The organism is Bacillus sp. FSL R5-0585 (assembly GCF_038004545.1).
Classification (GTDB): Bacteria; Bacillota; Bacilli; order Bacillales; family Bacillaceae_G; genus Bacillus_A; species Bacillus_A cereus.
The window spans coordinates 1-115,343 of the sequence record NZ_JBBORJ010000002.1; the positions used below are offsets into that span (position 1 = coordinate 1).

Below are 115,343 nucleotides of genomic sequence, written 5' to 3' on the forward strand. Positions count from 1 at the left end.
TATTCCACTTTATCTTGGATCGTTACAGACTTAGAAGTGTGCATTTCTTTTGTACCATCTTTTTTGTCAGTTGCTGTTGTTTTAATTGAAGGAATCTTCTCATCTTTGACGATATGTTTAATAATTTGACCATTCTCTTTGATTTCAAAAGAAAACGTCTCTTCATTTAAGATATAACCGTTTGGAGCAATAGTTTCTTTATATGTGTATTTTCCAAATGGTAACTTTTCAAATTTAGCGATCCCTTTATCATCTGTTTTACCTTTTACTACTTCTTTTCCTGCTTCGTTATAAATCGTAAATTCTGCATTTGGAAGCTTATTGTTTCCATCCGCAACATCTACCTTTGTAATTTCCAGATCACCTTTGATTAGATGATTAACTGCTAATAGCTCAATAATTTTTCCATGTTCCTTTATTTCGAACACAATTGGTTCTGTAACAAGAACGTAACCGTTTGGTGAAGTCTTTTCTACAAATGAATACTTACCATACGCTAGATCTTTAACGTTAATCTCACCGTTTTTATCTGTCTTATATTCCCCAACTACTTTTCCACTTGCATCTTTTAACTCGAATACTGCACCTTCTAACTTTTTACTAATATCTTCGGTATCAACTTTTAATAGTTTTACACTACCTTTTACTTCGGTATTTTCCACTGTAAAAGTAAGTGTTTTATTGTGCTCTTTAATTTCAAAAGGATACTTTGTTTTATTTCCGATATATCCATTTGGTGTTTTTGTCTCTAAGAAATAATACTTACCAAATGTAAGGCCTTCAACCTTTGCAATTCCATTTTCATTTGTTACTGCCTTTTTCACTTCTTTTCCATCTTCAGTAAAAACAGTGAATTCAACATTAGGTAGCACTTTACCTGAATCACTAAGTTTTTTTATTTCAATGTTTCCCTTTGCCTTGTTGTTTACTATTTGAACAGCTCCTGTTTCTCCTGTCTTAACTTCAATAGTTTGTGGTTTATCACCTAAAACATAGCCTGTAGGTGCTTTTATTTCTTTTACAGTATAAGTACCGATTGGTAGGTTATTTAATTCTGCCGTACCATCAGCACCAGTCGTAATTTTTCCAACTGATTCATTATTCGCATTAAAAACCTCGAATACCGCACCAGCTAATACTTCTCCACTTTCTCCAACTTTTTTAATTTTTAAAGAACCAGCAGCTTCCCAATTTACTGCAAGGTCACTACTAAGCTTTTCTTCATTTCTTTCTAGTAATACTGTAGCATTCTGAACAGTATCCGTACCGCGGTAAGCAATTGCTTGAACTTTTGTTAAGTTTGCAGCAACACTTAGATTAAATTCACCTGTTTTAGTATTTTTAGGAATTTGGATACGGAATTTCTCTCCAACTGAAAGTTGATCTTTCACTTCACCATTTTCACTAACAATTTTTACTCCATTAGGTGCATTTTTCGCTACTACTTTATAAGAACCACTCTTAGCATTTGTTTGTACTGTATATAGATTTGTTTCAAAGAACTCACCTTTTAATTCTGCTTTTTGCTTTTCAGCTGGGATAACATTCATATAGATATCTTGTGTATCGCCGCTATTGTTAGCAGAATTGATAATTGCCTTAGCTGCTTTTTCAACATTTTTATTTTCATGTTTCAGTTCATTTACATCAAGTTGACCTAATGCATTCCAAACTGCAAGCTGAGTCGCATAGTGTGCCTCATTCTGATTAGCTACTCCCAGCTGCTCGACACTTTTTTGCGGGAAACCGTTTAATAGGACCCTATATACTACATTATCTGTTTTCCCCATTTCAGGAAGATCTTCACCATTTGGTGATTTTAGTCCAAGAGTTAAGCAATAAGCAATTTGACCGCTTGAATTTTTAATCATTTCAGTTCGAATGTACTTGCCTAAACTATTACTATAACTCCAGTTCATTGAATATTTCTCGTGCGTCATTACCTCTGCACTAACCCTTGGTAAAAAAACATTTAGGAATAGCGCAAGTACAGAAAGTACTGCTAGAACTCTTACAACAACTCTTTTCCCCAATCTAAAAACCTCCCAAACAATATTTGTTTTACATGATTATTTAAATATTATAAATAATCACAATAAACCTAAGAACTATTATAAGACAAAAAATTACAAATATTAAATCATTTTTCCGAATTTTTTTATTTTTTTACATTTATTACAAATCATTTTCATATTCATACATTTTGATTTTGTGATTTAATCACTAATTTTTTAAATCTATTGAATTTCTCTCCGATACATATTAGTTATATTGTTGATTGGAAATAAACTTTATTTTAAATCAACACCTCTTTCGTCTTTGCCCTCATTACCTGTAACAAAAGTAAGAACATTGTAATTAAAAATAAGCACAAAAAAGATCCCTTTATACAAAGGAATCTAGTGGTTCATCTTTTTTTTAACAGTTCGACTTTATTTCAATTTTACTTCTGTCTTTCTACTTCTAATTTGTTACCTTTACTATCTACCATTCTTAAAGAACCTGCTCTCAAGAACTCAACAGTATAATCTACTACCGCATTCATTTGTCTAGCATCTATCTTCTTACCGTCTTTAACAAATTCAGTAGGAATCAAAGTTACTTTATTACTGTCTTTATTGTATAACCATGTTCCTGTCATATGGTTGTCTTCATAAGAAGAGTTACCAGTGTCATCATAAGCCGTGAATGACTTATCTTGTCTAAAGTCTAAACCCTTACGAAACTCAGAACCTTTGTAACTACCCCAAGAACCTATTAACTCGTTACCGTCTGCGGATATTTGTACGTTACCATTATCAGAAGTAGTTGACGACTTAGAGTCGGTCTTCGTATCTACATCGAAACCTAAGGCTTTTGCTTCCTTCTCATTATGGGATTCAATAGGGTCGAATCCTTTATGCCAGTACTTGTTACCCTCATTAATCAAGTCCATTGACTTTTTAGACTTTTCTCTATCTTCGTCTGTTACTTTTCCTTTACCCTTCAAAATTTCTACTTGAAGTGCATAGGCTTCACTATAACAGTCTACTGCTTTTAAAATCTCTTTATGAGCGACTTCAAACTCTTTTGGTGGGTCTATCTTCTTAAACTTAGCGATAATCTTTTGCAACTCAGACTCTTCTTTTAGAATTTCTTTCTTTAAGTCAGTTTCCTTTTTAGTTTTATCCATAGCTATCTCAGTTATTACTGTAATTTTCTGCACTAATTCAGAAGATAAACCAGTCATTCGAGTTGGATACTTCTCTTTTGACAGCTTTTCTTTCGTTTCTGATTTAGATTCTACTTTTTCTTTTGGTTTTGCATCTGTTTTATCGGTACCACAACCTGCTAATAACATGAACGGTATCACAAACGTTACTAGTTTTTTTGCTTTCACTATGCCCCATCCCCTTAGAAAAAATTGTATTTAATTAACATATTGTACCATAACATAATTTGTATAAATAAGATAGAAAGTTTACCCATCATTAATTAAAATATAGACTCTACATAAAAAAAGCACTTGAACATTAAATAGCTGTTCGAGTGCCTTATTTCTTCCCTATTTTTCATGTAATTTTAAAAAGATCCTCCAATTAAAGTTATGTCAATTACAATAAGTGAAAAGAAAAATATATATTCAATCATACTTCCTGTTCTTGTATATATCGGAAATCTTATTTTCATTTTCAAAGGATAAAGCAATTGAATTCCACTTGGTGTAAGGGCATCTAACACTAGATGACTTAATACCCCAATAAACATTCCTATATATATCATGGGGTACTGAGGAACTAGATACTTAAGAAGTGCAGTTATACCAAACAAAAAGATTATACTGTGTGTTATTGTACGGTGACCAAAAGTTTTATTAATACCCCAAGATAATAAAGGTATTTTTCTTCCTAAAGTGGATCCTTGATGACATATATCTGGTATTAATGCCCCAATTATAGATGTGGCCGTTAATAAATATGGATCATCACCTATTCCCGCATAATTATGTGCAATTAAAGCCAATGCTGCTCCTGCTGCTACATGTGTTGGTCCTCTCAAATATATCCTCCTTTCTATTATTCAAGCTTTATCTTAACAGTTGGCGAAAATATAATATCCTTTCACCCAGCGTTCTTTTAACCATCTCAGTTTATATTCCAGGCTTGGTGTATAAGTTGCTGCAGAATCCATTAAGTTATATCTATCTAAAATCTCCAAACATCTATTAGGATTCGTTAAAGTATTTAGAAATTCCAAGTCCTCGCTTTCGAGAGACTTCCATACAATTCCTTTAAAATTAATTGGCAGCAGTTCTAATATCATATCTCTATCCAAACCTGATGTTTCTAAGAAATTCTGAAGATGAGAGAGAGATAAATAACTCCAGTTTGTACTTTGGTACTCTTCTTCTAAAAATGTATATAGATCTAAGTCATGACCATTTAATTCATAATTCTTTATTGCTTCTATTCCCCATTTCATCTCATTCCCTCACAATCATTATGCCCAAAATTGCCTAATAAGTATGTTCACAAATTTCTACCAGTTACTCTTAAACATCGTAATGGGCTTCCCTTTTCCGTCTGTTCACATAATGAATATATAGGTAACACGAACAAATCATATTGATTATCATTGTAGATAAACTATAAAATACATTGATTCCTAAAACATCACAACATAATAAAGCAACCATGCTTAAAACATAAAAAAATAATAATCTATCAAAAATAGACAAATGTCATTTCTCCCTTTTTTTAAGATTAGTATTATGCAAATATTGCTTTTTATAATTTCTCCTTACTCTTCCCCAAAACAGAATTCCTAGATTAAATATTATTGCTATAACTATCATGAGAATCGCATACAAAACTAGATTCACTTTTCTACAGATCCCCCCTTTAATTATAAATAACTCATTATCTAACAGGTTACTATCGGTAACTTGTCCTTCACTTTAAATATATACAAATGATTCTACGAAACTAAGTGACAGTAAAAAAACAGCAACCTATTCTCAATTCTTAAAAAGAACCAGGCATAAATGTCAAAACTAGGTCATTTTTAATTATCCTGCTCTTCATTCTGCTAAGGTCAATAATCTTTATAAGAAAATTATATGATTTTATTCATAGATATTACATTCTGAAAAACTCGAAAACAATACTTTTCCCCGAAGAAGTCAATAGAAAATTGTTGAGAAATATTTTTCTAGATACCTAAATATTAACAATTTTGATACAATAATGAGAAATCGCACAATATATAATAGGAGGGTTTTTATATGGGAGCAGCAACAGTAACATTAAGTGAAATTACAGAGCTTTTAAATAACTGGCATGACTCTATACGCGAACTTGATCATGAACAATCAACTCATTTGTTTGGAGAAATAAAAAATAAGATTGATAAAATTGAGGAAAACCAAAACGTGCTTTTATACTACTCTTTATTAGAGTTTAGACATAATATGTTAAACAAGGATTATGAAGGCTCTAAGAAATCTCTTGAAAAAATTGAAGATTTTAATAAACCAAGTGAAGAACTTTTGAATTACTACTATAACTTCTTTAAAGCAATTCATAACACAGAAATTGGAGAATATAAAAAAGCTGGTGAGTATTTCGATAAAGCCAAACAATTAATCGCAAATATCCCTGATGAGATTGAAAAAGCTGAATTCTATTATAAAGCAGCAGCTTTTTACTATCAGGTAAGACAACCTTTAGAAGCAGTTAAGTATGCAAACCGTGCTTTAAAATTCTTCGAACCTGAAACAGGATATGAACTTAATATAGCAGCTTGTAATAATATCCTTGGCTTAACGTGTACATCACTTAAACAATATGAATATGCGGAAGAATATTTTATTAAGGCTTTAGATATCGTTACAAAAAAACACAATACCATGTTAGGCCTTAAAATTAGACATAATTTAGGTTTTCTATATGCTGAACAGGATCTTTCAGAAGCAGCTATACGAAACTTAACAACAGCTATTGATACTCCAGAAAAGAGTTATAAAGCTATTTTCCTTATTGCTAGAGAAAATTACAAACTTGGAAATACAGAAGAGTCATTAAAATTTATTGAAACTGGGTTAGAAGCATGTAATCGTATCAATAACACGGAATATAAACACCACTTCTCAATATTAAGCGCATTAAACTCGAAAGAATCTACAGAAAAGTCCGAAAATATAATCTCAGAAGGAATTCAGTACTTTGAACAAGAAGGTTTATTAGGGTTCGTTCATGACTATTCGAAACAATTGGCTTTAAAATTCTACTCATCTAACCAGCAAGATAAAGCAAACCAATATTTCTTTAAGTCACACGAAGCCGAAGAAAAACTACGTAAAAAGGAGGCACTAAAATAATGAAGAAAGTAATTCAAGTTTTAGGTATCACTCTAGGATTAGTAGCCGTTTTTGGTTTTACTTCAAACAACACAATACAAAATGCTGAACACGGGGAAACATTTGCACCAAAAGTACAAGATAGCTCTATCCATTACGTAATGAGAGAACACGGAGAAACATTTTAATACTTATTAAGGGCCATACCTCATACATGGCTCTTTTTTTATTATATTAAATTTGATTTATATGCCTGTTAAGATCATATATTCAACTGAATCCATTAAACTTTTACTAGCAGCTAATCTCCCGCCTAACTTCTTTACTTCGCCCAATTTTATGCTAGGCGTTTCACTAATCACAAATCGCGGGATTAACTATTATTTAGAAAGGGTGTAATTTCTTCTATGTTAACTACACTTCCGATCATTATGACTACCAATGGCCAGAAATTAAAATGTTCATTTACTAGCATTACAGAACGATGTGATTTTGACCATATCTCCTTCGACATGGAATTCCGCGACATTGTGAATAATTCCAGGGTTGGAACTGCTTCATGTCGTATTCATAAAGAGCATTCTGAAAAAAAAATTGAAATTACTATTACAAGTTTAGATGCAACCCCTATAGGAAATGGCGTTGGTACTGCTATGGTATACTCCATATACAGATGGACATATTTGAGCTATCCTGGTTATGAACTCCGCTTTAATGGAATGATTAGTACGGCCTTCGATGAAAAGTATCTAATAGGTTTTTATACTAAAGTTGGATTTATCGTAAAAAACGGTTTCTTTAATCTAAAAATAGAGCAAAATGATTTTCAAAAGTTCTGTATAGATACTGAAAGTAAAATATCTGAGCTATGTTTCACATTTCTAAGTAAACAAAATGAAAGCTATAACAATGAAATAGATAATTATCTAAGTATCCTGTCACATATTGAAAAGAAATATAATTCAATGTCATTTATTTCATTTATTAAACAACGTTATTTTAGACGTAAACAGTCCTATAACGAAAATACTCTCATGTAGATGTAAAAAAGAGTTTGGTCAAGTTATTACAAGTGACCTTTATATTAAAACAAGAATAGAGAGCAAGTTTTGAAAAAACAAAATCAAAACTTCCCCTCTATTCTTATGTTATCTTATTTCCTTTTCTACACCGTGATTGTATAGCTGTATGGTATCCTCTGTAAAATTCTGAACGACTGTTGCAAGTTCTTCTAATTTCTCTTGCGTTACCCCATTAATATACCAAACAAAATTACTATTGGATTCTGAATCAGTTGGTATAGAACCAATGGTTATTTTATATTCTGTAGTTTCTGTTACCGTTTCTTCATATGACTTCTTTATCTCATACTGATATTTTTCAAGACGAATAAACATATCTCACCAGAATAAATCAGCAATTTCCATTTGATGATACCAGACTTTACGGAAATAATCAGGAATACTTCTTGTATGTTCTAACAAATACCCTTCTGTCTTTGTTGGGTGATGGATCATCGTATGAATCGCGTCCGTAATATAATGCGCTGTTGGATGATTACGAACCAAGATACGACGCGTTTCCTGACGCACTTGTAGAAGAACATCGTAATAAAAATACATCATGTCACGAGTCGTAGTAGCAAGTTCCCCTTTTTGAAATGGAACCATAGTACCGTTGTGAAATGTTAGTGATGCATCACCAAGGTTCCATGTATATGTTTGCAAGCCCTAATCCCCTTTCGTGCCTTCTTATATTTAAGTATAATATCCCCATTTCAAAAAAGTATTTATTCAGTTATGAGAAACAATACTAATATCTCTTTTATACTTTCTAACCTGCAATCTATAAGGCATTAGAGGGACACTCTTAAATCTTGTTCAACTAAAGCACCCGTTAGTTCAATAAGAATTTAACAACTTTATTATCTCTTAACAAGATTAATATTAAGATATAACCCCACAAAATTATACATATATTGGATAACTTATGTTAGAATACCATTGAACATTATAAAAATACTAATTATTCAAACATCGAAAAGGGGCATATAAATGGCATGATAAATCAAGCTGAATGGTTGTGGCAACGAATTATCGAAAGAGGTTCAAATTCTGAAAGTAACTTTAAAGAATCGTTAAATCTTCAGCCAGGTGCAAGTGATGAAGATTTCCAACTTATTGAGGATAAACTAGGACTTACACTACCTGAAGAAATGAAGAGCTTTTATAGAGTGTATAACGGACAAATTTGGGAACCCGGGGTGAATCCATTTGTAAGAAATTTGACCCTGTCTCCCATTTCTGAAATTATATCAAATTGGGAATTTTTACAGGAAGAATTCGATCCGAATGATGATTTAGAGCCAGAAATTGAAAAAGATCTTAAACCAGCTCTTTGGAATTCTAAGTGGATTCCAATTGCAGAAAATGGTGGCGGAGATTACCTTTGCATTGATACAGATCCATCTGAAGTTGGGTTAACAGGACAGGTTTTATACTATTACCATGACTGGGGAAAGCGTGCTATCGAGGCAAAGAATATTTTTGCATTCATCGAAATTTGTTTAAAAGAAGAGAATTGTGAATAAATGTACCTAAAGTAATGTGTACTTTAGGTACATAAGAAAGGACATTACATATTAAATATGTAATGTCCTTTAATTTATCTAATCCAATTCAATTTAGGTCTTGATTATGAGAAATTCACACAATCTTTTAAGATACCATTCTGTCCTAGTAAACAATCCATTTTTACAGATGGTACTTGCTGCAAATGAAACCCTTAGGATATTAAACCTATTTCACTAAAAATCTTTCTAATTCTTCAGCTAAATGTTTAGCTCCAGTAGGACTTAAAGTAATTTTACCATCTGCTAAAGTTATATTTTTTGCAGATACCTCTCCAGTAATTTGGCAAGCATTATAAGGCGAATATCTTTTTAAAATTATATTTTCATTATCAACATAAATTTCTAATGGTGATTTAATTCCTATGCCTAGCGTATCTCTGAGTTCTTTTGGTATTGTCACTTTACCTATAAGTTTGCCGCAATTGGAAGCATAAACTTGCCGGAATTTACTTGTTTTAGAAGATATTTATCTAATTGTTCAAAGAAAATGGAATCATAACTTTGCCATGGATTAATTATTAACCCATAAACTTGCCGTGAATCCTGGTACTTTGTAATAGATTTTAATCGAAAATATGCTACAAAAAAAGACCATTCAACAGAAGAAACCCAAACATTTTGAAAAAAATTGATCAAAAATGCTTGGGTTATTTGTTGCTAGTAAATAATTTATATAAGAAATTTTAATCGTTTTTCTACCTATGTTTGCTCAACAATCGCGCTCTTTTGTGTAATAAGGGTTTATAATTAAGTTTTAACAAATAAAACACCGAACAATCTTTTTATAAACACTGATGACATTTAAACAATAAATGATGCAATCAATAAAAAAAGAAGCTGTTAGTTAAGCTGAATTTTCAACCTTCTTTTTGTGGCGCCCTTGTTTTGAATTTTAATAATGGAAAAGTCGCCAATTTCAGTTGTTTTGCTAACATGGGTTCCACCACATGCTTGCTCGTCAATATCATCAATTTGAACTAATCGCACTTCGTTAAGAGAAGCTGGAAGTAAGTTAATAATTGTCTTAATACTCCCTACTTTCTGCTCAGCTTCTTTTCTACTTATCGTTTTTATTTGAACATCATGATGTTCAGAAGTTATCCTACATATTGATTGTTCTAATTCCTCAAACTGTATTTCTTCTATAACTTCAGGAGAAAACGCTAGCTCTAATCTGGCATAATCCTTTTCAATCTGACTGCTTGTAGCTAAAGCACCGTAATGTTGAAATAAATAACCAGAAATCACATGTAATAACGTATGATAACGCATGTTTTGAAAACGCCAAGACCAGTTGATATGCATGATGACTTCTTGTTCTAAGTGCTGCAATGGACGATCTAATTCATGAACGATTTTACCATCTATTTTTTTAACATTTACTACTTCGTAGATTTCATCTCCCTGTTTAATAGTCCCTTGATCGCAAGGTTGTCCACCACCACCTGGATAAAAAATCGTTTGGTCAAATGTAATTAAATTGCCATTTACTGAAACAATCTTCGCTTTACATTTTTTAATATAACTATTCTCAGCATATAATTCCTTTGTTGACACTTTGCATCTTCCTTTAACTGATAAACTATTGATTCAAATCAATACACTCATTCGCAAATCGCGATTCTAATTTTTTAATATCTTCTATCAACATTTCTACATTTTCCTTTTTTGTAGCCCAACTGGTACAAAATCTGACAACACTGTGCGTTTCATCGACTTTCTCCCAAATGGCAAAGGAATATTTTTGGCTCAATTTCGTTATTACATCTTTATGCAAAATAGGAAACTGTTGATTTGTTTTGGAATCGTACCTTAATGAAAATCCTTTTTCAACAAATGCCTCTCGGATCATCATCGCCATTTCCACAGCATGTCTGGAAATATCATAGTATAAACCGTCTTCAAACAAAGTTTCAAACTGTATTCCCAATAATCTCCCTTTGGCCAATAGTCCTCCCTTTTGCTTGATTATATATCGAATATCATTTTTTATAGCATCATTTATGATGACTACTGCTTCACCAAACAATGCTCCTATTTTCGTGCCTCCAATATAGAAAACATCACAAAGTGATGCGATATCTGCTAAGGATAAATCATTGCCTTTGGAAACCAGACCATATCCTAATCTAGCTCCATCCATAAATAATGGCAAACCACATTCCCGACAAACCTTGCTTAATTCTTCTAATTCGGATCTACTGTAAGTTGTTCCATTCTCTGTTGGGTTAGAAATATATACTAAGCCCGGCTGTACCATATGCTCATGAGTCGCATCATTCCAATGGGCATCATATAATTCTTTTACCTGTTCTGCACGAATTTTCCCGTCATCACTCGACAAAGTAAGCACTTTATGACCAGTTGCTTCAATTGCTCCGGTTTCATGTACTGCAATATGACCGGTAATTGCAGAAATTACCCCTTGATGCGGACGTAATATAGAAGCAATAATTGTTGTATTTGTTTGTGTTCCTCCAACTAGGAAATGTACATCTGCATTCTTTGTATCACATGCTTCTTTAATATATACTCTCGCTTTTGCACAATGTTCATCCATACCATATCCAGGTGTTTGCTCTTCATTAGATTCAACTAATTGTTTCAAAATTCGCCCATGGGCACCTTCTGCATAATCATTATCAAATCGTATCATTCATATCCTCCTCAGTTCTATTTAATTTCTTTTCAATCAACAACATAGAAACATGTATTTCTTCTATTTCTTTTTGTGACAGCCCCTGTAGTAATTTCACTATTTGTTCATTAGATTTTTCATTTAAATGATTAAAAAAAGCAGTCCCTTTTGGTGTCAATCGAATCAGACTTGTTCTATTATCAACCGTCGAACTTTCCTTAATTAGTAGACCATCTTTAATAAGCTTTGCAATTATTCTACTCATATAGCTGCGATCAATATCTAGTTTTTCGACTAAATCGTTTGCGATACATTCTTCCATGAAACCAATCTCTAAAATTACCCGAGACTCCGTCAAAGAATATTCACCATTAAATACATGCTTATCTAACAAACCCAGTATATTCGTATAAAATCGATTAAATCGCCTTATATCACTAACAATATTTTCATTATGGTTCATAATATCCCTCCCTCTTTTGTGGACTATGTCAACAAATAATAAAGTATTTAGTGGACTATGTCAACGTTTTAATTTAGAATCATTAAGTATAAGTTAAGATATACAAACTACATACTTAGGATTGAATAATATGGTAGCTATACTGTTTTAAAAATCGAATTTATCCTGTAATGAGATGAACTAATAAATAGTTGTATTGAAATGTATTATTTCTCTTGTTATTAATCCTTTATTTCAATAAAAAGTGAATTTCTCTTTCTTGAAGATATATGCCCTTAAATTTTCCTGCTTATTCAAGAATCTGCCACTTTTAGTGTAGTAACTTTATTGTTGCTCACCAGTTTCTTTATTCACCTTTCAGTTCAGATTTTCTTTTAGCTATAAAAACCTCTCTCTAGATAAACAGATCAAAGTGGACAAAACATTTAGTCTTTTTATTAACATCTTGAATTTATTTAAAAACGACATTAAAAATATTCTTCAAATCCTGGAAGCATAAGTTTGCCGCAAACAAAAAGAACCATAAACTTGCCGTTTTGGCAAACTTATGGTTCAAATCACAGGTATTACAACCCTGCCTAACTCATCAACTTTTCGAACAATTCCAGTTGCTTTCATAATATTATTCCCCCTAATAAATTATCAACCAGTTATATTTTAACATCTTTCCATTATGGTTTGGATTGCTCCAATTGTTGTTTCATTTTCTTTTCATTTTCAGTTATAAGATTTATTAACTCCTTTTCCCTATCATTATAATAACTAGTTAGTGTATCAAAACGAAGCTTAATAAGTTTTTCAAGACTGAGCTTTTTATGGTTATCAATTATTTCTTTCTCACTTAAGTAAGAAATATTATTCTTTAAGTTATAATGCTCTTTATTAATTACATCATTAACTTCCATATGCGCCTTTTTAATATTCATAAATAAATCTGCCCACTGCGTATTCAGACTGAAGTATTGATCAATCTTCCAATTTTCCCATTCTTTATATAGTTTTTCATACTCCTTATTAAGAGTCTGGTGTAATTCATCAGCACTACTTACTGTCGCGTAATTCCCTTTTCCTGCTTCTGCAGTATTCTTTAATTGCTGTTGTTCGCTATTGTTCACATCAAATCCAATGATATTTACAACTGCATGAGTACTAGATTGGTTGAGATTTTTGGCAGCATTAACTGGGTCTCCTCCACAAGTCTCTTCTCCATCACTCACAATATATACTACGTTTAGGTTTTCTTCTCCGATATACTCTTTAAAATCATCATTTACAGACTCTATAGCGGATGCTAACGGCGTCCAACCCTTTGGACCAAATTTAGATAAAGCAGCATTGAATTGCTCCTTATTATAAGGCTGTAATGGATACATTACCTCGGAAGATCCACATGATAAACTTTTATCATTTTCATTATTACTTCCTTTATGTCCATATACCCTTAACATTACATTGGCATTGTCTGGAATCTTATCAAGATAGTTGTAAATAGCTTTCTTAGCTGCTTCCATTTTAACTTCACCATTAACTTTACCAGCCATACTCCCGCTTGCATCAAGTAAGATCTCCACATTCAGGGATTTAGCTTTTGGTTTTATAGAATGTATATTGTCATTATTTTGTTCTTTAATCGCTAATTCAGGAATTATTCCCTCCAGTTTACTTACAGCTTCTTTATAACTTTGCGCCTGTAAATTTAGTAATTGTACATATATTTGTTCTGCACTTAAATCTTTTGGTAATTTCATCAATTCTTGATTAAGTCCATTCATTTCTTCTGATGAGAGCGCTCTTTCCTTTGCGTATTTACCTGGTCCTTCTTGAATCATTAGCGGGGCATTTGTAGCAAATAACGATTCATATGTCTTGGTATCCTCTTTTTTAATTTCTTTTTTGCTGTTTTCCTTTTCAACTACTTCACTTTTTGATTCATTAGATTTAGAAGATATAGTATCTGATTTTGAACACCCAGTAATAAATACACAAAACCCCAGTGTTATTCCAATTACATTAAATAATGTTTTCCCCACTTTAAAACCTCATTTCTTCCTTCAATGAAAACAGATTCAACGTTTTACTTTTGATTAAAAATTGAAATTTGAATGGTTCTTTCCTTCTTTTCCACCTTTTCTTTAATTTCAGGCTTTTTAAACTCTAACTTATTAGCTGCTATGTTATACGACAACACAGCATCGAAAAGGTCCTCCCCTTTCTTAAATCCTTTAATTGTGTTTGTTTTTCCATCTTTCAATAATTTTTTCACTTGTGCACTAGATATTTTCTTTCCTAATATCTTCTCCTTAATTTGAAAATCACAGCCTGTCGTACTATATGCTGTGCAGCCATAAAAACCTTTTTTTAGAACTACTTGACTACCGCACTTTAAACACGAACCTAGTAACTTCTTCTCCTCCTCTTTCCTTTTAGCCTCTTCAATTTTTTTAATTGAAGAATCTAAATTCCATGATTTAGAGATTTGTTCAATATCATTTAATAGCTTCACAACTAATTTTTCAGCCTTACCTATAAATTGCTTATAATCAATTCGTCCATCTGAGATTGCCTCTAATACATTTTCCCATTTTGCCGTTAATTCAGGTGAACACACAATCATCTTGTCACCAAGTGCATCCATTAACATCCGGCCCTTCTCTAATAAAAGCACCTTATTATTCTTATTCACTAAGTATCCACGATCATATAATGTATGGATAATACCATCACGCGTAGCAACAGTACCTATTCCACTTGTTTTTTTAAGGATTTTTTGCATTTCTTTTTCTTCCATAAGTGAACCGCAATTTTCCATTAACTCAACTAGTGTTCCAGGTGTCAAATATGGGGGGGCTTTTGTCATCCCTTTGTTGATTTCCGTATCAACAATTGTCCCTGTATCTCCTTCTTTTACATCTGGTAAATGGGCTACTTCTTCATTTTCCTCTTCTTGATCATCTTTCTCTTCCGATACTTGTTCTTTCTGATATAACATCTTCCAACCCAAACTCACTTCTTGTTTCCCTTTAGTTAAAAATGTTTCTGTTTCATCTACAACTGTGATAATTGAAGTGAAATCATACAATGCATCTTCGTGGTGCGCGGCAATTACTCGTTTCACCACCAAGTCATATATTGCTTTTTCACCAGGATTTAATTTAGAAAAATCCTTAGGAACGTCTAATACTATAATTCCGTGATGATCTGAGACTTTTTTCTCGTTTATATACCGTGAGGACAAATCAGTACTACGTATTGGAGCAGGTAAATATTTAGAATATGACTCGGTATACTTTAACTTTTCTAAAACCGCTGAAAGGATTGGTGCTTCAGCTGCCGTAATATACGGGTTATCTGCACGGGGATAGGACAACAAACCAGCTAAATACAAGCTTTCTGCATGATGAAGAGTTTCCTTAGGATCCATTTTAAATAATTTATTAGCCGTAGATTGAAGTCTAGTTAAATCAAAAAAATGAGGTGGCTTAAATGCCTTACGTTCCTTTTTAATTTCCTTTATAATAGCTGGCTCTTCAACTAATCGAATTGAAAGTTCCTCTATTTCTTCCTCACTATCAAACCGATTCTTGTCTTCTTTGAACCATCTTCCTGTATATTCTTTACCATCTATTTCAAAAGTCCCAGATAAAGTCCAAAAAGGTTCTGGTACATGTGCTTCTATTTGTTTAATACGTTCGTAAACAAGACGTAGCGTCGGAGATTGGCACCTTCCAATCGAAAATACTTCCCTTTTCAAACCATTTAAATCGCCATTTTCTGAGTTTCTACTTGCAAATTCTGATTGCATTCTTAGAGATACAGACCTTGATAAATTTATACCTACTAAGAAATCAGCCACCGCTCGCGCATAAGCACTATGATATAAATTCTCTTTAGATTTATAAGGAACTAATTCTTGCATTCCTTTTTTAATTGATGCTGGCGTTAGAGAAGAAATCCACAAGCATTTTGTTGGAAGGTTTCTATTTGTTACGTATTTTATTATTTCAGTAAATATTTTCATACCTTCTCTTGCTGAATCACAACAATTAATAAACATTGTAACTTTAGGATCATTAGCTAGTTTCTTTATTGTTCTAACAAGTTTTTCTCTACCTTTAATTGGTTTATAACTATAATTTTTAGGCATTATAGGTAATCCTGACAAACTCCATGGAGTGTTAGTCCCCATTTTTTCTTCATCAAAAGTCAAAAGGTGACCCATACAATAGGCTACATATGCACCCTCAGGAAATTCATTACAGGGCATTATCTCATAATACAAATCATGCTTTTTGTATTTTGGAAAAGCAGCTACAATTTTCTTTGCTACATCTGGTTTCTCTGCCAAACATAAATACACTCTTAACCCTCCTTATAAGCATAATAGGCTTTTACTACCCGGTTACTATTTCAATAAATCCCCCAACTGATATTAACTTATAGAAATAGTCTCCCTCATATGGATTATGGGATTTTCTATTCAAAAATCTAAGAAAATAAAAAAATCGATAAACACATATGGTTTATCGATGATAAAAAAGTATTGTTGTTTTCTAAATGAACAGAGATATTTGACCGCATTCCTCTTCTTGTATCTGTACATCTGCAGCGGGACAATTAACGATTTGTTTGTTTCTTTGATTTGTACTAATTCCTTCACAAATTGCACTAAGCAACAACTGATTGATACCTAGATTATAATACTTTTTATTCATAGTACCAGGTTCCTCAGTCCATCCCAACCAATTAAATATAACTTTCCGTGCCTCTTCTATTGTTCTAATATTCGAAGAGCAGATTATAAATTTCAATTTATTCCACACTACTTTAAAATCAGTATTGTCATAGCAAGACGGGAAACAAAAATAACTTTTTCTTGTTATACGCTGCCTTTCTTTTAAAAAGGAATATAATTCTCCTTCTTCAAAAGGATAATCTACATCCACATAAAAAATAGGATTTTCATTTTTGGTTTTTTGCTTATTCACTTTCATATCAGGTAAAAGCACAAGCTCACCATCATAATTAAAGTCTTTCGGTATAACTTCATTCCTTGATACGCGAATACCTTCTGTTTCGTACCAGGCATCTAGAATGGCTTCTATCTCGTCTTCCTCAATCAATGTATATTGTGATTTCTCTTGTGCATACAGTAAATATTCAAGTAATATAAAACGCCCTTCAATAGATATTCCACCAGGTATATATCCTTCATCACTAGCACGATTAAAACTCTCGTAGTAGTGCATATCTTGATATTCTTCATCACAAAGTTGGAAGATGTCTAATTTACTATTATTAAGGGTGTCACCTTTTAAAATTTTATTGTACACAGGTCTTGGTTTTATGCTACGATATCTACAATCATTACGCATTTTAATAACAAGGGTTTTCCAATCTAATAGGAATTGATAACTAGATTTCCCTTCTGCGATCAATCGCTTTAACATCTTATCTTCAGATACAACTCCACATGACCAGCAACCACTCCTCGCACCGTTCATTGAACATGCAGAACCAATATCATTTGCACTGGTCTTAATACCACACTCTAGCATTTCCTCGCCATATTGAATTGTCATCTCTTCCACTTCAATCCCATAGCTTAATGTTCCTCGATCCATTAGTTCAAAAAACACCTCATCAGAGGTTAAAAACTTTATGGGATGGAAATACTTAATTCTAGGCATATCTGGATGTTCAGCAAAGTATGAGGCAACATCATCTTCAATTGAAGCAATACTCCTTCTGCGGCGTGCACTCTCTTCATTCCTTACACCGTTATAAAGTAAAACATCAAAATCATCATTTGCTATATCCATAGGAATTTCATTGAAGATTTCTTTCAATTTACTCTGCATTGGCAGGAGTTTCAAATGGCTTGTGCACCATCTATTTCTTACATTTCCTAATGGAATTGAAGTACCCCGCCCTAGTAATTTATAAAAAAATCTACTTTTCATTGGTGGTTTTACCATATGAACCACAAACGGCATTTTCCCCTTATTATGAAACTCACCAGCTGCATATCTCTTAATTTGTTCTAAGCATCTATATTGATAAGCAGTCATTTCTGGCGTCTCAACACCCGTATCAGCACAAATTATATGAACCATGTGAATACGTTCCTCTGGTTTCATATCCTCTAATCTTTCACATAATAGTTGCAGTACAAGTGAAGAATCCTTTCCTCCACTCATCGCAACCATATGGGTCTTATATTTTAAATATACTTCCTTCATTTTCTGTTTTATTAATTTAATTTCATCTATAGAGTTTTTGTTCATTTTTTCACCCAATATTACAATAAAAAACACAAAGGGATTTCCCCTTTGTGCATAATGCAACAAAGGGTTACCCCCCCTTTCATTTATGTTATTTACCACACACGTAGTCTTTAATGAAGCAGCAGGTTAAAATAAAGTTAACTGTCCTGATTCATCATTATTCAAATCCATCTCTTTGCTAGTTTTTTCTTCCTGTTCCGTTGGTTCTTCGGTACATGATTTAGATAAAACGCTTTGTGTATTATAATCTGCATGATTCCGCTGATAACATGCACAATACAATGGCACTTCAGGATCCACTTGTTCTAAATAGCAATCCCCTTTACCCAGAGAACAAATTTCCCAGTGTCCACATGCCCCAAACCCTTTCTTAGAATAGCCTAGAGCCGTGTATGAAGCGTCTGATTTCATATGTGGGTTTCGTTCCATTATCCTTTTTAACTGTTCTATCCACATAGATAAGCCCCCTTATAAAGCAACCATATATACATTTTTTTGCATCTTAATGAACATTTCTTGCAGAACAAGATTTAACGAAACATTCGCTTGTCTTCTTATATAACCTTTTTCTAAAAGTTCTATTGCATCAGCAATTCCTTTTACACCCAGTTTTTCAGCATGTAGCTCTAAAATACCGATTTGACTTTGAAAAGATATTAAATCTTTCTTATTCGTTAAAGCATATAGCACATCTTTAAACCATATATTTATAAATTTAAATAGCATTGGCTCTTTTTCTTTTGTATCTATTAATTTTAATAACTTTATTATTTCTATAAAGACTGTAGGTTCCATCAAATTTTTCATTAACCTAACTATTTGTGAATGTAGTTCTATAAACCACTGCTCTTTTGTCAGTGATATAGCTTTATCAATATTATTTGTCATACGAGTTAAAAGCTTTACTATATCCTGAGAAAGGTTAGCTGCAGATAATTCTTCTTCGTATTCTCCCATATGTGTATCTAGAAAGTTTAAAATTTGGCATCTAGATTGAATCGTACCGAGAACCCTCTGTATATTTTCTGTAACAAGAATGGCTGTTGTATTTCCATCCGGCTCTTCTAAAAATTTTAATAAACTATTAGCAGCGCTAGTTGTTAGCATCTCAACTCGATCAATTAGATAAATCTTTCTTGATAGTTCAGTAGATGTGTATGTTATTTCTTTGTGTAACTGCTGAATTTGCTCCTTTTTAATACTCCCACCCTCTTCTGGCGAAATAATAACTACGTCAGGATGAATGTTGTTATTTATGCGATCACAATTTCGGCAATCATTACATGGTATTCTCTCTGAATTTTCTAAGCAAAATAGGCTTTTAATAAATAATAAAGCTGTCTCTTTTTTTAAAGTACCTGCTTCCCCATTAAATAGATACGCATGACTAACCTTATTATTTACTAATCCATTTTTCAGTATTGTCCCTACGATATGTTGCTTTTGCATAACTTCGCTCCAAGATATAATCTTTGTCATCATTACCACTCCTTAAATTTTATTAACACAAAAAGACCTTTCGAAGAAATAAGTGCTATTGTAAGAGGCTTACAATAATTCTTATAACCCGAAAGGTCTAGTGTATTAGTTTAAGCAAAAGAAAAATATTAATAGATAAATAATACCGAAAATTCAGATAAAAAACAAGTGCACACGCCTCCATTATATTACTTCATTTTCAACTCAAATCATATAATGAATAAGTATAGGACAATAATAAACTATAAGTTATTGTAGCTACTTTCGGGATCAATTATTAAAACTTCTTCTCTATTCAATGCTGACTCCAATATTTCTCTTGCTCTAGTTAGAACATGTCTCCCGCTCATACCTTTTAACGGTTCCCCAGGTATAATAATTTTGAATTTTTCTAGTTCGTTATTATCACAGTATTTACATTTATTATTGATTTCTGAGATAACATTTTTTATCTTACATTTATCACACTGAAATAAAATTTCCACATAAACCATCCCCTTTATATAATATTCCAATCGTAAGTGATCCTAAAATTAATTTACAGTCAGCATTTGTCATAGTTTCAGACATATACTTTTATCAAATTATCTCAACAATAACTTCCGCATTCATATTCCAACTTTCTTCAATTCGCCATACTAAAAATTCCATCAACTGACTATCATCTTTTTCTTTACCAGTAATACTTAAAGTAGCAATAATTTCATGGTTACTAACTGTTTCAACTGATAATATCTTTGGTTCAAAAACCTCATAATGATGCTCTTTTGAAATTGCAAGATTAAGTCTCTTAATTAATAATTCAGGTGTTACCGTGGGTGTCTGATGGTCAGATTCTTTCGTATACCTTACAAACTTGATTCGTATCTTCATATCTGTAAAATACTGTTGTTTGGATAGTTGACCAATATCTCCGTAAAAAGTAACATCCACATTAGAAGTGTCACTAATACGAGAACGAAATTGTAATCTAAAGGTTGTTTCATTTGCCCATTCAAGATAAATTGGAGTACTGTTAAAACCTTTCTTGTATATAATAAGGTCGTATTCTCCAAACCTCATGAGCCATTCATCTTTCTCACCGTTTTTAATTTCTATTTCCTTCGTATCTATCAAAAGGTTTCTCCCTAAACCAGCAATGTTAATTCGTACCTTTACATCACTTTGATTTGCTTTAATTCTCTCTAATGCATAAATTCCAATTTCAGTTTGGATCCTACTTCTAAAATCCCCTTTTCCATTAATTAAAACCGCTAAAGGGTCTGTTGATTTCTTTTTAAACATACTATAGACACCTCCTCATATATAAAAACTTATAGTTTATGGGCTTTTTATATAAATGTTTTTACACTTAATTTTACAGACGAGAATGCTCATTTTTCATTACAGATTCCAAAAATTCAAATTGTATTAATACGACTTGCATGTAATTTCCCATTAAGAAAAGCTGCATAGGATTTATCTAACAAATTAAGCAATTTCGTTAAATCCTTTTCATTTCGGTAACTAAACATTACCCCCCTGGTGAAATCACAATCTATAACACCGTAGAAAGGTAAAAATATAATAAATTCGTTAAAATCAACCTTTGTTTCTTCATAATACGTATAGTTAATTACCCTGCTCTTACGAGTATACTCTTTGTGAAAAGAATAAAAATCCAGATAAAAATTTGCTTGTAGTGGTGTGATAGGTATTTGTATATCGCTCTCACCTATTGTTAAGCATCGTTGATAGAGGTGTAACACAATTTTATTATTTACAGCAATATTTTTCTTCAAAGTAATTAAAACTATATTTCTATCTATTTCTTCAACATTCCAATATATTAAATTGCATTTCATCAATTGTCTGCACCCACTTTTGTACAAAATTTAAATTGTATTAAAATATCCGTTGAAAAAGCAATGCCTCTTTATTCAAAGTTTCTTTGATAGTCTCTTTTATTTTATACATTGCCTCTTCAGCCTCATTACGTTCTGAAAATGAAAAATGACCGCTTTGAAAATTAAAGTAGTTTAAATTATATAAACAAGAGTCATTACCTGTCATAACAGCCTTATATTGTTTATTTCTATAACTAACAAGTTTTATTTTAATCTTATCTTTTTGTAAATGTTTTACAATTAAGTTTTTGGATTTAATTTCAAAGGCTGGTCTATATTTTTCAACTAAATTTTGAATTCTCATTTGAAATTCTTTATTAAAATAATGAATTTCAACGTGAATCTCATATGGTTTTTCCAATGTTCTATTTGTTTTCATATCAATGTCTACCTTATAAAAAACATGCATCTTCTCACCCTCTTTTCTAACAACATTCAAAATCGATTCCAATTTACTCAATAGTAAAAATTTTCTACGTATTATAATTATATTACTATTTGAAACCAATGAAAAATCATCCCATAAAAAAATAACAGGGACTTAAAAATACAAGTCTTCTGTTATTTAGATTCTTGCTATTAAATAATAAATAATGAAACTTTTCAAAGTTTCATTTTCCCCATAGCTTTTTCATTTCAGTCTTTAATTCATCAATTCTTTCTTGCATTAGTTCTATCTCCCTGTTTAATAAAATTACCCTTTTAGTTTCACTATTGAATAATTAAGTATGCTAAGCAAAAGTAAAACTGTTAAAAGTACAATATAAAAAAGAAAGCCTATCGTTTTAATAAACAATACTATGCCTAATATAAAGAATATAGGTGCAATAATCATTTTAAAATAAGCCGGAATTGCCGGCATGTGCACACCATAATTTTCTATGGCTAAAAATGAAATTGAGTTTGATGATAATATTGAATCCTGAGTGTATATAAGATTCAAAAAAATTATTACTGTAGACAAAATCACTACATAACTCAATAACCAGAACTTTAATCCTTTTTCCCCCCGCAAAGCTTTGAATTCAAACTTTAAACTTCCGTTCACTTTTATAACCTCTTTTCTACACAAAACTCAAAATAAATTTCAAATTGGACTAAAGTCATTCAAATGTGGTATCCGTTAGATCAAATCAGCATCCCTATTGTATTAAATAATGCTAATTACTTGTTTTTTATAAAAATCAAATCCCAAAATACGATAAGACCAAACAAAAAACCTAACAAATTCCACCAATTAAGAATCAAAACAGTATCATTCCTTTCTAACGTTCCAGTAAATAAGATTTTATTGTTTAATATCGGTGTTTTTAATTCTTACAGAAACGTTTAATTGTTCCCTAGCTATCTCAATCGCTTCGAATTCAAAATGGATTCCAATTGACACCTTTTATAAGTTATCTTTGTTTATTTTAATTCCTCATAAGATGAAGTGAATTTACCTTCTTCCGCAAGTCTAAAATTGACTCCAATGGGTGGTGAAAGTCTTTCTGTCCAGTGGTAACCTTCATCAATATAACGTTTTAACTCATTGATTTCTAAAAATTTTCGTTTCCCTTCTACTGCATGTAAATTCCCCTCTGGATAATCAAACCTACGGTATTCCCAAAGTATCAAGTGTGATTTTTTATCAGGAAATAACTTAAAGGCTATAACACCCGTCTCCAAAGAACCAGATTCATATTTTTGAAGATAAAAGGGAAAATGTACTCCAGATTCTTTAAAAACTTCCTTCCCCTGAATTTCACGTATATAAAAGTTATCCCAATCATTCTTTTGCTGCTCTCTCCAATTGAGATATAGTTCTTCAGGAATCCCAAATTCTTTACATTGATTTGTTACGAAGTTGAAATATGCATTGTTATAATTTCTAACGAATTCCATTTAATATTTCCCCCTTAAAAATTCACTAAATTGGTAGCATCACAATGATAATTGTAATATGACGAATTTAAATAGTTGCTAGTAACCTAATTATTAACACAATAATAAAAACTTTCTATTTATTGTAATTATATTACTAATTCTCTCCAATTTAAAATCATTCCATAAAAAATAACAGAGGTTCAGAATTAAAGTTCCTCTGTTATCTACTAGCTATAAAATGAATAAACAATATGAAATTCTATTTTAGAGATTGTCGCATTATCTTTTATATACTTCTTTAATAAATCTAGAAATTTCACAAGATTGATTTCTAACTACCTTTGGACTGGATATGAACAATTCACTTTCAGCACGAGTAATTCCTACATAAGCCAGCCTTCTTTCTTCTTCCAAACTTTCTTGTAGTTTCATTAACATTTCTTTTTTGTTTGTAATTCTATCTTCCATCACTTCAAGAGCTGACTTATGAGGCAGTACCCCTTCAGATACTCCAATAAAGAATACAGTTGGAAATTCTAATCCCTTAGAGGAATGTATAGTATGCAATGCAACCGCATCAGGGTTTTGCTGCTTCTGCAATTCTTCCATTTGCTTATTTCGAAGAATAACTTTGTCTATAAAATTTAAAAATGAAGCTATATCTTTAAATTTTTTCGATGACGCTGTCAGTTCATCAAGCACCTCTTTAACTAATTCTTGATGAATAGTTAAGGATCCACGTTTATTGTTTTGTAAATACTTTTCATATCCAATGTAACCATGTCTAATTTCTTCAACAGCTAGTGCTGGGTTTAATCTAGCCAAGCCCTTTAGGTTCTTAATCACTCCTATAATAAATTGAAGTTGATACTTTTTTAGTTCTGGAATTGATGTTAAATAGTATAATAAGGGTTTTACCTTTCCATCTATATAATCTAAGGCTGAAGCACGATTAATATGAGATATCGCTTTCTCTTTACTTATATACAGTACGTTACATATTTCTTTAATCGCCTCTTCATCAGTCGGATTCAAAGCTAACCTTAAAAAACCTATGATTGGCAGTACATACGTATTCTCATAAAAAGTATCCTTATTGCCATATTGAATATAAGGGATATCATTTAGCACTAACTGTTCTACAATGGCTCTACTAACTGCGTGAGTTCTATATAGAACCGCAATATCTTTAAATTGTCTTGTCTCACTTTTAATTGCACTTTTTATACTTTGCACAATATTTATTGCCTCTTCGTCACTATCTGCAGGTGAACTATAAATTGGTTTAGGTCCGTCTGCCTTAAAGGCCCTAAGTTCTTTTTTGAGTTGTACTTTATTATTTTTTATCACTGCATTTCCAAGTCCAACAATGTATGGACTTGATCGATAATTAACTTCAAGTTTTATAATTTTCGCACCTGGGTATTCATTTGGAAAATCTAATATCAATTTGGGATCGGTACCTCGAAACGAATAAACGGTTTGCCCATCATCCCCCACACCGAATATTAACTTTTGTGGGTATGCTAACATCTTAACTATCATTTGTTGCAGTAGGCTAATGTCTTGATACTCATCCACTAGGATATGAAGAAACTTATTTTGGAGTAATTCCAAAAGTTGATAATCTTCTAAAAGCAATTGATAGGTATATAATAAAATATCATCAAAATCCATTTGATTATTATCTGCTTTCCATTCTTCATAAGAGTGATAGATTGTTTTAATTTCTTTTTCGATTGGTGTTTTTACTGGAAGATTTTCTGGAGTTACAAAAGTATTTTTGTAATAGGAGATAAGTGACAATACTGTTTCAGGATCATATGCGTCCTGGTATTTATACTTCTTTAATATATTTTTAATAATGATGTGTTTGAACTTTTCATTACTTAAAATGCGTTGATCGTACCCTCTGCTTCTTAATATCCTCAAAAAAACAGAATGAAATGTGCCAGCAACAATAGTATTTAATACCGATTTACTTATGCCTGGTAAACCAGCAATCCTTTCCTTCATTTCATTGGCCGCTTTACGTGTGAATGTTAAAACTAATATTCTTGATGCATCTACATGTGCTACACACATTAAGTAGCCTACTCTACTTGCTAGAACTCTTGTCTTTCCACTCCCTGCAGCAGCAATTGCTAATACTGGTTTATCGATGGTTCGAACAGCCTCGATTTGATTCTCATTTAGAAAAATGTTCTTTTCTTCTAACGCTCTAAAATAAAATGAATCAAGTTCATCATCAGCAATCAATTCCTTAGAAGTGTAAATATCAGCTATTTCAGCTTGAGGTATTGCCTTTACTTCAAAGTAACCTTCTGGTAGAAATACACTTTGTTTTTCTGACATCTTCAAAAGCTTTCCCTCTCTTTCATACTTGTGTACAAATGAAAACAGCCCTTCTGGAAAAAGAATGCTATGTACACTGTACATAGATCTTTTACCCGAAGGGCATAATCTCAAACAAACGAAAGAAAATTTAAAAAATATATTAAAGCTAGTATATCATACTTAAACATACAAATCACTTTGCATATTACTCACTAGCATATCTTTTTAATGCACTTTCAAATGCTGAAATCCCCTTACTATTTACAAAGCGAATAGGAGTGTTATAACGAGCTGCTGCAGGGATAATTAATTCATGATATATATGACTCAGTAATTCTGTTAGATAAAAGACTACATCAGCTTTTTTAACTGCACTATCTATTTTACGATGCTGATCTTCTGCTACAAATATAATTTCTGCATTGTATTTTTCAACGCACTCTCTATAGTATCTTTCTTTATTTCCACCAATTACAGCCACTTTCTTTCCTGATAAATCATTCTTATACACATTTCCTTGCGGCTCTTCTTCTTTCTGCAATTGAATGATTTCTTGAGCCATTTGTTCAATCATTTTATTTAAATACGCTACTTCTTTTTTATGTTGTTCTGACTTGATTTCCTCCTCTGTTGCCAAATCAGTCATCAATTCATTTACTGACCTCTCTGTTTGTTTAACAACTCTTGATGCCTTAGCATCTGATGAGATTTTTTGTTTTTTCAGATGTTCATTTTCCATTTTATATTTATTTAACATTTTCTCTTGTTTATTAAACTTTTTTTCATACTCGTTTAACTTACTTTGAAGTTTATTCCGCTCCTCTTTAAACGAAATCTCTTCGGCCTTTTCTTGACTAGGATATCTCTCCTTATGAAATATTGCTAATTCTGCAAGAATGTTAATGTATCTGAATGGAGCAGCTTCTAAGTACAAATCATGCATATCATCTGTTCCTTGAGTTTTTATATAAGCAGTAATGAAAATTGTGAAATGCATTCCGTACTTCTCAATTACTTCTTGTACATCTTTAATTTGCTTCTGTTGATTATCTGTTTGATCATACGCTGCTTGTAATTGAGCTATCTCAATTTCACCAGCGACTTTTAAATTTTTTTGAAGTCTTTCTTTCATTTGTGGTTTACTATATTCTTTTAACAAGCGATCGATTTTCCCTCGTTTACCCTGTTTCTTTTCCTTCGCTGTTAAGAAAATTTTACAGTCATTGAAAAAACGTGTAACTATTTTCTTATGTTTCGGTGAATCACTTTCTATTAAAGATATAATAATGTACAAATCAACAACATCAGGTAATGAATCTGTAGATTCTAACCAATACTGAGTAACAGCATCTTTTACTGTTGTAAATAATTCATCAGATATCTTATCTTGACCTATAGAATCTCCTTCCTCAAAACACTCACTATAATGTTTAAATAAATCTATTGATTCTTTTCCGTCCTTTTTTGTAATCGAAACTAATTCACCCATTTTTAATCCCCTCTCACAATAGAATTTTCTGATAACTACTCTAAATAGTAATATGTGGAATTATGAGTGTCAAATCGATTCATAAAGTTTTTAATCTTCCTTTTTGTTAGATCAAGAGTTATAATATTCTTATAATTTTTTACTTTTTGTTTTTTCTTCTTTAAATTATAAGCAGCCCTTTGGGTTGAGTTAACACATGAAAATGTGAACAGTAACTCTACTCATTTGGCTGCTTTTTTGCATTTAAAAGGATTGCCATTTAATAAAATTTGATATTTATGGGAGGAATATTAATGAGTAATTATGTTGCACTATACCGTGCGTATAGACCAAATAGCTTTAACGATTTAGTGGGGCAAGATCATATTAAAACGACAATCATGAATGCGATTAAACTAGAAAAAGTAGCACATGCCTACCTTCTATCTGGACCACGGGGTACTGGAAAAACAACTGTTGCCAAAATAATTGGAAAAGGTGTTAACTGCTTAAATCCATTAAGTAATGGTGAACCTTGTCAAAAGTGTGCCAACTGTAGTGATATTAATAATAATAAATTCGCGGACATTCTAGAATTTGATGCTGCAAGTAATAATGGAGTAGAAGAAATACGGCAGATACGAGACCAGGTACATTTAGCACCGGTTACAGGAAAATATAAAGTGTACATTATCGATGAAGTGCATATGCTTTCAAACTCTGCATTTAATGCTCTATTAAAGACATTAGAAGAGCCACCAGCACATGTCATTTTCATACTGGCTACAACAGACCCACAAAAGGTTCCTAAAACTATCATTTCAAGATGCCAACAATTCGAATTTCGAAATATACCTCTTCAAGCAATGATTGACAGGTTAAAATTCATCTCCAATGATCAAGGAATTCAGATTACAGACGAAGCATTACATTTAATATCTCAATTAGCTGAAGGTGGTTTAAGAAATGCTCTTAGCATAATGGACCAAGTCATCGCATACGCAACAAATAATGTAACAATAGAGCATGTTGCAACTGTCGTTGGTAAAGTAGCTATTCAGGATATTGAAAAACTAATACATTATATAACTCAGAAAGATTTAACCAGCACTTTGGATTCTTTACAAACTATCCTAGAGAGAAAACAAGCGGATTTCTTTTTAAGCGATTTAATCGGTTACTATAGAGACCTCATGATATTTAATCTATCTCAAAAAACTGACATGTTTAAAGTGGCCATTTATAATAATGCATTTATAAACCTTGCTGAACGAATACCATTATCCAATATTCCAAGTATTCTTGAAGAGCTTACAACGGTGCAGTATAAAATAAAGAATTCTGTATATGCAGCGACACTAATTGAAATTGCATTAGTTAAGATAATTCAGCTGGAGCAGGAAATATCAACGAACCAACCGAATATCAAAAATATTAAAAATGAAGATTCCAATGAACTTAATCAAACATTGTTACAAAGTTTACTTGATACCATCGCAGCATTCAATCAGCGTTTAGACGAATTAGAAAAACAAAAAGAAGAACCAACTTCTAATCAAAGACGCAGAAACATTCAAATTTATCGCGATCCTAAAGCTAAGGAAACTGCAAAAGATATTGTTTTACCAGAAATCACTTGGGAAACAAGCAAATTGTTAGAAACTTTCCTCCCTAACTGTATTGCTCATATAAAGAAAGATAATCCCCTTATTGCAAATAGTTTAGGAGAAATAGTTCATGCTACTGGATCTAAACACCATATTATTTTCGTAATGGAAAATCCCCAACAAGTTGAGACATTATATAATCCATTAAATGATTCCATAGTTACTAAAACCATTTCACAATTACTTAGACGCACCATTAAGATGATTTACTTAGAAAAAAGTGAATGGGAAGAGATAAATACAAAAAAGGAAGTGTAAAAATGAATCGTATCAAAGTACCGTTTGGAAGAAAAAAGAAACCTAAACTCCCAGTTGGAGATATTTCCGCCTTATCTTCTATGGAATTTGATTACCTATTGTATGTACTTAACGAACTTGCAAATAGATATACGTATTATAATACTACCCCATATGACATTAGAAAGTTTCTTCAATTAATTGCATTTCATCTAGCAAATAAATTAACAAAGCAGCAAACATTCTCTAATATCGAATTAGGTATCCTAAACGTTATAATTGAAAACAGGCTCCTACCATTTGAGGAAAGTAATAAATTAGGTGATTTTGTATTATTAGAGGAAATTGATAAGCAAAATAATTCGAATAAATTTATTACCCAGTTAATAGAAAATGACTTTCAATTAGTTGAGAACATTGCATATGTATGGATAAATAACAAGACTCAAAGTAATTAAATAGTCCATTAAAAATAACCCCGCTTAAATATAGGCGGGGTTAAACATTTGAAATCAAATGAACACTAGGATTAATAATACATCAATCAAAGATACTATTGAGTAAGCTGTGTCCTACAATACTATAAGATGCCGATTTTTCATCCCATTTCAATTCAATTTCTAATATTTCTTCTCTATTAAGAACTGTATTTTCAGCATAACGATGTTCAATCCACTTTATTTTCTTCGGTATGTCCGGAATAAATAGTGCTGTAAAATAAGCTCTCCTTAAAATCGTTGCCAATTGAGCATAACGATCTCCTACTGATCGACTGCCATTACCATACATCACAAATCTTGCGCCTATATCTCTTGCTATGTCTTTATCATTAAGAACATACACTTCTACAGGAAATCGTTGTACTTCCCGTACCTTATCTTCATTTGATTCTGTGGACATAAATAGCCCTGTAACATAAGGTAATTCAAACTTATATACTCCTGAATGTATTTGTTGATATTTTGGTACTTCTTTAGTTCTATTAAACATTAGTAATCCCCCTTAGTAGTTAAATAAAACTAGATTTAATTTTTTGTTGCCATCACTGTATTCTCCCTTAAATGCAATTCAATTTTGGCTACCGATCACTCTTTATCCTATAGATGCTGTTCTTTAGCTTAGGCTTCTTGTGTAACCGTACTTTAGTCCCATTAATGTCCAAGTCAATTTTTTCTTCCTCTAAAGCCTCCATTTTCTCTTTATGTTCTTTTTCAATTTTATCTCTTTCTTCTTTTTTCTTAGTCGCTTTAGGACCAATTACGAACAGAATTAAGAATATACTCACCATGACAACAAAAGTAGTCACTAGTACCTCTCCCCCCTTTGCCAAAACTTCGTACAACAAAATTCTTTTTAATGTCTAAGACTTAATTCAGAAAATTAGAGGAGAACGAGTGCTAGTATAATTACACCGAAAAATAATAGAAATTACCTGCACTATTCCCTCCTTCCCCTAGATAAACATAGATTATAAATGGCGCAACAAGGCGGGTACTATCAATGTCATTACAAATATAAAAATTGAACTATATCTCAAACTCGAACTCCATTTCCCATATTTCGGATGTTCAAATTTCTTATAAAGCATACCTAGTGCTAGAGATATTAAAAACATTAATACAGCTGTCCCTAAAATTATAGAAGTGATTAAACCCACCATATTACCCATAAAAGTTTGAAAATCAAAAGAACGTGTTGTCAGCATTAACACCGGTAAAATCCTTATTAGTAGTATGAGAATGAAGGATCCTACTCCAAAATATATAGATCTTTTTTTCCACTTTATATGTTTAAACAATAAAGAAGCTCCAAAAACTAGTAATGATATTAAGATTACTACAGAAAGAATAAGGAAAATAACATCAAAGAATGCAGGCACACTCGCATGGACTGCCCCATCTATTTTATCTCCCCCATCTTTTATTACATCACTGCCGCCATTAAACAAAGAACCAAACCAGTCTACAATCCAATCAGTCATCCAGGAAATATCGAATGGTAACTCTTCACTATTTGTTTGTGCAGGAGCAGCTGAGTTAAATACCTCCAAATTATCCCCCCCCTTTATTGATAATAAGCCCTTTACTTTAAGTATATAAATTTCTACTACCAAAACTAAGAAAGTAGGAGATGATAATTATTGCAATTAAAATAATAAAAGGCAAAAACGAACGCTTTTTGGTTCATTTTTGCCTTTTATCGTTAGTTAAAAAGGTAAAATTATACTTTTTACACTATATAGCTAATTCACTTTAAGAAATACTATTTGTTTTGCAGATCTGGAATAACGCGTTTCAATTCTTCATCTGTTATCAATTTGTCTATATGACCAGATTCATCTTTTAATAATAATTTAGCATTACCTTTTTGATGAATTTCAATTGACTTATTTGCATTTAAAATAGGAATTTCATAATAAATCCCCTTTAAGTCAACCAAATGACCTTCCACTTTAATGAAATTGCCTTTTAAATAAAATGTACCTTGCGCATTATAATCTAAACCGCCGCCTAAATTTTTCTTTGTTAATTCAGATATGGTCATTGATAAATTTCCATTTCCATCATATATTTCTTCAATATTCAGTCTCATCCCACCACGCGATAAGTGTCCTAAAGAAATTAACCTTTGTATTTCAGCATATCCCTCATCAGAAAATATTACTTCGAATTTTGCTTTATCAAGCGCAGGTATTAGTATTACAAACTTAACTGTTATTTTCATTATTCGCCCAGACTCATCAAACTCTGTTGAAGGTCTTAAATGAAATAGTTTAATTTCTTTACCGAATTCCCCACTTGTTTCTGCGTATTTTTTTGCTGGTTTTGTATAGTCAGTTGCAGAAAAAAATACTCCACCGTCAACTTCTGACAAATCAATTAATGCCCCGGCTAATTTTTGCAAATCGGGTCTCCCAACCTTTGAACCTTTTTTCGTATAGTCCTTGGCTTCTCCCATTTCTTTCCTTGCTTCTTGCTGTATTAACACGTCTAATTGATAAAAGGTGTTACTAAATGTGCCCTTCAATTTTTCATCATGCTTAACTAAGGCGTTTTCCTCGAGCAACTTCATGACCGCTGCAGAAAGTATTTCATATGCCGTCCCATCTTTATTTGGTTTATTACCAAACATATCTTCAAATAGTAAATCAATTGGTGAGCTCATAAATAAATTCTCCTTCTTTCCTCAATTAATTTGTATTCTTATCATTCTACCATCTAATTAACTTTAAATTCCTCTATTTCCTTATACGAATATGAATATGAATATTTTAAATTATAGCCCATAAAATCTAATTCAAAAAACTCAGCTAAGCTGAGTTATATTATTAATCTATTCAATTCTCTTTTTTGAATGGTTGTTTCAATTAATAAATCTAAATAATAACCCTCTTCTGTATCAAAGAAATACTCCATAGTCTTCTCAAATTCTTCTTCTTCACTTTGCATATATTTCTCTACTTCATAATTAGAAAGCGCTGAAACCGATTGAGCAATTAAAGAATATACGAATCGCTCTGCTAACACATTATCTTCAAAATGCTTTTTTTCTTTTCGAAAACACCCAGGAGCATTATAAGTAAAAGAGACAAAACTTTTCATAATAAAATCCCCCTTCAATTGTCTTAAAATAATCAATGGATTTTCGTGCTTTTTTCATCTACTTCATCTAATAGTTTAAATCTGCCTTTTCCTGTTTTTATAAGTAAACCTTCATCAACTAACTGATCCATAATATTACGAACTACATTCACATCTAGTTTCATTTCCTGTTTTACACGTGTCACTGCCGTATCCCCTGTTTCTATAATGTAAGACTTTATCCGCTCATATGGGGTTGGTAATGGCTTTATGTGTAAACCATTATTTGGACGTTCATAAGGGAACAAATCACATATATTTTGCAATATATCCTTAGTTTTGCCTTTAGATAAGTCAACTACAGGACTTTGAAACCTTACGTATTCTTCGCTCATGACAGGGCTTTTTAATAAAGCATCTCCTTTACCAAGTAACTTCACTCCTGGTGCACTTCCAAAAACAGTTTTGTAGTCATGATAACTACCACAACTAAAAGCAATTTTCGTTGGTAAATTCGCCTTGATCAACCCGTCTACAACTTTAACTTCCGGTCTTTGAGTACCACAAATCACATAAATACCTGCAGCTCTAGCCTTTTGACCTATTCGCACAATATAGTCTTTCACATCAGGGTTTTGCATGACTAAATCACTAAACTCATCGACAATACAAACAATATACGGAAGTTTTTCCACATCAGGTAATACATTATAGTCAATTAAATCATCTATATCGTATTCTTCCATCAATGCATATCTTCGGTCCATTTCCTCAGTTACTGCAGCTAAGACAGCTGTTGACTCTTCAACTTCAGTAACTATTTTTTGAACATGTGGGAAATCCTTAAATTTCTTAAAATCAATACGCTTTGGATCTATAATATAAAAATGCAAATCATAAGGCGTTTTCAATAAACATAAGGACAAAATTACTCCTACTAAAAAATACGTTTTTCCACTTCCAGTTGCTCCAGCTATTAACATGTGTAGTGTATCTGTTAAGTCCTCATAGAGAGGCTTTCCATGTTCATCTAAACCAATAATAAAAGGTAATTTCGCTTCTTTTGTGAAAGTTAAAAAGTCTGAACTGCTTAAGATATCTCTCAAGTAAACAACACTACGTTTCTCTTTTGGAAAACTAAACATAATTGAGTTCAGTTCTGAAGCAGATGATAATTGTAGGTCCTCTAAACCAACAGCTACCCTTATATCCTCTACATGTTTTTTAATTACTCTAAATTTAACGTTAGAAGGAATTGAAAGGGTTACATGCATAATTGTAGACCCTTCTTCTATTTTGATAATTTCACACGATTCTTTTATAATATTTTGTTCTCTCATTACATTTAGTATCTTTAATGTATTCTCATCTGCTTCTAACCGAGCATTTCGCTCCTCTTTTGTATAAGGTAATAGTTCAACAACTTTTTCCATAAAGTCGGAACTGTACACTGTATTTGTGTCTGAATTACTTATAGGGTTATTAACCGTACATTCATTCGTTCCAACAACATCTCTTTTAATTTCTTGCCTCTCCTGCTGTACAACCAAAGACAAAATTTCACTCTCACTTATATACTGTTTATTTTGGTTCACATGAATCTTTCTGCTTTTTATACCGTCTATAACATCCTCAGTTCCTTCGATTGGAGACATGTGTAGGCGATTAAAATAAGTTACTTTCTCTAATGAATTAGCAATTACATGCTGCAAATAGTCTTTTCTTGAAGTGTCTTCAGCGTAGATCCCAATGATTAATTGATATTGATATAGCGGCTCCTTTATTTTGGCTTCAATATCCTTCACCTGAGAATTTTTATTTAATGGATAGTTCATACTTTCAAATAATTGATAAACATATTTTTGGAACTTCCGTTTAAACAAAGCATCTGATGGATTCGCTATTCCAGATAAATAGTCAATGTATTGCTCTATGAGGTCTTCTTTTGCTTTATCCTCTTTCTGAGTTGAAAATTGTATCAATATTTTTTCTCTATCCTGCAGTACATCCTGTATATTTTGAAATATCCCTTTGTCATTCTTCAATGGAAATATACTCCCTTTTTGTAAAGACACTTCATACAGGTTCATACCACTGATTAGTTCTAAAACATAATGACTATCTATCTGCTCCTGAACTATCTCAAAGTTATTTCCTACTGGTGTAGATAAATAGTTGTTACAACCTTCTTTATAAATGATTTTCTCAAAACCTATTGTTGTTTTCACATCACAATTTAAAACATATTTAACCGTGTTTTCATCAAAATTATTGATAGAATAGATTGTCGGTAATAAAACATCTGCTTGAGAAGTAAATCTACGCTGGAAATGTTTAAAAAACATCACCGATCCCCCAATTCGACTTATTTTTTCTTCCCTTTTTTCCATAGCTTCATTACTGTTCCTTTTAAAGGAATTCTTGTAAAATGACTCTTTAACGATTTTCCTATTGAAAACACATCATCTCCATTATCTTGGAAACCTTTTAAAATCCCAGGAGGATTCGCAACTCTATAGAAGCCACCAATTATAAATAAAATTTTCAATAAAATCATATTAGGTTCTATAAGTCCCCTTGTAGCAAATAGAACTATTGCCATAAAAGTAATAAATGTTGCATGTATAAGTTGTATCAGAGATAACTGCTTAACATTTTTCCACCATAGATTAAACCAATGCCGATGTTGGTCAAATATCCATGTACAGAATGCCAATGGGGTACTTATTACGAGTAACATCAAATCAAACCATCGTCGTCCAGCTTTTAATAAAACAGGGATTAGTGTAGAAATAAGTAGCAAATCAAAACCTATAAGTGCAATTAAATTGATTACACTTAAGGATCCATTTAGTACTAATTCACCAGCTTTTATTTCACTGACACCAATACCAGTAATTACATCAGAGCATAGATTCAACAAGGAGAAACCTTTCGCAAAAAGTGTAGGAGCAGCACCAGTTAGTAATAATGCAAGAGGAATTCTGTGAAGGATTTTTCGTATAGGGGTGTGTGATTTACGAAGCATCATATTTATCGAATTAATAGTACATAAAATCATGATTAAAATTAATGAAATAGTGAAAAATACAAGTGTCTGATCTTTAATAATTGTTGTTTCGAACAGAAATGCCGGTAGCTTTAACAAAACGTTAGATACTAACTCAAAAATTTCATTTAATAAAGTTACACTGCCATTATAAATGTGTTGAGGAAGATTTTTTATAAACAAATCAATACTATCAATTGCATCTGATATCCCTGTTACTTTTGACTTAATTTCTGTTAATAATGTACTAACACTATTAAAGTAATTACTTCCAGGAATAAATGAAAAGGGAGCAGGATCCTCTGATGTACTTGGTAGTTTGAATTGAAATTTATCTTCAAATGGCGCCCAGGGTTCAGCAGCACTTTCCATGGCATAAGCTTCTTTCACATGAAACATTAGGAAAGTAGTTGCTACGGTTGCATAGGGAATAAGGTTTCCAAAGCCTCTTGAAATGTAGGTAAGTACCTTGCAGGATCTATATACCACTCTAGATTTCCAAACATGGAGTGGAATAATAAAATGATGCAAAATATAGCGAGTGGCATTAATAATACTTGAATTAACCCGCGAATGATATCGTTGCTCCATTCCTGAGCAAACTTGTGTTTTCGAAACATGCGACAAACTCCTGCCAATACGGAACCTACTAGCGCAATTCCGACTGCTATTATGATACAACTCATTAATATAGCTAGTAATATTTGAATCATCTCTGCCGGCATTAATACTGCTTCGGCAGTCTTGGATACTGTTTGAGCAGCAGCCGGAGATGCGTATATTAGAAAACTGCTTAACAACGGCACACTTCTTTTGGCTAACTCTAACCATTGGTACCTTTTCTTTTTTTTGCTGTTTATCACTTCCCTTTTTAGATTTTTCACAAGAAAAGGGACTTTCTGAAGTTGCTCATTTAACTTTTTTTCAACACCCTGATACTCGGGTTGACTGTGATGAAATTTTATTTTATATGTGTTACCCACTTGTTTCACAGAAAACGGATGACCTTGCTTTTCATCAGCTCTTTGATGCTCTAACATAAGTACACCCCATTTTAAAAATAATTAGCTACTAAACATTCTCTTCGTTAAGTTCCTTCCTAATCGCTTCATAGTCATGAGTTGGTGGAGCTGACGCTTTAGACTTTGCCTGTTTCTTATTCTTTTTATCAAAAGTATGAAAATAGTCTATAGCTTTCGTAACACCTACTGTAAAAGCGCCCGCTATACCAAACTTTGAGACCGTCATTAAAAGAAAACCTATACCAGTCATTTTTTCATGCCACCTTTTAATATCGGATTTGGTAAAACTTATTACGCCTGTGCCTGGTTTTATGACATTTATTTTTAAAATTAAATCAAAAAGTTTTAAATTTAAAACTTAAGGACAAAATAAAAACTACTCTAATCTTTATCCCGATAGAATAGCTCCTCAATTGGTGGATATTGTAGTGCAGCCCATATTTTAAAGAACGCTTCTAGGGATGGCTGAACATGATTATTTACGATCAAACTTATATTCCCCTTTTTTATATTGGTTATAGCAGCTAATTCAGCTTGCTTCATGCCGATATTTTTGAGATACTGTTTCAATTTGTTACGTAATGGATACTCTGTATTAGAAGCTAAAATTTTTAAATAGTTTACATTAATCTCTTCAGTTTCTGTGGCTTGTTCAATCTTTTTTAAAAACGTCAAGATAATTCCTCTGACCAATATTTCTAGATCCACTTTTTCTTCAGCATTTAATTTTTTCCTGAAATTCTGATATCCTACCATCTCTACCAACTGGTCATATATTTCCTCTGAAACCGTAAATTTAATCTCCTTCTCATCCATACTTGAATAAAAACCTCCTTTTGCGGAAATCGTAATACTACATGTTATAAGCGAAAGGAAAGTGATATGCGTGATTTCTCTATTAAAAAACAATAAAAAAGTAGATGAAATATTAGATGAAGTATTTGATGCAGGAAAAAGAAGTAAATAAAAAGGGTGAAATTGATGTCATTGAAATTTCTCGGAATGTGGTTACCTCAAACTGGTGTAACACCTGAATGGTTAGAAAAGCTTGAGATATGTGACGAAAGTATATTTAAAGAAATAGGTTTATCAAGAGAAAAGGTTATTGAAATCTGCCAACACCTACATGATAATAATATCTTAATTTAAAATCATCTTTCATATATAAAAAGTAAGACACACCTCTTGTCAGAGTATGTGTCTTTTAAACTTTTTAAACTTTCTATACTTTTATCTCTAATATAATTATGGTTTGGTGATAACTTTGCCGCCAAATCCCGCTAGCGTAATCTCTTCAGTTAACTTTGGATCGTTTGTTTCATTCTCTCCCTGTAATTAATCTTAATTAGGAAAATGAAATCTCCCAAACTTTCTATGATGGCTACTTGGTTTATCGATAGTAGATATGAAGGTTCCTACCATTTTTTAATGTATTTCCTTCTACACCCTGTAGCTTTGAAATAAAGTTTGATTAAAAGCATGCTGCAAACGTTGATTTTATACATAGAAGAAACCCACGCGTTTTAAACAAAGATTGATCAAAATGAGTTGGTTTGGTATTGATGTGAAGTTTATTTTTATAAAAAAAATCGATTAAAATAAAGCTTTATTAATAATACGAATCACATCTTGCTTTTGTCCCTCTACAAAATAATTATCAAGTAAGATAAAGCTATCAAATATACTAAAATCTATATCACTGAAAATGGATAAATTTTTACATACTGTTTCAAAAGATGTCATCTTTCTATAGTTCCAAACATCTCGATGTAATGTTCCTATCAAACACTTATTTTGTTCCAAAAGAAATTTTAGGTTATTAAATATCACTTCGTCGCTTAATTCATAGTTATCGATTAAAGAAATACATTTATCATATATACTGGATGTAATTGCCATTTTTTTTAGATTTTCATTATAATTTTCCTTTAAACTATCTGCAATAACATGAGGTTTTTCTTTACAAATAATGGGCAATGATAATAGATCTTCTGCAATTGTAAAAAAAGAATGTTTCTTAGGTATAGATGATAACATTGCGTTTAAAAAAGGTTTTCTATTTGTAGTAGCCCCACTTATAATCAGTAAATTCTTATTAGAAGAAACTAATTCTTTTATTTCTTCAATCACTTCCAATGGAATACTATTAATTATTTGATACTCCTCTAAAGAAATTTTCTTTTCTAATTTATCTATTTTAATAAACGGAGTCACGCAGGATTCAGATATACATTCTAAAAACGAGCATTCTTCTAATTCCATATATCTGTAGTACTCATTTTCAGATTGTTTATTGGTATTAATATATTTTGATAAATTATCAAAATCATAATAACCCGAATTATTCATAGATAAAAAGCGTTCATACTCTGCCCTCAAATATAATTTATCCTTCTGTACAGATATTTCATTAATTTGTAAACTCATTAAGTATCCTATTAGTCCAAACCCTTTATTATAAAGTTCAAATCTATTTACAAGCTCATTTCTTTCATCTTCTGTTTTAAACTTCATTTCAATATCTTTAAAATATTGTTTAATCGTCGCTGCATTATAAACTTCTAATCGCCCCTTAGAAGACATATATTCATCAAATTCTTGTTTGAATTTCAACAATATTTTTTCTTCATCCAAATTAGCTTTCTCTACCAAATCATATATTTTTAGTTCAAGTACATCTTCTTTATACTCCTCTAAAAACATTTTGTAATTACAAATAAAATCTTTCACATCTAATTTAGAAATTTTTTTATGTTTTTTGTAATCTGCACTTGGATTTTCAATAATTGAATTAAAAACTGTGGAATCAAAGAAACTCATCGCTATTTTATGAATTATTGCCTCCAAAATAATATCTTCTAATTCAAAAACTAATTCTTTATAATTTTCTCTTAACAGAGATTTTATTTCTTTTTTTATTATAGCTATTGAGTTATCTTTATATTTATTTTCAAATGTAAAACTTATTTTAGGGACAAAATTACTTATATCCACTTTTGAATTAATTTTTATAATTTTATTAAAGTACATTGGATATATATTTATATACTTTTTTATAAATTTCGATATACACATATCACAAGGGCTATCTCCACATTTCTTACAATAAATACTATTAGATTTGAAATATTCACCAATATTATTATTTTTACTTTTATTAATCTCATGTTTAATTAATAAGTGAAGGATATATAGCATTCCCGAATCTTCATTTAGATAAAAAACTCCTTTATGCTTTTTGAAAATATCTTTATTAGGATTTTGGGTATTTGTATTGAAATGTAGTCTTCTATCTCCATATGTTTGCCAATAAAAATTATATATTGTTTTTGAAATTTCTGGTGAATATAATCCTATATTGTTTTTGTAGAATTTCACCTCGATTGACTCATTTGTACTATTAGAATTAAAAATTCTAATATCTGCTCCACATTCTATACCTATACTCGAATTATTATCTTTTAAGTTAAGCAATTCTTTAATAGCGATATATATTTGCTTATAATATCCACTAATAGCACCAGCTACATCTGTTTTCATAAAATCAATTCCCCTATTCTACTATTTCAAGTTCTTTCTTTGGAGGAATACCCTTTAATTGAGTAATTAGGATATAACTTTTTTTATTCTTCCCCACAACATTCTCCTCAACTTTCAATAACAGTAGCTATTTTTATGTAAAATCTAATAACATCTTTTCTCCTTAAAAAATTAAAGCGTTCTTCAATATCTTTCAGAAAACAACACTTCCATCACTTCAACAGTTAGTATTCATTCTCCACGCATAAAAAAACATTGATTAAAACTCACTTAAAATTCTTCAATTGAAAAAGAATAAAACAATGTAACTTTTTTGTAAACGGTATAACTTTCTTTAAAACAGTACATATTTTTTATAAACAGTACGACTTTATTTCAAATCCACACACCCTCATTCTTCAAGCTGATGTATACTCATATTATAACTTTTGGGTTACTTAATATAAGATAATGCATTCCATATCACATTCTTCATTCAACTTTTCTATATCATTGTGAACAGAATGAAAAATATCAAAAAATGATATAGAAAAAGCACTGCTGAAATCTTCAGCAATGCTTTCCGATTAGACGTACTATGATAATGAACGTCTAATTTTTTCTACTAATTAGTTCTGTATACTCATATATATTTATTTTAGCTTTAAGATACGTTCTATTTCCTCCACACTCAACTTACTTGCTTTTGCAATAGTTTCAAGTGGTACACCAATTTCATACATTCCTCGGATCATCTGCATCTTACCTTGCTCAATGCCTTTTTCCATGCCCTCTTGTTCTGCATGAGCCAACTTAGCTTGTTCATCTAGAAGTAATTTCTCTCGAGCTTCATATGCTGTTCGGAAAGAAGAATCATGGCTCATATTTTCCCATTTATTTATTGCCTTTTGTAAAATTGGATCTTGATTCATCGCAATCTCCTCCAATGTTTGAGTTAAATGTTCATCTTCATGTGCTGGTAATAATAACATCCAACGAACAAATGTATTTTCCCACGGGTTTACTTTTTCTTCACGCCATTGTTTTACCAATTTCGGTATCTCTACAAAATGGATTTCAATGTCATCACTTAAGAGTCGCTGTAATTTTGTATTCCATAATTGTCCGATGGTATGAAATGCATCATCCTGAGAAAATAAAATAAAGTCTAGTAAGTTAATGGTAATGGTTTTCCGAAGTGAACGATATGGCATTCCTTCTTGCATTTGAGAAGTGTAAAGTTTACTCCAGTAATATAAGGAGCGCTTTACCATATCATGTGTATTTCGAAGCTGGATTTCGATATTTACTTGCGTCCCATTATCTAGTGTTGCTAATAGATCTAAAATCGATAACTTATCATCTTCATAAGATTTATGGAGGTGTGGATCATCTAATTGTAGCGAAGTAATAGGTGCATCTAAAGATTCCTCTAAAATTGCATTTAGGAAACCCGTTAAAATTTCCTCATTTCCTTTTGTTCCAAATAGTTGTTTAAAAGCAAAATCAATGCGTAAATTTACTAATTTAGTGGACATGGATTTCCTCTCCCTGTCTATATCATCTCTTAGTTCTTATTGTACATAAAAAAAGGTGGAACATGCAAACAGGCTCTTATGCTATCTCACATAAGAACCTGCCCAAATCCACAAAATAATTAGTCGTTGTGGTGCAAAAATGATTGCAAGCTACATCGTTTTGCGCCACAACCTTTATTTTCGTCTATTCCTTTTCTGGCCAAATTTTCGTGTTTAATTCTAATAACCACGTGTGGTCTTCCACCATGATACGATTATTCCATGGGCTGTTCTTAAGATGTTGAATCATCCAACATAAATACATCACACATCCAAGTCTCTGCGGCTTGTTAAAGCGATAATAATATACCTCTAGCTAATCATGATGATGTGGTGGATAACTAGACCATAGTCTATGGATAAGAAATAATTTCTCACACTACTATATTAGAATATATTGCATTGAATAAGTCAGTTATTAAGTCAATGAAAAAGGCGTTCCTACTAATAAGATAGAAAAGTAGAAACGCAGAAAACATCGATATGATGAGTTTTTTCTTTTTTATATCGCCAATAAACAATTCTGATATACATGTAAACGAATCCACAATTTAAACAAACACGTTTAGTATTAATTTAGATATACCTTTGAAAAACCTCTTCATAATAACTTGGATACTCTTCACATATCAACATATCAATGGAATCTCTCTTATCCTTTAAAGCATTTTTAACACTCTGCTTACTTACTCCTTGTATGTCCTTTCGAATAATAGATGCTATTGAATGCGCTAGACTTCTATCTACAAAACCTAACTCATATACAGTTAACGATAAATGATCAAGCAAACCATACTTTACCGCTTTTTGAAAAAGCTTTAAACCGTCTTCAAGGCGTTTGTCCCACCTATCAATAACACCCAAAATTTCAATACTAGCCCCTATTATTAAAGAACTCTCGTAGCCATAAATACCATCACATAAATCAACAACATGCTCAACGAGTAGATTACGATTCTTCTTTAATCTTATTCCTTGTATTTCTGGATCACTAAAGATTTGCGAGTATGTATCTCCTTTTATCCATCTTTCAAGTATATATTTCAACTTATCTTCAGGTACATATCTAGGGAGTTTAGGGGTAAATTTATATATAATTGGCCAGAAAAATTCAAATAAATCCCCAAAGTTTTTTACAGAATTCAGACTATCTATACTATTACTGAGCGTTTCGAATAAAAGCAAGGATTCTTCTAAAGGTAGTATGGTCTTAGAAAAGATTTTTCTTTTTAAAACGCTGGGTTCTATTTCAATTACTCTCTTAGCTATTTTCTGGAAGTGACTAATTAACTCTAATTTTTGATAATCAAAAGCTTGTTTATATGCTAGAGTATTTTGCGCCAACTCCTCAGCGAATACTACCGCTTCCTCTGGATCAACAATATTCTCTAATGCGTTTAACAAGTATTGATTAATACTTTCTTTAACTTTATTTTGACTCCATTCCCACTCTTCGTTGTTCTCATAATTACTTACCGGCAGAAAGATATCCAATATTTTACTAAAGCACCTTTCCGACATGCTAGGATCTAGTAATCTTCTGGTTTTATTCCAATACCAATCATCTCTTTCTTTTTTATCATAAATTTGGTTATCCGAAAAAATTATTGTTCCTTCGGTATACTTCCCTGCCCTACCTGCTCTACCAATTAAATTATGAAAGTCTCTAGTTTTAATTTCATCCTTACCTTGTCTTGTTGTAGTGACTATTAAATATCGAATTGGCAGATTAACTCCCTGAGAAAGAGTAGAAGTACATATTACAAATTTAGTATGTTGCTTTTGAATAGCATATTCCACTGATAACCTAACTCCCTCTGGCAAACTACCGTGATGCATCATAATTCCAAATTTACAAACCTTCGAAATCGAACTGTCTTCACCTAGTGTACGATTTAGATACTTTATAAAACGTTGCAGCATATTAACTTCAGTCAATTCTGAAGGATCAACTAGTGGCGTCTTTCTATCAAATGCATCAACAATATCTTTGGCACACTTCATTGCAGAATCTTTTCTTGCTACAAAAACCGCTACTGTTCCACTACTAACAAGTGTACACCCTAGTGCCATAGCAATTTCAGATGCTTGCCCCTTATTTGGATAATTCCTCTCTTTTCTTTCTCTTCCCTTTAAAGTTAACGGATATGACTCCATCACCTTCGGAACAAAAAACTCCTCCTGATCTATTCTTAAAGAGTCAACAAACTGTAACTGTGCTTTTTTATATTTCCAATTAACAAAAGCTATATCTCTTTGAGTAGGATTAAGATTTTTTGCCTCAATCGGTTCATAGTTATTCCCCATTAACCAGTCACCAATTTCTCGAGCATTTGGAATTACTGCTGAGATAAGTATTTTTTGACAACTTTCGGAGAGATTTCGTTTTAAGGAAGCTAATAGTAACTCATACTTAATTCCCCTACTATCGTCATCAAACAAGTGCCCCTCGTCATAGATAATTAACCCTATATGATTAGCTAACTCTGGCTGATGCCTCAATATATATTCCAGCTTTTCAGGAGTAAGGATTAGTACACTAAATACTTTTTCATTAAATTCTAAGTTCTCATCCATCTGCATAACGTCAGATATCAAGCTTACAAAGATATCTTTATCTTCTAAAAATTGATGGTAGAAATCATTATATATCTCATTACAGAGTGCGCGAAAAGGAGCTACAATAACTGCAAGGTTGGTTCTCCGCCCTAAAAAAGCACTTCTTACTATGAGTTCGCATGATTTTGTTTTTCCAGCACTAGTTGGCATTTGCACTATAGCTGAACGTCCTTGTAAGACTTTCCGCTCTCCTAATAAAATTTGAGACGGCCATAGCTCTTTAATAGCACTATCTCTTATTAAATATTCTTTCCAATCGTCCTTTTGAATCTTAGTATAAAGGGGAATTGTATTCCATGCAGAATTTTTAATATACCTTCCGGTTAATGAATGAATAATATCACATAACAATAATTCTCTATCACTACCTTGTTTATAAGCCTCTAACTTTAGTAGATATGCACCTTGTCCAAGAAGGTCCCCACTTATTCCCTCAATTAAATATGCATTAAATGCTTTTATATATTGCTTAAGTGAATTATTATATTTACTTTCTTCTACTCTATCTTCCTTTATTATATTCTTTTTTAAAATAGAGAGGATGATATAATCTAAATTACTTACATCTAAATCTATATCATCAAGTTCTTTAATTAGGACCATTGCACTACCTGGGTAGTCAGCCAGATAATACGCAACAGCCCCGAGTAACTTAAGGTATGTATAATTACTATCTTGATTTGTAATATTAGCTATATTTATCAATGCATCAAAGTACTTTGCAGAAAATAAAAAATCTTTTTTACTTTCATCTTCGATACGCTCATTATTTGTTAAATCTCCAATAATTGAAATAGTTAAGTCTAAAAGGTCGAGCAGGTTTATATCAATTACCACATGATCGTCTTCTGGTATATTATATTCATACATTTTTGCTTTCGATCTTGTAATAGATAAATGCTTTATAGCTTTCTTTTTAGGCCTCATCACTTGCCCTCCTAAATAACGATCTGGCAACTTCCATTAGGGCATCCCCCTTTATAACCAGCATATAAATATCTTCTACATCCTGAACATCTAAGATTTTTCCAGAAACAAAATTAGGGTCCCACTGTTCATTCGAATGGACTACAGCTGCTGAAGTAACTTTTGTATATGGATTCTCCACCTTATTTTGAAAACGTTGTATCAATTGAACCTGGGATGTCTCCCCGTAAAGCTTTAAACGTTGCTTTGTAGCATTTAGAGTTTCAGCTAAACGAAACATGTCTTTCTTAGCATGAGTAATAGAATCCTGCAAAACATTCTCTTTTTTTGTGACCAACCGAGCTTTGACCTCACAGGTAATTAATTTATCATGTTCACTAATCTCCTGGTCTACTGAATACATCTTAAAACCTATAATATCTGTACCATTTGGACTGGTCTCTTTATTAAATTTATCCAAATATCTAATTCTTGGTATAACATAATGACCCATATATTCCAGATAATCCGCTGTAAGTATCTCTGCAAAGTCACCCGAAATCACCATTGCCGCTTCAGGAAAAACTAGTTCCCTTAAATACTCGGCTCTAGATAATCCTGTGCCACTCCTCATCTCATCAATAAGTTCATCCTTACAATAATGATTTCTTAAATGTTTAGCCCATTCATTAAGTATATCTTCATTTTCATCATGTTCAAATTCTATAATTTTAACTTTTCTCTTACACAGGGTTTCTAATTCTTCGCCTTCTCTAAGCCAGTCAATATGTGTAGACATTTTATTATCCACCAATCCTTACATTAAAAGTAATAAAAATGGAGTTACATTTGCACAAGTAATTATATCTTAATTTTTATTTTTTTGCATAAATTTACCTTCTAATACAGATTTTTAAATATACGATTTAAATAGTAAAATTCTAAATATGCTCAAGAAATAATTATAGCTAAAGAAAAATGTATCCTTTCCCTACACATATCATGTGCAATCATACCAATCAACAGTACACATGGCTTAAAATGAAAAAAGCACTGCACTATGCAGGCTTTCTTTATGATTTCACTGTTAAATTATTCATAAAACTTTCTATAGAATTCGCCTGGAATATACGGAAATAAGGAGATTGAACGTCGTAATGTTTGTCAGTAATGATAAGGATTGAAGAAAAGAACTTAGAAGCTTAGGGTTGCCAATATTCATTATGCCATTCTTGGCTATGGAAGTATAACTCATATCTATTTATCTTATCTTGCATTAGCTTTTTACTGTACACTGACTTTTGAACTTCAATAAAGAATGGCGAGAGCGGCAATATAGAAAATGATTAAAAAGTATCCAATCTAAGCAGGAGATAAAGTATTAAATATCGAGAGAAAAGCTAAGGATATATTCCATGCTACAATCGATAAAATAGTAATAAAAATGCAGTTAAAAGGCGTTGGAAGCAGAACTTCGGATTAGATCAAGTGTGATTGGAATACAGAACAATCATTATACCAAAGTGCATATTGTAAATGCAGTATTTAATAATCTTTATATCAAACGAAATACTACATTAATACAGTGTAGTAAAAAATAAAAATAGAAAGTGAGAGCTACTTAAGTGGCTCTCACTTTCTATTTAGCAGTATCTCACATTGACATCAACTTAAGGAAATGCATAAAATGGAGAAATTACGACTACAAACAATATTATGTTAGTTGAAGAGTTAAATTTAATACACCAATGAGTACAGAATTGATTTACTATGGCAAAATACAAGACTAATCATTAATAATAGGTACACTATTTGCGAACACTGTAGTTCTTGTACATACTTCCCCAACACAATTTGAAGCGGAACATATAAGTGAAACACTACAGTTTCCATTCATTACAAAGTCTGTTGCCCCACGAACTAAAATCCCCTCCACTATATGATCGCTATTGAAAATGGGTGACCCAGAATTCCCACCATATGTATCAAGATTTGCAACAAAGTAAGTATTATGTCCATTTTCCCGTACATTCGCTCCATCAGCATACTTAGTAGGAAGTCCCACTGGATGCCCTATAACATATACTGATTCATTATCAGCAATTTTTTCCGTCCTTCTAATTTTTAGAGGCTTATGATTAGTCACAAATCGATTAAGTCGAACTAGCGCCCAATCAGCTTCAGACTCGCCGTCCTCATGTCCTATGCCTATGAGTTCTGCTCCTTGATAAATCTCTGAATTGCTAATGACCGTACGTGCCTTAGAATCATCTATCATACGAAAACCAAAAACAAAACGAATATCTGTAACATTATTCTCTGTTATACAGTGCCCAGCAGTTGCAATAATATCCGGAGCAACAAGAAATCCAGAGCAAAATGCTCCAATTGGTTGATTTCTAAATTTCTCAGTAGAACATAATCTATAAGCAGTACCAAACTTTTTCGTTTTCAGAGTAGAAGTTCCATCTCCATTATCGCTAACACTAGTAGCTTCAAAAAGAGCCACAACACTGTCTGCAACATTACAAATTTCTTGATCCACTACATCCTTGACATCCATTCGGTCATCTACACCATATATGGCTTTTTGTTTTTCCTTGAGCCCCTCAATAATTTCGCTTGTTGTAAAGACACCAAGCGCTTCATTTTCAGATTCGTTAGGAACGACAACCGATTCAATTTCTCTTTCACCTATATCATGTACCAATTTTTCTTTATTTTCCCGTAACTTTACTTCATGAAGCAACTCATCAATATTAAAATCTTCTATTTTCTTTGAATGTGCCACAATTTTCTTCCTCCTTGTTAATCAGTTTAGAATTTAATATCTACCATCCCCCCACTAATTGTAGTATTCATCATTTTTGAATACTCCTCCAGCTAATTAAATAAATTATTCTTGTTTCATTTTTTCAGCTCCTTTTCATTTACTAAACTTTAAGCATTATTAACTAAAGATATATATTTATGCAGTAAAAGTATTGAGAAATTTTTCATTTCACATGCCCCTCATCCTCACGGTACTTTTTTATAAACATTTAAACGTTATTTCAACTCTACACTAGACGAAAAAAGCTATCATCATGTCTAAATAATGATAGCTTTTTTATTAATCAAAACTAATTTCTTCATTTTTCCTATCTGAATTTCCATTAACTAGAACTAATTGTAACTGCTCATAGATTTCCTGTGTATCAGGTGTACTTTCTGCTTGTTTACGTTCACTTTTAACTGTAGTATCATTTTCCACTAGTATTTCTTCTTTAGTTTCTGCGACCATTTCTATGTGCTTCAGTACCGCTACACGCTCTAAGCCTTCCATTTCATCCAAATCTTCTACATCATCTGCATCATCAATTATTTCTGGCTCTTCTGTTTTTATAATTTCCTTCTGTTCTTTTTTCAGTTCAATTACTGGTTGCTTTTGTAATATGTTCTCTTTTTCAATATTAACTTCAGCAGCTTCAATTACCTCTAAAGGTTTGCTTTTAGCATTTGCTATAGCAATTTTCACTTTCATTGCTCTTAAAGAAGAGAATATTTGATTTAGTATTCTGCAAAACCCATAGAAACGAATTGCCTCAACTATAACACCCATTACAATTCCAAAAATCCATGAATTAGAAACGTATCCAACTAAACCAAATGTTATAACTCCTGGTAAATATAAGCTAGCATAGGCTATTAAATTAGGTATAGCTTTTTCTACTGTTAATTTGAAGCTATATTTAATTATTAAATATATAGCACTTAACCCCACTATTAAACCAGCCAGACTTATTAACAAATTGTTAAAAGTTTCACCTATCATTATAATTTCCTCCCTTAATGTTTTAATTTTAATTTCTTCATTAAATTCCTCTTTACTTTTCACATTTTTTCAAAAATCAAATAAATCCATCGCTAATTGTCCTTCTGCAATTTTTCGTTTCAAATATATACAACTACTTTCATCCTTTCTTTTTAGAAATATCTATATAAACGGTATAAGCCTAATTGTTTTTAAACACAAAAAACCCTTTTGGGTATATGAATTTTTGCAAGCAAGGCTGCTTTACAAAGTCATTTCCCCGAAAGGGTTGTAGTATTTATGGATTATAAAAAGAAAAAAGAAAGTCTTACATACATTATATAAATTACTACCATCATATTCAATTTATTTTTAACGGAAGATTCAGACTTTATTTGCATTTACATTTTTTGTTATAATATGGATATATTTTAAAATATTGATTGAATTGTGCTATAGTCCCCTATTACCTTCTGATATGTATGCAGACTAATTGTTTGCTATAGTTCCTTATCACTTCTTGATCTTATATGATATTTCTTCGAAGACCTCTAAAATAACATTATCTAGGGGTCTTCATTTAAGTATAAAAGCATTAACTTCTATACTTAAAATATATTATGTGTAAATTTTGAGTAAGTTTGATAATTCCCCTTTAACTACTAGTTCTATATTAGGAGTGGATCTTATGGAAGGAAAAACATTGATAAAATATAATTTTCTTATTTACATGTTTATATACCCTCATTTCCAGTTATAGTTGTTCTTGGTATGGCTGGCGCTTCTCCTGATGTAGAACATACTATACTAGAATGGATAATTACGATCTTTGAGTTATCTGTTACAATTTTAGGGGCTTGGTTTTTTAACTTTATTTTCAAAAACATAATAGGAATTAAGAAGAATACAAAATTCACTTGGACTATCTGCATTCTTCATTTAATTCTTATTCCTTTGACCTGGAGACTTCTTCTTTATTATTAGATTATAAATCTTTTTGAATAAAACTATATTTCAAATCCCGATTATTCAATCGTGTACTTGCATACTAAAAAAATAAATACCTTTGTCTGTCTTAAACAAATATTCTTCATAACAGCATGCATAATAACCTCCTGGATCTAATTTAATCCAATAAACCTCATCTGGTTCTTGCTTGAATACATTTAATAACTGCTCTATTATAAATTCCTTGGGAGTCAATCCATTTAAATCATATCCGTACGGTATTTTTCCAAACCAAGTAGACTCTCCATTGGGATATTGGCAAATTAGGAATTCTTTTTCCATTCTTTCAAGCAGATGAGTTCTAATATATCATTACTAGTAGCGTATGTCGCTTTTTTAGCAAGTTCAAAAATATTGTCCTTTTTATTTTCTGACATAATACTAAGCTCATAATAATTACTTACATATTCGTCTGTATTTATATCGGCAAAATCGCTTAAGATTTTATTAATTATATGCATTTTTTACTCCTTTTAACTTTAAATTATAAGAGAACGGCAATTATGTAAAAAGTAAAGCCGTCATGATGGACGGTTTTTTGTATTTTTGGGAGAACATAGTTTTTTCCGAAATGCTGACGATACTCCTTATAGTCTTGCGAAATATTATTTTAAATAATACGTCTTCTGCTTCATTATGATTATATAAATTGTAAGTCATATGTCCAATTTTTTCTGTACTTATTTCGTTTTAGCTTCCATACTTTATGTATGTAGTGCATTCTTATCAATTTTCCCCATTACTTTAACTCGTAGGGGCATTAACTTTAGAACTCTACTAATGGATAAGCAAGTTAATAATTGTACTTGAAAATGGAGTGATACGATGAATAAGACGTATGATGTCATTATTACCGGTGCTAGATGTGCCGGCTCTACCCTGGCAATTTATCTTGCTAAGGCAGGTTTCCATGTGTTGTTAGTGGACCGAGCGAATTTTCCAAGGGACACATTATCAACCCATACCTTTTTCAATAATACTGCCGCTCTTCTTCGAGAAATCGGTGTCCTGGACAAGTTATTGGAAACAAAAGTAACGCCGGTACGGGATATTAAATTTCAATTTGAGGATACCGTGATAGAAGGTCTCATCCCTGAGGTTTACGGAGAGGAAAGTTGTTATTGTATTAGAAGAACTTATCTCGATCATATTCTACTTGAACAAGCCAAATCCCAAATGAATGTAACTGTTTTAGAAGGGTTTCGTGTGACGGATGTCATCCGTGATGACGAAACAGTGATAGGCGTCAAAGGTTTAGACGGCGACAACGAGAAACAAGAATTTTTAGCTCGCCTGGTAGTCGGGGCAGACGGCCGATCCTCTATTATTCGCAAGCTGGTAAAAAGTGAACTCAAAATAAGTATTCCGGCAACAGTCGGCATCTATTTCGGGTATTTCTCTGGATTTCGCCACGATAATGTCCCTAAATTTGAAGTATACAAGATAAAAGATAACACAGCCATTCTCTTTCCGACGAATGATGATTTATATGTAATTGTCGGCATTTTCCCATTAGAAAATAAGGAATTGATAGAACGGTTGAAATTAAATCCGGAAAGCTGTCTACGCAATTTCTTTACAGATAACTTTCCGAATACAACAATTGGGGTGCGCTTGAAAAATGCAGAACTAGTAGAACCGGTCAAAGGCATTCTCGGATATGATAATTACTGGTATAAAGGAATGGGAAAAGGATGGGCGTTGGTTGGAGATGCAGTTTGTTTTAAAGATCCTGGCATGGCGCAGGGTATCCATGATGCTATATATGGAGCACGTATATTATCCAATATTCTATCAAAATATAAGGCACAATCCAATCAATCAAATCAAATGTCTGAAGAATATCAAAAGGCAATAGAAGATGAGTTTATGGTTCGGTTTCACATGGGATGCCAAATTTCGAAGAATGAACGCATATCTGAACAACAGGATGCTGTCAATAAGCTAATCAGTTCCCATCCAGAGGCTATAGAGAAGTTTTTAGGGATTTACAATTATGCAAACGAACCCGCTGCTTTAGAAAAAGAACTCGCACGAATTATGCAATCGATCTAACAATGTGTTCAGTGACAATAAAGTTGTTTAATTTTAAGTCTAAGAAATGTAATAACCACCTACTAAATTAACTTGTAGGTGGTTTTAAAGTTATTTAAAATTAAATTTATGTAGCCTGTAATTTATAAAAATAATAAAGTTGGTTAATTCTTCTTCAACTAATGCCTCTTATTGAAAAAAGTAGCTTGTTCCATTTACTAAATTTTCATCCTATTTTACATATCTTAATCTGCCTCAACATCTTTTTCACCTAAATTTTGAACAAATCTTAATAGATAACCATCAGGGTCCATAATTAAAAATTCTTTTTGCCCCTTTAATTTAGTATCAACTCTATACCAATTCTCTTGAATACCAAATTTAATTGGATACTCGTTCTTTTTCAAACTATTATATAGTGGATCAATATCATTTATGATAATTTGAAAATTAATTCCTCTTCCGTAGGGATAAGATAACTCCCCAGTACTCCAATGACCATTTACTTCTTCAATCATAATCTGGCAGTCATTTAAAGACAGTAAAGCAAACTTATCCTCTGGTCTTTGATATTCAATTTTAAACAGGAGAATTTCCGAATAGAAATTTAAACTTTGCTCTATATCTGAAACTGATAGCTCTGGTATTAATGCATTGAGTTTGTGCAAAAATGCTTCCCCCTTTGTTTAAGTTATTGATTATTATAACACTTACTATAAATTCTTCTTCCATTAAACTACTTCATTAATCCTAAAAGAAGTAAACAACTTAATTATTTTTTAAAGGACTTTATTTAAATTAAACAACTTTATTATCTCTACACATTAGCAAGCATCAATAAAAATTAGATAATAAAGCGATATTTATATTTAAATAGACATAAAAACCACCTATTTTTTAATAGGTGGTTTTCCCAGTTTAATTTAAGATACTATAAAATTATTTTTCACTCATTAAATTTAGCACTTATCGGCATATGATCACTAAACTGAATCCACTCTTCATAAGAACCTATCTCAATAGATTCTAATTCGTTAAGGAATATTTTAGAAGCAAATAGACAATCAATATGAAATGGTCTTGCTTTTTCTTTTCTAAAATAATGGGTCGCTTTCGACTCATCACCTTGTTCTTCCTCAGAAAGGTGATGATATGCACTCTTAATCCCAAATCCTTCAAGAAATTCAACAACCTCAGAATGTGTCTTAACTCTTTTAATCCGATCATATTGCTTACAACTGTTCCAGTCACCTACAATAATACATGGTTCCTTTAACAGAGAAGCATATTTCTCTAACGCTAAATATATTTGACCTATGTAACTACTATAACGGTTTTCACCCTTTTGTGACCAAACAGCAAACATTATAAATTCCTGGTTACCAGCAGAGACTTTTATTGGAACAATATATCGGAAAGACTTATCATAGTCAGGATGGATTTCAATTTTATACCTTTTATCAAAAATAATTATTCCAATACCCTTGTTTGGATTATCCCCTTCCCATAAAAATTTATAAATACCTTTTTCTTTATCAATCTGCCCCCATTTTTCTGGTTGTTCACACTCTGAAATTATCAATATGTCTGCTTTAAGCGGTAATATTTTATCGATTTTCTTCCTAAATGCCATGCCTGCATTCCATGCAACTATTTTCATTTACCCAGCTCCTATATGTGACTACATAATATTTTACAACCTATCGACACCCTAAAATTTTTTAAATCCGAAATAATTGATACATACTTATTCAAGCAAAAAAAGGTCATTGTAACAATGACCTTTGCCACTCATTTATTTACAACCTTTTTAACTATTCTTTGGTTTGTTTGCTGGAAAATTAAAAGCTTTAAAAACTTCTAAATGCACTCCAGTAATTTGCCCTTCTATAAAATCGATAAATTTATTAATCTCCATATCAGGTGCCTTTGAATTAAGAGTGAAATCATAAGAAACAATGGCTTTAGTATCATCAATGTCATAGTATGTTAGATTAAATTTCGGATGATTTTCTACTCCTTTGACTAGTTCATCAAAAAAGTCTTTAATTGAAAAACCATACACCTTTGGTCCTTCTCTCTCTTCAACGACTTCCACTTTAAGTTTCATATCTTCAATTTTAGTAATATTTATTTGAACCTTCTTCATAAGAGCAGTTTTTGGTTCACCATAATTTACAAGTGCATACGTAGTATTTAATTCAAGTTGTCTTAAATCCATTTTCATCGCTGCATCTCTTGATAAAAATACTCTCATAATTATATCCCCCTTCTAAAGTATTTCATGAAATAAACACAAGATATATAAGCATATTTTGCATTACTACCAAACATGTTGTTATTATTTTAGCCAAGAAAACCCTTACTCAAAGAACGCAAAGTGAGACGGCAGAAGATGGATTAACTTGGTATAAGCAATGGCAGGATGCCCTCTTTATTGTTCAACAGATAGTAAATTGTTACTTGACAATTTGTCATGATCACTTCACTACACATCGAATGTATGTTCAGTTTATAATACACATATATCGAAATGGAGGTGAAACAAATGATTATCAATAAAGCATATAAATTTCGTATCTATCCAAATAAAGAACAAGCGAGCCTAATCAATAAAACGATTGGTTGTTCCCGTTTTGTATTTAATCATTTCCTATCTCTATGGGATAACGCATACCAAGAGACAGGGAAAGGTTTGACATATGGTACATGCTCTGCCAAACTTCCTGCTATGAAAAAAAAGTTTGTTTGGCTAAAAGAAGTCGATAGTATTGCGATTCAGTCATCCGTTCGCAACCTTGCGGATGCTTATACACGTTTTTTCAAAAAACAAAACAGTGCTCCGCGCTTTAAATCTAAGAAGAACAACGTACAATCTTATACCACAAAACAAACTAATGAAAACATTGCTGTTGTAGGAAACAAAATAAAGTTACCGAAACTAGGTCTTATTCGATTTGCCAAAAGTCGCGAAGTAAAGGGACGCATTGTAAACGCTACAGTTAGACGGAACCCTTCTGGTAGATACTTTGTGTCATTGTTAGTTGAAACAGAAATACAAGAACTTCCGAAAACACATTCTTACATCGGAATAGATGTGGGACTAAAAGATTTCACCATTTTGTCAGATGGAAAAACCTATAAAAATCCAAAGTTTTTTCGCTTATTAGAAGATAAGTTAGCGAAAGCACAGCTTGTTCTTTCTAGAAGAACGAAAGGATCTACTCGTTGGAATAAACAGCAAGTAAAGGTAGCTAGACTTCATGAATACATTTCAAATGCCAGAAAAGATTACTTGGATAAAATCTCAACTGAAATCATCAAAAACCACGATGTTATCGGTATAGAGGATTTGCAAGTATCGAATATGTTAAAGAATCATAAATTAGCAAAAGCAATTAGTGAGGTTTCCTGGTCACAGTTTCGAACCATGTTGGAATATAAAGCAAAATGGTACGGCAAACAAGTCATTGTCGTATCGAAAACATTTGCTTCCAGCCAATTATGTTCTAGTTGTGGATACCAAAACAAAGACGTTAAAAATCTAAACCTACGTGAATGGGACTGTCCCTCTTGTCATACACACCATGATAGGGATATTAACGCAAGTATCAATATAAAGAATGAAGCGATAAGACTTCTAACCGCAAGGACTGCGGGGTTAGCCTAATAAATTAGCGTTCGATAGAACTCACTACTTAGGAATCCCCCACTCTTAAACGAATTGACAGTGGAGGAAGTTCAAATTCTATAGATATACAATCATTTCGTAATTCATTAATAATATCCCTTTTAATACTAGTTATTATAATCAAAGTTTATACAGCTATTACCGTATAGCAACCATTTATTAACATAATTTTATCATGTTATGTTGTACAACATCAAACTACATTTCTGAAAAGTCTATTTAATCCAAAAATTAAAAATAAACTATTACCATATGGCAACCCTTTATGTTAATATAAAACAAAGGTATTACATTACTTCACTTTTTTATGTCTATTAAGGAGAAAGAATGCGAATGAATATAACACCGGAACTCAAGAAATGGCTCACACAAGAGCTCATGATAACTAAAGATGTCGCTGCGCTTCTTGGAGTTTCTAATGCACGAGTTAAAACTCTGGTTAAAGACGGCCGTTTAATCCCTATTAAGTCTGAAGAAAAATGTACTATTTTCCTTCGTTCTGAGGTTGTTATATTAAAAGAAGAGTTGAGAATTAACCGATCAAAGTTTATGAAAAAGGATCCAAAAGATAAATAATATGATTAGACAAGGAGGATAAAAAATGAACAATACAATTCAAAAATTGGTTGATAAAGACGCTAAGAAACTAGGTGCGAAAATACTAGTATTAAAACTCAAAAAAAATAACCAACCTACAAAATCACGTGTGTTAATTAAAGTGAAATATTCCAATTGCATCGAAGTACATTTGCGAGACAATTTACACTCCACTACAAATGTTTCAATTTTAGAGAGTATCAATGATGTACAAGAACAAATAATCTCAGCTTTAGGTATTCATGATATTAGACTAAAATTTTTACAAGATTCCCGCTGGTTTTTATATGGTCATGATGGTACGATCCGTGAATTTTGCTATGGAGAATTAGAACCAATCAATTTAGATTCAGGCCACTTAGACCAAGACTTCTTAAAACTCACCCTAGACTCTGCTCCAGATATTACTTTTGATGTAAGTATCCCTAAGAAACAAAAAAAGAACATCATTAACAATAAACACCATCAACTTGAATTCCATCTCATCTAATTTAGCCAAAATAATATATTTTCATTTACAACCATGTTAAGGAAGTGATTTTTTGAAATCCCTTAAAGACCTTTTTAAAAGGAATACCAGACCGCAATTTCCTATTCAAGATACTAAAGCACTTTCCTCCAAAGAAGTTGATTATTTAATTTTAGATTTAAGAATTAAAAATGATGATAGAAAAAAATTGTATCTCCCAAAGCCTGTTAAAGAATTCGGGGATTTGATTACTGAAAAATTAGTAAACAATTTAATGTATGGTATCCAATTTAGCGAACTAGAGATAAAGATCTTAAATGGGTTTTATCGTGACGTAGATGTTTCTTTTATTGAATTTCTATTGTTAACCGATTTAATTCAATATGAGGAGCCTAATAAAGTAATAGGAGACTTACAAACACAAGGTTACTCTTATATAGAGGGCATTGGATATTTACGTTTTAGAAATTATTATCAAACTAATTAGCAGTTTTTAGGAGGATATATATAATGACTGAAGTTAAATACTTAAAAAGCATGCAAACAAGTTTCGGTAAAGAAGTAATCAAATTTACACCTCAGATTCCTGAAAGAACATATTTTACTCGGTCCTGCGAGCATCTCCTTTCTGTATTAGTATTTATATCATGAGTGAAATATTTGTAAATGACTTTCTTTATTAAATGAATTTAATACCTGGGAAGAGCTTAATGAAAAATTACATGCAGCTTCTAATCCAGACTTTAATGCTGTTCTTGAAAATGATGCACTTTTCGACTTGAGTCCAAATTGGAAAGAAAATGATTATGTACAACGTTCAATAGCAATGGAAGAGGCAAAGCAACGTTTAGAATTACTAGAAAAAGCAGCATTATAATAATCTATTTAACAGAAGGAAGGTTTTAATTGAAAATAATTAGTTGCGAATTCAATAAGCTGTATATCAACCTAGACATTGCTTTAAGTCCAGAAGAATTTCAAGAATCTGATCAAACACTGCAGCTGAATGTAATCCATAAGGTGAAGAATATTTTACATTCTTTTGGACATTCAAATATGGAAATTCCCAATATGAAGTTTGGTAAATTTAATCGTATCGATGATGACTCTTTACTATGTACAATACGATTTGAAGAAAATCAATTAGTGTACCAAACAATAGATGAAAATATTCATAGTTAGTTTATCCTGCAATCCAAAATAATTTTAATAGGAGCTTTTTTATGGAGAATCAAGATTTTTCGAAACTTCTCGTTATTACTAAACAATGGCTAGAAGCAGCTGAATGTTTAAATGAGGATGGTTCAATTAATATAGAGAAACTAAAGAGTTTAACAGCTGGGCAAACCTATATGATTGATGAAGCTTCTTTTTTATAAGGAGGAGTAACAGTGCGATTTACACCTTACGAAAAATTGAAACAGCGTATTAAATTAGCAGAATCATATTTAACTAAAGAACAAGACGTAGATTAATAAAATAGTTTGATCAGAAAGGAGAATTTTTTATAATGAACATTTGAGAAATAAATGACAAATTTTTCAAAGAAATGATAGAACAATACAATAAAAATGACGATGATGAAAACGCTAGGGAATGCAAAGAATTCTATAAAATGTTAAAGGCTCAAAGACAAGGTCTAGATGAAGACAATAAACATATTATTAGTGAGCTTATTAAGTAACTTTTACTATGTAAAAAATATTTATCAAGATCTAATAAATAATATATATATCTCCAAACAACATTAGCTGAAAGGAATGTTTATTGATGAATTTGACCTATAAAGGTATTAATAAACGGGGTCAATCCGAATGGATCGAATCAGATTTAGAAGAAGTTATTGAAGAATGGCAAATGATCCGTTACAGGTCATTTGTGGAATCTTTACAAGAAAACATTGGTCGTAAGTTGACGAAAGATGAATTGCGAACAGTTTTATGGTTATCGGCGTTCGAGCAAAATTCGATTAACAATATCGTAAGTATCGTAAGTTCTGCTCATGAACATGGAAAAAATACAAAGTGATTCGCATTCTATCAATAAAAGGAATTTGCCATTTGCGAACAAATAGTTTTCATTAAGAAAGGAATATATTTCATGGAAAACACCTTAACTTTATGGTTAGTAAAATTAGGAGAATTGTTTTATGCTGGTGGATTGCACAGAATACCATACGATGAAACCTCATTTAGTTTTGAATTTGTAAAAGATGAAGAAGTAGCCTTTCTCTTTATAGATAAAGATTTAGCCAAACGGATTGCTAAAAAATGTGGTGGTGGTGTTATTGATAAAGATATTACTTCCCATGAATATACTCAATTAACCATTAAGCACGAACGTTATATAGCAAGCGAAAAAGATTGGAGACTAGAACAAGAAAAAGTTATCCAAAAAGATTTCTAAATAATTTAAATATAAAATAAAAAAGAGAACAGAATTCCATCTGTTCTCTTTACATTTATTTGATACAACCTTTTTCTCTCAAACTAACAAATCTATGTTCACCGATTATCACATGATCGAGTAACTCTATCCCTAATATTTTCCCACACTCTGCCAATCGTTTAGTAACCTCTCGATCTTCGGGGGATGGATAGGGGTCTCCGCTAACGTGATTGTGAAAACACGCAATTGAAGCGGCATTATTGAGTATGGCAGTTCGAAATGTTTCACGTGGATGAATAATAGCACAATTCAATGCACCTTGTGATACAATACTACAGCCAATAACTTCATTCTTAGTATTCAAGTTAAATACCCCAAAAACTTCATGTGGTATTTCATCTGCACACAGTACAACTCTAGCAAGAATATTTAAATCATCTGGACTAGTAATTCTTTTTCTTTCAATATCATAAATCTTATTGCTTTCCTTAACAAGTTTTACTGATTGTATCATTATTCGCTTTCCCATTATATTTCTCCTCCCAAAAGAGCAACTTTTTATTTTTTATTTGCTTATATAAACAGGTTAGTATTTACATTTTATATTTGGACCTTCACTCCAAATGCTCTCAAAACATTAATGATATCTTTTGCCTTAAGATGAATTTTGGTATTCGGCTCACACACACCTAATTCAAACAGTGTAAATAGCGTATTATCTCCTACATCTTTAACTATGACTTGTTTTGACTTTAAGTAGTTTTGAAAATGTTGTAGCTGATTTAAAGTAAGAATTATAGGTACTTTTGAGACATTTGATTTTTCATCTACAAAATAGATTTTTAAAATCATGTCCCCAGCACTCATCTCCTCAATTATTCGAAATTCATCGTTTACTTTATCCTTTTTTTCTTTTTCAAGATTTTCAAATACCTGTTCTAAATGATTTAAAAGCACACTCGTTTCCTTAGAAACAACTTTCATATTAATTCTCCTCTCAATTTGTTTAATTTGTAATTCTATAAATCACAATTGATTATCCAAGCAATGGATAGAATTAGTTTCTCCCCCCTATTCACTTTTCCTAAATCCATTCCTAAAATGCAAAAAGCCTTTCAGGATTACATCGTTATTAGACATGCGAACGTAATGTACGCAATGCGTTAATAATGAGTAAACCCGAAAGGCTTAGATTAGTTATGGATTAAAAAAATATAAAAAAGATATGTTACCATTATATAGTAAATAGAATTTTCAAACAATATTTTTCAATAGATTCATTTAATCATAAGGTATCATTTTCATATTTTTCTTAATGGTTGATTTAACAATTAGATCTTGACCTACTATTAAACATGGATACTTTAATGTGTTACTTTTCATATATATATGATTTTTGTTTTTAAGTATAATTTTTGCATTATATACGGAAGCTTCTATACATTCTGCTTCTTCATTTCGGTTATTAAAGGCATCACTTGCATGGTCTGTTATGATTATTTTTCTTTTTTTGTTAAAGATAATCACGCGCTTTTTTTTCAATTTCTTCAACCAATTTAATTGAAAGGTCATAATTAAAATCGTCTATGAGTGTACCCATGGCCATTACAAATGGCACAATTCCCTTTTTCTTAATAAAATTATCAATTTTCTTCTCTGCATCCTTTGAAATAATACCAACCCTTTGTGCAATCATATCTTTAATCTCTTGTATATCTGTTTGATCTTGTGTTTTCCCCGTATATATTTGTTCAATTTTTAAATGTAAGGTTGAGAATGACAGACTATCCTGGGTAACATCTATTATTTTGACGTCTTCGATTATATCCCCGATTCGTAAAAAATCTTCAATACGTTTAACATACATATTTTGAAACTTTGTAATATGCAATAAATCTTTCCCTTTATTTTCATCCTGAATTTGCACAAAAACTCCATATTTCAATACATTTTCAACCTTAACTGTAACTGTTGTATTTTTCTTATACAAATCAGTGTAAGGTTTCGGCAACAAAGTTGTTTCTTCTATATATCTAGCGATGTTCTTATCTAGCGTACCCTTATTTGACACATATCCTCACTCCTTTATATAGAGAAATAATAAAGTGTGTTACAGATTATAAAGGTGTTATAACTGATTAACTAATTAAAACCTTGGATAATACCTTTATTATGACAAATCACTTTATTAAACATATACATATATATATATCAAATATCATTTTCTTCTACACTTCTTATAAATCCTTTAAAAGAATACTTACTAAACTAATAATGGATAACTGTTACCATTTCTGTAAACTCTCCTTCCCCATATACCAGAACTTTATAGTAATGATACTTCTTCCTGTAATACCCTACAGTAAACAACGCTGCTACTGTTAAAACTAAAAAAGAACCCTTAAGAGTTGCTGTATACATATCTATAAAGCCTTTTATAAGTAGTGCATCTAAAGCCATTAAAACCATTACAGACACAATTAATTTATATTTGTATCTTACAAATAATTTTTGAGACCGATTTGAATTGACCATTTTTACCAGCTCCATATCCTTTATTACACTAAACGGACCGTTACCCGCTTTGCTTTTAACCACAAAAAGCTGCTTCAGCATATTTACCTGAAGCAGCTCTTGTTATCTCAAAAATGGTAATGGTGCTTGCTGAATTCCGTTTTGAGTTGAGATATAAAAAGATTTTGCAAATCCCTCACTGTGAATGCATTCGTCTATTAAAAGCATTATAGGAATCTTTCGTAAGTCTAACATTAGCTCCTTTCTAACATGTTCTGCTAAAGCAAGATTAGATATTGATAATATAAAAATTCCTGGTAAACTCTTCGTGTTTTCGAAATTCAATAAATTATTTGGTCCATTTTGAATTTGCTCTTCCCAAATTTTCAATCGCGATTTTAAATGTTGTGCATACCGCTGACCTTGTTGTACCCTTTCAAATATGAAGTTTTGATTTCCAATCGGAGTTTTAATTTCTCCAACAGCAATTGGATTATAACCAGTACCAGTACCTTGTAACTTCGGATACCAGCACCAGTTTTTTAATAGTTGTTGCCCTATTGCAAACTCATATTTTATTTGATTCATAGTGACGAATCTTTGTACCCCCGCTACTCCAAGTTTTAACCACTGTTCTGGCTTCAAAGAATAGTTTGTGTTGCGATTATGGTAAGCCCACATCATTAAATGACCAGCAGTATTTAATGTAATTGGAGCAGAAGTTTTGGGTTGATCCGGAAATAGCCCAGATTTTATCTCCCATCGACTAACAAATCCATACAGTACCAGTTTTTTCAACGATTCTGAAACCTGTGACCTACTAATTTTAGATTCCACAAAATTTTTGATTTGTGCTTCAGTAATCGCTAATGAATCCCAAATAAGCTTTAGTATTAAGTTATCTTTTTCATTTATAAAACCTGAATTAATCCTGTCATAAATACTACGTAAATCTGTGAGTGGTTTGAATTTATCTGGAAGAATTGGTCCCCCTTGCAAAGAGGGGTCATCCCAAAGTGATAAAGATTGGTCCCTATTAAGCCAATATTGAACCGCCTTTCCATTCTCTTGTACGGAAACCTGCGGCGCACTCATTAGTTATATAAAAACGCCGTTGGGTCGTTAACTTTTTTGCGTCCAAAAGGAAACTTGAAGATAACCCCCGACCCTCTCTCTTTTTCTACATCCACATTCACAATTCTCATACTAACTACTTCATCCAATACTGGCTGTTCGATTGTTTTAGGGACAATTCCTTTAATTGTGCAGCCTTGGTCCAATTCAACAAAAACTCCAAAACGCGGGTCAACATTTACTACCCTTCCAACAATTGTATCTCCTTCAGCTAATTCAGATAATAACTGATAAGGATTTTCCACTGCTGCTTTTCTAGAAACGTGGATTAATCGTTGCTCTGGATTGAATTGTAGAACCTTTACTGGGATACGTTCACCAATAGGTGCATAACGATCCACAGCATTTTTATACACTCTTCCATAGTTTAGTTCATGTAATTTCATGAAACATTCGGCACCATTGATGCGTAAGAATATAGTTGGAACCTGAGCATTCATATTATATCCAGTTACTTCTGCTTCGTAGGTTGGCTCTTGCAGTCTTTCATTTTGTTCCAATTCTATTAACTCACGAATTAAAGCATCTGCAGATCGTCTACTTGCTTCTTTTACTGAAACCTGAACTTTATTTACATCCAGTTCATCAGACATTTGAGTAATTACTACGTTAAAAATATTACCTGTGAATTGTGTAATACTTCTAAAAGAATAATCTGAGAAGTCCTCTTTTTTACAAATACCTATAATCTTTCCGTTTTCAAGGGCGAACTCAGCATATTCAGTATCTGGATCGTCTTTATCTTGTCTTTTAACCGTTCTCAATACTGCTTGAATTGGCTCTTTATATCTACGTAGTCCCTGTAGCTTTTCATAAGTTTTTGAATCCATAAAAATATCTCCTCTCTCTTGTTCAATATTTATAAAGTTCAAAAATAATACTTCTACTTGAATTATTGTTACTTTTAGCTAAGAAACTAAGCTTTTTAGAAATATTTTCTGTAATTTATAATTGTGCTATTTTTCATATTTATAATCTCTATTATTTTTTCATTATTTTCAAAAGGTGAAACTAAGCAAGAAGCAATAGAAGTTGTAAACGACATTGTTACTGATCCTAATAGGAAGACACTATTAATCGTTGCTGTGGTATTTGTAATTGGAGGAATATTTATTGTTGGTAGTATTGTAAATAATGGCTGTGAACCAAATACACATCCAAGTATGCGAGACGATTGTGAACCTTTAGGAAGTGCTCATTATGGTGGAGAATGAGATACAGGTGGTCTTTTTGGAGAAGCAAAATATGTCTATAATAAAACTGATGGATCGGATAATGAATAATATACATAAAGAAAAGGCGCCCATATAAGGGTGCCTTTTCCAATAGTTTTTTTAGCAGAAGCAACTGCATCCGATAATGATTAATAAAATAAACAATACAACTAATAAAGCAAATCCTCCAGCGAAACCGCAGCCTTCGCCGCAACTACCACCATATCCCATAACAATAGTGCCTCCTTTAGCTCAGAGGGAAAAACTAGGGTTCATTCCATGTGATTTAATGGATTCACATTACCTTATGTATTTAAGAATGAATTGAGCAGGTCCTTTTGAAAATAAAGAAAAGACACCCTAAGGTGCCTTCCTCCGACTTGAACCATCTTAATTTTAATAATATGTATTGGAATCCCATTCAATTATTATTTTACCATGTTAAATTGTTTTATTCATTGATAAAAAAAGAAAAGCACTTTTTTGGAGTGCCCATTACTTATCGCAAGCGATCCCATCGCCATCTTTGTCTAATTTCTTGCTATATCCAGGTTCTCCTTGTTTAATTGGAGCTTTACCGGCTTTTTTCACTTGCGTACAATTTTCGTACACCACATTATTTTGTTCTGATTGTTTTTGTTGTTCCTCAGGCTGACTTGCTGGAGTAGTAGTCTGTTTTTGTTCTTCCTTATAATTCCTTACATCATCAATTACCACTTGATTATTAGATGAATCTACAATTTTAACCACAATGTCATCTTTGCTAGCAATATTGGCTTCTTTTCCATAAGCTCTGAATGCTGTACCTCTATACCTTTCGTATGGTCCAGCAGATGTTTTAAAAGTGGACACAGACAACTCTTTGTCTACCTTATCGTGTTTTGCATATGCATCCAAATCGAAAGCCAAAGTAATTAATTTCCCATCATCACTAATAGCTACCATAGGATTAACACCATCAATCTTCTTATAGGTTTCTGTTAATTTCTTTTGAGTATCATCTTTAAATTTATTAATTTTATCTGGTTTCTTATCAACTGGTTGTTCTACCGGCTTCGGTTCAACTTGTTTTTCTTCCTTTACAGGGGCTATTTTTGTAGTGACAGCAGGTTTCACTTCTTTTTTTGGCTCTTCTTTCTTTCCAGTAACCGTATTAAGGATAGAAACAACAATGACCAGGTAAATTAAAGAAGCAAGCACCATTTTCGCTTTATTACCAGAGCGGAATCCAAGTATCTTTTGATACCATTTACGCTCAGTTTTATGTATTTCAATATCTGTATAGCTTTTAATCAAGCTTTCTATTTCTTTTCCAGATCCATTTGGAATAAAGGCGAAAGTATCTTTTATCCCCTTGAACTCAAAGTTAGATTTAATAGCGTAGTGATCAATAAACACATCAGTATAGTCATTGAAATGATGTGTAGAGATACTAACTACATCCTTTGCATCTCTATCGTAAGTGAATGTTTGAATGTGTTCTTTTGAAACCGCAGCGTACCCTGTTTTAATTCCCCCAAGAGCAACAGTTACGATAATAGGGGTAATTCCATATTCTTTTTGATACTTAGCAGCTATAGCTTGTTTAGCAAGTTCTAATTCACTTGGCTGTTTTTCTTTTTTCTTTTTCCCCATGACTTTACTCCCCTTCAAAATGTAAGATTTACAGCAAGCATAACAAAAATAGTTACAACTATATTGTCATATTTTGTCGGAGAAAAATAAAAAAAAGGACCAATTAGTCCTGTTGGTAGGATTGGTAAAAATATGTAAAATTTCACCTCTTCCCTTTGGAAATGATTTCTTTTATGATGAAATCATTTCACAGTATATCCTTGTTGTTTTGCAACATTTTCACGTACAATGAAACTTGTTTTGCAAAACGGCATTGCTGACGTCCGTCTAGCTTCTCATAAGCTCTTTGGATGTCGTTGCAAAATTTAAAACTTATTGCTAATCATAAAGAAAAGACACCCAAAGGTGCCTTTTACGCTGTAACAAATTTAAATACATAGTACATAAAAAATAACAAAGATAGACTTGCTAATCTGCCAGCAATTGATTCTTTTATAAATTTCATAAGTATCACTTTGACAATCAATGCTAAAAATAACGGTATAAACAGTAACATAGCAAGTTTGATAGCTAAGTCGTTTATAGTTGGATTAAACGCTTCAAAGTTAATAATGATATTCACTTATCCCTCTTTTTTATCTATTTATATTTATAATTAGATTTATATTGTTTTGACTAATAAAGAGACGTTAATTTGAGAACCATTTATTTTTGGATTATAAGAGTACTCTCACATTTACGACAAGCAATCTTCTCTTCTTTAAAAATGAATAGATTTTCAGCATCACATTCTGGGCATACAACTGCAAATGGTGTTTTTATATTTTTATAGCATAGGAAAGAAAAGAATGCCATGATTAGAGCAGGTATAATAAGCATCATAATTAAGAATAGGCCCGCAAACAAGCCTGTAATTATGGAAAGTGGTTTCATTAGTTTTCTACCTACGGAGTTTACTTGATTATCCTTTTTACGAAAAGCAGTAACAAGGTAAGTTTGGGTTTCTTTTATTGGCTCAAATGCATTTACCGTATTGTAATCTTGTTCATCCATAGTGGGATAGGAAGTGTTTGGTCCTTGATACCCTCGTTGTATATAATAGTTGTTTGACTCAGCTATTCGTGGTGTATACGAGATTCCAGTTCCAGGTACATAAGTTGTTGTTCTTGATTCAGGTGAAATAGAGTTCCCTCCCATACCTGTGTATGTAAAGTTAATTTTCACACCCGGGGAAAACTGGATAATTCTACGAAATTTATAACCCATAATATTGTATCCTCTCTATCTAATTAATAGAATTATTTACTAATTATAACAAATTTTTAGTGTTTTACATTAAAATATTTAGTTATAATGTATTAATATAATATAAATATTTAAATTAAATAATTCAAGGCGTTTTATGAGTCCTTTTTTATAAAAAAAGACACCCAAAGGTGCCTTCCGACTTGAACCACTTTAATTTTAATAATATATATTGGACTCCCATCAAAATATTATTTTACCATATTTATTATCTATTTTATTAAATTATTACTGGGCCTCTTGCTCACCTTTAGCTTTCATTTGTTTTTCATATACATATTTTGCTGTTGAAAAATCAGTAGGAAAATCACGTAGTGCCTTATTTATAATATTTAATTCTTCTTGCGATTTAATTTCAATGTTATTTAAATAGTCAAATGCTTTGGATTGTTTATTTGCAACATAATTTTGAGTAGAATAATCATCTGGGAAGTCTTTCTTAGCTTTTTCTTTAACCTTATTCATAGCTTCTGTTTTGTCGATGTTCTTTACTGGGTTCGCTAATGTTCCAGTAGTTTGTTCTGGTTTAGGTACTTCTTTCTTTTCCGGTTGAGACTCCGGCTTTACGTCTTCTTTTTTAGGCTGTTCTTGCGGTTTAGGTGTTTCTTGACTCGGCTGTGTAGTTTTTTGAAGTGACCTAGTTTGCTCTTTTTCATAGGAGTCTACTTTAGATTTCAACTCTTTGATTTGTGTTTTTAATTCTTGCTGTTCATTAAAGTGTTGATCGATAAGTTTATCCATATCTTTTTGTGAATACTTAGGTTTCATATCTTCTGATTTGGAATCTTTAAAAATAGCTACGGAAGCAATGATAGCTACTAGTACAGCGATAATTCCAATGATTAGTTTTTTATTCATTTATGTTCCTCCTAAAATACAATAATATCATTATATAACAATTAAGCATTTATAGGTAGAAAAAAAGACACCCAAAGGTGCCTTCCTCCGACTTGAATCACTTTAATTTTAATAATATGCATTTGGACTTTCATCCAAATAATATTTTACCATATTAAGTTATATTGGTGATTGAGAAATATGAATTGAATCTATTATTTTACTTTTAAGCTCTTTTCGTATTCTTTAGCTTCTTCAACATTTTTAAATGTTTTTAAATCGAATATCTTTTCTCCATCAATACATACAACTAATACTCCATCTTGCGCTTGAAGAACACTACCTACATTACCTTTTCCGAGTGAAATACTGAAGGGATTCTCTACATTTAATGATTTCTTTTTAGCAAGATAATCTTTAAATGGCATACCAATGGATAGTTCGTCTTTTAAGCCTTTAATAGTGTTACCAGAAGTAGTTGTTGGTTGTTCCTTTTTTGTAGCCTCTTCTTGCTGTTTGCGTTGCTTTTCAGCCGTCACTTGTTCAGCTTTCTTCGCTTTCTCAGCTTCCTTTTGTGCTTCTTGCTCAGCTTTAGATTCTTTGGAAGTACTTGCTGTCTCGTTAGATGAACATGCTGCTAATCCCATAAATAAAGCGAAACAAGTAAGTGTTGTTAATAGTTTTTTGTTCATAGTATGTATCCCCCAGCGTTTAAAATGTAAGATTTACCTGAACTATCATAACAAATATAATCACAACTATTTTGTTATATTATGTCGAAATGAAAAAAAGACACCCTAAAGTGCCTTCCTCCGACTTGAACCATCTTAATTTTAATAATATGTATTGGATCCCCATCCGAATATTATTTCACCGTATTTATCCATATCTTCAATTAGAAAAAAAGAACAGTATAGTATCTTATTACTGTTTGTTCATAGCCTTTATCTGTTCTTCATAAACATATTTAGTAGTCATGAAGTCATTAGGGAAGTCGTTGATCACTTTCTTCATAACGTTTAGTTCTTCCTGAGATTTGAGGTCAATACCATTTAGATAATCAAACGCCTTAGATTGTTCATCTGCTACATAATTCTGTGTCATGTAATCATCTGGGAAGTCTTTCTTTGCTTTTTCTTTGACGGCATTCATAGCAGCTGTTTTATCGATATTTTTTATAGGATTTGTAAATCCCGATGCAGATTGTTGAACATCTTGTTTAGGTTGTTCTTTCTTTTCTGATTGAGCTTGAATATCTTGTTTAGGCTGTTCCTTCTTTTCTGGTTGAACTTGAACATCTTGTTTGGGTTGTTTTTGTTTTATTTCTTTTTTTGGTTCGGTTGGAGTTGTTGTAGCTTCTTCTTTGGTGTTTTTTCCGCCAACAACAACAATTACGACAACGGCAATGATAAACCAAAACCACCACTTTGTATAAAATGAGTTTTGCATAATTCGTTTCCTCCGATTATAGGGAATGTAGAATTTCTCCTCCAAGCATAACAAATCCAGTAATAACTGTTTTGTTGTATCATGTCGAAGAAAATAAAAAAAGAGAGCAATAGCTCTCACTCTCAATTAATAGCAACCAAAGATGCTTCAATGATGTATCGCTCAGGTGCATCTCCAATATAGTTAAATGGATAACATGTAGTTAGTGTTAATGTTGGTGTATCTCTTGCGATAATTACGGTACGATCATTCGCATCTGTAATCCAGTGTTTTTGAATTTGATAGATATATATTTTTTTATCATACTCAACTAAAATATAGTCATTTTCTTGTAAATCTCCTAAATTAGTAAATACCGTATCACGATGTCCACTTAAAACAGTATGTCCATTTCCAGAAGGAGTGGTTGTAATGTCACTAACAAACATTCCTACCCCTTTTTTTAAAGTTTTAGCATCCGCACCCCAGTAAACTTGATATTTCTGTTTAGTTTTCGGTATCACCATGTAGGCAATTTGTTCTCCCATTTGATGTTGAACTTGAGAAGCTGGAATCTGTTTTGGTGATTCTGGTAATGGTTCACTAGTATTTGTAAAATTAGGTTCTTGATTTGGTAGACTATGTTGTGATTGTTCTTTGTTTGATTCATTTTTGACATCTTTTTTATCATTAGTAACAGGTTGTATATTTTTATATTGTTGAATTTCAGTACTTGTTAAGGCTTCAACAGTTTTTCTTGCGTCATACCAATCTATAAAGTAATAAACAAAAGTAAAAGAGCCGATAGTAATTAATAAAGCTCCTAACCAAACAAGTTTGTTCAAACTTATCACTCCACATTAAAAACGACAGGAATATTCCTGCCGTTTTTAGATATTAGTTTAGGCATTCGTTTTTTTACGACGGAATACAAGAACTGAACCTGCTAATACTAGAGCAGCGCTTGCTAGCATCATCGTAACACCGTTTGATGCTGTATTAGGTAATTTTTCACCTTGTTTTTTTGTTTCATTCTTTACAGCTGTTTGTTTAGTTTGCTCTTGTTTATTGTTAGTTGCTTGGTTGTTTTGTTGTGTATTTTCTTGTTTTACAGGTTCTTTTTTAGTACCTTCCTGTTTAACTGGTTCTTGTGGTTTTGTTTCATCCTTTTTAGTAGTTTGTTTGCTAGCTACAAATTGATCGTAGTCCCCTTTTTTCACTTCACAAGGTAAGCCATCATTGTCACGATCTAAGTCATGAGGATCGTTAGTTGCACTGTATCCATTGCTGTGCCAGAATTCCATAACCTCCTGTTTGTTTTTAAAGTGACCGCAATCTTTGTCGTTTGGATTTTTTTCTGCAAATGCAGCAGAACTGTACCCCACTGTTAATAGTGTTACCGCTGTTGCTGAAACTAATAATTTTTTCATGATTTTCCCCATCTCCCTAAATGGTATGTATTTACATCGGAAATTTTCACATTTAAAAACTTTAAAATATAATAATATTGTGTAGATAAATGTAAGATTTCTATATGATAATAGCAAACTATTTATTCGCATGTTGTCATATTATGTCGAAGGTAAATAAAAAAAGACACCCTAAGGTGCCTTTCCCCGACTTGAACCACTTTAATTTTAATAATATGTATTGGACTCCCATCCAATTATTATTTTACCATTTTTATTATCTATTTTATTAAATTATTACTGGGCCTCTTGCTCACCTTTAGCTTTCATTTGTCTTTCGTATACATATTTTGCTGTTGAAAAATCAGTAGGAAAATCACGTAAAATAATTTATATTAGGTAAATTCCATAAAGAAAAGACACCCTAAGGTGCCTTCCTCCGGCTTGAACCATCTCAAATTCAATAATAAATATTGATATTTTTATATATGTGAATTAAAATCGCAATGTCTAAAAATTGAGGAGGCTTATATGAAAAATCCATTCTACTCGAGACGTAAGTTTCGCTGTATTGCTGTAGTTTGTATATTTGCTTTTACCCAGGCATTAATTTTAAACTGCGGCTTACACTTTCTAGGGTTTGTACCTTACATCATATTATTTTGTTCACCTGTGTACTTTATATTTAAGTGTAAGAAAGAAAAAAATAAGTGTGTTGAATTAGTATGCAATCAATATAATCAAGAAAGATTCGCAGAGATGGAGGTATACCATCCAAATTTAGAATGGGGATTTCTTGTTTTAACAAAGCAAGCGCTGTTCTTTGTTCCTAAAAAAGGGGGTATCTGGTCTATTAATTTAGACGAAATATCTCGTTATGGAATGGATGGTATTGGGACTGGAGTATTCAATTCAACAACTTCGTCACTTACTGGGGACACTACTACAAGAGAAGATGTAAATCGTATATTTTATGTGTATAAGGGTAAAGAGTGTTACTATTGGTATACTAACAAAAATGAATTAATGTTTGAAAATATGCAGATATTATTTGGAACACATACTAGTCAATTAAAAAGTAATTACTAAGTGAATTTAATGCAAATGCAATTATATATAATTAATTTTGTATTTTGATTTAAATTATTTTTTATATTTCCCCCTCAGAAATGAGGGGTTTTTGAGCTATATCTTTTCGGAAAATAATAAAAAAGACACCCTAAGGTGCCTTCCTCCGACTTGAACCACTTTAATAATATGTATTGGACTCCCATCTGATTTCCACTTCACCATAAAAAATGTAATCATTTTGATTTAAAATTACATTTTATGAACTTCACCAGTATTAGAATTCACATTGAACCAACCATAAGTTGCTGTATGTCCGCCTTCTTCGTCTGACACAATTTGATATACATGTATGACATACTCTTCACCTTCAACGCCTTCGTATTGGCAGTAAACTTTAGAATTGTTGGTAATGTTTAAAGTTTTTCTAACTTTGTTTTCTGCATCTATAGGAGAGAGCTTTTGTTTGCTGCTTTGAGCGGTTTGCTTTTGCTGTTCTTTTGCTTGTTGCTCTTTTGCTTGTTGTTGCTTCTTTTGCTCCGCTGCTTTTTTCTGCTCTTCTTGTCGTTTTTCTTCTTCCACTGCTGCATTTTTCTCTTTTTCCAGCTTCTCTAACTGTTCCGTTACCTTTTGATTTTGTTCCGTGAACATCTTATCTGAAGTTGTTTCTTGTTGTACTTTTGTCAATATTACCTTTGATTCATCAAATTTCTTTTCGCTTAGAAGGTCTTGAGCTGTTTGTAATTCTTTATTGTAATTCTCACGTTTATCTTTATATTGAGTAAGTGTTTCTTTCTCCTTCTTCGCCTCATTTTTCACCGTCTCTAAACCGTCTTTCATGGTTAAAACTTGGTCGAATAACTTAATTGCATTGTCGATGTCGAGTTTTTCTTTTGCGATCAGCGCTTTTTCCATTTTGAATGCTTGCTTTTGCAAAGTTTGAACTTCCTCGTCCTTTTTTTCTTTTAATGCAATTTCAAATGAAGCATTTGCATTTGTATATTCCTTATTTGCCAGTGCCAATTTCCCCTGTTCTACCGCTTTATCGAATGTTTCGTTACTGCAACCGAATAATAAGGTTGCAATTAATAAAATAGAAAAACTCGTCAAGAATTTTTTCAAATTTCTCCCGCCTTTTTATATGTATTTTCCTTATATAAGGATAAATAAATTAAATGTCGATGATTCGCTGCATCTTCTTTTTCTTCGCAGCCAGTCATCATAATCATAGCTAGCAATAGACTATATGCAGCGAAATACTGTTTTTAAACTTCGTAAAAATCTTATGTTTCAACATGGCGTATCCTCCCTGATTGTATGATTCCAATGAAATCATTTAATATTATAATATTTTTATATAAAATGAACCATATCATTTTATTAAAAAATGTGATGTATGTAAAAAGACACCCTAAGGTGCCTTTCTTCAACTTATCCCCCCTTAAAATCAGTTGTTATCTACATAATTGAAGAGATAAAACACCCCTACATTAGTAATTACTTCACGTCCCTATTTTAAGTTTACAAAATTCCGAAAATTCCCTCTTGTAAAAAATAAAAAGAGGGGAATTTTTTTATTAATCTACATGTTAAGTGTGTACAAATCCTAAGGCATACGATCTTTTAAATCTGCTAAAGGTATAAGCTTGTCGACAAGCCATAATTTCTTATTTCCATCATAGATAAGATTTATTTGCATTAATGACATATTATCAGATGAAACACCATTAACTGTAATTTTACTTTTCACTTTTGCCAATACATTTGCTTTTGTAGTATCCAAAAATGCATAATACAACTCGCCACCTGTGTATTCAGATTGAAATGAAACTTTCTTCTTTTCTTTCTCATCTCCAGTTCCAGGAGCAGATTGCGTTGGTCCACCTGGTGGTGTTAATTCTTTCTTTGCATTTGGTGTTATATATGCATCGATATTAGCAAGGTAAGATTCGCCTTTACCTGTATCATAAGTACGGAAAGCTTTAAGAAATCGTTCTGCAGCTTCCTTTACTTGTTGTTGGTTATTACTCTTTAGAGCTGACAATTCTTTTTTCGTATCGGTGTATTGTGCCTCCACCTTTTCCACTTTTTTCGCTAATTTTATATTATCTGATTTAAGTTTCTCATTATCAGATTGATATTTTATTAAAAACCCTACACTAGCTATTAATAAAATTGCTATTATAATGGTGATTTTCTTCATGATTTACCTCCTTTTCGCAGTTTCATAAGTTGCTAGGTGTTACATGCATTATTATCTAACTACACGACCATATCCCGCAAAATGCTGTTGAAAATAAGGTTTACTTAAATCAGCATAACCAATTGGATCACCAGCATGATACATTGTATTATTTCCTACATAAATACCAACATGTGTAATGTAGTTACTTGTAGCATAAGTGCTATGGAAAAATACTAAATCTCCTGGCTTTGGATCTGTAACACGTTGGGTTTTATCCCATTGGGTTTGTGCAGTACCAAATAAATTAATACCAACCCTTGAATAGGTATACTCAACAATTCCACTACAGTCAAATGATGTATTTGGTGTTCGCCCTCCAAAAACATATGGCCATCCTTGATACTTTAGTGCTTCTGCCATAATTGCTTGGAATACATCATCACCTAAAACACTACCACCAGCAATTCCACCAGAACCACCAGGGGTTTGACCAGGTTGATAGTATCTCATAATATGTGGGACATAATCGGGATCACCATAGCACCAATTATTAGCTACAGCCTCCGCACTTCTCCACGAACCACATTTATAACCATTTTTAGCTGATTGCTCTGCAGAAAATGCCCTTGCATTCTCGTGAGTATATCCACCTTTCGAAACTGCATAGTTAGCGTAGCCAGTTCCATAGTTATAACATTGTAATGTAATATTTTGATCACCATTGGATTTTTTATGACAATCGGCAAAATGCATTAAACCATATTTTATACTTTCCTCTGGATCAGTAAAATACCCCGGGGGATGCCCTTGTGATTCCGAGCTTTGCATTACATCTAATTGTGTTCCAGAACTTTCTTGCTGAATAAGAGCTAATATTAATGGGGTCATTGCTTCAATACCATGCTGTGCCGCATATTTCCTTACCAATGGCTCCCATCTCATTACTTCAGGACTAACACTAGCAGTACCCGGAGCAAAAGGACCACCAATTCCTCCAGGACTGACTTCATCTTCACCCATTGTAGCAGTTAATAAAAATATCACTATACCTAAACCCGCAACAGCAGCCAGAATCACACCGGCTATTATTAATAATGGTTTTGCAACAGCAACTGTAGCTGCCTTTTGAGCTACTTTAACTGCTACTTTCTTCCCTACTTGTGCAACTGCTTTACCCGCTACTTTTGTACCTTTACCAGCCGCCTTCCCTAAAGAATGGCCTGCCTTTTTCAAGGCAGGCTTAGCATTCCCTAGTTCAGCTTCAGGATGATGTTCATTTTCAAAGTCGCGATTTGGTTCCGCACTCAATGTATAAACCCTCCCTCACGAGCTGAATTATTTTGGTTTTATTGTTTCTTTCGCTTTTACATTTTTTAAAGCTTCTTGTTGTGTTTGTGCTTTCGTTTCAACTTTTTTAATTGCCGCTCCATCTTTTACCTGTTGCTGATTATTCTCTTTAGGAACATTCTTAATTTGTTGTGGATTAACCGGTTTTACCTCTACTTGTTTTTGTGGAGTACTTACATGTGAAGTAGTAACTGGTTTACTTTGAATTGGATTCGCTGGTGTTGGTGTTGTTCCTGACTGTGATGTTATGGCTGGCTTGCTCTCTATCGGATTTGCTGGCAATGGTGTTGTTCCTGACTGTGGTGTTATGGTTGGCTTGCTCTCTATCGGATTTGCTGGCAATGGTGTTGTTCCTGACTGTGGTGTTATAATTGGCTTACTCTCTATCGGATCTGTTGGCAATGGTGTTGTTCCTGACTGTGGTGTTATAATTGGCTTACTCTCTATCGGATCTGCTGGCAATGGTGTTGTTCTTGACTGTGGTGTTATAATTGGCTTATCATCAGTTGACTTAGTTTGACCCGTTGGTGTTTTAATTGCCGCTACTGGTTTAACATCCGCTTTTATATCTTCTTGCTTATTCTCGAGACCACCATTATTTTGAGTCGCAGCCGGTTTGATTTGAGTTTTTACATCTTCTTCTTTATTACCTAGTTCCTCATTTAATGGTGCTACTGGTTTAACATCCGCTTTTACATCTTCTTCTTTATCTTTTAGTTCTGCTTGTGGTATTTCAGGATCATTACCTTCATGATTCCCTCGTACTGCCAATTCTGGATTCTCTTTAGTTGCGGCTACTTCTTCCTTAACCCTTTCCTGCTCTTGATTACCTTTTCTATCGCGAACACCTAAATTTTCTTCTTTTTTCATTTGATTTATATTTTTTTCTTTTTCTGCTTGCATTTGTTCTTTTTCCTTGCGTTTACCATCTGCTACCTTTTCTTTTCTATCTGCATAGTTTTCTTTCAACTGTTTAAACTTACTATAGCCTGATTTCCCAATTTTCCCTGCTGTTACAGCACTCGCACCAGCTAATGCTACACCTTTTCCAATATCCTTAGACCCTTGTTTAACATCACTATATTTCTTCCTTATATTACTCATAGCATCTGAAGCTCTTGCTGCTCCTGCACTTGCTGGTACCGTAGTAATAGCATCGAAAATTGTTTTACGGTATAACCAAACACCTAAGAACGAAAGTATTTGTAATGTAGCTACAACTAGGTATCCATATTTGTCGGTAGCACTGAATAGAATCGATGATACCCAAAACATTAATGTTACCAAGAAACCAATAGCGACCTTCATAAGTAGTGTTCTAAACAGTTCAGCTAAGAATTTTTTAGCTGTCCCAGTCCATGCAGGTACTAAAGCCATCAATAACATTACTGGTGACATTAGCGCTACAATGATAAACATTAATTGGTAGAACAACATCGCCATACTACATAAACCTAAGACAACCCATAATGGTCCATTGATTAAGAAAAGTAATGCTACTAAAGCCCCACGCTCGAAAGTAGCATCCAAAGTTAATGTCGTATTTTTCTTCTGCTCTACTTCCTCTTTTAATAGCTCCTGCCTTTCATCAGGATTTGTCGTTGTTAGCATTTTCTTAATTCTTTCATCACCGATTTTCTTCATATCTGTTGTACCAAACTGTAATAACGTATAAGGTTGTTTGATTAATAGAGTGTGCGTTAAATCAGTGATAGAATCGACACCACTTGAATATCCTTCACTTGCTCCACTAATACTTTGAGTGGAATCAAGAACAGTTTTATTTACTTGTTCAGAGAAAGTGTTCAGTCCTTTGATAATATAACTTGCATTTGCGAAAAAAGCTAAAGTGAAAACTAAAATACCTAATGTCTTTAACAATCCTCCTAGCATCTCTGACTGGCGTCGTTGTACAAAACCTACCCAGATAACCCAGCAGGCTAATAAAGCTAACATGAGTCCAATTAATTCACTATATATTCCATTACCCCAAGAACCATTGAACCCTGCAGCTTTAGAGATTACATCACCTAACTTATCTCCCACATCAGCTACTATATTTAAACTCATTGATTGGCCTACCATACTAGTCACAAAATTACTAACTGCAAGATTAATAGTCCATCCAATACTAAATAATATAAAAATAGTTGCTACAATTTGTTCTTTAATATTGTCTTTCCATTTCCAAAATTTAAGAGATTCTCCAAACCCACCTTCTGGGTTATAAACATCAATTCCATAGCTACTTGGTGGGTATTCCTCATATTTTAATTTCTCTTTATTTTTAGGAATAATGTCGTCTATAAGTGAAGGTCTTGGCTCTTCATCTGCATAGACTGGTGCAGCTTTAAAAAGTAAATTAAATGCTAAAAGAAATGTACAAACCAATAACAATAGGGTGATAAACTTTTTCATTACATGTTACTCCCCCTTTATGGGAAACCTATTAATCTTTCGAACTAAACTCATTTGTCGGTTTAGTATTTGCTACTTCATCGATTTCATTTCGATAAGGAGCAGCATAACTTCGAACCTTGAAACCATCCTCTGTACGAACTACTTTTACCCATTTCACTGCTTTATCAATATTTTTAGGGGGCTTCTTTGAAATAAAGTTATACATAATTGTATCCTTATCTACCACATACTCTTTTACTGTATAATCTTTGTAAGATAAATTATTTTGTGGTCCTTGATTCGGATCTAAAATTTTATTTTTATCTCCATCGACGATAAGTTTTCTAATTGTTTTATTATCATGTTGTAAGTCGGCCTTTACGAAATCTAGCATCATTTCTCTAGGAGTGTGCCCCTGTTGATCTTGTTCTTCTCCTACATTTGTTTCGCTGTTTCCACATGCTGCGCTCAAAATTAGAGCGCCAGCACATAGGCTAGATAGCATTAATTTTTTTAGTTTAGTTTTTACCATGTTAACTCACTCCTACATTTATTTTTTCTCCCCCTTCTTCGACAAAGGTTGCATTAACTTCCTGCTTTTCATCATCATTTGACTTTCTATAATTCTTTCTTGCATTTGGTCTTGTATCGAATGCATCGTATAAATCCTTAAACACTACATCCATTGTGACAACACCTGTTCTTCCTTGGATATCTTGGAATAAACATTGTCCTGTTTCTAAATTAGTAATAATCGCATGATTTTCCTCATTATCAGGTAATCCAAAGAAGTCTAAGATTGAAGAAATCTCTTTACTGTCGGTATTACGGAATGAGAACTTCATACCGATATTATTCTTAAATGTCTCATCTCCAAGGTCACTTGCACTTTGAGTTGCAAAGTATACTGCAGAGTTTAAGGCACGACCTTCACGAACTAGCTTACGAGCCAACTCTCGTCCTTGAGAAGTTCCCATGATCGCCCATGCTTCATCTAATAGAACAATTTTGAATTTAGTAGGGTCTTTTTGAAAGAATTTTCTTGCAAATGAAGATAGAGACATCAGCATACTAACTGATAAATTTTCTTGTAAGGTATAATCTTTCGGATCCTTTTGAATATCTGGCATGTCAAGATGCTGAATTTGTATGATATTTACTGCTGTATCAAGTTCAATATCTCTATTTGTTCCATCACCAAAGATTAAGTGTGCAAATGATAAATTCTCAAATGCTTGAATATGAGCGGCCAATTGCTGATCCACTTTATCGTCACTATCCTCAAGGTATTGAGATACAGCTGTTAAGCACGGCTCTTCCATTCCTGCTACGAATTCTACGGCTGAAGCTAAGCGCGGGAATTTCTCCGAGTTATCGGGTTTAATACCTGTAATGAAAGTAAGAATTGTCATCGCTAACTCAATTGCATCTTTTCGGCTATGTTTATGAATGATAAATGGGTCTAATTTCCCTTCATCTCGCCTATCAGTCCCAAGTGTAATTACGTTTACCTTACCTTCTAAGCCGTGTAAATCTTCTGTCCAGTTCCCCCTCTCACCTTTCGGATCGACTATTAGTGTTTGAGCTCCTCCTAGTACTGCTAGGTAAACAATTAAGTTCGTTCCAAATGATTTACCAGAACCAGTACTTCCTGTTACCGCAACTGAAAGTGCGCTCGTTTTTTGATTTGCAACAGTATTTGTCGCTGCGAGAGAAGGTGTCATATAAACTGCTTTGTTTAAAATACCAGTTGTACCTATATAAAATCCGATATTATCACCCAAATCTTGTGTTGCACCAAACATACCGGCCGCCAGAACTCCAGGCTCCATAAAGTGTATATAATCATTTACATACCTTCTAGAACCAGGGATAAATTCATTAAACAGCAAGAACTGGTCTCCATATGGTCTTACTAGTTCAATCATCATCTCTCTATAAATAGAAATGAGTGAATTGGTATTTCGGCGCATTGTATCTAAATCTTCAGCACATATACAGAAGGATACCGATGTCTTAACAAGTGGCATACGTGTCTTTTGTATAAGGGCTTGTAATTCAGTAGCTTCTTGAACACCCTCATAAACGTTTAGTCCAACAGTTTGTGAATTTTCCCTTGCATGTGCTTCTTGATCTTCTAAATCTTTTTTCTTTTTATTTAGTTTAGATAGAGCTTTACGATGGTTAATATTTTCTGTTCGTACACTTAGTTCGATTGGGAAATCTATATTTTGGATCATATACATCCACTCTTGGTCTGGAAATTCCATTGTGTATGGGATCTTCGATGCCGATAAGAAACTCATATATGCTGGATACTCTAATCCATCAGAACCGATTTGAGACATTTCTATATGTCTTCCTTTAACGTCTATCTCCGATTCTGTTAGGCGTAACAAGCTCTCTTGATTCGGAAAGATAGCAGAATCGTCATCAACTACCGGTGGCGTCCATCCTGCTGTAACAGGTGCTTCCAATGTACGATAGAAGTTGCGTAATACAATCCATTGTGTTTCGTTTGTTTCTAAGCTTCTTACGGCTAAGTGTTTTCTTATTTTATTTCTAAAGGCACTAGCTTCCCTTTTAAACATCTCCAAATCAGTTTTTAGTATTTTGGTATCACCAAGTAATCCAAACTGTTCTGCAGTGTTTTTAAAGGTATGAAATGCAGTGTAAAGCATTTCCTTAAGTCCTTCTTGTATGTGTCTTACTTTTAATTTCACACCTATAAAATAACGATATTCTACAGCGTTTTTACCAAATTTTCTTTCTAATTCATGGACAACGTCATCAGTATGATCGATTGCTAGTTCTTTTAGTTCACCGCTTACTGTTTCTTTAAACTCATCTGCTTTTTCTTTGAAATTCTGATAAACAGGTATCATTAATAGATGTTTTTCTTCTTCATAATTCCAAAATAAGCCAAGTTGTCGCATAAACAACGTATTTTTATCATCGTCTCCTTTAAATTCATAAGGAATACCGTATGCCTCATAATACGCCCAGCAAGAACCATCTTGGTTAAAAATCAAATTATCATGAAAATATTTGACTGGAAATTCAACCTGATTCATTTGTGCCTCCTTAGAGAAGAATATGAGACTAAACTAATTCTTCCGTATAGATTAATTAATTACTTTTTCTTAATTGAATCATCCTTAAATCGAACTACTGTCTTATATTGATAGCTTCCAATATTACCAGTTGTATCTTTATAACGACTCAATTTTTTTCTTTCAAATGTGAATGCAAAGAATCGATATATGAATTTGTGCGGGCTTTTTCCATCTAATTCTACATTTCCAAAAAAGTACGCTATACCACCAGGTAATATTAAATATTTAAAAAAGACATTTTCTCCTAAGGGTAAAAATTGATCTAGAAATATAATTACTAAAAGTGTCCCAACAAAGATTCCCAGTTGTCTGTAAGGTACTGGGAAAGGGAGTGTTATGTCCCTTATCCCATATAAACTCTTTGGAATATCCCAAATAGAGTTATAAGTCCTTACTTCCTTACGAGTCGGTTTCTGAGTCACTTATACCAACTCCTTAAAAATTTATGAGTTTCATTAGTTATTATTTGAAAACTAAGTTATATAATTTTGTTCCAAGGTCTTTAAATACGTCTGGTGAGAATACAAATACTGAAACAATTGCACAAAGTACCAACCAACCGATTAACCCTGCCATTTGTCGTTTTACAAGAAGAACAATTACACCGATGATTGCACAAACTAAAAAGATTGGACCTAACTGAGCTACTAACCAGTTTTTAATATTTACCCCAAAATTAATGTTCCCTAGAACCGCTGCATCTGTAATAGCAGGTAATTGCTGAGCAACCATATCTAATCCCAAAAGCTCCATAATTATTTACCCTCCACTTTCTCTAATGTGTTTTCAAATTTCTTCATAGAGCTAATTGAAAACTTGTTATCTTTATTTACAAGATTTAAATCATATGAGTATGTGTACTCTAAGTTGCTATCATTGTCTTTTAACTTAGCATCAACTAAGACTCTGTATCCTTTATCCTTATCTTCGTAAATTCGTAGGTTTTCTAATTTGCTAAATGTCATAATACCTTTTAATCCATTTGTTATATTACTTTTTTCAAAGTAGTAAGCTATTTCTTCTGGTGTTCCTTCTGTATACACTTTAAATACAGATTGTAAAAATTGTTCTACTTTTTTAATTTCTGCATCTGTATTAATTTCTCGTCCTTCTGATTTGAAAGTGGCTATTTTATAAGGTGCCTTTTCTCTCTCTCCATGAACGATTGTAGGATTGTTAGGGACTACCATCTTCCCTTTCTCCATTAAGATTGGTATAGAGAAGTACCTTGTAACTTCTTTTGGTTCCTTTGGTGTGTCTGGAGCTTGTGTCGTTCCAGGTGCAGGATTATTTACAGGTTCTAGTTTCTGAATGATTTTCAAAGTAACTTCTGCTTCATTTCCTTTTTGTCGGACCTCTACTGCTTCCGATTTAACTAAAGTACTAGAAGCGTTTTTTAAAGTATCTCTATTTAATCCACCTTGCTCATCAGATCCTTCAACTAGAAATTTCTCTAATCGCTTTCTTCGTTCTTCAGCTACATTCATATCAACTTTCCAATTAAAATAATTAGCGGCAAAATTATTCGCATATGCAATTAATTCTGCTTCTGACATTTTAATTTTTACTTGTTCCTCTTTCTTTTCCTGAACAGCTACTGCTCTAGGAGGACCGGCAAGTTGGATAAATGAAAGGGAGCTTCCCACAACCACAAATCCCATTACAAACCAAAATGTAACCTTTCCTACTTTTCTTCCTGTTATTGCTGGAACTTTCTCCCTTGTTTTACGTTTCTTCTTTTCTTTAAGTGCTTCTGAGTTTTCTTGTTGCATATCTAATATTTCGGTTGTTTTATTTTTTGCTTGTTTAAAGAATGTAAATTTCTTTTTTTCGGAGTTTTTCTGGGATTTCTTTTTTACCATGTCTTCACCTCTCTTTTTAAATGATTAGGAGATTACAAGTTTCATTGTAATTTCCACTAATCAACTATCTACTTTAAGTATGATTTACTTTTTTCGGAAATCTAAGAGAATATGAAAAAATAATTTGTTTTATATAAATTTTTTTTAGAATCCTTTATACTAAATGTGTTGTATATTAAAGTACATAAAAAACCAATTCCATTAAAGAATGAAATTGGTTTTACACAAAATTGCTGCTCTATAGTAAGTATTAAACAATATAAAAACCTTATATAATATATCTCTTTTAAAATATTTAAAGATTAAAGATAAAACTTTTATACAAAAGAAAAATAGTGCTTAAACATTGATATACCAGGGGTTTATAAATGTTTAATACGTAAAAAATCACAAACAGTAATTACTGGTAATGTATCTATATGACTTAGTTATGGTTCAAAACCACAAAAAATCAAAAAGTAGAAATATGAAAACTACATATAATCATCGTTAAATTGATACACGAAATGGAATAAATAATAAGTGCTAATTTAGAAGCCTTATTAACAGATTCTCCACATTTTAAAGAATTCTATACACAATTAATTAACAAAACACTTTAAGTTAAGAACAGAATCCACTTTTTCAACTTAACTAACAATAGAATTTCTGATTTTAAGTAGATATAAGGATTAAAGCTTATAACAACAGTGTTTTGAACTATAAATTCTCCACATTTGATTAAATTTATTAAGATATCAACAGAATTTAAAAATAAGTTTATGTTTTTTTGTAGATACAAACGATATAATGGATTAAAAATTCAGATTTCAGATTCAGCCAGATTGTGAATAACAGTTTTTCAATGAACTGTAATGTATGAAATTGCATAAAAAAAGAGAGGAAGTTTTCAATTTATATGAAAACGCCTCTCTTTTTTATTTGCAGTGACATACTCGAAACGTTATTCCCAGCACGAATAGCCCTCTACTTTTGTTTTTTTCAAAAATAGAGAGCTGTATCATTACATTGCTGGAAGCAGCTGATCAACTGTATTTGGCACTTCTTTTGTTGAACGGTAGTACGCTTCTAAGGACTGTAGAAACTGAATTAAATCGAAATCTTCAGGGACTTCAATTACACGAATCTTTTCCTTCGGCAATTTATCAATTTTTTCAATGAACAGTTCACGAATATCACTAGGGATTTGATTTCCTTTATGCCCACTAGACTTTAATAGTTCGCGAATTTCAATTTCTAATGCTGTATATGCGTTAATGTTTACGCCTTGCTCATAAGCATACTTTCTAAACAGTGATTCCTCTTGATACTGCATGTAATTACGATGGTAAGCATCTATAGTAACAGGTACGGCGTATTTTGCTTGAAGCAGGTCATGAGCTTTACGGAATAGCTTTTGAACATTGCGTAACGAGTAAATAGCAAAATGAGTACCAAATTTAAAGATGGCCTCTTCTTGTTCATATTTAGGTACATTGTGTGTAATTAAAGGATAGATGCCAGTTTTAGCAGCTGTATCCAATACACGGTATTGAGAAGATTGCTTTAATAATTTACTTAGCGTATAAACAAGCTTTTTCGGATAACCTTCTTGTCGATCAATCATTTCTCGTAAACCACGAACTACTTGACGGATTTGACGGTGACAAGAGTATTTTAAAACGTTAATGAATTGGTTCATATCTTTTGTAAATTCAGCAATATTCATTTCAATTAATAAGTTTTCTATGAATGTAACTTTACGCTTATATGTATCTCGTGGTGTAAATGGATCACGGTATTCTGCTCCTTCTTCTTTCGCGCATAAGAAATCAGGATGTAGAGATAAATGCAACGTAGTATATTGCCTTTTATTTCTCTTTCCTTTTTCTAACTTGCAAATTTTAAATAAAGGAGATCCAGTAGCAGACAATTTTGTTTCCAATTCCTCAAGTACAGCACGAATCTGATGTGGGTATTTTTTATGTAGGTAACGATACATACCGCCAAAATGAGTTGAGTTTCCTTGTTCATCAACTTTAAATAAAGAACGTTTCAAAGTTGTTTCGCGTTGTTGCTGCATTGCTACATCCATAAATAGCTTCTTAGCTGCAATAGATAACTCAAAGAATTCTTTTGTAAATACTATTGGGCTGATAAATGTATATGCATTTGCTTTATTTGTTTTCTTGTTCATGAAATCGGTTAAAGTGATTTTATATTTACCACTGTACTCATTTTCAATTGTAATGATGTTGTGGAAACTTAACTTCTTTAAAGCCACATAAAATTGTGAGTGGTGAATATGTGCAAATGCCTCTTTATAATTTTTATAATCTTCCCATAGCATGTGGATCGATACGTGCGAAAGCTCACCATATGTATTACATTTTTTATGAAGAAATAGAAATACTTCTAAATCAGCATTTGTAATTCCATATAGCTTATGTTTTCTGCCTTCGTTTTTATCAAATTCACTTACTTTATCTACAATCTTTTTCATTTTCAGTGAAAAAGATGGCTTTACTTTTGCAAGAAACCCCTCTTCATCTGCAATTCGCTCTTCATAGGACATTGAATTCACAATGTCTTCTAAATAAGTATCTTTAAAACTGTAATACTTACCTTCTAAAGCTTCTACTAACTTTTGCCATGATTTAATTGTTACAATTACCGGTGTTGTTGTTTCACCATTTAAACTACGTTTGTTCTTTATAACGAAAGGTTTTGCCATCTTTTTCACCTCCTTATATATTAAGTTGCAGTTTTCCCCACAATTAGATATAGATTATCATTTTTGATTATATCAAATCGAATACTGGTGAAATCTGTCCCTTTAAGAGAAAAAACAAAAAAATGAAACGTGCCTCTATCCCTTGTGTAACAAGGGGTTTGACGTTTCATGAAAAAAAGTTTGTTGCCACCATAGGGCTATGAAGTTTTTTGAATATGAAACGTAATACGTAGTAGGAGAAATCCTTCAAAACCATTGATTTCATAGGGTTTTTATCCAATTTCGTTTGAAAGTTATAGCCATCATATAGCTATAACGTTTCATGTTTTTAAAACGAGTTATATTTTATTAAAAACCGCTGTAACCCTTGGTACATATAGGTTGTTGAGATTTTTAAAATGAAAGTTGTAGCCATCATACCGCTATAAACGTTTCAGTTCGTTTCATGTTTCCTGCCATCATATAGCTATAACGTTTCATGTTTTTAAAACAAGTAATATTTTATTAAAAACCGCTGTAACCCTTGGTACATATAGGTTGTTGGGATTTGCAAAATGAAAGTTGTAGCCATCATATAGCTATAATGATTTTAGCGTGTTTGCTTTCATATTTTATGAAATGGCTTTATAGCAACGTTTATTACTAATTTACATAGAATAAAAAAATTTTTAGTCAAGTGATTTTCAAGATATTCTCGTTTCATTTTTTCAAAGTTGTAACCATCATATAGCTATAACGTTTCATAAATTACGAAATTGTAGCCATCATATAGCTATTCATTATTAAAAGTAAGAAGTAATAGCCATGATAAAGCTATACAGTTTCAAGTAAGAAGTAGTAGCCGCGATAAGGCGATGCATTTCAAGTAAGAAGTAATAGCCGTAATAAGGCTATAGTTTCAAATAAGAAGTAATAGCCATGATAAAGCTATACTGTTTTAGGTAAGAAGTAATAGCCGTAATAAGGCTATAAAACTTGAAATAAGAGCTTATAGCCATGATAAGGCTATAGAGTTTGAAATAAGAGCCTATAATAGCCATGATAAGGCTACATAGTTTTAAATAAGAAGTAGTAGCCACGATAAGGCTATAGTTTCAAATAAGAAGTAATAGCCATGATAAAGCTATATAGTTTCAAGTAAGAAATAATAGCCACGATAAAGCTATATAGTTTCAATTAAGAGTCAATAGCCATGATAAGGCTATAGTTTCAAATAAGAAGTAATAGCCATGATAAGGCTATATAGTTTCAAATAAGAAGTAGTAGCCATGATAAGGCTATGAAGTTTCAAGTAAGAAGCAGCTGGCGTATTTAAGTTGTGACCTAAAGTAACAAGTTTCTAGTCGTTAAGCAAAAAATCAGTGTATTTTACTAATTTACTTTTAAAAATTGAAATTGTATTGTAAAGTAGTGATTTTACAAATAGAAGCAGTTTTATATAATTAAAGACAAGTAAATAGAATTAAAATGATCCACAATAAAACGAGTAAAAACCAATAATTGTGTGGATTATTCAGATAACATTTCAGCTTAAAGGTTATGTAGCCATCATATAGCTATGGCGTTTCATATTGTTAGGATTTAAATTATATTGGTTAATAACATTGTTAGGAGGTACTTAAATATGGAGAAAGTAATAGCATTGTTCAGTGACGCCCTCCTACTTGCTGCTCCAATCTATGAAGAAAATAAGCAGTTATGGGCCAAATGGCAAAAATATTACAACGAAGTTCAAGAGAATCACGATAAATTAGTAACTTCAGCTAATATATCCCCTTCCTTCTCAACACTTGTTTCTTGGCTGGGGCAGAAACAAGAACAAGGAATATCGTTATTGCACATTTACGCAAATCTAGATAAATATAAAATTGAGATTCAAAATGTATTAGATAAAATCATTGAACAAGAGTTTGGAGAAAAGCTTGAAGCAGCTGAACCAACTCAAATTTCAAATCCTGAACATGGTCATATAAAAGAGCATATAGCAGATATGCCGGACGAATATTATCCTGTATCAAATGACGCAATGTACTATCAATTACGTGATGGAATAGCAAAAAATCAGTTTGAAGAAGATGAAGCAGCGGCAAAACCGGTACTGCCATTAGAAACAAAAAATTCAAGCGGAGTTGCACAACTATCTTCACATAAGGATGAGGATTTGAGATTAGTGAATACAAATGAAGCGGAAAGATGGTCTATATTGGTTGATGGAGTAATTAGTAATATGGATGATCTTACAGCAGACTGTTTAGATACCATTACAATACAATGGTTAAATCAAGCTAAATCACCAGATGAATTCATAGATTTTAGTTATGAGAATGTATTGGAATTATGTAATATGCCAAAAGCATCAGCAAACGGTGTAGAGTATTATCGGGCAGAAGATAAGATAAAGGTAGCACAACGTATTGCAGCGTTAGCAAGCATCTTTATTTATTTGAATGATGATAATGAAGTTGTAGTATTGAACGATCAAGCTGAAACTGGAGAAAAATTTGAAGTAAAACGTGAAGTAATCAAAAGACTATTCGTACTGGACTCTGTAGTGCTATGGAGAGATAAGAATACTAATGAATATATGGGGATAGAATCCTGTAAGATTAAACCGGGTAGTTTCTTATCGGGCTATTTGTATGGATCTAATAGCACAACGGCTTTATTATCGAAAAAAGCATTAGAGTATAATAGCTATAGACACAAGTTTCATAAACGTTTAATACGTTATTTATCCTGGCAGTGGAGAATCCGTCAACAATACAGTACTTTAAAAAGACCATACTCCATTGGTGGAGAAAAAGGTCTTCTATCTGTAATGGGCATTACACCCACAAAGGGTCGCCCAACTCGAACTCGTGAACAATTAGAGAATATTTTAAATGATTTAGAAAAAGAAAATGTAATTTCACATTGGGCGTATGCAGAGGAATTGGATGAAACAAAGATAGGCGAACGTAATTGGTTTAAGAATTACTATTCCAAATTAGGAATCATTATCTTACCACCAAAAGAATTAATGAATAATATAGATAGTATGGTAAAGAAAAAAGCAATAGATATGCAAGAGAAGCAGGAGGACCATTATATTGCAGAGACAGTAAAACAAACTCCTCAAGGATCAGAAGATGTGATACGAGAAAAAATTATGTATCAGCATATGCATCAAAATAAAACAATGCGTGAGATAGCAGATGAAATAGGTTTATCCCCTGCTACGCTATCAAGATTCTGTAATAACAAAATGAAGCGTATTTCAAAAAGTGTTAATGAAAAACTAAACAAGTGGTATGAAAGACAAATGATTATAGAGTCAATGTAAAAAGAAGCAGATACCTTAAATGGAGAGGTACCTGCTTCTTTTTAGTTTGTTCATATTCTGCTGTCGATATCTATTCGTGCTATTGTGTTCATGCCTTACCCATTGCTACGTTTCATGATTAATTCTCAAGAACGTCGTGTAACTTCTCAGCAAACTCTTTATGATGCACTGTGTTATAGCCCACATGGTGTCCGGGAAACTCTACTAATTCTGTTCCGAGGTGTTCTGCTAAGTTGTCTGCGCAATGGTAAGGAAAAAATTCTCGTGAATTAATTCCCCCGGCTGGACGTACCTGTATCGATGTAGATTTTAATGGGGTCTTTAATGCATCGACATTTAAAGTATAGCTGAGAATTCCCGGGATTTCATACTTAGTGAAATAAGTCGAATTACTGAGTAGTCGCTCTGTTAGCATATCCTTCGATGGTCCAGAATTGCTATCATCAATATTTGACAATAACTTTATGACCTCACTTTGATGATTTGTCTTAAGGTCTTCCATGAAATGTATAGCCTGATTCAACTCATTTTTAGGTAAAAGTTGTAATAAAACTGGCTCGTGTGGGATTAGTAACTGTACCTGCTCAGGATGGCGTACGTACAAATCAAGTCCGATGACAGCACCAGAACTACTTCCGAATACATAAGTAGGTTCATTGGTTAGATTGGCTAGCAGCAGGTGAGCGTCTTCGCTATGTGTGTGCACATGATAATCCTCAGTTTTATTGACGAGGTTGCTACGGGAATGACCACGACGATCGTAAGTAACAACGGTATACCATTTAGCAAGATGGTCGGCGATATTATGGAACTTGTCGGCATCACCACCCCCACCATGGATCAAAAGAAGATTTGGACCTGAGCCACGCACCTCATAGTAGATGCTCGCCCCAGGTACTTGCAATGTTCCGTTTTTTACTATCCTCATTTGTACATCCTTCCCTTCTTCTGTCATCTCCCTTAACACTACACGATTGGTGAAGGATATAAAATGCAAGAAATAACTAAGAAACAAATTCGCCATAAGAAAGAACAATGAGCATCACTTCATCAGTGCATCTATTTTATTTAGAGTAGACTATTTTTTGATCGTTTCAATAGAGAGGTGATATTCATCAGCTATTTGATTAATCGCTCTACTGTTTAATAGAAGCATTTCTGTGATCGATCAGCTTTCTTGTTCCAGAACGAGTACCCCGTCTTTGATGAGAGGTTTTAGGTTTAGGAATATATATTGTTTCTCCTGGAACATACTTTTGAGTTGCTAATATCAGCTTTTTATATCAAATAGCCGTTTTTTTTAATAGCCCCTTTTGGCCAACTTCATATCTGCCTGTATTAATCCATAAACGCGCTTGATTGTTCGGTGGATATCATGTGTACTTCTGCACATAATAAGATTGGCAAATGTTAAAGTCAGGAGGGTTTGTATGCAACGGGATAAAAAAGATATAGACACAACTGGTTCTATTATGAAACTAAATTTTGCAGAAACTGATGCGAATAAAGTGAAACAAGAAATTCAAAATGATGTAAGGGAAGGACAAGGAGCAATGACTTCCCGAGAAGCAGGTGCAATGAGGGATTAAGAAAACACTCCTTACTGTTTTTTATTTAGTGAAAGTTTTAACCAGTAAGGAGATTTCCTATTATCTGCTTTTGTTTATTAAAAACTCGTTTTTACTTTCATATAAATTTTATTTCACGTAAGTATCACTCATTAGAAATAACCTATATTTTGTTTGATTTTTTTAAAAAGAAGTTTAACTTGCTGTGATATAAACAATTCCAAAATTGTCTATTGTAGTTATCATCATTAATTAATATGTTATTATCAAGCTCGACTAATTTGTTCTGCAAATCATGAAAAGTCTTTATTAAATCACAATCTTTGTAGTGCCCCTGCTCTATTAGCTGAACCCAATACTTTTTAAAGCAATTGAAGCAGGAATGCATTTTCTCTATAGAAGAATTAACAAAATATCTTTCTACTCTTTCTGTAATTTCATGCTCTAGCTCATATATCTCCCCTGTGGGCTGGTAGATAGTAATTAGATTACCTGAATCCATATTACTCCCAATAACAAGGTATGGTTTAAACTTCTCTAAACTCGCTAAAAACGCTTCTGCATATTCTTTATCCAATATCGATAAAGAAAAATCATTTTGTTTTGTCCATTCCACTACATCTAAAAGAAAACCATTTGAATAGGTGTAAAATTCTACATTGAGACATTCGAATTCATTTTCTTTAATTTGATGATTAAGTAAAAAATGCATACTATCCATGGGCAAATTCAATTTGGCTATTTCCAATGTCATTCCTCCAACCCTTATTATGTAATCCATTTTCTTCTTCTACACAAACTCAATTAAATTTTAGCATAAAGAAATGGTTTAATTTTGAATTAAGTTTGATTAGAAATACCTCACAATGCCAAATTTTACGATAAATAAAAAGAATTCGTTTTGAAAAAGATTTTTCAAAACGAATTCTTCGTTTGTACATACAGATTGTGATTTTATAAAAATACTTGATTAGACTCCTAGAAACCCCTCGAAAAAGATCTGGATAGCTTGCAGTTCATAACAATCTGCTTTTATCATGTGACCTCATTTAAATACAATAAAGTGAAGTCTTACTTTAGTCACATCAAATTATTTAGGAAAGCAATATTCACTTTTGTTGAGATACAGAAGTTGTTCAGTATCTCTTCGGTTACCCTGTGTAGCGCCAGATAAACCCATTTTTATGAATCTGATAAAGATTGTTACCTCCCGCTGCGATTTTTTTCGTTGACGGATTATTATCCAGTTCCCGCCAGCCAGTGAGCGGAGTACCCGTATATTTCCAGATACGGCCATTATTGTGTAGTTGATATAGATTGTTACCATCCGCTACAATATCAATCGATGCTGGGTTTTTGTCTATCAACTGCCAGCCAGTGAATGGAGTACCTGTGTAGCGCCAGATAAACCCATTTTTATGAATCTGATAAAGGTCGCTACCTCCTGCTGCGATTTTTTTTGTCGCTGAATTCCTATCTAGTTCCTGCCAACCAGTGAGCGGGGTGCCCGTATATTTCCAGATACGGCCATTATTGTGTAGTTGATATAGATTGTTACCATCCGCTACAATATCAATCGATGCTGGGTTTTTGTCTATCAACTGCCAGCCAGTGAATGGAGTACCTGTGTAGCGCCAGATAAACCCATTTTTATGAATCTGATAAAGGTCGCTACCTCCTGCCGCGATTTTTTTTGTCGCTGAATTCCTATCTAGTTCCTGCCAACCAGTGAGCGGGGTGCCCGTATATTTCCAGATACGGCCATTTCTGTGAAGCTGGTAGAGGTTGTTTCCTGACGCCACAACCGCTACCGTCGCTGAATTATTATCCAGTTCCCGCCAGCCAGTGAGCGGAGTACCCGTATATTTCCAGATACGGCCATTATTGTGTAGTTGATATAGATTGTTACCATCCGCTACGATATCAATCGATGCTGAGTTTTTGTCTATCAACTCCCATTGCGGAAAGTTGGGAGGTGACGACGGAGCTTGCTGTGCTTTTTGGAAAATTACCGACCAAGAACGGGTTCCATTTTGAGATAAGCTAGCCGCAACACCGAAAAAATTATAATCTGGTGTCAAAATGATTTCTCTGTGCCCAGATGTGCTATGCATCCACCAGTTTATTGCCGCTTCAGCAGTTCCTGGTTGCCCACAATAAATAATCGCTCCAAATTTCAATCCCGTAATACCTGCGTCTTGTAACATTTTAAATTCGTCGCCATTTAAGGTAGGGCTATAATGCTGACATTTTCCGGTAGTAGTCATGTCATTTGCTTTTAATTGGGTTACTTGAGTTAAGCGATTATTTATAGATAAAGGATTTAATCCAGCTTTTTGTCTTTCTTGATTAATGAAATATATCATTTGTGTTACTTCAGGAGCTGTTTGCCTTATATATTCATGATAATAGTCATAAGGATATTGAATATAATTTTGTTTATATCGAAAAGGATAAGGGGACAATCCAGGTTGAAACATAAATCAACCTCCCAATTTAGTTTAATTAACCATATATGTTATGTACAATTAATAAATTTAGTAATTTGTACATTTTCTATATAAAATTAGTACCATTTTTAATAAAGATGAAACTAGATCACTCCTGTCTGTTGCCTATGAAATAATAAAAAGGTATGAGTATACAACCCACACCTTTTTACCGTTATAAATATTCGTTATATGCTGAGTGCATCAATCATGATTAATGTCACCTTCGATATATTGACTGAGTTTATCCTTAATTGCCGCACTTTCTGGGGTTACTTCTGCTACTTTACGATTGTGAAGACGAGAGCCACCTTCCATTTCATCTAAAGGTAATGTATTTTCTTCTTCTTGAGGAACAGTGGCAGCCATTTGTTGTAACCATTGCATTGTTAAGTTAGATGTTGTATTTTTACCATTGATTTCTGCAGTTCGTTGAATTTCCTGCTCCTGCTGATTATGGGTAACAGTTGATGTGTAAGCAGGTTCTCTATATTGTGGTGTATGCTTCGCCCTTGGCACTTCTATTGGAGTTTCAGTAATAACTGATGCTTTGTTGTTAAGTTCAATAGGTTCTCTATGTTTACTTGTATCTGGTATACTTTCTTTTTGAACATCGATTACTTCATTAATTTTTTCGGGTTCTGTTTTATTGGAAGTAGCAATTGATGCTGTAGTGCTTTCCTTTTCTAGTTTAGGAGCAGAGTTTCTTGAGTAATCTTGCACAGACTGACCATTTGTTAACTCTCCTTTATTGTCAGTATCATCTTCATTAGTATAAAGATCATAAGTATCAGGATTTAACGTTTGTAACCAGCCTTCTATTGCAGTAGGTGCCGTTTTAGGTGTACTCAATTCCTCAATTACAGCTTCTTCACTATCAATATCTGTATCTGTGACATAATCATCATATTTAATTTCCTCATTCAATGACTCTTCACGAATTTTTAACCAATAAGCAGCTGCTTCTGCATCAACTTGAATCTTAGCTGTTTTAAACTCAGAGGCAGGAACAAAGTTAGCATTTACTTGTATTCCTCCTTGTGGAGCATTATCTTTTACGATTTTAGCAGCACACTGGAATGCCTTTTGAATTAAGATATCATTTTCAGAAAGGATGGGTACCTCTAGTTTCGAATAAGAGTAGGATGTTCTACGTGTACTTTGTGTTTTCGTTTCAGCTGTCACCATATCAATTTCTTGATCACCTTCACGTGCTTCATAAATTGTTTTCGTACCCATTAGCTTGCTAAACAATTTAGCATCTTCATTAGTAACATCACCATAAACAAGCTTGTTACGAAATGTCCCTAATAGGATATCCATGAATCTTGGGCCATGTTCAATTGCTAATTGACTAATTGTTTGTGCAATAACAATTAGTGGTGCTTTATATTTACGGGATTGAGCAGGAAAACTTTTAAATGCTTTATAAATGTAATCCGCAAACTCATCGACTAAAACCGGATGGTAAGGAGATACGTTAGGCTTACGACGGAAAACAGCATTCTGTACGGCATATAAACACAATTTACCGAATACATCAGATAGATCAGAAAGTTCCCCTTTAGCAGTATTGACTAACAGAATACCTCCAAATTCCAAATGATTCTCAAAATCGAAATCCGATGGACCGCATAAAACACGACGGAGCAGAGGTTGAGCAGAAATATCATTTAATGTGTTTCGTAAACCACGAACAAAGGTTTCTTGTTTATCAATAATCTTTGGTTGACCATAGTATTTACCTTCAGTATGATAAACAACTTCCCCTCCCCCACGGCCACCAGAAATTTCAGGAACATAATTTAAATCAAACCATTCATCTACTTGTTTCATTATGCGGAAATGGTTTCGTTCATCCCTATCTGGAATAGATTCAATATCATTCGGAAGTCGTTCTTTTAATTTGAGATGCATCTCAAACACGAGATTAGCATCATTATACATATCAATTAAATGCTCGAATCTAGCTTCAAAGTTAGAATCATGGAGTTTTAACAGATAAATATGTTGTTTAAGATGAGAACGCTCAGATTGAACGAAGAACGGATTCCCTGCTCCATTATCAGAGAGACCCGTTAATACTGAACATAACATCTCAGCAACTTTATCGACTGGACCACGTACAAAATTTATTGAAGGGGTATCAGGATTTGTTGGATCTAAATAGAAAATAACACTTTCGGGAATCCTGTGTGCTAATACCAAGCTATATACCTTTTCGCAGAAGTCATTAGATGGCTCGATAACTGTAAGACCATTAACTTGAGTTCCTTTTACATCCTCTGAATGATAATCTTTTCTTGTATATAAGGTTTTAAAGTTATTAATCATTGAAGCCATATAGTCAAGAATTTGATTGGCAATTGGCAAACCTAGTGCAGCTGATTTACCTGTACCAATGTTACCGATGATCATTATATTAAGCGTTAGAGACTTGCCCTGTATAACTGCCATTTCCCGTGTCGCACTATTAGGACCAAGAAAGATATCAGGGTCTGGCAATTTTGATGGGTTTTTTTCAGTGAAAAACTTGTGTAATGAAGTAGCAAGTTTTCGTTGACGATCATCATTCAAAAAGGAAAGCATCCAACCAGGTATTTTAAATACGTATTCCCATTTTCCGAATTCATCTAAAAGCTCTTTTTTATGCTCGTAAAAAATCTTAAAGAGCCATAAGAGTACGAGAATAATAATAATTACAGGTATAGCAAATACAAGGTGCATAATATTACTAAAATTTGAAAGTATAGTATCCTCTAATCCTTTGTCATTAAGTGAAACTTCTCCAGCTTTCGAATGTAAGAATGGAATAAATATCTTAGCTAATGGAACACTAAACGCCCATAAGTACTGGGCAACTATACCAATTAACATCATCGAAAAAATAAACCATCTACGCTTTATCTCCTGATAGGTCTTAACCTTGGTTGATAGTTGCCAAGTGTAAATTAAAATCCAAAAGCTAAAAAAGGTTTCAATGTAATAATTAGTTTCAAATGGATTACCGAAGATACTTAAAGTAGGTAATGGAGCCCCCATTTGTATTGACCAGAAAGAAGCGTATTTATAAATTCCTCTAAAAGCAAAATACCAAGCTAGCAGAAGTAGTAATGTCACAACATAGTAAGATGAGCGGGCTGCTAAACGATATTTCCAGCTTTTTGTAAGGTCGATTGTAACTGTATAGGAATTTTTTTTGCTCTTTCCGGTTTTGGGATCTTCCCCATTACCTGGTGCATTATTGAGTTCAGCATTCTTTTGAACTGCATTCTCCAAATTCTTGTTTCACCCTCTCTTTTAACGAATAAAAAGCAGCGGTGAAATTAAGCAATTCAGCAGAAGTAGCCAATAATATATTCTCTGGTGCTATGGAATTGTGATACAGATCAGTAAAAATGGCTTGCTGCCCATGCTCTAATTCATCCGCTTCATATATCCCCAAAATTTTAATTGGGTTTAGTGTTCGGTGTTGATTTTGCATGGCCAACAATCCTGATAATTGTTGTAATTTTAAGTGTGTGTTAACCTCCCCTACCTTAAGTATTGTTAATATACACAATATTTCTAAGTAATCTACAGATTTTTTTTCTTCATCAGGTGCTTTTTTTCGTAATACCAAAATGTCATCTGTTAGCTCAAGTAATTTAGAATGCTGAATCCCTTTCGTTTGCATTTCGTTTTTATTGGATATCCACTCTACCGAGTAAGAGAAAGAAGAATTTATGTTCAAACGTTCAGTGATTTTTTTGAACAGATGACTTTTGCTTAAACTATTAATTTCGCGAATTTCTTGAAGAATATTGTTTATTACAAGTTCTGATCCACCCATATTGCATACGTAAACATGTAGGTTATTCACTACACTTAAACGTGGTATATTGCTGAAAGCCTTTTTTAAATTTGTTACACGTGTAGTTCTTTTTTTGTAAGTAGAAATTGTGTGATAAGAATCATCGATTACTGAAAATAACACGTAAAACCGTTTAGACGGATTAGAAGCAGCGATATCAAGATATTTTTTTAGTTTGTTTTCTAGAAATGGAATGTTTTCTGTTCCTGTATCAACTTCAATATTGATAATAGAATCGTTACATGTAAGAACCCAATCAGGAATGATTAATGGGTTTCCCTTTGAGTCTGGATAAAACTCTTTAGATGGACGAAATGAATAAACGAGTTGAGGTAAATCTTGTTGGAAGGAAACGGGTTGAAGTTCTGGCTGAAACATTTCGCGATACTCTTCATCTTCGTATAAGAAGTAAACATCATTTGAATCGGAATACATTAGGTTGGGTAAATGTAAGTTTTGCTTCACAATTGAGTTTAATGGAAAAAGATAATCTCCATTACCACCTACAATTGCACCAGTATGTTCATTTTGGGATTCTGCTTCAAGTAGATTTAGCACAAATTGTGTAATAGCTATATTGTGTTCATATTGCCTTTTGGTAACAAACGAGGTATTGCAATCAGTAATTAATTTTAAACGATGTAATATCTCTGCTCCTTTTGAAGCTATAGAAACGAAATCCAATGTAAAGCCACGCTTTTTTCTCACACTTATATTTTCTTTTTTTAATAATTTCATTTTTGCCCACTTTGTTAACTTTGATGAAAATGTGGTTCGACTTATAGGTCCCCCACTTATCAATTCGTAAAATTTTCGTAATTGAATTTGAGATACTGTTCGTTGTTCATATAAAAATAAGACTGTAAAAATGTCAGAACGATTAAAATAAACTCCACGATCATTCTCTCCGACGATATATTTAACGGCATGATCAAATGTTTTTTTCAATTTTAAACACTCCCTTGATATGGAAATAATATACGGAAATCTGCATAAAATCGGGTGCAATTGTCATGAAATGAAAGTAATTAATGTTGGATGAATTAAGCAGTTCAGAACATAAAAATGATTAGTGTATATTTTAACTGAAATTTGCAAAAAAGTAACCCATTATCCCCTATGAACTCTTGGTTTAAAAATACATATTATTTCGTCAGGTGTGAGTAATAAAATCTAATGTTATCAAGTGAGAATTTGCTATTAGAATTCGTCATATGTATTTCGACAGTGATAAGAGGACATATGACGAACTCTAATGATAAAAAAAGGGTTCGTCATATGTATTCCGTCATATGTGTTTAGAGTATCAAAAATAGATAAAATGTACAGTGAATATACTTTTGCATAGATGAAACAATCTATTATACATACTTACATTTAATTCAGTTGTGGTATTTGTTAAGCAGAAGGAAAATTCACATCATAAAAGAAATAAGTAAATAAACATAATAAAGTAAATGAAAATTGTGTATATTTCATATTTTGCATGTTACAATTTGATGTAAGGGGTGAAAAAATGCGGAATTGGAACACAGAATATGGGTTAATAACAAAGATAATACAAAGTGAATTTGAAACGGACTTTCTTTATAATAAAGTAACTAACACGTTAAGTAACGAACATGAGATTATTCCAACAAGGTTTGCAGCTCTAGATCCGTATAAACCGTATAATACCGCACAAGTTAGTAGAATTTTGAGGATAAAATCTAATCAATTAAGGTATTTAATCAATAAATACGGTGAATACATCCAAATAATAAAAAATAGAGCTAAATATGTTATTTCATTTAAAGCATTATACAGGATTTATTTAGTAAACCTATGCCTAACAAAGAGATTAACAAGTGTGGCTGAGTTTAATAACATAATGACTTCACATGTTAGTTATAGCGATTATATTGATATGAAATTGACAACTTATACTGACAAGTTTGTTGAACTTAATTATAAAACTAACCAATTGAATGAAAATGAAACACAATTTTATGTGTTATTCATGCAAATATCAGAAATAACTACGGAATTAATAAAAGAGATAACTAAATATAATATGACATTAACATCCCCTTTCCTTTCTGTTGACAGCAGAGAGAGAAATGAGTTGGTAAATAAGAAACAGGATTATGAAGTTCTTTTCAATAAACTAAGTGTTTTATATAAAACTTTATAGTTAAAAGAGTAATACTTTATTAAGTATTACTCTTTTTTTATAGGCCTATTTATAATGTGTATATATAAGACTTATAAGTAAGACGTGTAAGGATTTGTGATGATATTATATTGACATGAAATTAATATAAAAGTACATAAAACCCTAATCTATAGGTGTTTTTATATAAGTCTTATATATAGTGCGTATATGTAGGGTGTATATTTGAAATGAAATGATAATAGCATCATATTTTAGGTATATCATATGTTGAAAACATAAATTCAGATAAAGTTCTACATAAATACTATCTTTTAAATGAGTATCCGATAGTTATTGTTAGTTATATGAAATCTGATATTAACATGTTTTGTGTACTAAGCATATAAGCGACTTGCATATAAGTCTTATATAAAAAGCGTTGATATATATGAGGTTTATTCGTTTTTTTAAAGTAAAAGTTTATATATAAGTCTTGTATATAATGCCCTTATATAAGTCTTATATATAATGACTTGATATACGTCTTATAATAATGTAATATATTTTTAGGAATAATTAACCAACGTTTTAAGGGGGGGACAACTTGAACGAGGTATTAAGTGAAAAATATAAACAGAACAAGTTTACTGATGAAGTTGTAGAAATGTTCGCAGACATTATTGAAGAAGACGAAATACTGTACAATGTATTTCATTACATAGGATCTCAAGTAAATAAACAATACCAAGAGACAAAGTATATGAGAGGTATTTCAATAAATGAGATAGTAGAAAGTGTTGTTATTGATAGGAGAGTAAAGAAACCAAAAGGTAAATCCTATTCATTAGAACTTGAAAGAACTAACATTTCAAGAAGATCAGCAGAAGGTAGTGTTGCTACTTTAGCTTCAATGTCATTAATAACAGAAAAAATTATGCACCCATATAAGTTTTTAATTTCAACTATTAGGGGACAGCAAGTATTAGTTGAATTAAGCAAACGTAAAAAAAATAATGAGAATAAGGGAGAGATAAAATAATGGCAAAAAACTTTCTGAAAAACGAAGTTGCTGTAAAGATGACTATGGTTGGTTTTGGGCAAGCCGGAACTAGAATGGTAGATAAGTTTGCTGAGTATAAGCATACAGATGGTACAGCAGTATATAATTGTCTTGCATTAAATAGTAATGACGGAGATTTAGCTGAACTGAAGCATGTTCCAAAAAGTAATCAGGTTTCACTTAAATTAGGTGGTTTAGGTAAAAATCCTGAACGTGCTGTAAAGGTTTTAGAATCTAACGACGATGCTAAAGATAAATTAAAAGAGTTTATTACAGAACGTGTAAGACCTTCTGATGAATTAGTGTTATTTTTTGCTGGTTTAGGCGGTGGTACAGGTACATCTACAATTATTAAAGCAATTGAAGAATTCTCTGCTTTTCATAATAAGCCTGTTATCGCGGAAGAACTAAAAAGTATGGCAATGAAAATTCCTAGAGAAGAATTAATAGCAAATCAACAAAAATATGCAAAAATTGCTTTCAATAATGCAATTGAACGAAAAGATTTCATTAAAATGGGCATTGTGGTTACACTACCAGTTAGAGCGGATGGACCTGATGTACTGAGACAAGTAAATAAATTCTCACAAGAAATTTGGAAGTTAGCAAATGATCCAGCTAAAGGCGTAGCATTTGTTGTGTTTGCAGATAATCAACATTTTTACGATGAGTTTAAAGGCTTGAATGAAAATGAGAAAAAAGGAATTGCAAACTCACGCGACTATGCAAACCAGCGCATTGGAGATATTATTCATGAGTTAAACACAGCTGCAAACGGTTCTGGAACGTCTGTAATTTTAGATTCTCAAGACTTTAAACGAATTCTATTAGAAAGAACTGGCTGCTTGGTAATTAATAAGGTTTCACGTAACATGAACCAAATTGAAAATAGTAAAGAAATTGTAGATATGTTCTCAGAATCATTAAAAGGAAGCTCATTCCACCACCCAATTGATCTAATGAAAACAAATGAAAATGGAGATTTAGAGGCATCTAAAGTGCATCATTTTGGTATGTTGGCAATTTTAGATGAACAAAAAAATATTGATGATTCATTCATGGATGATGCTAAGGTAGAAGTAACAAATAAACTACCAATCAATGGAACTGTTTTTAATGGATATCTAGTTAGTAAGAATGACTTTATGGGTAGCGTGTATACTTTCTATAAAACAGATGCACTACCATCTCGCTTATCTAAAGGATTAGTCGAAGAATACAATGAATTTAAAGAAAAGCAAAGCCAAATTCAATATACAAAGTCTCAAATTACAACTATTGAGGAACAAGATTCAGATGATGACTTCCACATTAATTTTGGTGATTATTTAGAAATGGAACCAGCTAAAGATGAAGAAAAGAATGTACAAAATGATGAAGAATTAGCGGCATTTATGGATCCAGATAAAATGTTTGGAGCATAATAAAAAATAAGCCTGGAATTTTCCAGGCTTATTTTTCTATATTCATTGTATTTTGTATGTACTCAATCATGTTTTCATCAATATAGCTTTCTATGAAAAGCTGCTTCCGCGCAAGATCTTCTTCTTTTTTAAACCAGCCAACTTTTTTAATCCGAGTTTCTTCGGGAAGAGTATTCCACTCTTTTTCAGCTTGTTTTCTTAACTCTGTACGCGCTCTGTGCTGAATAATCATATTATCTAGTCTTTCTTGTCTTTGGCGCTCTTTTAAGGTTTCAGGGTCTTCTGGTTCAGGTAACGCAGAACGTACAGCTTCCTCAAATTTTGCTCGATACTCCATTTCAATGCTTTGTAAATGCAATTCAAGCTTTTGTTCTACTATTTTTTCGATTGTTGCAGCTGCTTCATGTATGTTTAATTGAGCTGAAACTTCACTGGTTTGATTTTCTGGTGAAACCGGCCTTAGTTCAAATTGATGTGGTAAAAGTTCAATAATTGCATCTAGTGACCATTTTTCGTCTCTCTTCTGCTTGATAAATAAAGCAATATCTAAATCAAGACTATTATATAGTTTTTCATTTGTATTATTGGTTCTAAGAGTGCCATGTAACCCTTTTTCTTCTAAGGTGTTAAACCAATTATATACCGTATTGTGATGGCGACCCACTAACTTTGAAAACTCAGTTATTCGCCATGCTTTTTCAAAAGCGTCTTCATGAATAAAGTTTTTAGTAGTTTCTTCACCATTTTCAGTGGTAGCTTGCTTATCTTGTTCAATCATTGTTATACCTCCTTGGAATTTAATCGTAGAAAGTGAAATTAACATAGAAAGTGGAATTGACATGTTAAGTACTTTTCGGCAATACTAATTAAAATACCTTTATAAAATGAGATTAACATCAAATATAGCATTAACATGTAATCAATTATCAGTTAACATGACATTAATGTGCATATAATATCGTTATAAAAATGTTAATGTTATGTTAATGTTTTGTTGTTTGTAATGCTCCGTTTGGAGTGTTAATCCGCTTTATTGTTGCTATGAAATTAACAAATTAGTCTACAATATATTAATGATAAGTAAATAAAAGTGATTTGTAAATAAATTATAAAGATATAATATTAAACTTATAATATAAAAAACTTAGATTTTATGTATAAAACAAATAAAAAAAGCCCATACTTGATAGTATAGGCTGTATTATTTAATTAATAATGCTAGGTAATATGAATCTAAAATCTGAATAATGAATCGGTTGTAATGGCTCAGTAGAATTGACACCAAGATTATTGTAATAATCTTCATGTACTATACTAATTGGTTTTTTCTCACCGTTAAAGCCAATAGATATTAAATCACAGTTTATAACTTTTATAGAAGTATACAGTAATTGTACATTGAAACCGAATTTTATTATTGAGTCTTCAGGTTTAACTGATGGATCGGGTGTTGTAATATCCTCCGTTTGTATTAAGATTTGTGCGTTGCCCTCGGATTTTTCTTCATTTTCTATAGTGATAGCATTATTGTTCAATGTAAAGATACCTGTTGGTTTATTTGATGTGAATAGCATTATTTGTTCTAGAGCCTCTAATATCTCACGTTTGTTAACTAAAATTACATTTTCGTATAGTGGCGAAAGCAACCTAACTAAGACATCAGGATAATCGCCCTCAAGTGTTTGGGTTCTAAATGTTTCAGTATCACTTGATAAAATAAATGTATTATCGAGTTTGCTCAGTTTAATTGATTTTTTTGTATCGAAACTATTAATAGCTTCCTTTAAAGCGATGGCTGGAATTGTCATTTTAATTTCTTCTTTAAAGGCTGTCTGTAATTTTATAGCTTTATATGCTAGTTGATGGCTATCTGTAGACTGAAAGGTCATGAGATTCTCTGATACAGTTAGGTGAATGCCTTTTAAAATAGGTCTTTGATTTGAAGTAGATGCTGCATAGCAAACACTGTTTATAGCTTCTTCTAAAATAGAACATTCTATGTCAGCGAAATATTCCGCTTGACTCGGTTTAATTACAGGATAATCGCTTACTTTAAAGGTATTTAGAGTGAACTTGCTTTTACCAGAGATTACTTGAAGAGTATTTTTGGATAGTTTTAGTTTAATAGGTTCTTTTGTTAATTTTTTTGCGACATCCACTATTTTCTTTTCAACTAAGACTGTTCCTTCTGATATTACTGATACGTCTTCATCACAAAAAACAAAACGCTCAATTGTTTCTTTTGAATTAGTAGCGATAAATCGTAATTTATCTGTTTCAGCTACAATTAAAATACTCTCAAGAATAGGCTCTTTTTTGTCTTTACCTGCAAATTTCACCACACTAGATAAACTTTCAACTAATTTAGATTTTGAAATTTCGATGTGCATAGATATTTCCTCCTCGAAAATATAAAATATCAATGTTATGTCAATCTCTAATATATTCGGTTGACATAACATTGATATTTCGTTGATTCACTGTACTTAACATGTTAATTTCAGTCGATATGTTAATACCAATGGTGTATTCTAATTCGTTGAATTTCACCTGGTGTTAACATGAAATTGATCGTTAGATTGCATTTTTGCTTTGTTTTAAATAGCTATCTGCATATTCAACAGCTGCTTCGTTCATAAAACCGATAGTAGTTTTAAAATTGCCAAATTGTCGATTACAGCATCTTGATAACTCATTTAATATAAGTTTTTCAGTATTTGGATTTCTAGCCATTACTGCAATTTCTGCAGAATGTTTTATTATAGAAATGTAAAATTCTAATTGTTTTTCATTTAATTTTTTAAAATCGCGTTGTTTAGGGTATGAAGATGTTAATATTTCTTTTCGATCATCAATAGTAATTTTTAACGCTTTTTCATAATTGTTTACGATGCTCCATAATTCATTGTAATTGCTGTTTGATGGTTGAGTTGTATTACTTGTTTGTTGGTGGTCCGATTTTAAGCATAGGTATAAGCCGATCCCAACAGATTCGCATGCCTTTACAAATGCTCTAGCCATTGCTGATTTTTCATCATCACCTAAATCACAAATTTGTCCCACAACTCCATTTTCTATATTTTTCTCTTTATTAGAAAATCTGTTCAATTTCTTTGCATCTGTGCCATAAACAATTTTTTTCTCGCCGCCCCATTCTGAAAAGTCTAAAGTTAACTTGCATGTTGTTCTTGCCCACATAATAGGGGGGACGCTACTTGGTTCTGCATAAAGTTCTTGAATCGGATATTCAATTGAAAATCCATAAACACCAAAAATCTCTATTAATCTTTTTCTAGCTTGATAATGAGGAATGTATGGCTTACCATCTTTGTATTTCAATTCATTCTTTTCAAATGGAGCTAATAAAGCGTCGTGAACATCTTCTAAACTTTTGTATTTTCTCTTTTTGAACATTTTTTTTCCTCCTTTTAAACACAAAAATGCCCTTCGAAGGAATCAAATTTTTTACACCAAGTTAGTGTAATAAAATCGATTACCCGAAGGGCAGGAGTGTTTTTTGAAATAAAATAAAAAATAATGGTACATTTTAAGTATATGTTTTATAGTCAGTATTTTCAATTTATTTTTTCGGGAGAAACACTTAGTAATTTAATAGAAAAAGAATATTCTTATTATGACAAGGAATTTAAATAGTTCGTTATAAGTTTTAATTAAGGAAGGAGGGAGAATGTTGCTTATTGATACATTGATACCAGAAAATGATTCTGAAATATTGGTGCTTTGTAGAAAAAGATTAGGAATTAAACAAAACGAATTAGCTAAAGAATTAGGAGTAACTCCTAGCCATTTATCCAATATAGAAAATGGTAAGTATGAGCTTTCATACAAAATGAGGAAACAGTTATGTCGTTTATTAGAGGAATTTAATTTGAGTAGAGAGCAAGGTGGTGCTTGAATTGAAAGTTTTAGTTTTAAAATCAATTGCTACCGAATTAAAAAAAGTAATTGAAGAATTTTTTTCTGGTGATGAGATCATTGAAGTTACGTATACCAATATAGACGATTATAATGAGGTTTTTGCAGTTTTCGTGGATTCAGAAGAAATAATAGGCGAAAATGGAAGTAGTTATATTGCAATGCTGCGGCAGAACTTAAGAGCAAATTACAAGGTATGCTTAGCTGATGAATTAGATAGTTTAGAACTAGATCTTATTACACATCCTTTTAAAGTGGTTGATAATTCACCTGGTAGTTTACATTCTTATTTACAAAAGATGATTATGGTTAACTCAAGAAGCGATGTAGGTGAGGGAAACCAGGAGAAGTCCGGTAGTAATGAATCGCGTAATAACAATAATGAAGATATAGAAATAGAACCTCATATTGTAGAGGAAGTTAAAATACGAAAATTAAATACTGTTAAAAATGAACAGGACAATATTGTTCAAAATGAAACCAAGGTAATCGAGAAAAATAACGATGGAAATGTAGCTGCTGGCAAAGAGGATTATTTAGAAAAAACTCTTGGAAATAAAAATGATAACAATTCTAAGGATGAATTATGTAGTAGAGAGGGTACTCCGGTAAGTGAAGAAATTAAAAAAGAGACTATAAAAAGGGAAAGTGTTCTTGCAATAAGCGAAGAAACATACGAAAAAGCAATATTAAATCTTAGAAATTATATAAATATCCCTGTTCATAGAAGAAAACTAATAGGTGAAAAAGTAATTGGTGTATGGTCACCTATTAATCGTGTAGGCGTTACAAGCTTTTTGACTAACCTCGCTGTGTTTATGGCTAATTACTCAATTTCAATTTCTGTGTTAGAAGGTGTATCAAATACACCAAAATTATATTCTTATGTTCAAAAATTTATGAAGATAGATGAACGTTGGATATCATTAAGTGATTATTTAATTAACCCTAATCTAACAACACAACAAATTCCACTTCATTATAAGGGAGTAACCTTTTTCCCTTTTAATCGTAATAATTATAAATGCTTTACAGATAACATAATGAACCGCTATTACATTGAAGGGCTACGTTTTTTTGATTTAGTCTTTTTAGATATTCCTTCTGGTCCTATGGTAAAGCATACGCTAGAAAGTTTAAAATACATTGATGAGTTATGGATCCTATGCAATAACGATGTATATAATTATAATCTTGCTTCGAAATTTATTACTCAAAAAATAAATCCTAAAGTTGAAACTAAACTCATCTTCATAGATCAGTTTGAGTTTAGTAAACCGAAAATAATTCAGAAAATGTTTGAATCTGATATTTTGTTTGAATTTCCTTCTATTTTTGAGGAAGTAGCTAAAATACAATACTCTAATAAACTTTTTGTCGAGGATGATGCAACATTTGAAAAGATAAAGCCTGGATTCGAGCAAATTATGAATTATTTAATACCTGAATCGAATTTTAAAGGCAGTTATAACGATGAGTCTAATGTAAAAAGGATTTGGAATGTAATGAAGAAAATTATAATTAATCCCTAGATTAAATTAGGAAAATTTAGTATATTTTTAATATACTCTTTTCAATTTTTTGTTTTATTTTCTAGTGATTACATAAAGCCCTTCGGGTTACGGATTAAATTACACATTTGTGTGGTATTTAACCTCCGTATTCCAAAGGGCTTTTTTTATTAATTTAATGGAAAAGGAGAGATATTATGTCGATAGAAAAATTAGCGGTAAGTAGAGTGTTAAGGCCAGCAAGAAGTATGAGCAAAGGTAGCAATGAAAGATGGTTTGAGTACTATAGAACAACTTGCCCAATATGTGGTCATCAGGGATGGTGTATGGTGAATGAATCAGAGTCAAAAATAATCTGTGGGCGAATAGAATCAGATACAAAACTAGGTGAAGCTGGCTATTTGCATTTAGTCAATGAAAATCAAAAAAGGGGATATGATTTTTCACCGGATCAGATGGTAAAGGAACATAAAAAGAAAAATGATTACACCTTAGATGTTTTATATTACATGTTTCTGCAAGAACTAGAACTAAGAGAAGAACATATTAAAATGTTAACTGGTCCTGAGCGTAGGATTGCAAGAGAAACAATAAATATACGAAATTATAAAAGTTTTCCTATGAAACCTTGGGATGTAACGAAAGAAATAATCAAGAAAGCTGGCGGTAAAACAAGTTTGATTGTAGGGATACCTGGATTCTATGCAAAAGAAACAAAAGACGGAAGGTATTTTACATTCGCGGGTAGGAGAGATTCTCTCTTAATTCCACAAAGGAATATTTATAATCAAATATGTGGTTTTCAGTATAGGATTGATAATCCAAAATATGTGACAGTTGTGAGAGATCATAAACCTAGCTTTCAAGCAGCTGTTATTGAGCAACCTAATATCATTGAAGTAACGTATAAAATCAATGGTAAGATGGAGTCTTTGTTTAAGGGTGAAGTAGACGTAAAAGAATGGTATGAAATTGATTATGAAGGTAAAAAAATAGGTGAAGTACAGTTGAAATTGGAGAGTAAATACATTTGGGTTAGCTCAGGTGGTAAGTTTCATGGAACGGGGGCTGGAAACCCATTACCGATACATGTAGCAGTACCAAGTCGCGAGTTGAAATATTGGGAACGTGGAGAATTAATAAAAAAGGATAACGTATGGATCACAGAAGGCAGTCTAAAGGCCGATATATCTGCAGAGAATTTAGATGAACTTCTAACAAATGAAGAAAAGTTAATGTATGGTACTACAGTTGTATCGATACCAGGAGTTAAAGTTTGGAGAATATTAATTGAGCCATTAAAAAAAATGGGTGTTAAGCAGGCGACTTTCGCTTTAGATATGGATATGATTACAAACCCTGATGTTCAAAGAACATTATTAGAATGTGCACAAGCACTATATCAGGAAGGTATAAGTATTAATTATGCTAGTTGGGATATCAATCTTGGGAAGGGTATTGATGACTTGCTCTTATTGGATTACATTCCGGCAGTGGAGAAGGTCATATAAGTTATGTGTTGGAGTAAAAATTAACTTTACTGAGTAAAAGTTAGCTTTACTGGATAAAAATTAACTTTACTGAGCTAAAAGTTATCTTTACTGAGGTGTGAATTTTATCGAATATACAAAAATGTAAATACGAATTATTTAAAGGTAAACTATTTTTTACTTTTTTTGAATGGATGTTTTGTAGTAAAAATACAAAGCATCCATCATTCTATACTTGTTCTTCATAATCATCAAGGTTTAAATTGTATATTTAAATTTTGGTGATTATGAAGAGTAATATATATGTGAAATGGTGTGTAATTATTTTGCTAGGTTTATATAAATATAATTAGTTAGACCACAAGAAAATGATGTGTATTTTAATATCTTGGTAATTTTTTTAAATTTTTTGAAGAATTGATTTTACATTTTTTTATAATCCTATATCATATACATACAGGGAAAAAATGGAAGAGTTTTGAAGAGGAAGTTTCGTATCTATGTCATATCGATGATAGTTTTTAATTACTAAATACTATACATGTATACGAGGTGAAACAAATGGGGAGACGAGTAAGCGAGAAGAAAACAAAAGAGCAATTTTTATATGAAAGAAAAAGACAATTAGAAATAATGGAAGGTATTAGTAGCATCTGTAAAGGGTGCGATATATATAAAGAACTGAGAAAAACGAAAGCGCATAAGGAAGTATCTAATACATGCGCAAAAGAATGTAAGTTAATTAGTAGTGTACAAAAGGAAACAAAGTTGTTTTTAGAAACAATACGGTAAAAAAGAGAGAGGAGGAATAGGTATGAAGCAATCATATAGCAGACTGAATCGCGATGAATCATTGAATAAAACTATAACGCATGGTTCTGCTGCAATAAATATTAAGCCAATGCCTAATACTGAAGAAAACAATTATAATATTAGGGGGATTGGAAATTACAAGGTACTGTCAAAAGAAGAGAGTTTGCATTTATTTAAGCGGTATAAGCATGGAGAAAAAGATCTTCGCGACTATTTGTTCCATGTAAATGAAGGTTTAGTATTATCTATTGCAAGAAATTATAAAAACAAGCATCCTGATATAGAATTTGATGATTTGGTTCAAGAAGGAAATGAAGGAATGCTACGGGCGATGGAAGATTTTAATCCAGATTTAGGGTACTGTTTTTCCACATACGCTTTCTGGTGGATACAAAAAAGTATGGTAGGAATTATACGTAAAAAAAAGTCCGGACCATTTAAAATTCCTACTCATGTGAATCAATTTAATTTAAAATATGTAAAATTGGAAGATAAATATTTACAAAGGTACAATAGGACTCCATCGGTAGAAGAAGTAGTAAAAGAGCTAAATGTAACTAGAGAAACGGTTATAAGGCACAAAGTATATTATAAACGAGCTACTACTATGACACTGGATATAGATACAATAAATGAAGATGTCGGTATATCAAATCCATTCTTTGACGATAGATCAGCAATTCCTTCAACAAATGAGATGATAATAGAGGACTTAAATTACGAAATATGGTTAATATTTGATGAGGTATTAAATCCGAAGCAAAAGATGGTGCTGAATTTATGTTTCGGTCTACTTGATGGTAAGGTGTATTTGCATAAAGAAATTGCAAAGGCACTTATGATAACAACTGAAAGAGTTTCACAAATTAAGGATGAAGCGATAAAAAAATTAAAGAAATGTCAATATAAAAATGAAATTTTCAACTTACTTCATGAAAAGATGAAAGTAATGGCTGAACTTAATATGGCGTGAAAATGAATATTCATATTTATCAGAAGATACAGTATAATGTACGTATTGTATCTTTTTATTTTTAAATCTATTTCACAAAATTTTGCCCCTCGGGTAACGTGAATTACAAATTTGTTATTTAAGTTTGTAATAATACGAGACCTTGTGGGGCTTTTTGTGTCTAAAGGAGGAAACCATGTGATGAAGAAAAGAGAAAAAATCTTTAGTTTAAGAAAAGAACTAGGGAAAAAATTAAAGAATAACGGATTTTCTAAGGAGTTTATGGATATTCAATTAAAATTTAAGAAGCCAATTAATCAATATTCAACAGCTGAGCTGAAGGAAGAGACTCTAAAAGCATTAATAAAATATTACAGAAGAAAAATTGAGCAAGTAACAAGTTATAAGGAACTAGAAGAAATAATAGAAGGAATCCCTTTTTCAAGGCAATCAATAGAAATATCTAAAATGGATGAGGAAGGATACTCAAGTGCAATACACTTATTGACGGATATTAATCCAAAATTGAAAGAAAGACGTAAGGATTATAAAGAGAGATTTACAGTTCAGAATTTCAAAGAATTATTACCGATTAATATTAAAGTAAAGAAGTTTTCAAATAATAAACAGCAATTCCTTGAAAAAACAGGTATCGCATTTGCGAAAAATCCTATTCGAAAAAGTGCTCACATGCGCACATATAGACTTAAAACAGATTATAAAACATATAAACTCATTGATTTAGGGACGTTATTAGCTGAAGCATTTCTAGAGAATTCGCTTGAGTTATTTATTATTTCTAACCCGGAGTTGTATGAATATCAGGGGATAAAATTTTGCTTTAAAAACAAGATAGAGAATGAAAATATGGTTGATGTATTTGTGGATATGAAAATTGATAATATGACCGCTGAAGGAATAATGATTTTTGAGAAGTTAAAGAAATTTAAATACATTAATACTAATGCAGAATTAAATATAATTCCTGTAGAAGATGATACAAGGAGTTTTTATAAACTTAACTTAAATCCAGATTATAATGTAATCCATAATTTTAACGATTTACATTATAAAATCATGCTTATTGAGTTTATAGATAGACAGGAGAATATAAAAAAGCATATTAAGCTAAGAGGAGATAAAGCTACGGTATATGCTCGTTTTTTTGAAACCAAAAAACATATAAACAAATCGACGTTTAAGGTAATGGAGAACAATTGTTTCAAAGAAAATTTCGGGTATGTTGAATTAGACAATGATGTAGACTTAATAAAATTTAAGAAAATTGAAAGGGAGTTCTTGGAGTTCAAAAAAGTCGTTCCCTTACCAGAATTGAACGATCATAGCTTTAGGGTGAAAAAATTAGGCAGAATAAAGGCTGATGGTGTATACGTTTCTTCTCCGGTTAAGGCATTAATAATAGACATTGCTGCTCCTAATTCCTTTGCACACGAATGCTTGCATCTTATCGACTATACAATGACGAATGATTCTACTCTTTTAAGTGAAGGTATACGGTTTAGGCCAATAGTAGATAAGTATAAAGAACTAGTTTCACAAAATGTGGATTCATTAAAAAGTGGAGATGCTTTTAAAGCCCAGTGGTTTAGTAATAAGAAGTATAACAAAGATTATTACTTGGATTATTCGGAGATATTCGCACGTGCTGGTGAAATGTATTTGTTTTATATCGCAAAGATAGAAACATCATTCTTGTATGATGATTATAATTCAATTGTTTTCCCAAAAGGTGAAGAGTTTATGAATATGATAACTGATTACTTTAATTGGTTACTTCGAAAATTAAAAGCTAATCAACCTAAAAAAGAAAGGTCAATTATGAAAATCTTAAATAACATGAATTCAAACATGGATGCAGTGGGTGCTGCTCCATTGGAATACGTTATTAACAGCGACGGCCAGCTTACCTTGTTTTAGTAAAATTTTCTGGAGGTGGATAGAATGCCAACATATGTGATGTATGGAAAAGAAACATATTTATTAGAAGATAAGGTTAAAGAGATAGTCCGTGGATTTACGAATAGTACAAATGAAGATTTAAACGTCATTGAATTCGATATGGAAGAAGAAACAATTCAGGCAGCTATAAATGAAGCAGAAGAGTATTCTTTTTTCGGTGGTACAAAAATTGTAATAACGAGAAATGCAAAGTTTTTAACAACTGATAATAATAAAGAGGTAAACCATGATGTTGATTGTATATTGAGTTTTTTAGAAAAGAACATGGAAGATTCGGTATTAATACTAATTGTTGATTATGAAAAATTAGATCAAAGAAAAAAGATAGTAAAGGAATTAAAAAAGAAAGCAATTATTTTTGAGGCAAAGGCACTTAATCAGGCGGAAACAGCTACTTGGATACTAAACTATGCAAAAGACAAAAATATACAAATATCTAATGAATTGGTTCAGGAATTGATAGTATCAATTGGTTGTGATTTAAGATGTTTAAAAAATGAAGTTGATAAATTGTATGTGTATAGTAATGGTGGAAAAGAAATAACTAGTGATGCAGTAGCAGCTGTCACTGTTAAAAGTCTAGAGCAGTCAATCTTTAATTTAAGTGAGTATCTATTAAGTCATGATACTCATAAAGCAATTGGGTTATTTAATGAATTAATTTTGAAAAAGCATAACCCTATTCAAATATTAGCAACCCTTATATATAAATTTGATATGTTATTCAATATTAAAGTTTTACAGAATGGTACAAAGGATAAGGAACTAATGGGGATAATAGGTTGCCATCCATATGTATTACAAAAATCTAAAGAACAAATAAAGGAATTTAATCTTTCAAAAGATGACTTAGGTAATATCTTATGTTTACTAACAGAAGCTGATAATAATATGAAAATGGGGAAAGATTCATATCTTACTATGGAAATTTTAATAAGCAAAATCAGTGAATTATTAAGAACACCCCTTATAATTTAAATTAAAGACTATACTATATACTTTAGGAGGGGAATAATGAGTTATTGTGAAATATGTGGTTCCTCTGTTCGAGAAGGGGATTATGGGCAATCAAAATATATATGTGAGAATACAATCTGCGAAAGATCGAAACCAAATTGGGCTTATAAAAAAAGAAATGAACTAATTAAACCTTTTTTAAAAGAAATAGAGAAATATAGTTCGTTTAGTCAAGGTGTAATTGATTTTCATGATGTTAGATGGATTGGAGATGGCTCGGCTGAAATTAAACTGAACGATGGAACTGAATTTATGTGTCATGTTAAAAAGAATAAATTTAATCCATTTGATTTTCCACATTTTATAGAACTAGAAATTAATTTAAGTGAGTATGTTATCAAAGAAATAAAAGAAAACATGCTAAATTTAATTCATGTACATGAAGAAATGAGAAAGGCTATTAAGAAAGAGGTTAGAAAGTAGTTTTTAACCTCTTATAATAAAATATTTAAATGTATCACAATTTTAAAGAAGAAGGATAAATGGGTGCTGCCCGTTTATCCTTCTTTTGGGTTTATCATGCTAAAAAAAATAATATTATATTAATTTTTCCTTAGTTTTTTGGGGTGAATATCTCATGATTAATTATGAAGGATAAATAATTTAATTACTCTCATTTATGAGGTACTGATAGAAAGGAGGCCATTGTTGTTATATGCAAAATAATAGGAAAAAAAACGTAATTAAAGAAAGGATCAGACAAGAAAAAGAACGACGAGAGCGATTACTAGCAGAGGAAGAAGAACAGTATGAGGGTGTCTATAAAGATCCAGTAAGTGAGCAAATACAACAAAAGCATTCAGAACAACCGAAGAACCAACGTGAAGAAAGTGTAAATGTAAATTTACCTAAAAATGAATCTTCAAATAGTAACCCAGCTCTTGATTGGATTACTACAATTCAAAAACAGGCAGGCACTTCTGAAAATGATTTAATAATAAAAGAAAAAGAGGAAGAAGCAAGGGAACGTGAAGAAGTAGCAGCCAGCAGAAAAGCAGAGGAAGAAACAAGGAAGCGTGAAGAAGCGGAAGCCCGTAGAAAGGCAGAGGAAGAAGCAAGAAAACGAGCAGAAGCGGAAGCCCGTAAAAAAGCAGAGGAAGAAGCAAGAAAACGAGCAGAAGCGGAAGCGCGTAGAAAAGCAGAGGAAGAAGCAAGGAAGCGTGAAGAAGCGGAAGCCCGTAAAAAAGCAGAGGAAGAAGCAAGAAAACAGGCAGAAGTAGAAGCCAGCAGAAAAGCAGAGGAAGAAGCAAGGAAGCGTGAAGAAGCGGAAGCCCTTAGAAAAGCAGAGGAAGAAGCAAGAAAACGAGCAGAAGCGGAAGCGCGTAGAAAAGCGGAGGAAGAAGCAAGAAAACGAGCAGAAGCGGAAGCCCTTAGAAAAGCAGAGGAAGAAGCAAGGAAACGGGTAGAAGCACAACGGAAGGAAGAAGAGAAAAAACTTGAGGAAGTAAGAAAAAGAAGACTAGAGGAAGAAAAGAAAATAAAAGATGCACAAAAGAGACAAAAAATAGTTGTGGCTAAAAGCGCACCCGAAAGTGAAGAAATTAATTTAAATAATGAAAGAAATCAACCAAATGAAACTAAATTTGAACAAGAAGAGAAAGTCCCAATCGATAAAAAAGGAATCTTAAATAATATGAAAAAATATAAGTACGCTATTATAGGAGTCGCATCAATCGTTCTATTAGTAGTAGCAGGATTTGCCTTTAGCAATATGAAAAATTCACAGGCTGCATCTGCAAATAATGTAAATAGTTTAGAAGTTAATGCGAATCTAATAAATGGGTTAAGGTTATCTGCAGTTCAAAAATATCAAGATGCTGCCTTGGAATTTGATAAAGTCGATTATAAAAAATTAGGAAAAGAAGATAAAAAGGCGGTTTTATTTACGTATCTATTAAGTGGTAAAGCACAGAAGGCAATTGACTTAGAACAAGATTTTGCAGAATCAGTAGTTTCATATTATATAGCTGTAGATAATTTGAAAAAAGTAAAAGAATTAAAAACAAAAAATCCACTAATTAATTTTGAAATTGCTGCATTAGATAACAAGCATGAAGAAGTTATCAAATTAAGGGATCAAGTGCCACTTGATGGCAGAAGAGAAGGAATTATTGTTAATAGTTATTTGAAATTAAATAAA

The 115,343-nt window shown here is 32.2% G+C and carries 105 protein-coding genes and 6 pseudogenes (1 of these 111 running past the window's edge); 31 read left to right on the plus strand and 80 right to left on the minus strand.

The features are described 5' to 3' along the window. The 4 genes from MKY38_RS26515 to MKY38_RS26530 form a co-directional block, all read right to left on the minus strand. Positions 1–2,033 (minus strand): SpaA isopeptide-forming pilin-related protein (locus tag MKY38_RS26515; RefSeq protein WP_341050441.1); only part of this gene is annotated, 2,033 nt, incomplete at its 3' end. A gap of 410 nt (positions 2,034–2,443) precedes the next feature. After that, entirely contained in the window at positions 2,444–3,379 is a 936-nt protein-coding gene (locus tag MKY38_RS26520; protein WP_341050443.1) for a DUF3994 domain-containing protein, read from the minus strand. A 182-nt stretch (positions 3,380–3,561) separates the two neighbouring features. Beyond that, complete coding sequence (locus tag MKY38_RS26525) at positions 3,562–4,038, minus strand: metal-dependent hydrolase (RefSeq protein WP_098939085.1); 477 nt, start codon at positions 4,036–4,038, stop codon at positions 3,562–3,564. Between the two features lie 33 nt (positions 4,039–4,071). Further along, a complete protein-coding gene (locus MKY38_RS26530) occupies positions 4,072–4,461 on the minus strand; it encodes a hypothetical protein (protein WP_262937062.1) in 390 nt (129 codons plus the stop codon). A gap of 802 nt (positions 4,462–5,263) precedes the next feature. Between MKY38_RS26530 and MKY38_RS26535 the strand changes: the two genes are divergently transcribed. The 3 genes from MKY38_RS26535 (at position 5,264) to MKY38_RS26545 (ending at position 7,377) form a co-directional block, all read left to right on the plus strand. Continuing rightward, complete coding sequence (locus MKY38_RS26535; protein WP_262937063.1) at positions 5,264–6,358, plus strand: response regulator aspartate phosphatase; 1,095 nt, start codon at positions 5,264–5,266, stop codon at positions 6,356–6,358. Further along, positions 6,358–6,525, plus strand: a complete 168-nt coding sequence (locus MKY38_RS26540; protein WP_000755964.1) for a hypothetical protein — start codon at positions 6,358–6,360, stop codon at positions 6,523–6,525. Before MKY38_RS26535 ends, MKY38_RS26540 begins: the two co-directional genes overlap by 1 nt. A 219-nt stretch (positions 6,526–6,744) precedes the next feature. Next, a complete protein-coding gene (locus MKY38_RS26545; protein WP_262937064.1) occupies positions 6,745–7,377 on the plus strand; it encodes a GNAT family N-acetyltransferase in 633 nt (210 codons plus the stop codon). 108 nt (positions 7,378–7,485) lie between these two features. Here the strand turns inward: MKY38_RS26545 and MKY38_RS26550 are convergent, their stop codons facing one another. Further along, complete coding sequence (locus MKY38_RS26550) at positions 7,486–7,734, minus strand: hypothetical protein (RefSeq protein WP_080451215.1); 249 nt, start codon at positions 7,732–7,734, stop codon at positions 7,486–7,488. A 3-nt stretch (positions 7,735–7,737) separates the two neighbouring features. Continuing rightward, a complete protein-coding gene (locus tag MKY38_RS26555) occupies positions 7,738–8,064 on the minus strand; it encodes a hypothetical protein (protein WP_262937065.1) in 327 nt (108 codons plus the stop codon). A 332-nt stretch (positions 8,065–8,396) separates the two neighbouring features. Between MKY38_RS26555 and MKY38_RS26560 the strand changes: the two genes are divergently transcribed. After that, positions 8,397–8,927, plus strand: a complete 531-nt coding sequence (locus MKY38_RS26560; protein ID WP_200462631.1) for an SMI1/KNR4 family protein — start codon at positions 8,397–8,399, stop codon at positions 8,925–8,927. 208 nt (positions 8,928–9,135) lie between these two features. Here the strand turns inward: MKY38_RS26560 and MKY38_RS26565 are convergent, their stop codons facing one another. The 17 genes from MKY38_RS26565 to MKY38_RS26645 all read right to left on the minus strand — a co-directional run bounded on the left by MKY38_RS26565 (position 9,136) and on the right by MKY38_RS26645 (position 27,411). Beyond that, on the minus strand, positions 9,136–9,378 hold the full coding sequence (locus MKY38_RS26565) for an AbrB/MazE/SpoVT family DNA-binding domain-containing protein (protein WP_200462639.1): 243 nt from the start codon (positions 9,376–9,378) through the stop codon (positions 9,136–9,138). 431 nt (positions 9,379–9,809) lie between these two features. Then, complete coding sequence (locus MKY38_RS26570) at positions 9,810–10,526, minus strand: alanyl-tRNA editing protein (protein ID WP_341050454.1); 717 nt, start codon at positions 10,524–10,526, stop codon at positions 9,810–9,812. A gap of 25 nt (positions 10,527–10,551) precedes the next feature. After that, positions 10,552–11,625, minus strand: a complete 1,074-nt coding sequence (locus tag MKY38_RS26575; protein WP_200462629.1) for a threonine aldolase family protein — start codon at positions 11,623–11,625, stop codon at positions 10,552–10,554. Further along, positions 11,612–12,073 (minus strand): MarR family winged helix-turn-helix transcriptional regulator, encoded by a 462-nt coding sequence (locus MKY38_RS26580; RefSeq protein WP_098293019.1) that lies wholly within the window; start codon positions 12,071–12,073, stop codon positions 11,612–11,614. Before MKY38_RS26580 ends, MKY38_RS26575 begins: the two co-directional genes overlap by 14 nt. Before the next feature lie 668 nt (positions 12,074–12,741). Further along, on the minus strand, positions 12,742–14,100 hold the full coding sequence (locus MKY38_RS26585; RefSeq protein WP_341050457.1) for a VWA domain-containing protein: 1,359 nt from the start codon (positions 14,098–14,100) through the stop codon (positions 12,742–12,744). 44 nt (positions 14,101–14,144) lie between these two features. Further along, the gene (locus MKY38_RS26590) at positions 14,145–16,427 is read right to left on the minus strand and encodes a type IA DNA topoisomerase (RefSeq protein ID WP_341050459.1); all 2,283 of its coding nucleotides are present in this window, start codon (positions 16,425–16,427) and stop codon (positions 14,145–14,147) included. Between the two features lie 193 nt (positions 16,428–16,620). Then, positions 16,621–18,417 carry a hypothetical protein gene (locus MKY38_RS26595; RefSeq protein ID WP_341050461.1) on the minus strand — a complete coding sequence of 599 codons (1,797 nt, stop codon included), beginning with the start codon at positions 18,415–18,417 and terminating at the stop codon, positions 16,621–16,623. A gap of 63 nt (positions 18,418–18,480) precedes the next feature. Continuing rightward, positions 18,481–18,810 carry a hypothetical protein gene (locus MKY38_RS26600; protein WP_200462627.1) on the minus strand — a complete coding sequence of 110 codons (330 nt, stop codon included), beginning with the start codon at positions 18,808–18,810 and terminating at the stop codon, positions 18,481–18,483. Positions 18,811–18,822: 12 nt separating this feature from the next. Then, the gene (locus MKY38_RS26605) at positions 18,823–19,833 is read right to left on the minus strand and encodes a DNA polymerase III subunit delta' (RefSeq protein WP_341050465.1); all 1,011 of its coding nucleotides are present in this window, start codon (positions 19,831–19,833) and stop codon (positions 18,823–18,825) included. Positions 19,834–20,075: 242 nt separating this feature from the next. Then, positions 20,076–20,327: a hypothetical protein gene (locus MKY38_RS26610; protein ID WP_234485162.1), complete on the minus strand. Its 252-nt coding sequence runs from the start codon at positions 20,325–20,327 to the stop codon at positions 20,076–20,078. Positions 20,328–20,412: 85 nt separating this feature from the next. Beyond that, positions 20,413–21,117: a hypothetical protein gene (locus MKY38_RS26615; protein WP_200462624.1), complete on the minus strand. Its 705-nt coding sequence runs from the start codon at positions 21,115–21,117 to the stop codon at positions 20,413–20,415. A gap of 116 nt (positions 21,118–21,233) precedes the next feature. Continuing rightward, positions 21,234–21,677: a hypothetical protein gene (locus MKY38_RS26620; RefSeq protein ID WP_200462623.1), complete on the minus strand. Its 444-nt coding sequence runs from the start codon at positions 21,675–21,677 to the stop codon at positions 21,234–21,236. A 40-nt stretch (positions 21,678–21,717) separates the two neighbouring features. Continuing rightward, positions 21,718–22,128 carry a hypothetical protein gene (locus tag MKY38_RS26625; protein ID WP_262937071.1) on the minus strand — a complete coding sequence of 137 codons (411 nt, stop codon included), beginning with the start codon at positions 22,126–22,128 and terminating at the stop codon, positions 21,718–21,720. Positions 22,129–22,413: 285 nt separating this feature from the next. Then, a complete protein-coding gene (locus MKY38_RS26630; RefSeq protein WP_200462665.1) occupies positions 22,414–22,767 on the minus strand; it encodes a hypothetical protein in 354 nt (117 codons plus the stop codon). Positions 22,768–23,126: 359 nt separating this feature from the next. Further along, positions 23,127–23,603 carry a hypothetical protein gene (locus tag MKY38_RS26635; protein ID WP_341050470.1) on the minus strand — a complete coding sequence of 159 codons (477 nt, stop codon included), beginning with the start codon at positions 23,601–23,603 and terminating at the stop codon, positions 23,127–23,129. Positions 23,604–23,864: 261 nt separating this feature from the next. Continuing rightward, the gene (locus MKY38_RS26640; protein WP_234485171.1) at positions 23,865–25,940 is read right to left on the minus strand and encodes an ATP-dependent helicase; all 2,076 of its coding nucleotides are present in this window, start codon (positions 25,938–25,940) and stop codon (positions 23,865–23,867) included. 187 nt (positions 25,941–26,127) lie between these two features. Then, positions 26,128–27,411 carry a DUF2325 domain-containing protein gene (locus MKY38_RS26645; protein WP_098122886.1) on the minus strand — a complete coding sequence of 428 codons (1,284 nt, stop codon included), beginning with the start codon at positions 27,409–27,411 and terminating at the stop codon, positions 26,128–26,130. 293 nt (positions 27,412–27,704) lie between these two features. On the opposite strand from MKY38_RS26645, the gene dnaX reads away from it, so the two are divergent. Both dnaX and MKY38_RS26655 read left to right on the plus strand, forming a co-directional pair. Beyond that, positions 27,705–29,315, plus strand: coding sequence for a DNA polymerase III subunit gamma/tau (gene dnaX / locus MKY38_RS26650; RefSeq protein WP_200462668.1), 1,611 nt, complete (start codon positions 27,705–27,707; stop codon positions 29,313–29,315). A 2-nt stretch (positions 29,316–29,317) separates the two neighbouring features. Beyond that, positions 29,318–29,752 carry a hypothetical protein gene (locus MKY38_RS26655; RefSeq protein ID WP_200462669.1) on the plus strand — a complete coding sequence of 145 codons (435 nt, stop codon included), beginning with the start codon at positions 29,318–29,320 and terminating at the stop codon, positions 29,750–29,752. Between the two features lie 82 nt (positions 29,753–29,834). Here MKY38_RS26655 and MKY38_RS26660 read toward each other — a convergent pair whose 3' ends face one another. From MKY38_RS26660 to MKY38_RS26705, 10 genes are all read right to left on the minus strand, one after another. After that, positions 29,835–30,284 carry a hypothetical protein gene (locus tag MKY38_RS26660; RefSeq protein ID WP_200462670.1) on the minus strand — a complete coding sequence of 150 codons (450 nt, stop codon included), beginning with the start codon at positions 30,282–30,284 and terminating at the stop codon, positions 29,835–29,837. 88 nt (positions 30,285–30,372) lie between these two features. Next, a complete protein-coding gene (locus MKY38_RS26665; protein ID WP_064472587.1) occupies positions 30,373–30,600 on the minus strand; it encodes a hypothetical protein in 228 nt (75 codons plus the stop codon). 162 nt (positions 30,601–30,762) lie between these two features. Then, a complete protein-coding gene (locus MKY38_RS26670; RefSeq protein ID WP_341050792.1) occupies positions 30,763–31,362 on the minus strand; it encodes a hypothetical protein in 600 nt (199 codons plus the stop codon). Between the two features lie 194 nt (positions 31,363–31,556). After that, entirely contained in the window at positions 31,557–32,459 is a 903-nt protein-coding gene (locus MKY38_RS26675; RefSeq protein ID WP_341050476.1) for a restriction endonuclease, read from the minus strand. Positions 32,460–32,614: 155 nt separating this feature from the next. Beyond that, the gene (locus MKY38_RS26680) at positions 32,615–32,896 is read right to left on the minus strand and encodes a hypothetical protein (RefSeq protein WP_341050478.1); all 282 of its coding nucleotides are present in this window, start codon (positions 32,894–32,896) and stop codon (positions 32,615–32,617) included. 32 nt (positions 32,897–32,928) lie between these two features. Then, positions 32,929–35,265 carry an FtsK/SpoIIIE domain-containing protein gene (locus tag MKY38_RS26685; protein WP_341050481.1) on the minus strand — a complete coding sequence of 779 codons (2,337 nt, stop codon included), beginning with the start codon at positions 35,263–35,265 and terminating at the stop codon, positions 32,929–32,931. After that, the gene (locus tag MKY38_RS26690; RefSeq protein WP_341050483.1) at positions 35,241–36,323 is read right to left on the minus strand and encodes a hypothetical protein; all 1,083 of its coding nucleotides are present in this window, start codon (positions 36,321–36,323) and stop codon (positions 35,241–35,243) included. The genes MKY38_RS26685 and MKY38_RS26690 overlap by 25 nt, the downstream gene beginning before the upstream one ends. Positions 36,324–36,337: 14 nt before the next feature. Beyond that, complete coding sequence (locus MKY38_RS26695) at positions 36,338–36,964, minus strand: hypothetical protein (protein WP_098272419.1); 627 nt, start codon at positions 36,962–36,964, stop codon at positions 36,338–36,340. 31 nt (positions 36,965–36,995) lie between these two features. Next, a complete protein-coding gene (locus tag MKY38_RS26700) occupies positions 36,996–37,196 on the minus strand; it encodes a hypothetical protein (protein WP_000145721.1) in 201 nt (66 codons plus the stop codon). A gap of 131 nt (positions 37,197–37,327) precedes the next feature. Next, on the minus strand, positions 37,328–37,762 hold the full coding sequence (locus MKY38_RS26705) for a helix-turn-helix transcriptional regulator (RefSeq protein ID WP_088079954.1): 435 nt from the start codon (positions 37,760–37,762) through the stop codon (positions 37,328–37,330). A gap of 165 nt (positions 37,763–37,927) precedes the next feature. Between MKY38_RS26705 and MKY38_RS26710 the strand changes: the two genes are divergently transcribed. Then, complete coding sequence (locus MKY38_RS26710; RefSeq protein WP_000053591.1) at positions 37,928–38,095, plus strand: hypothetical protein; 168 nt, start codon at positions 37,928–37,930, stop codon at positions 38,093–38,095. Positions 38,096–38,539: 444 nt separating this feature from the next. Here MKY38_RS26710 and MKY38_RS26715 read toward each other — a convergent pair whose 3' ends face one another. The 9 genes and pseudogenes from MKY38_RS26715 to MKY38_RS26755 form a co-directional block, all read right to left on the minus strand. After that, a complete protein-coding gene (locus tag MKY38_RS26715; protein ID WP_341050487.1) occupies positions 38,540–40,486 on the minus strand; it encodes a hypothetical protein in 1,947 nt (648 codons plus the stop codon). A 632-nt stretch (positions 40,487–41,118) separates the two neighbouring features. Then, the gene (locus MKY38_RS26720) at positions 41,119–42,003 is read right to left on the minus strand and encodes an Rpn family recombination-promoting nuclease/putative transposase (protein WP_341050490.1); all 885 of its coding nucleotides are present in this window, start codon (positions 42,001–42,003) and stop codon (positions 41,119–41,121) included. 184 nt (positions 42,004–42,187) lie between these two features. Then, positions 42,188–42,470: pseudogene (locus MKY38_RS26725) on the minus strand (5-deoxy-glucuronate isomerase); the annotation flags it as partial. Between the two features lie 148 nt (positions 42,471–42,618). Continuing rightward, positions 42,619–45,588, minus strand: coding sequence for a DEAD/DEAH box helicase (locus MKY38_RS26730; RefSeq protein WP_137072371.1), 2,970 nt, complete (start codon positions 45,586–45,588; stop codon positions 42,619–42,621). Then, positions 45,578–46,366: a virulence associated protein gene (locus MKY38_RS26735; protein ID WP_137072373.1), complete on the minus strand. Its 789-nt coding sequence runs from the start codon at positions 46,364–46,366 to the stop codon at positions 45,578–45,580. The genes MKY38_RS26730 and MKY38_RS26735 overlap by 11 nt, the downstream gene beginning before the upstream one ends. A gap of 274 nt (positions 46,367–46,640) precedes the next feature. After that, positions 46,641–46,904: pseudogene (locus MKY38_RS26740) on the minus strand (replication-relaxation family protein); the annotation flags it as partial. A gap of 449 nt (positions 46,905–47,353) precedes the next feature. After that, positions 47,354–48,358, minus strand: coding sequence for a trypsin-like serine peptidase (locus MKY38_RS26745; protein ID WP_137072375.1), 1,005 nt, complete (start codon positions 48,356–48,358; stop codon positions 47,354–47,356). Between the two features lie 321 nt (positions 48,359–48,679). After that, a complete protein-coding gene (locus MKY38_RS26750; protein WP_137072402.1) occupies positions 48,680–49,381 on the minus strand; it encodes a hypothetical protein in 702 nt (233 codons plus the stop codon). 1,008 nt (positions 49,382–50,389) lie between these two features. Next, positions 50,390–50,829 (minus strand): annotated as a pseudogene (locus MKY38_RS26755) (hypothetical protein). A 364-nt stretch (positions 50,830–51,193) separates the two neighbouring features. On the opposite strand from MKY38_RS26755, the gene MKY38_RS26760 reads away from it, so the two are divergent. Beyond that, positions 51,194–52,423, plus strand: a complete 1,230-nt coding sequence (locus MKY38_RS26760; RefSeq protein ID WP_137072379.1) for an NAD(P)/FAD-dependent oxidoreductase — start codon at positions 51,194–51,196, stop codon at positions 52,421–52,423. Positions 52,424–52,647: 224 nt separating this feature from the next. Here MKY38_RS26760 and MKY38_RS26765 read toward each other — a convergent pair whose 3' ends face one another. The 3 genes from MKY38_RS26765 to MKY38_RS26775 form a co-directional block, all read right to left on the minus strand. Next, on the minus strand, positions 52,648–53,070 hold the full coding sequence (locus MKY38_RS26765) for a bleomycin resistance protein (RefSeq protein WP_137072381.1): 423 nt from the start codon (positions 53,068–53,070) through the stop codon (positions 52,648–52,650). Between the two features lie 278 nt (positions 53,071–53,348). Beyond that, positions 53,349–54,062: an endonuclease/exonuclease/phosphatase family protein gene (locus tag MKY38_RS26770; protein WP_137072382.1), complete on the minus strand. Its 714-nt coding sequence runs from the start codon at positions 54,060–54,062 to the stop codon at positions 53,349–53,351. Between the two features lie 150 nt (positions 54,063–54,212). Further along, a complete protein-coding gene (locus MKY38_RS26775) occupies positions 54,213–54,659 on the minus strand; it encodes a hypothetical protein (RefSeq protein ID WP_137072384.1) in 447 nt (148 codons plus the stop codon). A gap of 291 nt (positions 54,660–54,950) precedes the next feature. On the opposite strand from MKY38_RS26775, the gene tnpB reads away from it, so the two are divergent. The 7 genes from tnpB to MKY38_RS26810 all read left to right on the plus strand — a co-directional run bounded on the left by tnpB (position 54,951) and on the right by MKY38_RS26810 (position 59,565). Next, positions 54,951–56,072 carry an IS200/IS605 family element RNA-guided endonuclease TnpB gene (gene tnpB / locus MKY38_RS26780; RefSeq protein ID WP_341050506.1) on the plus strand — a complete coding sequence of 374 codons (1,122 nt, stop codon included), beginning with the start codon at positions 54,951–54,953 and terminating at the stop codon, positions 56,070–56,072. Between the two features lie 354 nt (positions 56,073–56,426). Continuing rightward, positions 56,427–56,669 (plus strand): helix-turn-helix transcriptional regulator, encoded by a 243-nt coding sequence (locus MKY38_RS26785; protein ID WP_001027914.1) that lies wholly within the window; start codon positions 56,427–56,429, stop codon positions 56,667–56,669. A gap of 25 nt (positions 56,670–56,694) precedes the next feature. After that, positions 56,695–57,180 (plus strand): hypothetical protein, encoded by a 486-nt coding sequence (locus MKY38_RS26790; RefSeq protein ID WP_137072386.1) that lies wholly within the window; start codon positions 56,695–56,697, stop codon positions 57,178–57,180. Positions 57,181–57,232: 52 nt separating this feature from the next. Continuing rightward, on the plus strand, positions 57,233–57,646 hold the full coding sequence (locus MKY38_RS26795; protein WP_137072388.1) for a hypothetical protein: 414 nt from the start codon (positions 57,233–57,235) through the stop codon (positions 57,644–57,646). Between the two features lie 736 nt (positions 57,647–58,382). Continuing rightward, on the plus strand, positions 58,383–58,538 hold the full coding sequence (locus MKY38_RS26800) for a hypothetical protein (RefSeq protein WP_170965426.1): 156 nt from the start codon (positions 58,383–58,385) through the stop codon (positions 58,536–58,538). A gap of 391 nt (positions 58,539–58,929) precedes the next feature. After that, on the plus strand, positions 58,930–59,187 hold the full coding sequence (locus MKY38_RS26805; protein ID WP_137072390.1) for a hypothetical protein: 258 nt from the start codon (positions 58,930–58,932) through the stop codon (positions 59,185–59,187). 72 nt (positions 59,188–59,259) lie between these two features. Then, positions 59,260–59,565 carry a hypothetical protein gene (locus tag MKY38_RS26810; RefSeq protein ID WP_098562744.1) on the plus strand — a complete coding sequence of 102 codons (306 nt, stop codon included), beginning with the start codon at positions 59,260–59,262 and terminating at the stop codon, positions 59,563–59,565. Positions 59,566–59,620: 55 nt separating this feature from the next. Here MKY38_RS26810 and MKY38_RS26815 read toward each other — a convergent pair whose 3' ends face one another. The 6 genes from MKY38_RS26815 to MKY38_RS26840 all read right to left on the minus strand — a co-directional run bounded on the left by MKY38_RS26815 (position 59,621) and on the right by MKY38_RS26840 (position 64,025). Beyond that, positions 59,621–60,076, minus strand: coding sequence for a JAB domain-containing protein (locus MKY38_RS26815; protein WP_098128221.1), 456 nt, complete (start codon positions 60,074–60,076; stop codon positions 59,621–59,623). Positions 60,077–60,147: 71 nt separating this feature from the next. After that, positions 60,148–60,531 (minus strand): hypothetical protein, encoded by a 384-nt coding sequence (locus MKY38_RS26820; RefSeq protein WP_086390146.1) that lies wholly within the window; start codon positions 60,529–60,531, stop codon positions 60,148–60,150. Positions 60,532–61,060: 529 nt separating this feature from the next. Continuing rightward, complete coding sequence (locus MKY38_RS26825; protein WP_137072393.1) at positions 61,061–61,618, minus strand: RNA-binding protein; 558 nt, start codon at positions 61,616–61,618, stop codon at positions 61,061–61,063. A 197-nt stretch (positions 61,619–61,815) separates the two neighbouring features. Further along, complete coding sequence (locus MKY38_RS26830; RefSeq protein WP_341050517.1) at positions 61,816–62,163, minus strand: hypothetical protein; 348 nt, start codon at positions 62,161–62,163, stop codon at positions 61,816–61,818. A gap of 21 nt (positions 62,164–62,184) precedes the next feature. Continuing rightward, the gene (locus MKY38_RS26835; protein WP_065212539.1) at positions 62,185–63,156 is read right to left on the minus strand and encodes a hypothetical protein; all 972 of its coding nucleotides are present in this window, start codon (positions 63,154–63,156) and stop codon (positions 62,185–62,187) included. After that, positions 63,156–64,025 (minus strand): RNA-binding protein, encoded by an 870-nt coding sequence (locus MKY38_RS26840; RefSeq protein WP_137072395.1) that lies wholly within the window; start codon positions 64,023–64,025, stop codon positions 63,156–63,158. Before MKY38_RS26840 ends, MKY38_RS26835 begins: the two co-directional genes overlap by 1 nt. Before the next feature lie 123 nt (positions 64,026–64,148). Between MKY38_RS26840 and MKY38_RS26845 the strand changes: the two are divergent. Then, positions 64,149–64,478: pseudogene (locus tag MKY38_RS26845) on the plus strand (hypothetical protein). Positions 64,479–64,529: 51 nt separating this feature from the next. Here the strand turns inward: MKY38_RS26845 and MKY38_RS26850 are convergent. The 10 genes and pseudogenes from MKY38_RS26850 to MKY38_RS26895 form a co-directional block, all read right to left on the minus strand. Beyond that, positions 64,530–64,640, minus strand: coding sequence for a YjcZ family sporulation protein (locus MKY38_RS26850; protein ID WP_000540371.1), 111 nt, complete (start codon positions 64,638–64,640; stop codon positions 64,530–64,532). 264 nt (positions 64,641–64,904) lie between these two features. Next, positions 64,905–66,044: an excalibur calcium-binding domain-containing protein gene (locus tag MKY38_RS26855; protein ID WP_137072884.1), complete on the minus strand. Its 1,140-nt coding sequence runs from the start codon at positions 66,042–66,044 to the stop codon at positions 64,905–64,907. A gap of 187 nt (positions 66,045–66,231) precedes the next feature. Continuing rightward, positions 66,232–66,342: pseudogene (locus tag MKY38_RS26860) on the minus strand (XRE family transcriptional regulator); the annotation flags it as partial. Positions 66,343–66,396: 54 nt separating this feature from the next. Continuing rightward, complete coding sequence (locus MKY38_RS26865) at positions 66,397–66,606, minus strand: hypothetical protein (RefSeq protein ID WP_137072882.1); 210 nt, start codon at positions 66,604–66,606, stop codon at positions 66,397–66,399. An 83-nt stretch (positions 66,607–66,689) separates the two neighbouring features. Then, positions 66,690–67,250 carry a DUF4236 domain-containing protein gene (locus tag MKY38_RS26870; RefSeq protein WP_137072880.1) on the minus strand — a complete coding sequence of 187 codons (561 nt, stop codon included), beginning with the start codon at positions 67,248–67,250 and terminating at the stop codon, positions 66,690–66,692. A gap of 267 nt (positions 67,251–67,517) precedes the next feature. Further along, complete coding sequence (locus tag MKY38_RS26875) at positions 67,518–68,147, minus strand: hypothetical protein (RefSeq protein WP_341050524.1); 630 nt, start codon at positions 68,145–68,147, stop codon at positions 67,518–67,520. A 194-nt stretch (positions 68,148–68,341) separates the two neighbouring features. Continuing rightward, complete coding sequence (locus MKY38_RS26880; RefSeq protein WP_137072888.1) at positions 68,342–68,818, minus strand: hypothetical protein; 477 nt, start codon at positions 68,816–68,818, stop codon at positions 68,342–68,344. A gap of 232 nt (positions 68,819–69,050) precedes the next feature. Further along, complete coding sequence (locus MKY38_RS26885) at positions 69,051–69,575, minus strand: hypothetical protein (RefSeq protein ID WP_137072892.1); 525 nt, start codon at positions 69,573–69,575, stop codon at positions 69,051–69,053. Positions 69,576–69,697: 122 nt separating this feature from the next. Further along, positions 69,698–70,399 (minus strand): class D sortase, encoded by a 702-nt coding sequence (locus tag MKY38_RS26890; protein ID WP_065212551.1) that lies wholly within the window; start codon positions 70,397–70,399, stop codon positions 69,698–69,700. A 57-nt stretch (positions 70,400–70,456) separates the two neighbouring features. Continuing rightward, positions 70,457–70,984 carry an excalibur calcium-binding domain-containing protein gene (locus MKY38_RS26895; RefSeq protein WP_137072890.1) on the minus strand — a complete coding sequence of 176 codons (528 nt, stop codon included), beginning with the start codon at positions 70,982–70,984 and terminating at the stop codon, positions 70,457–70,459. A gap of 510 nt (positions 70,985–71,494) precedes the next feature. Between MKY38_RS26895 and MKY38_RS26900 the strand changes: the two genes are divergently transcribed. Further along, positions 71,495–72,052 (plus strand): hypothetical protein, encoded by a 558-nt coding sequence (locus tag MKY38_RS26900; RefSeq protein ID WP_098562633.1) that lies wholly within the window; start codon positions 71,495–71,497, stop codon positions 72,050–72,052. Positions 72,053–72,283: 231 nt separating this feature from the next. Here MKY38_RS26900 and MKY38_RS26905 read toward each other — a convergent pair whose 3' ends face one another. The 10 genes from MKY38_RS26905 to MKY38_RS26950 form a co-directional block, all read right to left on the minus strand. Next, positions 72,284–73,153 carry a hypothetical protein gene (locus tag MKY38_RS26905; protein ID WP_341050530.1) on the minus strand — a complete coding sequence of 290 codons (870 nt, stop codon included), beginning with the start codon at positions 73,151–73,153 and terminating at the stop codon, positions 72,284–72,286. A gap of 484 nt (positions 73,154–73,637) precedes the next feature. Next, positions 73,638–74,234: a hypothetical protein gene (locus MKY38_RS26910; RefSeq protein WP_025118679.1), complete on the minus strand. Its 597-nt coding sequence runs from the start codon at positions 74,232–74,234 to the stop codon at positions 73,638–73,640. A gap of 51 nt (positions 74,235–74,285) precedes the next feature. Further along, positions 74,286–75,524 (minus strand): bifunctional lytic transglycosylase/C40 family peptidase, encoded by a 1,239-nt coding sequence (locus MKY38_RS26915; RefSeq protein WP_341050534.1) that lies wholly within the window; start codon positions 75,522–75,524, stop codon positions 74,286–74,288. Positions 75,525–75,551: 27 nt separating this feature from the next. Beyond that, the gene (locus tag MKY38_RS26920; protein ID WP_341050537.1) at positions 75,552–77,981 is read right to left on the minus strand and encodes a CD3337/EF1877 family mobilome membrane protein; all 2,430 of its coding nucleotides are present in this window, start codon (positions 77,979–77,981) and stop codon (positions 75,552–75,554) included. Between the two features lie 31 nt (positions 77,982–78,012). Continuing rightward, positions 78,013–78,495, minus strand: a complete 483-nt coding sequence (locus tag MKY38_RS26925) for a hypothetical protein (RefSeq protein ID WP_262937094.1) — start codon at positions 78,493–78,495, stop codon at positions 78,013–78,015. A gap of 1 nt (position 78,496) precedes the next feature. Further along, entirely contained in the window at positions 78,497–81,037 is a 2,541-nt protein-coding gene (locus tag MKY38_RS26930) for an ATP-binding protein (RefSeq protein WP_341050542.1), read from the minus strand. Positions 81,038–81,096: 59 nt separating this feature from the next. Next, a complete protein-coding gene (locus MKY38_RS26935) occupies positions 81,097–81,501 on the minus strand; it encodes a TcpE family conjugal transfer membrane protein (protein WP_000192357.1) in 405 nt (134 codons plus the stop codon). Positions 81,502–81,541: 40 nt separating this feature from the next. Further along, positions 81,542–81,832 carry a hypothetical protein gene (locus tag MKY38_RS26940; protein ID WP_000421395.1) on the minus strand — a complete coding sequence of 97 codons (291 nt, stop codon included), beginning with the start codon at positions 81,830–81,832 and terminating at the stop codon, positions 81,542–81,544. Positions 81,833–81,834: 2 nt separating this feature from the next. Then, on the minus strand, positions 81,835–82,941 hold the full coding sequence (locus tag MKY38_RS26945) for a conjugal transfer protein (protein ID WP_341050547.1): 1,107 nt from the start codon (positions 82,939–82,941) through the stop codon (positions 81,835–81,837). Between the two features lie 1,003 nt (positions 82,942–83,944). Continuing rightward, on the minus strand, positions 83,945–85,654 hold the full coding sequence (locus tag MKY38_RS26950; RefSeq protein WP_341050549.1) for a hypothetical protein: 1,710 nt from the start codon (positions 85,652–85,654) through the stop codon (positions 83,945–83,947). A 1,624-nt stretch (positions 85,655–87,278) separates the two neighbouring features. Between MKY38_RS26950 and MKY38_RS26955 the strand changes: the two genes are divergently transcribed. Further along, positions 87,279–88,976, plus strand: a complete 1,698-nt coding sequence (locus tag MKY38_RS26955) for a helix-turn-helix domain-containing protein (protein ID WP_341050552.1) — start codon at positions 87,279–87,281, stop codon at positions 88,974–88,976. 118 nt (positions 88,977–89,094) lie between these two features. Here the strand turns inward: MKY38_RS26955 and MKY38_RS26960 are convergent, their stop codons facing one another. Next, complete coding sequence (locus MKY38_RS26960; protein WP_341050797.1) at positions 89,095–89,904, minus strand: alpha/beta fold hydrolase; 810 nt, start codon at positions 89,902–89,904, stop codon at positions 89,095–89,097. Between the two features lie 136 nt (positions 89,905–90,040). Further along, positions 90,041–90,250, minus strand: a pseudogene (locus MKY38_RS26965) (hypothetical protein). Positions 90,251–90,406: 156 nt separating this feature from the next. Between MKY38_RS26965 and MKY38_RS26970 the strand changes: the two are divergent. Next, positions 90,407–90,565, plus strand: a complete 159-nt coding sequence (locus tag MKY38_RS26970) for a hypothetical protein (RefSeq protein WP_341050554.1) — start codon at positions 90,407–90,409, stop codon at positions 90,563–90,565. Between the two features lie 142 nt (positions 90,566–90,707). Here the strand turns inward: MKY38_RS26970 and MKY38_RS26975 are convergent, their stop codons facing one another. The 4 genes from MKY38_RS26975 to MKY38_RS26990 all read right to left on the minus strand — a co-directional run bounded on the left by MKY38_RS26975 (position 90,708) and on the right by MKY38_RS26990 (position 97,834). Beyond that, complete coding sequence (locus MKY38_RS26975; protein ID WP_341050800.1) at positions 90,708–91,298, minus strand: SUKH-4 family immunity protein; 591 nt, start codon at positions 91,296–91,298, stop codon at positions 90,708–90,710. A 397-nt stretch (positions 91,299–91,695) separates the two neighbouring features. Continuing rightward, a complete protein-coding gene (locus MKY38_RS26980) occupies positions 91,696–93,024 on the minus strand; it encodes a CAP domain-containing protein (protein ID WP_341050556.1) in 1,329 nt (442 codons plus the stop codon). A gap of 213 nt (positions 93,025–93,237) precedes the next feature. Next, positions 93,238–96,312 carry a type IV secretory system conjugative DNA transfer family protein gene (locus tag MKY38_RS26985; RefSeq protein ID WP_341050559.1) on the minus strand — a complete coding sequence of 1,025 codons (3,075 nt, stop codon included), beginning with the start codon at positions 96,310–96,312 and terminating at the stop codon, positions 93,238–93,240. Next, positions 96,284–97,834 carry a replication-relaxation family protein gene (locus MKY38_RS26990; protein WP_262937101.1) on the minus strand — a complete coding sequence of 517 codons (1,551 nt, stop codon included), beginning with the start codon at positions 97,832–97,834 and terminating at the stop codon, positions 96,284–96,286. Before MKY38_RS26990 ends, MKY38_RS26985 begins: the two co-directional genes overlap by 29 nt. A 538-nt stretch (positions 97,835–98,372) precedes the next feature. On the opposite strand from MKY38_RS26990, the gene MKY38_RS26995 reads away from it, so the two are divergent. The 3 genes from MKY38_RS26995 (at position 98,373) to MKY38_RS27005 (ending at position 101,504) form a co-directional block, all read left to right on the plus strand. Then, positions 98,373–99,059: a hypothetical protein gene (locus MKY38_RS26995; protein ID WP_262937102.1), complete on the plus strand. Its 687-nt coding sequence runs from the start codon at positions 98,373–98,375 to the stop codon at positions 99,057–99,059. Between the two features lie 565 nt (positions 99,060–99,624). Further along, positions 99,625–100,059, plus strand: coding sequence for a hypothetical protein (locus MKY38_RS27000; RefSeq protein WP_001006719.1), 435 nt, complete (start codon positions 99,625–99,627; stop codon positions 100,057–100,059). Further along, positions 100,059–101,504 carry a cell division protein FtsZ gene (locus MKY38_RS27005; RefSeq protein WP_001097012.1) on the plus strand — a complete coding sequence of 482 codons (1,446 nt, stop codon included), beginning with the start codon at positions 100,059–100,061 and terminating at the stop codon, positions 101,502–101,504. Before MKY38_RS27000 ends, MKY38_RS27005 begins: the two co-directional genes overlap by 1 nt. 28 nt (positions 101,505–101,532) lie before the next feature. Here the strand turns inward: MKY38_RS27005 and MKY38_RS27010 are convergent, their stop codons facing one another. The 3 genes from MKY38_RS27010 to MKY38_RS27020 all read right to left on the minus strand — a co-directional run bounded on the left by MKY38_RS27010 (position 101,533) and on the right by MKY38_RS27020 (position 104,918). Further along, the gene (locus tag MKY38_RS27010) at positions 101,533–102,282 is read right to left on the minus strand and encodes a terminase gpP N-terminus-related DNA-binding protein (RefSeq protein WP_202295789.1); all 750 of its coding nucleotides are present in this window, start codon (positions 102,280–102,282) and stop codon (positions 101,533–101,535) included. A gap of 427 nt (positions 102,283–102,709) precedes the next feature. Then, positions 102,710–103,894: a DNA polymerase III subunit beta gene (dnaN, locus tag MKY38_RS27015; protein ID WP_262937104.1), complete on the minus strand. Its 1,185-nt coding sequence runs from the start codon at positions 103,892–103,894 to the stop codon at positions 102,710–102,712. A gap of 184 nt (positions 103,895–104,078) precedes the next feature. Beyond that, positions 104,079–104,918, minus strand: a complete 840-nt coding sequence (locus tag MKY38_RS27020; RefSeq protein ID WP_262937105.1) for a hypothetical protein — start codon at positions 104,916–104,918, stop codon at positions 104,079–104,081. A gap of 274 nt (positions 104,919–105,192) precedes the next feature. Here MKY38_RS27020 and MKY38_RS27025 point away from each other — a divergent pair, with 274 nt between their 5' ends. From MKY38_RS27025 to MKY38_RS27065, 9 genes are all read left to right on the plus strand, one after another. Beyond that, positions 105,193–105,420 (plus strand): helix-turn-helix transcriptional regulator, encoded by a 228-nt coding sequence (locus MKY38_RS27025; protein WP_000924383.1) that lies wholly within the window; start codon positions 105,193–105,195, stop codon positions 105,418–105,420. Further along, the gene (locus tag MKY38_RS27030) at positions 105,413–106,972 is read left to right on the plus strand and encodes a hypothetical protein (protein WP_262937107.1); all 1,560 of its coding nucleotides are present in this window, start codon (positions 105,413–105,415) and stop codon (positions 106,970–106,972) included. The genes MKY38_RS27025 and MKY38_RS27030 overlap by 8 nt, the downstream gene beginning before the upstream one ends. Before the next feature lie 176 nt (positions 106,973–107,148). Continuing rightward, on the plus strand, positions 107,149–108,462 hold the full coding sequence (locus MKY38_RS27035) for a DUF3854 domain-containing protein (protein WP_262937108.1): 1,314 nt from the start codon (positions 107,149–107,151) through the stop codon (positions 108,460–108,462). Between the two features lie 540 nt (positions 108,463–109,002). Continuing rightward, positions 109,003–109,233, plus strand: a complete 231-nt coding sequence (locus MKY38_RS27040) for a hypothetical protein (protein WP_000533693.1) — start codon at positions 109,003–109,005, stop codon at positions 109,231–109,233. A gap of 22 nt (positions 109,234–109,255) precedes the next feature. Continuing rightward, complete coding sequence (locus MKY38_RS27045; RefSeq protein ID WP_262937110.1) at positions 109,256–110,227, plus strand: sigma-70 family RNA polymerase sigma factor; 972 nt, start codon at positions 109,256–109,258, stop codon at positions 110,225–110,227. Between the two features lie 180 nt (positions 110,228–110,407). Next, entirely contained in the window at positions 110,408–112,144 is a 1,737-nt protein-coding gene (locus tag MKY38_RS27050) for a hypothetical protein (RefSeq protein WP_341050804.1), read from the plus strand. Between the two features lie 24 nt (positions 112,145–112,168). Next, a complete protein-coding gene (gene holA / locus MKY38_RS27055; protein ID WP_341050576.1) occupies positions 112,169–113,164 on the plus strand; it encodes a DNA polymerase III subunit delta in 996 nt (331 codons plus the stop codon). A 36-nt stretch (positions 113,165–113,200) separates the two neighbouring features. Beyond that, a complete protein-coding gene (locus MKY38_RS27060) occupies positions 113,201–113,626 on the plus strand; it encodes a hypothetical protein (protein ID WP_000119413.1) in 426 nt (141 codons plus the stop codon). A gap of 232 nt (positions 113,627–113,858) precedes the next feature. Next, on the plus strand, positions 113,859–115,343 hold the 5' portion of the coding sequence (locus tag MKY38_RS27065; RefSeq protein ID WP_341050579.1) for a hypothetical protein. 117 nt of this gene lie beyond the right edge of the window; only the first 1,485 of its 1,602 coding nucleotides appear in the window; its start codon is at positions 113,859–113,861; the stop codon falls past the right edge of the window.

Coding starts and splice junctions, on each gene's coding strand:
- MKY38_RS26530 (WP_262937062.1), bottom strand. CDS start 4,461: ATGAAATGGGGAATAGAAGCAATAAAGAATTATGAATTAAATGGTCAT.
- MKY38_RS26535 (WP_262937063.1), top strand. CDS start 5,264: ATGGGAGCAGCAACAGTAACATTAAGTGAAATTACAGAGCTTTTAAAT.
- MKY38_RS26540 (WP_000755964.1), top strand. CDS start 6,358: ATGAAGAAAGTAATTCAAGTTTTAGGTATCACTCTAGGATTAGTAGCC.
- MKY38_RS26545 (WP_262937064.1), top strand. CDS start 6,745: ATGTTAACTACACTTCCGATCATTATGACTACCAATGGCCAGAAATTA.
- MKY38_RS26550 (WP_080451215.1), bottom strand. CDS start 7,734: ATGTTTATTCGTCTTGAAAAATATCAGTATGAGATAAAGAAGTCATAT.
- MKY38_RS26560 (WP_200462631.1), top strand. CDS start 8,397: ATGATAAATCAAGCTGAATGGTTGTGGCAACGAATTATCGAAAGAGGT.
- MKY38_RS26575 (WP_200462629.1), bottom strand. CDS start 11,625: ATGATACGATTTGATAATGATTATGCAGAAGGTGCCCATGGGCGAATT.
- MKY38_RS26600 (WP_200462627.1), bottom strand. CDS start 18,810: ATGTGGATAGAACAGTTAAAAAGGATAATGGAACGAAACCCACATATG.
- MKY38_RS26605 (WP_341050465.1), bottom strand. CDS start 19,833: ATGACAAAGATTATATCTTGGAGCGAAGTTATGCAAAAGCAACATATC.
- MKY38_RS26610 (WP_234485162.1), bottom strand. CDS start 20,327: ATGGTTTATGTGGAAATTTTATTTCAGTGTGATAAATGTAAGATAAAA.
- MKY38_RS26615 (WP_200462624.1), bottom strand. CDS start 21,117: ATGTTTAAAAAGAAATCAACAGACCCTTTAGCGGTTTTAATTAATGGA.
- MKY38_RS26620 (WP_200462623.1), bottom strand. CDS start 21,677: ATGAAATGCAATTTAATATATTGGAATGTTGAAGAAATAGATAGAAAT.
- MKY38_RS26625 (WP_262937071.1), bottom strand. CDS start 22,128: ATGCATGTTTTTTATAAGGTAGACATTGATATGAAAACAAATAGAACA.
- MKY38_RS26635 (WP_341050470.1), bottom strand. CDS start 23,603: ATGGAATTCGTTAGAAATTATAACAATGCATATTTCAACTTCGTAACA.
- MKY38_RS26640 (WP_234485171.1), bottom strand. CDS start 25,940: ATGTCAGAAAAACAAAGTGTATTTCTACCAGAAGGTTACTTTGAAGTA.
- MKY38_RS26645 (WP_098122886.1), bottom strand. CDS start 27,411: ATGGGTGAATTAGTTTCGATTACAAAAAAGGACGGAAAAGAATCAATA.
- dnaX (WP_200462668.1), top strand. CDS start 27,705: ATGAGTAATTATGTTGCACTATACCGTGCGTATAGACCAAATAGCTTT.
- MKY38_RS26655 (WP_200462669.1), top strand. CDS start 29,318: ATGAATCGTATCAAAGTACCGTTTGGAAGAAAAAAGAAACCTAAACTC.
- MKY38_RS26660 (WP_200462670.1), bottom strand. CDS start 30,284: ATGTTTAATAGAACTAAAGAAGTACCAAAATATCAACAAATACATTCA.
- MKY38_RS26675 (WP_341050476.1), bottom strand. CDS start 32,459: ATGAGCTCACCAATTGATTTACTATTTGAAGATATGTTTGGTAATAAA.
- MKY38_RS26680 (WP_341050478.1), bottom strand. CDS start 32,896: ATGAAAAGTTTTGTCTCTTTTACTTATAATGCTCCTGGGTGTTTTCGA.
- MKY38_RS26685 (WP_341050481.1), bottom strand. CDS start 35,265: ATGGAAAAAAGGGAAGAAAAAATAAGTCGAATTGGGGGATCGGTGATG.
- MKY38_RS26690 (WP_341050483.1), bottom strand. CDS start 36,323: ATGTTTCATGTGAAAGAAGCTTATGCCATGGAAAGTGCTGCTGAACCC.
- MKY38_RS26695 (WP_098272419.1), bottom strand. CDS start 36,964: ATGTTAGAGCATCAAAGAGCTGATGAAAAGCAAGGTCATCCGTTTTCT.
- MKY38_RS26700 (WP_000145721.1), bottom strand. CDS start 37,196: ATGACTGGTATAGGTTTTCTTTTAATGACGGTCTCAAAGTTTGGTATA.
- MKY38_RS26705 (WP_088079954.1), bottom strand. CDS start 37,762: ATGGATGAGAAGGAGATTAAATTTACGGTTTCAGAGGAAATATATGAC.
- MKY38_RS26710 (WP_000053591.1), top strand. CDS start 37,928: ATGTCATTGAAATTTCTCGGAATGTGGTTACCTCAAACTGGTGTAACA.
- MKY38_RS26715 (WP_341050487.1), bottom strand. CDS start 40,486: ATGAAAACAGATGTAGCTGGTGCTATTAGTGGATATTATAAGCAAATA.
- MKY38_RS26720 (WP_341050490.1), bottom strand. CDS start 42,003: ATGTCCACTAAATTAGTAAATTTACGCATTGATTTTGCTTTTAAACAA.
- MKY38_RS26730 (WP_137072371.1), bottom strand. CDS start 45,588: ATGAGGCCTAAAAAGAAAGCTATAAAGCATTTATCTATTACAAGATCG.
- MKY38_RS26735 (WP_137072373.1), bottom strand. CDS start 46,366: ATGTCTACACATATTGACTGGCTTAGAGAAGGCGAAGAATTAGAAACC.
- MKY38_RS26750 (WP_137072402.1), bottom strand. CDS start 49,381: ATGATAGGTGAAACTTTTAACAATTTGTTAATAAGTCTGGCTGGTTTA.
- MKY38_RS26760 (WP_137072379.1), top strand. CDS start 51,194: ATGAATAAGACGTATGATGTCATTATTACCGGTGCTAGATGTGCCGGC.
- MKY38_RS26770 (WP_137072382.1), bottom strand. CDS start 54,062: ATGAAAATAGTTGCATGGAATGCAGGCATGGCATTTAGGAAGAAAATC.
- MKY38_RS26775 (WP_137072384.1), bottom strand. CDS start 54,659: ATGAGAGTATTTTTATCAAGAGATGCAGCGATGAAAATGGATTTAAGA.
- tnpB (WP_341050506.1), top strand. CDS start 54,951: ATGATTATCAATAAAGCATATAAATTTCGTATCTATCCAAATAAAGAA.
- MKY38_RS26785 (WP_001027914.1), top strand. CDS start 56,427: ATGAATATAACACCGGAACTCAAGAAATGGCTCACACAAGAGCTCATG.
- MKY38_RS26790 (WP_137072386.1), top strand. CDS start 56,695: ATGAACAATACAATTCAAAAATTGGTTGATAAAGACGCTAAGAAACTA.
- MKY38_RS26800 (WP_170965426.1), top strand. CDS start 58,383: ATGGAGAATCAAGATTTTTCGAAACTTCTCGTTATTACTAAACAATGG.
- MKY38_RS26805 (WP_137072390.1), top strand. CDS start 58,930: ATGAATTTGACCTATAAAGGTATTAATAAACGGGGTCAATCCGAATGG.
- MKY38_RS26810 (WP_098562744.1), top strand. CDS start 59,260: ATGGAAAACACCTTAACTTTATGGTTAGTAAAATTAGGAGAATTGTTT.
- MKY38_RS26815 (WP_098128221.1), bottom strand. CDS start 60,076: ATGGGAAAGCGAATAATGATACAATCAGTAAAACTTGTTAAGGAAAGC.
- MKY38_RS26820 (WP_086390146.1), bottom strand. CDS start 60,531: ATGAAAGTTGTTTCTAAGGAAACGAGTGTGCTTTTAAATCATTTAGAA.
- MKY38_RS26830 (WP_341050517.1), bottom strand. CDS start 62,163: ATGCTGAAGCAGCTTTTTGTGGTTAAAAGCAAAGCGGGTAACGGTCCG.
- MKY38_RS26835 (WP_065212539.1), bottom strand. CDS start 63,156: ATGAGTGCGCCGCAGGTTTCCGTACAAGAGAATGGAAAGGCGGTTCAA.
- MKY38_RS26840 (WP_137072395.1), bottom strand. CDS start 64,025: ATGGATTCAAAAACTTATGAAAAGCTACAGGGACTACGTAGATATAAA.
- MKY38_RS26850 (WP_000540371.1), bottom strand. CDS start 64,640: ATGGGATATGGTGGTAGTTGCGGCGAAGGCTGCGGTTTCGCTGGAGGA.
- MKY38_RS26855 (WP_137072884.1), bottom strand. CDS start 66,044: ATGGGGAAAAAGAAAAAAGAAAAACAGCCAAGTGAATTAGAACTTGCT.
- MKY38_RS26870 (WP_137072880.1), bottom strand. CDS start 67,250: ATGGGTTATAAATTTCGTAGAATTATCCAGTTTTCCCCGGGTGTGAAA.
- MKY38_RS26875 (WP_341050524.1), bottom strand. CDS start 68,147: ATGAATAAAAAACTAATCATTGGAATTATCGCTGTACTAGTAGCTATC.
- MKY38_RS26880 (WP_137072888.1), bottom strand. CDS start 68,818: ATGAACAAAAAACTATTAACAACACTTACTTGTTTCGCTTTATTTATG.
- MKY38_RS26885 (WP_137072892.1), bottom strand. CDS start 69,575: ATGCAAAACTCATTTTATACAAAGTGGTGGTTTTGGTTTATCATTGCC.
- MKY38_RS26895 (WP_137072890.1), bottom strand. CDS start 70,984: ATGAAAAAATTATTAGTTTCAGCAACAGCGGTAACACTATTAACAGTG.
- MKY38_RS26900 (WP_098562633.1), top strand. CDS start 71,495: ATGAAAAATCCATTCTACTCGAGACGTAAGTTTCGCTGTATTGCTGTA.
- MKY38_RS26910 (WP_025118679.1), bottom strand. CDS start 74,234: ATGAAGAAAATCACCATTATAATAGCAATTTTATTAATAGCTAGTGTA.
- MKY38_RS26920 (WP_341050537.1), bottom strand. CDS start 77,981: ATGAAAAAGTTTATCACCCTATTGTTATTGGTTTGTACATTTCTTTTA.
- MKY38_RS26925 (WP_262937094.1), bottom strand. CDS start 78,495: ATGGTAAAAACTAAACTAAAAAAATTAATGCTATCTAGCCTATGTGCT.
- MKY38_RS26930 (WP_341050542.1), bottom strand. CDS start 81,037: ATGAATCAGGTTGAATTTCCAGTCAAATATTTTCATGATAATTTGATT.
- MKY38_RS26940 (WP_000421395.1), bottom strand. CDS start 81,832: ATGGAGCTTTTGGGATTAGATATGGTTGCTCAGCAATTACCTGCTATT.
- MKY38_RS26945 (WP_341050547.1), bottom strand. CDS start 82,941: ATGGTAAAAAAGAAATCCCAGAAAAACTCCGAAAAAAAGAAATTTACA.
- MKY38_RS26950 (WP_341050549.1), bottom strand. CDS start 85,654: ATGGCAAAACCTTTCGTTATAAAGAACAAACGTAGTTTAAATGGTGAA.
- MKY38_RS26955 (WP_341050552.1), top strand. CDS start 87,279: ATGGAGAAAGTAATAGCATTGTTCAGTGACGCCCTCCTACTTGCTGCT.
- MKY38_RS26960 (WP_341050797.1), bottom strand. CDS start 89,904: ATGAGGATAGTAAAAAACGGAACATTGCAAGTACCTGGGGCGAGCATC.
- MKY38_RS26970 (WP_341050554.1), top strand. CDS start 90,407: ATGCAACGGGATAAAAAAGATATAGACACAACTGGTTCTATTATGAAA.
- MKY38_RS26975 (WP_341050800.1), bottom strand. CDS start 91,298: ATGACATTGGAAATAGCCAAATTGAATTTGCCCATGGATAGTATGCAT.
- MKY38_RS26980 (WP_341050556.1), bottom strand. CDS start 93,024: ATGTTTCAACCTGGATTGTCCCCTTATCCTTTTCGATATAAACAAAAT.
- MKY38_RS26995 (WP_262937102.1), top strand. CDS start 98,373: ATGTTACAATTTGATGTAAGGGGTGAAAAAATGCGGAATTGGAACACA.
- MKY38_RS27005 (WP_001097012.1), top strand. CDS start 100,059: ATGGCAAAAAACTTTCTGAAAAACGAAGTTGCTGTAAAGATGACTATG.
- MKY38_RS27010 (WP_202295789.1), bottom strand. CDS start 102,282: ATGATTGAACAAGATAAGCAAGCTACCACTGAAAATGGTGAAGAAACT.
- dnaN (WP_262937104.1), bottom strand. CDS start 103,894: ATGCACATCGAAATTTCAAAATCTAAATTAGTTGAAAGTTTATCTAGT.
- MKY38_RS27020 (WP_262937105.1), bottom strand. CDS start 104,918: ATGTTCAAAAAGAGAAAATACAAAAGTTTAGAAGATGTTCACGACGCT.
- MKY38_RS27025 (WP_000924383.1), top strand. CDS start 105,193: ATGTTGCTTATTGATACATTGATACCAGAAAATGATTCTGAAATATTG.
- MKY38_RS27035 (WP_262937108.1), top strand. CDS start 107,149: ATGTCGATAGAAAAATTAGCGGTAAGTAGAGTGTTAAGGCCAGCAAGA.
- MKY38_RS27040 (WP_000533693.1), top strand. CDS start 109,003: ATGGGGAGACGAGTAAGCGAGAAGAAAACAAAAGAGCAATTTTTATAT.
- MKY38_RS27045 (WP_262937110.1), top strand. CDS start 109,256: ATGAAGCAATCATATAGCAGACTGAATCGCGATGAATCATTGAATAAA.
- MKY38_RS27050 (WP_341050804.1), top strand. CDS start 110,408: ATGAAGAAAAGAGAAAAAATCTTTAGTTTAAGAAAAGAACTAGGGAAA.
- holA (WP_341050576.1), top strand. CDS start 112,169: ATGCCAACATATGTGATGTATGGAAAAGAAACATATTTATTAGAAGAT.
- MKY38_RS27060 (WP_000119413.1), top strand. CDS start 113,201: ATGAGTTATTGTGAAATATGTGGTTCCTCTGTTCGAGAAGGGGATTAT.